A 108,486-nucleotide genomic window follows, 5' to 3' on the forward strand; every position below is an offset into this window, starting at 1 on the left:
AAGATCCGCTGCAGAGAAAGGGCCCTTCGGGGCCCTTTTCTTTTGTCGCCGCCATCCGTGGCGGGCGACCCTTCGGGCCGTCGTGGGGCGACGTCAAAAATAACTCCCGGTGATTTTTTGGGAATTGGTTAAAAGTTGACACCCTCAGGGGGCATCCGTACAATTGCGCCTCCCTCGAGCGGGCGTAGTCCGTCTGTGGGGATTAGCAGCTTGGAATCTGAGGTCAAAATGCAAAACCAACAAATCCGTATTCGGTTGAAGGCTTTTGACCATCGCCTGATCGATCAATCTACCCAGGAAATCGTGGAAACCGCGAAACGTACTGGTGCTCAGGTGCGTGGTCCGATTCCTCTGCCTACTCGTAAGGAGCGGTATACCGTTCTGATCTCCCCGCACGTCAACAAAGACGCGCGTGATCAGTACGAAATCCGCACTCATAAGCGTGTTCTGGACATCGTCCAGCCGACGGATAAAACCGTTGATGCGCTGATGAAGCTCGACCTTGCGGCAGGCGTGGAAGTGCAGATCAGCCTCGGCTAAAACCTGGCGGTTTTAGTCGTGTAACGCTCTGAAATGGGCGGCCATAGCGGGTGAAAGCCCCGTACACTCATGAGGTTTTAAACATGACTATTGGTGTAGTCGGTCGAAAAGCGGGCATGACCCGTATTTTCACCGAAGAAGGTGTCTCCATTCCGGTCACGGTCATTGAGATCGAGCCGAATCGCGTCACCCAGTTCAAAAGCGAGGAGTCTGATGGCTATCGTGCAGTGCAAGTCACTGTCGGTGAGCGTCGTGCTTCGCGTGTTAGCAAGGCTCAGGCTGGCCACTTCGCCAAGGCGAACGTCGCGGCAGGTCGTACCGTTCTGGAGTTCCGTCTTGAAGAAGGCGACTACCAGGCTGGCGATCTGATCAACGCTGAAATTTTCCAAGCTGGTCAACTGGTCGATGTGACCGGTCAGTCCAAAGGTAAAGGCTTCGCCGGTACCATCAAGCGTTGGAACTTCCGCGGCCAGGACAACACCCACGGTAACTCCGTTTCTCACCGTGTGCCGGGTTCCATCGGTCAGTGCCAGACCCCGGGTCGTGTATTCAAGGGCAAGAAGATGTCCGGTCATATGGGCGCAGAGCGCGTGACCGTGCAGTCCCTCGAAGTTGTTCGCGTAGACGCCGAGCGTAACCTGCTGCTGGTCAAGGGTGCCGTTCCGGGCGCTACTGGCGGCGACGTTATCGTTCGTCCGGCTGCCAAGGCGTAAGGGGAGAATCTGAGATGCAATTGAATGTAAATGGCGCTCAGGCGATCGAAGTGTCCGAAGCGACCTTCGGTGGCGAGTTCAACGAGACCCTGGTTCACCAAGCAGTCGTGGCCTACATGGCCGGCGGCCGTCAGGGCACCAAAGGCCAGAAGTCCCGTTCCGACGTGTCCGGTGGCGGCAAGCGCCCGTGGCGTCAGAAGGGCACCGGTCGTGCTCGTGCGGGTACCACTCGTGGTCCGATCTGGCGTGGCGGTGGTGTGACCTTCGCAGCGTCCACCCGTAACCATGATCAGAAGCTGAACAAGAAGATGTACCGCGCTGCTCTGCGCTCCATCCTTGCTGAGCTGGTTCGTACTGACCGTCTGGTAGTGGTTGAAGACTTCGCTGTCGAAGCTCCGAAAACCAAGGCTCTGCTGAGCAAGCTGAATGGCCTGGGTCTGAACGACGTGCTGATCGTATCCGACGCGGTCGATCAGAATCTGTACCTGGCTGCTCGCAACCTGCCGCACGTTGATGTACGTGACGTTCAGGGTTCCGATCCGGTCAGCCTGATCGCGTACGAAAAAGTGCTGGTCACTGTTTCGGCCGTGAAGAAATTCGAGGAGCTGCTGGGATGAACCAGGAACGCGTATTCAAAGTGCTGCTTGGCCCGCACATCTCCGAGAAGGCCACGGTTCTGGCTGACAAGCAAGGTCAGTTCGTTTTCAAAGTCGCTACCGATGCGACCAAGCTGGAAATCAAGAGGGCCGTCGAAAGCCTGTTCAACGTGAAGGTTGAGCGCGTTACTACCCAGAACGTTCTGGGCAAGAGCAAGCGCACCGCTCGCGGTCTGGGCAAGCGTAACGACTGGAAGAAGGCAGTTATCTCCCTTCAGCCGGGCCAAGATCTCGATTTCACCAGCAGTGCTGAGTAAGGAAGGGGTGCATCATGGCAATCGTTAAATGCAAACCGACTTCCGCTGGCCGCCGTTTTGTGGTCAAGGTGGTCAATCAGGGGCTGCACAAAGGCGCTCCGCACGCTCCGCTGCTCGAGAAGAAGTCGAAGTCCGGTGGTCGTAACAACAACGGCCGTATCACCACTCGTCACGTTGGTGGTGGTCACAAGCAGCACTATCGTCTGGTCGACTTCCGTCGCAACGACAAAGATGGCATTCCTGCCACTGTCGAGCGCGTGGAATACGATCCGAACCGTACTGCTCACATCGCTCTGCTGAAGTATGCCGACGGTGAGCGTCGCTACATCATCGCCCCGAAAGGCGTTGTAGCTGGCGATCAACTGGTCGCGGGCATCATGGCTCCGATCAAGGCCGGTAACAGCCTGCAGCTGCGCAACATTCCGGTGGGTTCGACCGTTCACGGTATCGAGCTGAAGCCGGGTAAAGGTGCGCAGATCGCTCGTTCCGCTGGTGCTTCCGCTCAGCTGATCGCGCGTGAAGGTGCTTATGTGACTCTGCGTCTGCGCTCCGGCGAAATGCGCAAAGTCCTGGCTGAATGCCGTGCGACCCTGGGCGAAGTCTCGAACTCCGAGCACAGCCTGCGTTCGCTGGGTAAGGCTGGTGCCAAGCGCTGGCGTGGTGTTCGTCCGACCGTTCGTGGTGTTGCCATGAACCCGGTTGATCACCCGCACGGTGGTGGTGAAGGTCGTACCTCCGGTGGTCGTCATCCGGTGTCGCCATGGGGCTTCCCGACCAAGGGCGCGAAGACCCGTGCTAACAAGCGCACCGACAACATGATCGTCCGTCGTCGCAAGTAAATAGAGGGATACGACAGTGCCACGTTCTCTGAAAAAAGGTCCTTTTATCGATCTTCACCTACTGAAGAAGGTCGAAGCGGCGGTGGAAAAGAACGATCGCAAGCCGGTTAAAACCTGGTCGCGTCGTTCCATGATCCTGCCGCAGATGGTCGGTTTGACCATCGCCGTGCATAACGGTCGTCAGCATGTCCCTGTTCTCGTGAACGAAGACATGGTCGGCCATAAACTGGGCGAATTTGCCGGTACTCGTACCTATCGTGGTCACGTTGCCGACAAGAAAGGCAAGCGTTAAGGGGTTTGGAAATGGAAGTAGCCGCTAAGTTGTCGGGCGCTCGCATCTCCGCCCAGAAAGCTCGCCTGGTCGCCGACCAGATCCGCGGGAAGAAGGTGGGCGAAGCGCTCAACCTGCTGGCTTTCAGCAGCAAGAAAGCCGCCGAGATCATGAAGAAAGTGCTGGAGTCGGCCGTTGCCAACGCCGAGCACAACGAAGGCGCAGACGTTGATGACCTGAAGGTCAGCACCGTTTTCGTCAACGAAGGGCGTTCGCTTAAGCGCATCATGCCGCGTGCCAAAGGCCGTGCTGATCGCATCGTCAAGCGGTCTTGCCATATCACTGTCAAGGTTGCGGACAAGTAACGGAGTCGATCAGATGGGTCAGAAAGTACATCCCGTTGGCATCCGCCTGGGAATCGTCAAGGATCACACCTCGGTCTGGTACGCAGACGGTCGCAATTACGCCGACTATCTGAATGCCGACCTGAAGGTTCGTGCATACCTGCAAGACAAACTAAAAAGCGCGTCCGTTAGCCGTATCGACATCGCTCGTCCGGCTCAAACCGCACGCATCACCATCCACACCGCTCGTCCCGGCATCGTGATCGGCAAGAAAGGTGAAGATGTTGAGAAGCTGCGTCAGGACCTGACCAAGCAAATGGGTGTGCCGGTGCACATCAACATCGAAGAGATCCGCAAGCCGGAGCTCGACGGTATGCTGGTTGCGCAGAGCGTAGCTCAGCAGCTGGAGCGTCGCGTTATGTTCCGTCGCGCCATGAAGCGCGCTGTACAGAACGCCATGCGTATTGGTGCCAAGGGCATCAAGATCCAGGTGAGTGGTCGTCTTGGCGGCGCTGAAATTGCCCGTACCGAGTGGTATCGCGAAGGTCGTGTGCCTCTGCACACCCTGCGTGCCGATATCGATTACGCCACCTACGAAGCGCACACCACTTACGGTGTGATCGGCGTCAAGGTTTGGATCTTCAAGGGTGAGGTCATTGGTGGCCGCACTGAAGAGCTGAAGCCGCAAGCGCCTGCGCCTCGTAAAGCTGCTAAGAAATAAGGAGTACGCATCATGTTGCAACCAAAGCGTACGAAGTTCCGCAAGCAGATGACCGGCCACAACCGTGGTCTGGCTCAGCGCGGTAGCAAAGTCAGCTTCGGCGAGTTCGCGCTGAAGTCTGTCGCCCGCGGTCGTCTCACCGCTCGTCAGATCGAGTCCGCTCGTCGTGCTCTGACTCGTCACGTAAAACGTGGCGGCAAGATCTGGATCCGCGTCTTCCCGGACAAGCCGGTTACCAAGAAGCCTCTCGAAGTGCGGATGGGTAAAGGTAAGGGTGGCGTTGAATACTGGGTAGCCCAGATCCAGCCAGGCAAAGTCCTGTACGAGATCGAAGGCGTATCCGAAGAGCTGGCGCGCGAGGCTTTCGCCCTGGCTGCTGCAAAGCTGCCGCTCGCCACCACCTTTGTTAAGCGGACGGTGATGTGATGAAAGCGACCGAACTTCGTGAAAAAAGCGCACAGCAGCTGAACGAGCAACTGCTCGAGCTGCTGCGCGACCAGTTCAATCTGCGTATGCAGAAGGCAACTGGCCAGCTGGGGCAGTCGCACCTGCTCTCGCAAGTGAAGCGCGACATCGCTCGCGTTAAGACTGTCCTCAGCCAGCAGGCAGGTAAGTAATCATGGCCGAAGTTGAAAAAGCAGTCCGTACGCTGACCGGCCGTGTTGTCAGCGACAAGATGGACAAGACCATCACCGTTCTGATCGAGCGTCGCGTTAAGCACCCGATCTACGGTAAATACGTCAAGCGTTCGACCAAGCTGCACGCTCACGACGAATCCAACCAGTGCAAGATCGGCGACAAGGTTTCCATCCGTGAAACCCGCCCGCAGTCCAAGACCAAGTCCTGGGCTCTGGTTGAAGTCGTTGAACGCGCCGTAGAAGTCTAAGAGCTAAGGGTCGGAGAAATTTTATGATTCAGACTCAATCCATGCTCGATGTGGCTGACAACAGTGGCGCACGTCGTGTCATGTGCATCAAGGTGCTGGGCGGCTCGCATCGTCGCTACGCCGGCATCGGCGACATCATCAAGGTCACCGTCAAGGAAGCAATTCCGCGCGGCAAAGTGAAGAAAGGTCAGGTCATGACCGCAGTGGTCGTTCGTACCCGTCACGGCGTTCGCCGTGCCGACGGTTCGATCATCCGCTTCGACGGCAACGCTGCTGTTCTGCTGAACAACAAGCAAGAGCCGATCGGTACCCGTATCTTCGGGCCAGTGACCCGTGAACTGCGTTCCGAGAAGTTCATGAAGATCGTCTCGCTCGCCCCTGAAGTGCTTTAAGGAGATCCGACATGCAAAAGATTCGTCGTGACGACGAGATCATCGTGATCGCCGGCAAAGACAAAGGTAAGCGCGGTAAGGTGCTCAAGGTTCTCGCTGACGACCGTCTGGTCGTTGGCGGCATCAACCTGGTGAAGCGCCACACCAAGCCGAACCCGATGTCGGGCGTTCAAGGCGGTATCGTCGAGAAAGAAGCGCCGCTGCACGCTTCCAACGTTGCCATCTTCAACTCTGAAACCAACAAGGCTGATCGCGTTGGCTTCAAGATCGAAGACGGCAAAAAAATTCGTGTCTTCAAGTCCACCCAAAAGCCGGTTGGCGCTTGAGAATCATAGGTAGAACACCATGGCACGACTGAAAGAGATTTACCGGAAGGAAATCGCGCCCAAGCTGAAGGAAGAACTGAAGCTGGCGAACGTGATGGAAGTTCCGCGCATCACCAAAATCACCCTGAACATGGGCCTGGGCGAAGCGATCGGTGACAAGAAAGTCATCGAGAACGCGGTTGCCGACCTCGAGAAGATCACCGGTCAGAAAGTCGTAGTGACTCATGCCCGTAAGTCGATCGCAGGTTTCAAGGTTCGTGAAGGTTGGCCGATTGGCGTCAAGGTCACTCTGCGTCGCGAGCGTATGTACGAGTTCCTGGATCGTCTGCTGTCCATCTCCCTGCCGCGCGTGCGTGACTTCCGCGGCCTGAATGCCAAGTCCTTCGATGGTCGTGGCAACTACAGCATGGGCGTGAAAGAGCAGATCATCTTCCCGGAAATCGATTACGACAAAATCGATGCGCTGCGTGGTCTGGACATCACCCTGACTACCACTGCCCGTAACGATGATGAAGGCCGCGCTCTGCTGCGTGCTTTCAACTTCCCGTTCCGCAACTGATCGGAGTCTGGAACATGGCCAAAATGAGCATGAAGAACCGTGAGCTGAAGCGTCAGCAAACGGTTGCCAAGTACGCCAAGAAGCGTGCCGAGCTGAAAGCGATCATCGTTAACCCGAACTCCACTCCGGAAGCTCGTTGGGAAGCGCAGGTCGCCCTGCAGAAGCAGCCGCGTGACGCCAGCGCCTCGCGCCTGCGTAACCGTTGCCGCATCACCGGCCGTCCGCACGGCGTTTACCGTAAGTTCGGTCTGTCGCGTAACAAGCTGCGCGAAGCCGCCATGCGTGGCGACGTACCGGGCCTGGTGAAAGCCAGCTGGTAATCAGCAGTAGCTGTCAGCAGAGCCGGCCTTGTGCCGGCTTTGCCTTTTATTGAACAAGCCCCTTTGGGGGCTTGCTTCATTTTTGATCGGTCTCTAGAATGTCCGGCTCTCCTGAGCCTGGTATTTCCATGCCGAGCTTTTGGATGATCCCACAGCCTTCGGGCTGTTCTATTTGTATCAGGAGCGTCTAGCCCATGAGTATGCAGGACCCGTTAGCGGACATGCTAACTCGTATCCGTAATGCCCAGATGGCTGAAAAGTCCGTCGTAAGCATGCCGTCTTCCACTCTGAAGGTGGCTGTAGCCAAAGTTCTCAAAGACGAAGGTTACATTGCGGGTTACGAAGTAAATGGCGAAGCCAAGCCACAACTGTCCATCGAGCTGAAGTACTTCGAAGGCCGTCCGGTCATCGAAGAAGTCAAGCGCGTGAGCCGTCCTGGCCTTCGTCAATACAAATCCGTCGATGACCTGCCGAAGGTTCGTGGCGGTCTCGGTGTTTCCATCGTCTCCACCAACAAAGGTGTGATGACGGATCGCGCTGCGCGCGCTGCCGGTGTCGGCGGCGAAGTGCTCTGCACCGTGTTCTAAGGGGGGGATAAGCATGTCTCGCGTTGCTAAGAACCCCGTCGCGCTGCCAGCTGGTGTCGAGATCAAACTCGCCGGTCAGCAGCTCTCGGTGAAGGGTGCCAAGGGTACTCTGGAACTGAATGTTCACTCGTCCGTGGAAGTGATCCAGGAAGGTAGCGAACTGCGCTTCGCTGCTCGTAACGGCGACCAGCAGAACCGTGCCATGGCCGGTACTACTCGCGCTCTGGTGAACAACATGGTCATCGGTGTCAGCCAAGGCTTCGAGCGTAAGCTGCAACTGGTTGGTGTGGGCTACAAAGCTCAAGCCAAAGGCCAGGTGCTGAACCTCGCTCTGGGCTTCTCCCACCCGATCGACTACGAACTGCCGGAAGGCGTCGTGGCCGAAACCCCGAACCAGACCGAAATCCTGATCAAGGGTATCGACAAACAACTGGTGGGTCAGGTGGCTGCGGAGATCCGTGACTTCCGTCGTCCTGAGCCGTACAAGGGCAAAGGCGTTCGTTACGCGGATGAAGTTGTCCGTCGTAAAGAAGCCAAGAAGAAGTAAGGGGCTGAGAAATGACCGACAAAAAAGTTACTCGTCTGCGTCGCGCTCGCAAAGCACGCCTGAAAATGCACGAGCTCGAAGCCGTGCGTCTGTGCGTGTATCGCTCTTCGCAGCACATCTATGCCCAGGTCATCTCGGCCGACGGCAGCAAGGTTCTGGCCAGCGCCTCTACCTTGGACAAAGCACTGCGTGATGGCGCCACTGGCAACGTCGACGCCGCCAAGAAAGTAGGTCAGCTGGTTGCTGAGCGCGCGAAAGCCGCTGGTGTGACTCAGGTTGCATTCGACCGTTCTGGCTTCAAGTACCACGGCCGCGTCAAGGCGCTGGCTGATGCTGCTCGTGAAGGCGGGCTGGAGTTCTAAGTTATGGCAAATAACGACCAAAAGCGCGACGAAGGCTACATCGAGAAGCTGGTTCAGGTTAACCGCGTTGCCAAGACCGTCAAGGGTGGCCGTATCTTCACCTTCACCGCGCTGACCGTGGTAGGTGATGGCAAGGGCCGCGTTGGCTTCGGCCGTGGCAAGTCCCGTGAAGTACCGGCTGCCATCCAGAAGGCGATGGAAGCTGCGCGTCGCAACATGATCCAGGTGGATCTGAACGGCACCACTCTGCAGTACCCGATCAAGTCCGCTCATGGCGCCTCGAAGGTGTACATGCAGCCGGCTTCGGAAGGTACCGGTATCATCGCCGGCGGCGCCATGCGTGCCGTTCTGGAAGTGGCTGGTGTGCAGAACGTTCTGGCCAAGTGCTACGGCTCGACTAACCCGGTGAACGTGGTTCATGCCACTTTCGAAGGTCTGAAGACCATGCAGTCTCCGGAATCCGTTGCGGCCAAGCGTGGCAAGAGCGTCGAGGAGATTCTCTAACCATGGCTAATACCGTCAAAGTGACTCTGATCAAGAGCACCAATGGCCGTCTGGCCAATCACAAAGCTTGCGTCAAGGGCCTGGGCCTGCGTCGCATCGGTCACACCGTAGAGGTTCTGGATACTCCGGAAAACCGCGGCATGATCAACAAGGCTTACTACCTGCTGAAGGTGGAGGGTTAATCATGCAACTGAACGATCTGCGTTCCGCGCCGGGTGCCCGTCGCGAAAAGCACCGTCCGGGCCGTGGTATCGGTAGCGGTCTGGGTAAGACTGGTGGCCGTGGTCACAAAGGTCAAACCTCCCGCTCCGGTGGCTCCATCGCTCCGGGCTTCGAGGGTGGTCAGCAGCCGCTGCACCGCCGTCTGCCGAAGTTCGGCTTCGTTTCCCTGAAGGCTATGGATCGCGCTGAACTGCGTACCTCCGAGCTGAACAAGGTTGAAGGCGACGTCGTTACTCTGCAGGCTCTGAAGGATGCCAACCTGGTAGGCCAACACGTACAGCGCGTTAAAGTCATGCTGTCCGGTGAGGTTACCCGTGCGGTCACCCTGAAAGGTATCGCCGCCACCAAAGGTGCGCGTGCGGCTATCGAAGCAGCTGGCGGTAAGTTCGAGGACTAAATGGCTAAGCAAGGTGCTCTCTCAGCGCTGGCAGGTGGCGGGTTGTCCGAACTCTGGGCTCGACTGCGCTTCCTGTTCCTGGCGATCATCGTCTACCGGATAGGTGCGCACATCCCGGTTCCTGGCATCAACCCAGACCGACTGGCGGATCTGTTCCGGCAGAATGAGGGGACCATTCTTAGCTTGTTCAACATGTTTTCCGGCGGCGCGCTGGAGCGGATGAGCATTTTTGCACTGGGGATCATGCCGTACATTTCGGCATCGATCATCATGCAGCTGATGACCGCCGTCAGCCCGCAGCTGGAGCAGTTGAAGAAGGAAGGTGAAGCTGGCCGTCGCAAGATCAGCCAGTACACCCGCTACGGCACACTCGTCCTGGCGTTGGTTCAGGCCACCGGCATGTCCGTCGGTCTGGCTAGTCAGGGCGTAGCGTTCTCGATCGATTTCGGCTTCCATTTCGTGGCGGTCACCACTTTTGTGGCGGGCGCGATGTTCATGATGTGGCTGGGCGAACAGATCACTGAGCGTGGTGTCGGCAACGGTATCTCGATGCTGATTTTTGCTGGCATCGTGGCCGGTCTGCCGGCGGCAATCGGGCAGTCTTTCGAGTCTGCTCGTCAGGGCGATATCAATATCTTCGCTCTGATTGCCATCGGCCTGCTTGCAGTAGCGATCATCGGTTTCGTGGTGTTCATTGAGCGTGGCCAGCGTCGCATTGCGGTGCACTACGCCAAGCGTCAGCAGGGCCGCAAGGTCTTCGCCGCGCAGACCAGCCACCTGCCGTTGAAGGTGAACATGGCGGGTGTGATTCCGGCCATTTTCGCCAGCAGCCTTCTGCTGTTCCCGGCCTCGCTGGGGTCTTGGTTCGGTCAGTCCGAAGGTCTGGGCTGGCTGCAGGACATTTCGCAGGCTATCGCTCCTGGTCAGCCGTTGAACATTTTGCTGTTTAGTGCAGGGATCATCTTCTTCTGCTTCTTCTACACAGCGCTGATGTTCAACCCGAAAGACGTAGCGGAAAACCTGAAGAAGTCCGGTGCCTTTATTCCGGGCATCCGTCCGGGCGAGCAGTCGGCGCGCTATATCGATGGCGTTCTGACCCGCTTGACCATGTTCGGTGCTCTGTACATGACGGCCGTGTGCCTGCTGCCCCAGTTCCTGGTGGTTGCGGCTAACGTTCCGTTCTACCTTGGCGGGACCTCGTTGCTGATCGTGGTTGTGGTTGTCATGGACTTCATGTCCCAAGTGCAATCTCACCTCGTGTCTCACCAGTACGATTCCCTGATGAAGAAAGCCAACCTGAAGGGTTATGGCAGCGGCATGCTCCGCTGATCCACCCGTAAGGTTCGAGGAGTTGGTAATGAAAGTTCGTGCATCGGTGAAAAAGCTGTGCCGTAACTGCAAAATTATCCGTCGCGAAGGTGTCGTGCGGGTGATCTGCAGCGCAGAGCCGCGTCACAAGCAGCGCCAAGGCTGAGTGTGAACCACGCGTGATAAGCCCGGCAGCTAGTGCGCTGCCGGGTTGATTATTTGTTTTTACAGCGTTAATATCTCGCGCCCTATTTCTTGGCTTCCGGGGCGTAGGTAGCTGTCAATTGGAGTTCCACTGAATGGCCCGTATTGCAGGCGTTAACATTCCGGATAACAAGCACACTGTTATCTCGCTGACCTACATCTTTGGTGTTGGTCGCACCACTGCACAGAAAATCTGTGCCGCTACCGGTGTAAATCCGGCTGCGAAAATCAAGGATCTGACGGACGAGCAGATCGAACAGCTGCGTGGCGAAGTAGCCAAGGTGAATACCGAAGGCGACCTGCGTCGTGAAGTGAATATGAAGATCAAGCGCTTGATGGATCTGGGTTGCTACCGCGGCCTGCGTCATCGTAAAGGTCTGCCGGTTCGCGGTCAGCGCACCAAGACCAACGCTCGCACCCGTAAGGGCCCGCGTAAGCCGATCCGCAAGTAATCGCATTCGCGAATCGACAGGAATTTAGTCATGGCAAAACCTGCTGCTCGTACTCGTAAAAAAGTCAAAAAGACGGTGGTTGATGGCATCGCCCACATCCACGCGTCTTTCAACAACACCATCGTGACCATTACCGACCGTCAAGGTAACGCTCTGTCCTGGGCTACCTCCGGTGGTTCGGGCTTCCGCGGCTCGCGTAAGTCCACTCCGTTTGCTGCTCAGATCGCCGCCGAGCGCGCTGGTCAGGCTGCTCTGGAGTACGGCCTGAAGAACCTCGACGTCAACGTCAAAGGTCCAGGCCCAGGTCGCGAATCCGCTGTGCGTGCTCTGAACGCCTGCGGCTACAAAATCGCCAGCATCACCGACGTGACGCCTATCCCGCACAACGGGTGCCGTCCGCCGAAGAAGCGTCGCGTGTAAACAGGAGACAGTGAGAAATGGCTCGTTACATTGGTCCCAAGTGCAAACTGTCTCGCCGTGAAGGCACCGACCTCTTCCTGAAGAGCGGTGTTCGCGCGCTTGAATCTAAGTGCAACATCGAAGCAGCTCCCGGTATTCACGGTCAGCGCCGCGGTCGTCAATCCGACTACGGTACTCAGCTGCGTGAGAAGCAGAAAGTTCGTCGTATCTACGGCGTTCTGGAGCGTCAGTTCAGCGGTTACTACAAGCAAGCTGCCAGCCAGAAGGGCGCCACCGGCGAAAACCTGCTGCAACTGCTGGAGTGCCGTCTGGATAACGTGGTTTACCGTATGGGCTATGGTGCTACCCGCGCCGAATCCCGTCAGCTGGTTTCGCACAAAGCAATCAGCGTCAACGGTCAGACCGTAAACGTACCGTCCTACCAGGTTAAAGCTGGCGACGTAGTTGCTGTTCGCGAGAAATCGAAGAACCAACTGCGCATCGCTCAGGCTCTTGAGCTCTGCGCCCAGCGCGGCCGCGTTGAGTGGGTAGAAGTAGACGCCGAGAAGAAGTCTGGTGTGTTCAAGAACGTACCGGCTCGTGGCGATCTGTCCGCTGACATCAACGAGAGCCTGATTGTCGAGCTCTACTCCAAGTAAGGGCTAGAAAATAGGTGCATCCATGCAGATTTCGGTAAATGAGTTCCTGACCCCCCGTCACATCGATGTGCAGGAGGTCAGTCCGACCCGCGCCAAGATCACCCTCGAGCCTCTCGAGCGTGGTTTCGGCCATACCCTGGGCAACGCGCTGCGTCGCATCCTGTTGTCCTCCATGCCTGGCTGTGCAGTAGTCGAGGCCGAGATCGACGGCGTACTCCATGAGTACTCCGCGATCGAAGGTGTGCAGGAAGACGTCATTGAGATCCTGCTCAACCTGAAAGGTCTGGCTATCAAGCTGCACGGCCGTGACGAAGTGACCCTGACTCTGTCCAAGAAGGGCCCGGGCGTTGTTACCGCTGCCGATATTCAGCTGGATCACGATGTCGAAATCGTCAACGGCGACCACGTAATCGCCAACCTGGCCTCCAATGGCTCGCTGAACATGAAGCTCACCGTAGCTCGTGGTCGCGGCTATGAGCCAGCCGACGCTCGCCAGAGCGACGAAGACGAAAGCCGCAGCATTGGTCGCTTGCAGCTGGATGCTTCGTTCAGCCCGGTACGTCGTGTTGCCTACGTGGTGGAAAACGCTCGTGTCGAGCAGCGCACCAACCTGGACAAACTGGTTATCGACCTGGAAACCAACGGTACCCTGGACCCTGAAGAGGCTATCCGTCGTGCCGCGACCATTCTGCAACAGCAGCTGGCCGCGTTCGTCGACCTCAAAGGTGACAGCGAGCCTGTTGTGGTCGAGCAGGAAGACGAGATCGATCCGATCCTGCTGCGTCCTGTCGATGACCTGGAATTGACCGTACGTTCGGCCAACTGCCTCAAGGCAGAGAACATCTACTACATCGGTGACCTGATTCAGCGTACCGAAGTAGAGCTGCTCAAAACCCCGAACCTGGGCAAGAAATCCCTGACCGAAATCAAGGATGTTCTGGCTTCTCGCGGTCTGTCCCTCGGTATGCGCCTCGACAACTGGCCGCCGGCAAGTCTGAAGAAAGACGATAAGGCCACTGCCTGATCGTCATCATCACCGAACGAAACAGTTTGGTAAGGAATTGAACCATGCGTCATCGTAAAAGTGGCCGTCACCTCAGCCGCACCAGCGCACACCGCAAGGCCATGTTCCAGAACATGGCGGTCTCGCTGTTCGAGCATGAGCTGATCAAAACTACCCTGCCGAAAGCCAAGGAACTGCGTCGCGTTGCCGAGCCGCTGATCACCCTGGCCAAGGAAGACAGCGTTGCCAACCGTCGTCTGGCCTTCGACCGTACCCGTTCGAAAGCCATCGTCGGCAAGCTGTTCAACGACCTGGGCAAGCGCTACGCCACCCGTAACGGCGGCTACCTGCGTATCCTCAAGTGCGGTTTCCGCGCTGGCGACAACGCTCCGATGGCTTATGTTGAGCTGGTTGACCGTCCGGTCGCTGGCTCGGTAGAAGCTGCCGAGTAAGTTGTTTGCTGTACAAAGAACCGGGCTTAGGCCCGGTTTTTTGTTGCTGGAATTTATTGTTCTGCGCGCTCGTGAACGATCGCCATCACTGTTTCTCGGCGGTAGACGAGTTCCTTTTCTTACGAAAGAAATTAACTATCGAGCCGTTACGCTTGATGCATTGGTTCGCCCGTCAAAGCGGGTCTAGGCTTGTCCCATCGTTAGTCGCACAGGTTGTGGCTGACTCGATGAGGAGAAGGAGAGAACCATGTCTAACCAAGGTAAATGTCCGTTCAACCACGTTGCTGGTGGTGGCACGACCAACAAAGATTGGTGGCCGAACCAGCTGCGTGTGGACCTGCTCAATCAGCATTCCGACCGGTCCAATCCCCTGGGCGAGAAGTTCAACTACGCCGAAGCATTCAAGAAGCTCGACTACAGAGCGCTGAAGGCTGATCTGGTCAAGCTGATGACCGACAGCCAGGATTGGTGGCCTGCCGACTTCGGTCACTATGGTCCGCAGTTTATCCGCATGGCCTGGCACTCGGCCGGCACCTATCGCACCACCGATGGCCGTGGCGGTGGTGGTCGTGGCCAGCAGCGCTTCGCTCCGCTCAACTCCTGGCCGGACAACGTCAATATCGACAAATCGCGCCGCTTGCTGTGGCCGATCAAGCAGAAGTACGGTCAGTCGATTTCCTGGGCCGACCTTTACATCCTGGCTGGCAACGTCGCGCTTGAGTCCATGGGGTTCCGTACCTTCGGTTTCGCTGGTGGTCGTGAGGATGTTTGGGAACCGGATCAGGACGTCAACTGGGGCGCCGAAGTCGCCTGGCTTGGTGTAGATCCCAAGCGGGTCAACGATGAGCGTGAGCTTACGGCGCCTTTCGGTGCGACCCATATGGGGCTGATCTATGTGAACCCGGAAGGTCCCAACGCCAGCGGAGATTATCTGGAGGCCGCCAAGGATATTCGTGCCACCTTCTACCGCATGGCCATGGATGACGAAGAGATCGTCGCCTTGATTGCGGGCGGCCACACCTTTGGTAAGTGTCATGGCGCTGCCCCTGAGTCGCACAAAGGTCCGGAGCCTGAGGGTTCGCCAATCGAAGCCCAGGGGCTGGGCTGGACCAGCAACTTCGGCAGCGGTTTCGGCAAGGACACTGTCTCCAGCGGCCTTGAAGTCACCTGGACGAAAACCCCGGCGCTGTGGAGCAACAACTTCTTCGAGAACCTGTTCAAGTTCGAATGGGAGCTGACCAAGTCGCCGGCAGGTGCCAAGCAGTGGGTGGCCAAGGACGCGCCGGAGATTATTCCGGATGCGCATGTAGCCGGTAAGTTTCACAAGCCGACCATGCTGACCACCGACCTCAGCCTGCGTTTCGACCCGGAGTTCGGCAAGATTTCCAAGCGCTTCTACGAAGATCCACAGGCGTTCGCCGATGCCTTTGCTCGCGCCTGGTACAAGCTGACCCACCGTGACATGGGGCCGAAAGCGCGTTACCTCGGCCCGGAAGTGCCGAAAGAAGACCTGATCTGGCAAGACCCGCTTCCTGCTGCCACCCACAACCCGACTGCTGCCGATATCGCCGATCTGAAGGCGAAGATCGCAGCCTCCGGTCTGTCGGTGGGTGATCTGGTGTCCGTGGCCTGGGCGTCGGCCTCGACCTTCCGCGGTGGAGACAAACGCGGCGGCGCGAACGGCGCGCGTCTGGCATTGGCACCGCAGAAGGATTGGGCGGTCAACCAGCGTGCGCTTAAGGTGTTGCCGAAATTGGTGGAAGTCCAGCAGGCATCCGGCAAGGCATCTCTTGCCGATGTCATCGTCCTGGCTGGCAATGTCGGTGTCGAGCTGGCGGCCAAGGCTGCCGGTGTCACGGTGGACGTACCGTTCGCCGCGGGCCGTGTCGATGCACGTCAGGATCAGACGGACGTCGAATCCTTCGATGTGTTGGAACCGGTAGCCGATGGCTTCCGTAACTACAGCAAGGGCAACCTGGGCGTGCCGACCGAGACGATGCTGATCGACAAGGCGCAGATGCTGACCCTTACGGCGCCGGAGCTGACCGCGCTGGTCGGCGGTCTGCGCGTACTGGGCGCCAACCATGACGGTAGCCAGCATGGCGTGTTCACCGACAAGGTCGGCGTGTTGTCCAACGACTTCTTCGTCAACCTGCTGGACATGGGCACCGTATGGAAGGCTACCGATGACAGCAATGAGGTCTTCGAAGGTCGTGCCCGCGCGGACGCACAGGTGAAGTACACGGCTACTCGTAATGATCTGGTGTTCGGCTCCAACTCGATCCTGCGTGCTTATGCCGAGGTCTACGCCAGCTCCGATGGTAAGGAGAAGCTGGTGAATGACTTTGTCGCCGCGTGGACCAAGGTGATGAATCTGGATCGTTTCGACCTGGCCTGAGCCTCAGTGGCGCACACGCTGCGTCAGTAAGCCGCAACGCCTCCCTCGTGGAGGCGTTGTGCTTTTGCTTGACCGAATCAGGTGTGAGGCAGGAGCATTGCACTCTGCCAACGAACGCTACAAGGATTGCCCGGCATGAAAGGCCATACCGAAGTCATCGATTACCTCAAGCACCTGCTCAAGGGTGAGCTGGCCGCGCGCGACCAGTACTTCATCCATTCGCGGCTGTATGAGGACTGGGGCTTCGCCAAGCTCTACGAGCGCATCAACCACGAGATGGAAGAAGAAACGCAGCACGCCGATGCGCTGCTCAAGCGCATCATCTTTCTCGAAGGTGTGCCGGACATGGCGCCTAACGCTTTCAAGTACGGGCAGACAGTGCCCGAGGCGCTGAAGCTGGATCTGGCCCTTGAATACGAAGTGCGCGCGGCCCTGAGCAAGGGCATCGAATTGTGTGAGAAACATCAGGATTACCAGAGCCGGGATATCCTCCTGGCTCAGCTCAAGGACACCGAGGAAGATCATGCCTACTGGCTGGAAATCCAGCTGCAGTTGATCGACAAGCTGGGGCTGGAGAAGTACCTGCAAAGCCAGATGTAATGTAGGGTGCGCCGTGCGCACCGATGCCTAGGTTGCGGTGCGCGCGGCGCACCCTACGGTGGGTTGTCCATCATGAAAGAGCCCCGCTAATGCGGGGCTCTTTCGTTTCAGGCGCGGTCGCGTTCCAGCAGCGGCTTGAGGAAGTGCCCGGTATGTGATGCCGGGTTGGCTGCTACATCCTCTGGTGTACCGGTGGCGATGATCATGCCGCCCTTGGAGCCGCCTTCCGGGCCGAGATCCACAAGCCAGTCGGCGGTCTTGATCACGTCCAGGTTGTGCTCGATCACCACTACAGTATTGCCGTGGTCGCGTAGACGATGGAGCACGTCGAGCAGTTGCTGGATATCGGCGAAGTGCAGACCCGTGGTCGGCTCGTCGAGGATGTACAGGGTCTTGCCGGTATCGCGTTTGGACAGCTCGCGGCTCAGCTTGACCCGCTGCGCCTCGCCGCCGGACAGGGTGGTCGCGCTCTGGCCCAGCTTGATGTACGACAGACCCACGTCCATCAGCGTCTGCAGCTTGCGTGCGATGGCTGGCACGGCGTCGAAGAAGGCGCGGGCGTCCTCGATGGTCATGTCCAGCACTTCGGTGATGCTCTTGCCCTTGTACTTCACTTCCAGGGTTTCGCGGTTGTAGCGCTTGCCCTTGCACACGTCGCACGGCACGTAGATGTCCGGCAAGAAGTGCATCTCCACCTTGATCACGCCGTCGCCCTGGCAGGCCTCGCAGCGCCCGCCCTTGACGTTGAAGGAGAAGCGGCCTGGGCCATAGCCGCGCGAGCGCGACTCCGGCACGCCGGCGAACAGCTCGCGGATCGGCGTGAACAGGCCGGTGTAGGTAGCCGGGTTGGAGCGCGGCGTGCGGCCGATCGGGCTCTGGTCGATATCGACCACCTTGTCGAGGTGCTGCAGGCCGTCGAACGAGTCGTGCGGCGCGGCTTCCAGGGTGGTGGCGCCGTTCAGCGCAGTGGCGGTGATGGGGAACAGGGTGTTGTTGATCAGCGTCGATTTGCCCGAGCCAGACACGCCGGTGACGCAGGTGAGCAGGCCGACCGGAATCTCCAGGTCGACCTTGCGCAGGTTGTTGCCGCGCGCGCCCTTGAGCTTGAGCGACTTCTTCTTGTCGCGCGGAGTGCGCGTGGCCGGGTACTGGATCTTCTTGCGCCCGGACAGGTAGCTGCCGGTCAGTGACTGCGGGTCAGCCATCACCTCGTCCGGCGTGCCCTGGGAGACGATCTGCCCGCCGTGCACGCCGGCGCCGGGGCCGATGTCCACTACGTAGTCGGCCAGGCGAATGGCGTCCTCGTCGTGCTCGACCACGATCACCGTATTGCCCAGGTTGCGCAGGTGGGTGAGGGTAGCCAGCAGGCGCTCGTTGTCGCGCTGGTGCAGGCCGATGGAAGGCTCGTCGAGGATGTACATGACGCCGACCAGGCCGGCGCCGATCTGGCTGGCCAGGCGGATGCGCTGCGCTTCGCCGCCGGAGAGGGTGTCGGCGCTGCGGTCGAGGGTCAGGTAGTCGAGGCCGACGTTGACCAAGAACTGCAGGCGCTCGCGGATTTCCTTGAGGATCTTCTCGGCGATCTCGCCACGGCGGCCGGTCAGATGCAGCTCGCCGAAGTAGTCGCAGGCATCGCCCACGGGCAGACCGGTTACCGCAGGCAAGGTTTTTTCACCGACCCAGACGTGGCGTGCTTCGCGGCGCAGGCGGGTGCCGCGGCAATCGGGGCAGGGCTGGGTGCTGAGGAACTTGGCCAGCTCCTCGCGCACGCTGTTCGACTCGGTCTCGCGATAACGGCGTTCGAGGTTGGGGATGATGCCCTCGAAGGGATGCGAGCGTTTGACGATATCGCCACGGTCATTGAGGTACTTGAAGTCGACGCTTTGCGTACCGCTGCCGAACAGGATCACCTTTTGGTGTTCGGCGGCCAGCTCGTCGAACGGCTCTTCCAGGCTGAAGCCATAGTGGCTTGAGAGCGAGCCGAGCATCTGGAAGTAGTAGACGTTGCGCCGGTCCCAGCCACGAATGGCGCCTTCGGCCAGGGTCAGCTCGCCGTTGACCAGGCGCTTGGCATCGAAGAACTGCTTCACGCCGAGACCGTCGCAGGTGGGGCAGGCGCCGGCCGGGTTATTGAAGGAGAACAGCTTGGGTTCCAGCTCGCTGATCGAGTGGCCGCAGTGCGGGCAGGCGAAGCGCGCGGAGAAGATGATCTCGTCACCTTCCTCGCCCTGCTCTTTGTCGCCTTCGGCTGGGAGGGGCGCCACCAGGGCGATGCCGTCGGCCAGACCGAGGGCGGTTTCGAAGGACTCGGCCAGGCGCTGCTGCAGGTCTTCGCGCACCTTGAAGCGGTCGACCACCACGTCGATCGAGTGCTTCTTCTGTTTATCCAGCTTGGGCAGCTCGTCCAGCTCATGCAGTTTGCCGTTGATCCGGGCACGGACGAAGCCCTGCGCGCGCAGCTCCTCGAATACCGACAGGTGCTCGCCCTTGCGCTCGCGCACCACCGGCGCCAGCAGCATCAGCTTGCGCCCTTCCGGCAGGGCCAGTACCTGGTCGACCATCTGGCTGACGGTCTGCGCCTCCAGCGGTACGTCGTGGTCCGGGCAGCGTGGCGTGCCGACGCGGGCGTAGAGCAGGCGCAGGTAGTCGTAGATTTCGGTGATGGTGCCGACGGTCGAGCGCGGGTTGTGCGAGGTGGATTTCTGTTCGATGGAAATCGCCGGCGACAGCCCCTCGATGGTGTCGACATCGGGCTTTTCCATCATCGACAGGAACTGCCTGGCGTAGGCCGACAGCGATTCGACGTAACGGCGCTGGCCCTCGGCATACAGCGTGTCGAAGGCCAGGGAAGATTTGCCGGAGCCGGACAGGCCGGTAATCACGATCAGCTTGTCGCGTGGCAGGGTCAGGTCGATGTTCTTCAGGTTGTGGGTGCGGGCCCCACGGATCAGGATCTTGTCCACTTACAACGGCCTCGCTGGGCGGGCGGAAAACGGTCGAGTATAGGGCTTGCGGCTACCCTGCGGCAAAGTGTGCGCCTGTGCCGAAACGGCGGCGGCTGCTAGAATCGCCGGCTGATTTCCTCAGGGTTTATTCGATGCACGATCCGCACAGCGAGCGCATGAGCAGTAGCGAGACCCGCGCGGCCGGTGGCCTGGCCATGGTCTTCGCGTTTCGTATGCTGGGCATGTTCATGGTGCTGCCGGTTTTGGCTACTTACGGCATGGATCTGGCGGGCAGCACGCCGGCGCTCATCGGCCTGGCCATCGGTGCCTACGGCCTGACCCAGGCGGTATTGCAGATTCCCTTCGGCATCATCAGTGACCGCATTGGCCGCCGCCCGGTGATTTATGTCGGGCTGTTGATCTTCGTCGCCGGCAGTGTGCTGGCCGCCAATGCCGATTCGATCTGGGGGGTGATCGCCGGTCGCGTGCTGCAGGGTGCCGGCGCCATCTCCGCCGCGGTGATGGCGCTTTTGTCGGACCTGACCCGTGAGCAGCACCGCACCAAGGCTATGGCCATGATCGGTATGAGCATCGGGCTGTCGTTCGCGGTCGCGATGGTGGTGGGCCCGTTGCTGACCCGCGCGTTCGGTCTGTCCGGTCTGTTCTGGACGACTGCCGGGATGGCCTTGCTGGGCATCCTGATCGTGGCGGGCGTCGTGCCCAAGGATGCCGGACCGCTGCAGCATCGAGAGTCCGGCGTGGCTGCCCAGGCGCTATGGCCGACGCTGAAGCATGGCGACTTGCTGCGTCTGGACTTCGCCATCCTGGCCCTGCATGCGGTGCTCATGGCCAGTTTCGTTGCTCTGCCGCTGGCGCTGGTGGAGCAGGGCGGGTTGGTCAAGGAGGAGCACTGGTGGGTCTACCTCACTGCGCTGCTGGTGGGGTTCTTCGGCATGGTGCCGTTCATCATCTACGGCGAGAAAAAGCGTCAGATGAAGCGCGTGCTGCTTGGGGCCGTCAGTGTGCTGTTGATCTGTGAGGTCTACTTCGCCGTGTTCGGTCACGGCCTGCGTGCGCTGGTGCTGGGTATCGTGGTGTTCTTCACCGCGTTCAACCTGCTGGAGGCTTCGTTGCCGTCACTGGTCAGCAAGGTGGCGCCGGCCGGTGGCAAGGGCACGGCGATGGGGGTGTACTCCACCAGTCAGTTTCTCGGCGCCGCGCTGGGTGGCATTCTCGGTGGTTGGCTCTACCAGCACATCGGTCTCAATGGTGTGTTCATCGGCTGTGCCGTGCTCTGTGCAATTTGGCTGGCCATTGCTGTTACTATGCGCGAACCGCCGTACGTGACCAGTTTGCGCCTGCCGCTCGATGCCGCGGCACTGGCCGATGTCGAACTGGTCGAACGCCTCAAGGCGACGCCGGGAGTGGCGGACGCCGTGGTGGTGGTCGATGAAGCGGCTATCTATATCAAAGTCGATACCCAACAAGTGGATCGCTCGTCTCTGGAACGCCTGATCGTATCGGCACCAGTGGCGTGACGAGTTTAGGAGAACGTTATGGCCCGTGGGGTTAACAAAGTCATTCTGGTCGGTACCTGCGGCCAGGACCCTGAAACACGCTACCTGCCCAGCGGCAATGCGGTGACCAACCTGAGTCTGGCCACCAGCGAGCAGTGGACTGACAAGCAGACCGGGCAGAAGGTCGAGAAGACCGAATGGCACCGCGTGGCCCTGTTCGGCAAGGTGGCCGAGATTGCCGGCGAATACCTGCGCAAAGGTTCGCAGGTGTACATCGAAGGCAAGCTGCAGACCCGCGAGTGGGAGAAGGACGGTATCAAGCGTTACACCACCGAGATCATCGTCGACATGCAGGGCACCATGCAGCTGCTCGGCGGTCGTCCGAGCGGTGACGACAGCGGTGCCCCGCGCCAGTCGCGCCCGGCGCCGCAGCGCGAACCGCAGCAAGCGCCGCGTCAGGAGCGCCCGGCGCCGCAACAGGCCCAGCCGGCGCCTGACTACGACAGCTTCGATGACGACATCCCGTTCTGATGAACGCGATATCGAGCTGAAACGAAAACCCCGAGCATGCCTCGGGGTTTTTCTTTTGGGCGTCAGAGCAGGCCTTCGGCCTTGAGCGCTTCGATTACCTTCGGGCGTGAGCCGATGCGCGAGCGATAGGTTTGCAGTGTCGGCCATGGGTCGAGAGAGAAACCTACCAAGGCGGACCAGTTCAGGACGGTGAACAGGTAGCCGTCGGCGACGGTGAAGTTGTCACCGAGCAGGAAGGAGTCTTCGCCGAGTTCCGCAACCAGCCAATCGAGACGTTTGCTCAGCAGGGCCTTGGCCGCGTTCTTCCAGTCTTCGCTCTGCGCTGGGTTGAACATGCTGCCCATTGGCTTGTGCAGTTCACTGGAGATGAAGCTCAGCCAGCTTTGCAGCTCGTAGCGTGCCTCGCTGCCATTGGCCGGCGCCAGACCGCTCTCGGGTTTGAGGTCGGCAATGTACTGAAGGATAGCGGCGCCTTCGCTCAGCACTTTGCCGCTGTCCAGCATCAGAGCTGGGATATAGCCCTTGCCGTTGATCCGGGTGTAGTCGGCGCCCGATGCAGTGAGTTTGGTCTGTAGGTCGACCGCCTCCAGTTCGAATGCCAGGCCGGCCTCGCGCAGGGCGATGTGCGGCGCCAGTGAGCAGGCGCCCGCTTTGTAGTACAGCTTCATGCAAGGTTCCTTGTGCGGTGGAGTGATTGCACGAAAGAGCTTACTCTTTGCCTTCCTTTGGGCAAGTACACACCTGATGGTAAGTATGAGGTCTCGATGACTGATGACATTCGCTCCGGCAATGTATTCAGCGGCGTATGTCCGGCGCGCCATGTACTGGCGGTGATCGCCGACAAGTGGTCGCTGTTGCTGATTCACGCGCTGGCACATGGCGGCACATTACGTACAGCCGAATTACGGCGTCGTGTAGAGGGTATTTCGGAGAAAATGCTGATTCAGACGATTCGTCGCCTTGAGCGCTTTGGTCTGGTCGCAAGGCGTGCCTACGCCGAGGTGCCGCCACGGGTCGAGTACTCGCTGACGCCGCTGGGGCATTCGCTCAGTGAGCCGATCCGCGCCATCGATCATTGGGTAGAGCGCAACGTCGGTGAGATCGTCCAGGCGCAGTTGGCCTTCGACCTGGCCAGCGATCCCGAGCAGCGCGCGATTGCAGGGTGACGGCACGGGGTAAAACCAGCAGAATACCGGCCATCATGGCCGCCATATCGGTCGGCAGAACAATTCTGGAGTCACCCGAACCACCATGCGTATGCGCCTGATGCTGCTGGGCGGCGGTAGTGCCTTGGGGCAAGCGCTGATTCGTCTTGGCGCCGAGGAGGACATTGGCTTTCTCGCGCCCAGGCCGCCGGAGAATGGCTGGGATGCCGCTAGCCTGACCGAACTGCTTGACGATACTCGTCCCGATGCGCTGATCAACCTGGCTTACTACTTCGACTGGTTCCAGGCCGAGTCGGTCGCGCCGTCGCGCCTTGCGACTCAAGAGCGTGCAGTCGAGCGTCTGGCCGAGCTTTGTCAGCATCACTCGATCGTGCTGTTGCAGCCCTCCAGTTATCGGGTATTCGATGGCTCGAGGGTGACGGCGTACAGTGAGAAGGAAGAGCCGGTTCCGCTTGGGCTTCGAGGTCAGGCGTTGTGGCGTCTGGAGCAGAGCGTGCGCGCGACCTGTCCACGCCATGTGCTGCTGCGCTTTGGCTGGCTGCTGGACGACAGTCGCGATGGCCTGCTGGGACGCTTTCTATTGCGCGCCGAGCGTGATGATGCGCTGTTTCTGGCGGATGACCGACGCGGCAATCCGACGCCGGTGGACGATGCTGCACGGGTCATTCTGGCCGTATTGAAACAGCTCGACTGTGAATCACCGTTGTGGGGGACGTATCACTACGGTGGGCACGAGACAAGCACTTCGCTTAGCCTTGGTCAGGCGGTGTTGAGCGAGGCCCGCAACTATCGCAGTAACCTGGTCGAGGACGTTGCAGCGCAAGCTCACGCTGCGCGGCCTGATGCAGCCGATGAGCCGCAGCATGCGGTATTGGCCTGCAAGAAGATTCTTCACACCTTCGGTATCAAGCCGCGCGCCTGGCGTGCAGGTTTGCCGAACCTACTGGATCGTTACTATCGCCATGGCTGAATTTCTTGTAACTGGTGGTGCCGGTTTCATCGGCTCGAATCTGGTCGACGCATTGCTGGCCGCCGGCCATGACGTGCGTGTGCTGGACAATCTGTCCATGGGCAAGCGCAGCAACTTGCCGCTGGACAACCCTCGTCTGCGCTTCATCGAGGGCGATGTCGCCGACGCCGCTGTCGTATCGGAGGCGGTGGCGGGATGTGCGGGTGTTGCGCACCTGGCTGCGGTGGCTTCGGTACAGGCGTCGGTGGACGACCCTGTCGCCACTCATCAGAGCAATTTCATCGGCACCCTGAATGTCTGCGAGGCCATGCGTCAACATGGCGTGCGCCGTGTCGTCTATGCCTCCAGCGCAGCCATCTATGGCAACAACGGAGAAGGTGTGGCGATCACCGAGGAAACTGCCAAGGCGCCGCTGACGCCCTATGCATCGGACAAGCTGTCTGGCGAGCACTATCTGGATTTCTACCGTCGTCAGCATGGCCTGGAGCCTGCTGTCTTTCGTTTCTTCAATATCTTCGGGCCGCGCCAGGACCCATCGTCGCCGTATTCCGGGGTGATCAGTATCTTCACTCAGCGTGCGCAGCAGGAGCTGCCGATCAGCGTATTCGGTGATGGTGAGCAGACGCGTGATTTCTTCTACGTCGGGGACCTGGTCGTTCTGCTCATGCAGGGCTTGCTCAATGAGCAGGTGGTGGTCGAGCCGGTCAACGTGGGCTGGAGTCAGGCGGTCAGCCTCAATCAACTGTTGGCGGAAATTGGCGCGCTGTATGGTGGTCTGCCGCAGGTGACGCACATGCCGGCACGTGCGGGTGATATCCGTCATTCGCGAGCAGACAACACGCGTCTGCAGACGCATTACGCGATGCCGCAGCAAACGCCACTGCGTGAAGGGCTGCGACAATTGCTCGGCCTCTGAGAGGAGGCAAAGAAAAAGCCGGCATTTGCCGGCTTTTTCGTGTCTGCGGTTCGGCTGTCAGAACTTGTAGCCCAGGCCAACCATGTAGACGAAAGGATCGACGTCTACATCGACCTTGACCTTGTCGCCGGCCAGGTAGGTGGTGCCGGTGGTCTCGATGTCGATATAGCGCACCTGGGCGTTGACCAGCAGGTTGTCAGTCAGCATGTAGTCCATGCCGATCTGCCCGGCCAGACCCCAGGAGTCCTTCATGTCCAGGCCGCTGAAACCCTTGCCTTCGGCCTCGCTGCTCAGTTCGGTATCGAAGAACCAGGTGTAGTTGATGCCGACGCCAACGTAAGGCTGGAAGGCCGAGCTCTTGTCCAGCGGGTAGTAGATGGCGCTGATGGTCGGCGGCAGATGCTTGAGGCTACCCAGCTTGCCGTTGAGGCCGGAGAAGGCGCCTGGCATGCCTTTTACGCCAACGTCGTGGCTGAAGGGGGTGGCGGCGAGCAGTTCGATGCCGAAGTTGTCGGTGACCATGTAAGCGAAGTTCAAGCCGAGCTGGGTGTCGCTGTCCAGAGTGGCCCCGCTACCAGCGACCTTGCCCAGGGTGGCATGGTCGATATTGCCGCTGTCTTCGTGCGGGTCGACGGTGATTGCGCCAGCGCGAACGATGATGTCGCCAGCCTGGTGGGCTTGGGCAACAGGGGCAGCGATGGCGAGGGCCAGCAGGGAGGCAGTAAACAGTGACTTGTACATAGCGAGCTCCAGTTCGAGTCGTGGTGTGTCTTTGGCTGGAATCAATGCTAAGCCAAGCAACAATTCGCTTTTTGACCTGGCTCAATAGATCGGCGCGCTCTATTGCGCTGTTTTGTCCATTGCTTCAAATGCATCTCTAGATGATAATGTTTCTCTTTTTGAAGCAAGCCCGTCTGTTGAGGACCCTCTGCGCATGAATCGCTTCCCCCTCCGTTCCCTGGCTGTCGCCTTGATGTTGACGAGCGGCTCGCTGGCTGCAGCGCCGCTGGACGCAGCGCTGGACGAAAGTCAGCGCCTGGCCGCCGAAGCCAAGGCCTCCCAGGGCCGTGTCGAGCAACTGGATGACGCCAGTCGTGAAATGCTTAATGAGTACCGCAATGCTTTGCAGCAGGCTGAAGCATTGAAAGGTTATAACAGTCAGCTTCGTGACCTGGTCGAAGCCCAGCGTCAGGAACTGGCCAGTTATCAGAAGCAGCTGGACGGCATCGAGCGGACCCAGGAGGCGGTGAGCCCGCAGATGGTCAAGATGGTCGAGGTACTGGGCGAGTTCATCGCTGCCGACCTGCCATTCCTGCCAGAGGAGCGTGAAGACCGTCTGGCCCAGTTGCAGGATCTGCTGCCGCGTGCGGATGTCAGCCTGGCCGACAAATACCGGCGCATCCTCGAAGCCTATCAGATCGAGAGCGACTACGGTCGCACGCTGGAAGCCTGGCGTGGTGAGCTGAGTCAGAGCGATGGTGGTTCGCGCAGCGTCGAGTTCCTGCGTCTGGGCCGCAGCATGCTCTATTACCAGACCCTGGATGCCCACGAGAGCGGCTGGTGGAATCCGCAGGCCAAGGCCTGGCAGGTGCTCGATGGCAGTGCTCGACGTCCGTTGACCCAGGCTATCGCCATCGCCCGTCAGCAGCAGGCCCCGGCCGTGCTGTCCCTGCCGATCAAGACCTTGGCCGAGGAGGCCGCACAATGAGTCGTCGTGTTGTAGCTGTGCTGGCGCTCGGCCTGTTGCCGGCACTGACCGCCGTAGCCGAAACCCTGAACCCCGATCAATTGCTGCAGCGCATTCGTAGTGAGCGTGCTGCGGAAGTCACTGCCATGCAGGAGCGCGAGCAAGCGTTTCTCGCCAAGCGCGGTGAGCAGGCGCAGTTGCTGTCCACGGCACGTTCCGCGCTGAATGCCCAGAAAGCCGAGAGCGAGCGCCTGAAAGCCGAGTTCGACCGTCAGGAGGCCGAACTGGCTGAGCAGGAAAAACTGCTGGCGCAGCGTGTAGGCCACCTGGGCGAACTGTTCGGTGTCGTGCGCCAGAGTGCTGGTGATGTCGCCGGGCAGTGGCAGGACAGCCTGCTCAATGCCCAGTATCCGGAGCGCTTGAAGCGCCTCAAGGCGCTGGCCGAGAGCCGCTCGCTGCCGTCCGCCGAAGATCTCGATGGCTACTGGATGCTGCTGCTCGAAGACCTGGCCGCCAGCGGTCGTATCGAGCGGGTGCAGTTGCCGGTGGTCAATGCCGACGGCTCGCGCCAGGAGCAGCAGGTGCTACGTGTTGGCACCTTTGCCGCCTATGGTGAGGATGCCTTCCTGCGTTACGACGCCGACGCCGGGCAACTGGTCGCGCCGCCGCGTCAGCCTTCCGGTCTGGGGCAGGTCGAGGACTATCTGAGCAGCAGCGACGCACTGGCAACGCTGCCCATCGATCCGAGCCGCGGCAGTCTGCTGGCACAACTGCAACAGCAGCCGACGCTGTGGGATCGCTTGCAGCAAGGCGGTCTGGTCGGTTGGGTGATCGTCGCCCTGGGTGGTGTCGGCCTGTTGCTGGCGCTGTGGCGGATGATCTACCTCGGTCGCGTCGGCCGCGGCGTCAAGGCGCAGATGCATGACCTTAGTGCGCCGCGTGACGACAATCCGCTGGGCCGGGTCGTCGGTGTGCTGGGCGCCAAGCCGCAGCTGGCCGATCTGGAAACCCTGGAACTGAAGCTGGACGAAGCCATCCTGCAGGAGACGCCGCCGCTGGAGAAAGGTCAGGGTCTGCTCAAGCTGCTGGCCGCCGTGGCGCCGCTGCTCGGCCTGCTGGGTACCGTGACTGGCATGATCGTCACCTTCCAGGCCATCACCCAGAGCGGTGGCGGTGACTCGCGCCTGATGGCCGATGGTATTTCCCAGGCGCTGGTGACCACCGTGCTGGGGCTGGTCGTGGCCATTCCGCTGCTGTTCCTGCACAGCCTGCTGGCAAGCCGCAGCAAGGGCCTGATCCAGGTGCTGGAGCAGCAGAGCGCGGGGCTGGTCGCTCTGCACCTGTCGGGAGCGCCGCGCCGTGACTGATCTGTTCGCCTTCTGGCTGCGTGCGGTCGACAGTGCTTATGCGCTGCTCGACTTCATGAGCGCCGGCGGCGTGGTGATGTGGGCGCTGGGCGGCCTGTGCGTGGTGTTCTGGACGCTGGTGTTCGAGCGTTTCTGGTTCATGCGGCGGATCTTTCCGCGCTGGGTGCAGGAGCGTCGCGAGGCCTGGCAACAGGTACTGGCCGACGACAACGGCAACTGGCAGCGTCAGGTGCGTCTGGCCTGGCTAGCCCAGGCCCGTCAGCAGCTGTCAGCGCCGCTGCGTCTGGGCAAGACCCTGGTGGCGCTGTATCCGCTGCTGGGGCTGCTCGGTACCGTGCTCGGCATGATCGCCGTGTTCGACGTACTCGCCCTCAACGGCACCGGTAACCCGCGCGGCATGGCCGCAGGCGTCTGGCAGGCAACCCTGCCGACCATGGCCGGCATGGTCCTGGCCATTCCCGGATTGTTCAGCCTGGCACGCCTCGAGCGCGAGGCCAGCCAGGCCATCGAGCGGCTGGCCGACCAGCTGCGTCACGACTGAGATCGCCCAACATGAGAATGCGTCGTCACCACCAGCAGGACGAAGACACCGGTATCGACCTCACGCCGATGCTCGACGTGGTCTTCATCATGCTGATCTTCTTCATCGTCACCAGCTCGTTCATTCGCGAGTCCGGGGTCGAGGTTCAACGCCCGCAGGCGGAAACTGCCAGCCCGCAGGACAAAGGCAATATCCTCATCGCCGTCACTGCCGACGGGCAGATCTGGATGGACAAGCAGCCCGTCGACGTGCGCAGCGTGCGCGCCCATGTCGAACGCATGCGGGTCGACCAGCCGGATGGTGCGGTGGTCGTGCAGGCGGATCAGGATGCGCGTACCGGGCTGGTGGTGCAGGTCATGGATCAGGCGCGTCTGGCCGGTGTGCAGGATGTCGCCCTGGCTGCTGGCTCTGGAGTCAACTGATGCGCTTGCCACTGTCTTTCCTCGGTGCCTGCCTGATGGCCTTGGGGCTGTTCGCCCTGATGCTCTACATGGTTGCGCCGCCCAGTGCCAAGGTGAGTCAGGATCCGGTCAGCGTGGCCAACTTCGTGCGCATGGACGGTAATGCCAGTGAAACGGCCAGCCGTACCCGCCAGCAGGCTCCGCAACCGCCACAGCCGCAGACACCGCAGCCGCCGACACCACCGACTCCGCAAACGGCCACGCCGAATGCCAACCTGCCGGCGCTGGACATCCAGTTGCCCAGCCTGGCCAGTGGCATTGCCGTCAACAGCGCGCCGGCGCCCAGCCTGTCCGGTCTGGCACCGGGCGCGCCGGCACCGACACCGCCAAGCGATGCCAGCGAGTCGGGTGGGCAGATGGGGGGCATGGAGAGCGAGGTCATGCCGCTCAATGATGTGCGTCCCGAATATCCGCGTTATGCGCTGCAACGCGGCATCGAAGGCTTCGTCAAACTGGCCTTCACCATCAACCGCTCCGGCAATGTGGAGAACATCCGTGTGCTGGAAGCCAGCCCGCGCAACGTGTTCGAGCGCGAGGCCCGCCGAGCGGCTGCCCGCTGGCGCTTCGTACCACGGACCGAGGGCGGTCTGGCGGTGGACCGCGAAGCTGTGAAAACCCTCTACTTCCGTCTGGAAAGGAGCTGACCATGTACCGTTGGTTGTTGCTCGTGATGCTCAGCGCTGCTGCCGTGCCCGGCATGGCCCAGCAAACCGTCGATCCCGCCGTGTTTCGCGCCCTGAACGCGGCGCAGACTGCGCAGCAGAAAGGTGACTACGCCGCTGCGCGCAAGGCGCTCGATGCGGTCACGGTCTCCAGTGGCAGCCTCGAAGAGGCGCTGGTCTGGCGCAGCAAGGCCTACGTGGCCTGGTCCGCCGGCAACAACACGCAGGCTATCGACTGGCTGGACAAGGCTGTACGCAGCGGCACGCTGGAGGAAGAGATGCTCGTAGTCGAGCGCCTCAACCTGGCCAAGCTCAATCTCGGCGAGCGCCGTTATGCCAAGGTGGTCGAGCTGTTGGCGCCGAATCAGGCCGGTGCCAGCGAAGAGGTGCTGCAGATGCTGGTTCAGGCCTACCAGGGCATGAACCAGCCGGCCAAGGCGTTGCCACTGGCCGAGCGCTACGTGCAGGCTAACCCGAATGCGGCGGACATCTGGCTGCAGTTTCTGGTGGGCGCCAACGCCGACCTGAAGCGTTACGCCCAGGCCGAGCGCTGGCAGCGTCAACTGCTGGCGCGCAAGCCCAACGATGCCAAAGGCTGGCGCCAACTGGCCGGTTTGCAGCAGATGGCGGGCAGCAATGACAAGGCCTTGGCGACCCTGCGCGCCGCACATAGCAAGGGCCTGCGTTTCAGCGAGTCGGAGCTGGACAATCTGGTGTTGCTCGCCGGGGCTGCGGATCAGCCCTGGCAAGGCGCCAAGCTGTTGGCGGGGATGCTCGACAGCGGTCTGCTGGCCAAGACGACTGCTCGCCAGGAGCGCCTGGGCCTGTTCTGGTGGCAAGCCCGTGATCGCGGCGCCGCCGTACGCGTGTTACGGCCGTTGGCGGAGCGTAGCGGCAGCGGCAAGCATTGGCTGTACGTGGCCCAGCTGGAACTCGAGCAGGCACGTTGGCAAGCCGGTCTGGATGCATTGGCGCGTGCCGAGCGCAACGGCGCCGAGCGGGCCAAGGTCCGTTCCTGGCGGCAGTGGGCGGAAAGCGAGCTGCGTTTCGAGCGTGAGAACCGCGTCGCCAGCCGCTCATAGGCACAGCGAATACGGATATGAAAAAGCCAGACTCGATGTCTGGCTTTTTCTTTGGAGAGGTCTTTGTAAGCGCGGATTTATCCGCGAATCTTTTCGCGGCTGAAGCCGCTCCTACGAAGATCAGCTGTCGGGGATTTCGTAGGCGTAGATCTTGTTCGCCTGCATCTGGTAACCGACTTCGGCCAGTTCACTGCTGACGTGTTCGACCTTCATCGGGCCCTCGACCCAGAATGGCTGGTACAGAGCATCGAGCAGCACGCCCAGTTCGCTGGTGACGTGGACGATCTGATTGGACGGCGGTGGCGGTACATGGATGCAGGCGCCGAAGTAGGGCACCAGGAGAAACTCCACAACCCGGCCTTCGTCAGTCACGTCCAGCGGCACGATATAGCCTGGCAACTTCACCATCTGACCGTTCAGCTCCTTCACCACTGGCGCTGCGGGCGACTGCTGCATGGCTGCCGGACCCGACTCGACCAGAGCATCGGCCAGCTTCGACAGGTCATGGATGGGGCTGGGGTCGACATTCTGCGGCGGTGCGTTCGGTGGAATCAGTTCGGACCAGGTGAGGTCGCGCACTTCGGCCGCGGCCAGCGGCAGTGCCAGGGCCAGCAACAGAGTGGCGAGCAGGGAGCGGAACATGGACTACCTCGATGACAACGGTTCGCTGTGCAGTTTACGTGGAGTGCTGGCACAGGCGAACCGCTTTGCGTGAACGTTCACAGCCGAATCGACAGACCGTCAGCCAGTGATTGCCGGTAGGCGCGCCAGGCCGGTACGCAACCCATCAGCACGGCGGCCGCCAGGATGGCGCCGAGCAACGTCCACTCATAGGTCGTCGGTGCGCTCAGCGGCAGGTACAAGCCGTAATTGGCCTGTACGTAGCCCTGCGCACCGGCGATCGCGCCATACAGCAGGGCGGTGCCGGCCGCGACGCCGGCCACGGCCAGGGCGAAGGCTTCGAGAATCAGCAGGCTGGCGATATGCCAGGGTCGAGCACCGACCGAGCGCAGAATGGCCATCTCCCGGCGGCGCTCGTTGAGGCTGGTGAGAATGGCCGTGAGCATGCCGATCAGCCCGGTCAGCACCACGAACAGCGACACCACGAACAGCGCTTTCTCCGCGGTGCCCATCAGGCTCCATAGCTCCTGTAGGGCAACGCCAGGAAGGATCGCCAGCAGCGGCTCGCCGCGGTAGTCATTGACCTGGCGCTGGATGGCGAAGGTCGCAATCTTGCTTTTCAGGCCCAGCATCATAGCGGTGATGGCCTTGGGTTGCAGGTTCATGTGCCGTGCCTGATCGGCGTCGACGCGTGCATCGCCGCGTGCCGGCACGCCGTTCTGCCAATCGACGTGTAGTGCTTCCATGCCCTCCAGGGATATGTGCAGGGTGCGATCCACCGGCGTGCCGGTGCGCTCGAGAATACCCACTACCCTGAACGGTTTGTCGTCGTGCTGCTGCAGGCTGATGGTGGCTACGCCGTGTGCGAGCACCAGGCTGTCACCCAGCTTGTAGTTGAGTGCCTGCGCGACTTCGGCGCCGAGCACCACGTCGAACACGTCCTTGAACGGTTCGCCCTGGGCCAGTTTGAGGGCCTGGCTGCGGCCGTACTGATAGTGCTCGAAATAGCTTTGGTTGGTGCCCATGACCCGGTAGCCGCGGTGCGAGTCCCCCAGAGAGATGGGGATGGCCCAGGCCACTTGCGGATGGGAGGCCAGCATCTCGAAGCTGTCCCAGCGGATGTTGTTGGTGGCATTGCCGATGCGGAATACCGAATAGAGCAGCAGATTGACGCTGCCCGAACGGGCGCCGACGATCAGGTCGGTGCCGCTGATGGTGCTGGCGAAACTGGCACGCGCCTCGGTGCGCACCCGCTCCACTGCCAGTAGCAGGCAAACCGAGAGGGCGATGGCGAAGACCGTGAGCAGGGCGGTGAAGCGACGGTTGGCCAGGCTGGCCAGGGCAATACGGATCAGGTGCATCTCAGACCTCGGCAGGCTTGGCAGCGCGGTTGAGTTCGCTCAGCGAAACGCTGTGATCGAACAGCGGTGCCAGGCTCTGGTCATGGCTGACGAACAGCAGGCTGGCGCCGACATCGCGGCATTCGCCGAACAGCAGTTCGAGAAACGCCTGGCGGGCATCGGCATCCAGTGCTGAGGTGGGCTCGTCGGCAATCACCAGCTCCGGTTGGCCTATCAGCGCGCGAGCGGCAGCCACCCGTTGCTGTTGGCCGATGGAGAGCGCATCGGCACGCCGCTCGAGCAGCTCCGGGCGCAGGCCGAGATGCTCGAGCAACTTGCTGGCCGCCTGACCGACGCTGCCGTAACGCTGGCTTGCACGCTCGGCACGTAGCGTGGAGAAACGGCAAGGCAGCTCGACGTTCTCGCGCACGCTGAGAAAGGGCAGCAGGTTGAATTGCTGGAAGATGTAACCGGTGTGATCCACGCGAAAACGATCTCTACGCGCTGCCGAAAGCTGCGCCAGATCCTCGCCGAGCAGATGGATGTGGCCGCGCCCAGGTTTCTGCACGCCGCCGAGCAGGCCCAGCAGCGTCGTTTTGCCGCTGCCGCTGGGGCCTTTGAGAAAGAGGGTTTCACCGCGTTGCAGGTGGAAACTGGGAATGTCCAGAAGCTCATCCTGGCCGGGCCAGGCAAAGCCGAGTTCGCTGAGTTCGATCAGTGCTGAGGTCATGGGTACGGCTGGCGATGGGGAGTCGGGATGTGCTGGCCCCGAGCGGGGCCTCTGTTGCACATCATACAAGCACGCAAGGCTGGCAGGCTGAACCGGAGCTTGCGTTCAGGCTGCCAGCCTTGTGGGTAGCCCGCCTGGTGTTCAGAAGCTCAGGCGCGGGTTGGCTGCCGTGGACTCAGCGCCTTGCTGGCCGTTCGGACCGATCAACTGCACGTTGATTTTCTGAGTGGCCGGGAATTGCTTGTAGAACGCAGTCAGATCGAAAGCCTTGAGCTGCTCGGGCTGTTTGCAGGTAAAGCTGTAGTCGGCGTCGATATCCGTATGAGCATGCTCGTGCTCGTGCTCGTGCTCATGTTCGTGTTCATCGGCATGTTCATGTTCATGCTCATGTTCGGCATCTCCGAACAGTGGGCTGTGCACTTCCTGCGAGGTCAGGCTGCAGTCGGCCGCGGTAGGCAGGCTGAACAGTTCGGCAGCTTTCTCCAGTTGGGCACGTGCTGCTGCCACGGCCTTCTTGTCTGCGTCACTGTTGGCGGCGTGCTCGAAACCGACGATGTTCATGGCCGGGCTCTGCAGTTCGATTTCCAGGGTCTGGCCATCGAGCGCCACGTTCAGTGTGGCGACGCCATGTTCGTGCTTGCCGAGGCTGCCATGTTCACCGTCATGCTCGTGATCATGGGCCTGGGCTGCGACCAGGGGCAGAAGGGCAAAGGGCAGGGCTAGCAACAGGTGGCGCATGGAAGTCTCCGACGTTGGGAAAATATTGTGTTACGTTATAACGGATTTATCGGTCATCTGGCCAGTCTGTCGTTGTCATGGGAGCATGTTCACTTCGAATTGGAGGTGAGTATGGTGCGTATCCGTGGGCGCATCGGCGATTGGCCGGTGGATCTGACGCTGGAGCTGGATGCCGAGGACTGGGCGCAACTGGCGCAACGAGTGGTCATTGCGCCCGCTGTCAGTGAGGCGACGTCAGCGCCCGTGGTTGATGCGGGAGATGCCCTGTGGCAGACCGCGTTGCAACTGGTGCGTGATGCGGGGCAGGTCGAAGGGCCGCGCTTGCTGGCGCAACTGGCGGCCTTGGCGGGAGGCGAGGCGGCGGGCAAGCGCCTGTTGGTGCGCTTGCGCCACTGCGAACAGATTCGCATGGAGACCGGCGCGGATGCGCCGATCTACCACTGGGTGACGGAGTAGAGGGATCAGTAGATCGCCTGATACAGCTTGCGGCGATAGGCGGTAACCAGCGGGTGATCGCCGCCGAGCAGATCGAACACCTGGAGCAGGGTCTTGTGCGGCAAGCCGTCCTGATAACTGCGGTTGCGTACGAACAGCTTCAGCAGTGCATCCAGTGCAGCTTCGTACTGCTGGCGCGCCAGTTGTTGCACGGCGAGCTGATAGACCGCTTCGTCGTCTTCGGCATTTTGCGCCAGACGGCTTTTTAGCGTGGCGACCTCCGGCAGGTCGGCAGCCTGACGCAGGAAGGTCAGCTGCGCCTTGGCGCCGGCCAGCGCCTGCTTGTGTTCGTCGCCTTTCACGGCATTGAGCACGGTCTCGGCTTCGCCCAGTTCACCGCGCTCGGCCAGGCAACGGGCATAGAGGATCAGTGCCGCGGCGTTCTCGTTGTCCTCGCTCAGCACCTGCTTGAGCAGGGCCTCGGTCTCGGCGAAACGCCCCTCGCTGAACAGCGCCTGGGCCGCTTCCATGGGATCGGCGGCGGCGGGTGCCGGTTCGGCCACGTGCGGTTTGAGCATCTCGCGAATTGCCGCTTCCGGTTGGGCACCGGCGAAACCGTCCACCGGCTGGCCGTCCTTGAACAGCACTACGGTCGGCAGGCTGCGAATGCCGAAGCGCATGACGATGTCCTGCTCGATATCGCAGTTGACCTTGGCCAGCAGCAGCTCACCGGCGTATTCCTCGGTGATCTTCGCCAGCATTGGCATCAGCGCCTTGCACGGCGCGCACCACTCGGCCCAGAAGTCCACCAGCACCGGCTTGTGGAAGGAGTTCTCGATGACGAGTTGCTCGAAGCTGGCAGCGCCGGCAACGTCGAAGATATAGGGGGAGTCGCTCATGATCGGTCTCGAAGGCAAGGCAATGGTCTATTAATGCGGGCGCGCGGCTCACGAAACAAGGGGGGGCGCCGATGTTGCCTGTTGCCCGGCTGGCATCCGGGCTACGTCGGTCGTCGTGCATGATACAGGCTGACCTGGCGAAACTCCGCCGGCTCGGCCAGATCCGGCCAGGTGCAGCCGTCGAGCAGGGCCAGGCGCCGGTACAGCGCATGCTGGAAGTCCTTGACTCGTGAGTCGGCCACCAGGGCCTGCTGTCCGCGGCTGAGGAAGTGATCGAGCAGCGGCAGGTTGGCACGATCGTAGAGTACGTCAGCCACCAGGATCAGGTCGAAACGATCCGCCTCGGCGAAGAAGTCTGGCGAATAGCTGAGCGTCACCCCATTGAGCTCGGCATTGGCGCGGCAGGCGGCCAGGGCCAGTGGGTCGAGGTCACAGGCGACCACCTCGGCCGCACCAGCCTTGGCCGCGGCGATGGCGGCCACGCCACTGCCTGCGCCGAAGTCCAATACGCGCTTGTCACGCACCCACTCGGGGCGCTCGGCCAGCCAGCGCGCCAGCACCAGGCCGCTGGCCCAGCAGAAGCACCAGTAGGGCGGCTCTTCGAGAATGTGCCGGGTTTCCTCGGGATTGAAGGCGCGGTCCATGTTGCTGGCGTCGATCAGCCACAGGGCGATATCGGTGTCGGGCAGCTTTTCGGCGGTCAGGCGGGCATCGCCGAGCAGTTCGCTCAGCGCCTGTTGCAGCGGCTCTGGGGCATTCATGGGGCGGGCACCAGGCTCAGTGTGCCGAGATCCTGATCCTGCAGGTTGCTGATGGTGCGTGCCGGCAGGCGCTGCACCAGGCGCCCGGCCTGGCTGACGCGGCCACGCAGCTCCACGCGCTGCGTCTGGCTGGGCGGCACGGCGTCCAGCGGCAGTTGGAACCGCAACGGCTGGCCGTCGCCACGCAGGTGAGCCTGGCCGAGCAGGGCGGTCGGCCGCCCACTGAGGTCGATGGCGAGCAACGCCAACTCTACGTCGGCACCCGGTGCGACGCCCAGTAGTTGTCCGCGCAGGCTCGGCGCTGCCGTGGCAGGCGTGACTGGCGGCGCGTCCGTTTTGGGTGCAGGTGCTGGTACTGCCGGCTGCTCGCTGACGCAAGCGGCCAACAGGCCGGCCAGGGCCAAAAGAAAGGGGTTCCGGTAGCGGCTCATCACATCCTCGATTCTGGTACGGGCGCCCAATAGCTTAATTTGTCTTGCCGCCTCTATGCGCTACCATGGCGCCTTTGCCGCCATCAGCCTGCGCCTGCCATGCACTGTCCGTTCTGTGATGCCAACGACACCAAGGTCATCGATTCCCGTCTGGTCGCCGAGGGCGATCAGGTTCGCCGCCGTCGCGAATGCGTGGCCTGCGGTGAGCGCTTCACCACCTTCGAAACCGCCGAGTTGGTGATGCCGCGACTGATCAAGCAGGATGGCAGCCGCCAGCCCTTCGATGAGGAGAAGCTGCGCGCCGGCATGCAGCGTGCGCTGGAGAAGCGCCCGGTCAGCGTCGAGCGTCTGGAAGAGGCGATTGCCCGCATCAAGCAGCAACTGCGCGCTACCGGCGAGCGCGAAGTGAAGTCGCTGGTGCTCGGTGAGTTGGTGATGAGCGAGCTGAGCAAGCTCGACGAGGTGGCCTATATCCGCTTCGCTTCGGTCTACCGGCGTTTCCAGGACCTCAACGAATTCCGCGAAGAAATCGAGCGCCTGGCTCGCGAGCCCTCGAAAAGCCGATGAGCGACCTCGATCATTTATTCATGGCGCGAGCGCTCAAGCTGGCGCGTAAAGGTCTCTACTCCACCCATCCCAATCCGCGTGTCGGCTGCGTGATCGTGCAGGACGGGCGGATTGTCGGCGAGGGCTGGCATGCCCGCGCAGGTGAGCCGCACGCCGAGGTGCATGCGCTGCGTCAGGCGGGCGACAAGGCACGCGGCGCTACGGCCTTCGTCACTCTGGAGCCCTGCAGCCATCATGGGCGTACCCCGCCATGCGCTGACGGTCTGATCGCCGCGGGGATCGGCCGGGTGGTGGCCGCCATGCAGGACCCCAACCCGCAGGTGGCCGGCAATGGCCTGCGCCGCCTCGCCGATGCGGGGATCGAGGTCCGTTGTGGTGTGCTGGAGAGTGAGGCGCGGGCCCTCAATGCCGGATTCATCAAACGCATGGAACAGGGGCTGCCGTTCGTTCGGGTCAAGCTGGCGATGAGCCTGGACGGGCGCACGGCCATGGCCAGTGGCGAGAGCCAGTGGATCACCGGGCCGTCGGCACGCGCCGAGGTGCAGCGTCTGCGCGCGCAGGCCAGCGTGGTGCTGAGTGGTGCCGACACGGTGCTGGCCGACGATGCCCGGCTGACCGTGCGCCCCGATGAGCTGGGCCTGGGCGCGGAGCTGACCGCGCTGGCGCAGCGTCGTCCGCCGCTACGCGTGCTGGTCGACGGGCGTTTGCGGGTGCCGCTGAGCAAGGCGTTCTTTCAGGTTGGCCCGGCGCTGGTCGCGACCTGCGCTGCCGCTACCGCACGTGACCGCTACCTGGCCGAAGGGCATGAGTTGCTGGCCGTGCCTGGCAGCAATGGTCATGTCGACTTGCGCAAACTGCTTCTGGAGCTGGCCGGGCGCGGAGTCAACGAAGTGCTGGTCGAGGCCGGCCCGCGCCTGGCCGGTGCCTTCGCGCGTGCCGGGCTGGTGGATGAGTACCGCATCTTCATGGCGCCCAAACTGCTGGGCTCCAGTGCGCGTCCGCTACTCGAACTGCCGCTGAACCGCATGGCCGAGGCGCCGGAGTTGCAGATCGTCGATATGCGCGCGGTGGGTGACGACTGGCAGATCACCGCGCGGCCGAAGGCGCACAGCTAGGCCGCGCCAGATACCCAGCGACTTCGTAGGAGCGGCTTTAGCCGCGATGAGGTATCTGCTTCAGGCAAAGGCCAACCAACGCCAAGGTTCGTGAGTTTTCCCCGGATTGCATCCGGGTTACGCGCTGGTCGCGGTTGTTGTAGGAGGCGCTTCAGCGGCGAGCTTTCCGGTGGTCAGGGCTGGAAATCCGTAGCCGGGATGCAATCCAGGGGATTCGACTGCATCGCGGCTGAAGCCGCTCCTACAGGTTGAGCGTTGCAGTATTGCTTTGGGTGGGAGCGGATTTATCTGCGCAAGCGGCCGCCTGGTGGGCGAGTGAGTTACGCGACAGAAGGGCGGGTGATTCGCGTCTGACCGCTGCCTGCACCATGCTAAACGGCAATAAATGTGGTAAAACGCCTCGCGGCCATTCGCTTGGCCGCAACGTTCTCAGGGCGGGGTGCGATTCCCCACCGGCGGTAATGGTTCGCAGAACCTAGCCCGCGAGCGCTCGCCACGGCTCCTGCCGCGCGAGGTCCAGCAGACCCGGTGCGATTCCGGGGCCGACGGTATAGTCCGGATAAAGAGAGAGCGGGATTCCCTCCTCGGGCGCCTCGTGCGTGTCCGTGAAATCCCTATCGATCGGCATTGCCCTGTTTTTGACCAAAACAGGAGTTCGTCCATGCTGTTCAGCATCATCTTCAACGTGAAACCGGAGGGCGCATGTTCACCGGCATAATCGAAGCCATCGGCAGCATCCGCGCCATGGCACCCAAGGGCGGCGACGTGCGCGTCTACGTGGCCACCGGCAAGCTCGACCTTGGCGACGTCAAGCTCGGCGACAGCATCGCAGTCAACGGCGTTTGCCTGACCGCCGTGGAGCTGCCCGGCGACGGCTTCTGGGCCGACGTCAGCCGCGAGACCCTGGCGCGTACCGCCTTCGTCGACCTCAAGCCTGGCAGCGCCGTCAATCTGGAAAAGGCCCTGACGCCGACCAGCCGCCTCGGCGGGCACCTGGTCAGCGGCCACGTCGACGGCGTCGGTGAAATCGTCGCCCGTGCCGATAACGCCCGCGCCGTGCAGTTCAAGGTGCGCGCGCCGCGTGAGCTGGCCAAGTACATCGCGCACAAGGGCTCGATCACCGTCGATGGCACCAGCCTGACCGTCAACGCCGTCGACGGCGCCGAGTTCGAGCTGACCATCGTGCCGCACACCCTGGCCGAGACCATCATGGTCGACTACCAGCCCGGACGTAAGATCAACCTCGAGGTGGACCTGCTGGCGCGTTATCTGGAGCGCCTGCTGCTCGGCGACAAGGCCGCTGAATCCACGGCCTCGGGCCTGACCGAAAGCTTCCTGGCCGAACACGGCTACCTGAACAAGTGAGATGCGCCACCATGGCTCTGAATACCGCTGAAGAACTGATCGAAGACATCCGCGCCGGCAAGATGGTCATCCTCATGGATGACGAGGACCGCGAGAACGAAGGCGACATCATCATCGCTTCCGAATGCTGCACCGCTGAGCACATCAACTTCATGGCCCGCTTCGCCCGTGGCCTGATCTGCATGCCGATGACCCGCGAACGCTGCGAGTTGCTCAACCTGCCGTTGATGGCGCCGCGCAACGGCTCCGGTTTCGGCACCAAGTTCACCGTTTCCATCGAGGCCGCCGAAGGTGTCACCACCGGCATTTCCGCCGCCGACCGTGCGCGTACCGTGCAGGCGGCCGTCGCGCGCAATGCGGTGGCGGACGATATCGTCAGCCCCGGCCACATCTTCCCGCTGATGGCGCAGCCCGGCGGCGTGCTGGCGCGTGCCGGTCACACCGAAGCGGCCTGCGATCTGGCACGCATGGGCGGTTTCGAGCCGAGCGGCGTGATCTGCGAAATCATGAACGAAGACGGCACCATGGCTCGTCGTCCGGAGCTGGAGAAGTTCGCCGAGGAGCATGACATCAAGATCGGCACCATCGCCGACCTGATCCACTATCGCCTGATCCACGAGCGTACCGTCGAGCGCATCAGCGAGCAGCCGCTGGACACCGAACTGGGCCAGTTCAACCTGGTGACCTACCGCGATGGCGTGGAGAACACCGCGCACATGGCTCTGACCCTGGGCACCATCTGCGCCGAGGAAGCGACCCTGGTGCGGGTGCATAACATGGACCCGCTGCGCGACCTGTTCATGGTCAACCAACCGGGGCGCTGGAGCATGCGTGCGGCTATGGCCGAGGTGGCCAAGGCCGGTAGCGGTGTGGTGCTGCTGCTGGGCAACCCGATGACCGGACCGGAGCTGCTGGCACTGATCAGCCGTCAGCAGCCTGCCAACCCGGCGACCTACAGCACCGTTGGTGCCGGTTCGCAGATCCTGCGTGACCTCGGTGTGCGCAAGATGCGCCTGATGAGCTCGCCGATGAAGTTCAACGCGATATCCGGCTTCGACCTCGAAGTTGTAGAATACCTGCCGGCAGATTAACAGCGGCCCGAAGGGCCAAAGCTGATGACCCTCTCCCACAAGTGGGAGAGGGGGAGCTAATGCAGGTAGCCCGGCTGCAATCCGGGGACGTCGGCATAATGGCCCCGGATTGCAGCCGGGCTACGCTGACAACCGAATTTTATTTTTCAGGGCAACGATGCCCTGGCTCTTTAACCCATGTGAGACCCGTCATGACCCTGAAGACCATCGAAGGTACCTTCATCGCCCCCAAGGGCAAATACGCCCTGGTGGTAGGCCGTTTCAACAGCTTCGTCGTCGAGAGCCTGGTCAGCGGCGCCATCGATGCCCTGGTCCGTCACGGCGTCAGTGAAAGCGACATCACCATCATTCGCGCACCGGGTGCCTTCGAAATCCCGCTGGTCACCCAGAAAGTCGCCCAGCGTGGCGAATACGCGGCCATCATCGCCCTGGGCGCTGTGATCCGTGGCGGTACGCCGCACTTCGAATACGTCGCCGGTGAGTGCACCAAGGGCCTGGCTCAGGTCTCCATGGAATACGGTGTACCGGTCGCCTTCGGCGTACTGACCGTCGACTCCATCGAACAAGCCATCGAACGTTCCGGCACCAAGGCGGGTAACAAGGGTGCCGAAGCTGCGCTGTCTGCCCTGGAAATGGTCAGCCTGCTGGCGCAGTTGGAGGCCAAGTGAGCAACTCCGGTAACGGCCAGCCGGCCAAGAAGGGTCCCAGCGGCAAGATTCTCGCTCGTCGCGAGGCCCGTACTCTGGCCATGCAGGCGCTGTATTCCTGGCATATCGCCGGGCAGCCGCTGAACGAGATCGAAGCGCAGTTCCGTGTCGATAACGACTTCAGCAAGGTCGATGGCGCCTACTTTCACGAGATTCTCCACGGCGTTCCGCGGCAGAAGACCGAACTGGACGAAGCGTTCGCGCCGCTGCTCGACCGCCCGTTGGAAGACATCGACCCGGTCGAGCTGGCCATCCTGCGTCTGTCTACCTACGAGCTGAAGAACCGCGTTGACGTGCCCTACAAGGTGGTGATCAACGAAGGTATCGAACTGGCCAAGGTGTTCGGTGCTACCGACGGGCACAAGTTCGTCAATGGCATCCTCGACAAGCTGGCGCCGAAGCTGCGTGCTGCCGAAGTCAACGCCAACAAGCGTTGAGGCCCTGGCGGATGCTCACGGAAGCTGATTTACGATCTCGCGAGCTAGAGTCCTGCAAGGCAAAAGCAGTAGGGCCGACGCGCAGCAGATCGTTGCCTTCCCATGGGTGAGTTCGAGCTGATTCGCCATTACTTCGCCGCTGCCCCCTGTGCTCACGGTGGTGACGGCGTTGTCCGCGGCATCGGCGATGACTGTGCGCTGCTGTCGGTGCCTACCGGCGAGCAGCTGGCGATCTCCACCGACACGCTGGTGGCCGGAGTGCACTTTCCGGTCGATGGCGACCCCTTTCTGCTCGGTCAGCGTGCGCTGGCCGTGTCTGCCAGTGACCTGGCCGCCATGGGCGCTACGCCCCTGGCTTTCACGCTTGCGATGACGCTGCCGGATGCCGACGAAACCTGGCTGGCCGGCTTTGCCCGTGGCCTGCAACACATGGCCCAAGGCTGCTCGCTGGCGCTGGTCGGCGGCGATACCACCCGTGGCCCGCTGAGCCTGACCCTGACCGTGTTTGGTCGTGTGCCGGCTGGTCAGGCGTTGTTGCGCAGCGGTGCGCAGGTTGGCGATCTGCTCTGCGTGGGTGGTGAGCTGGGAGACGCCGCTGGTGCTCTGCCGCTGGTGCTTGGGCGGTGTGAGGCTCGTGCCGAGATCGCCGAGGCGCTGTTGGCCCGCTACTGGTCGCCGCAGCCTCAGCTGGCGCTGGGGCAGGCCCTGCGTGGACGCGCCACGGCGGCGCTGGATATCTCCGACGGGCTGCTGGCGGACTGCGGTCACATCGCCAGAGCATCACAGGTCGCCCTGCAGATCGAGCAGGAGCGTCTACCGCTCTCTGCGCCGCTACGCGCCTTTGCCGGAGACGAGCAGGCGCGAATCTGCGCGCTCAGTGGTGGCGATGACTACCGGCTGGCCTTTACCCTACCCCCTACGCTGCTTACTGAGCTTCAGGCCGACTGGCCCGAGGTGCGGGTCGTCGGCCGCGTGGTGGCCGGCAGCGGTGTTCAGGTACTGGATGCCGACGGCCAGCCCATCGAGTCGCCCCGCGGCGGCTACCAACATTTCTGACAGGACGGAGTGCGCGTGACCGATCACCCCAACCAGGTTCCCGCCGAATACGTACCGCCCTCGGTATGGCGTAACCCTTGGCATTTCATCGCCTTCGGCTTTGGCTCCGGAACCCTGCCCAAGGCGCCCGGCACCTGGGGCTCGCTGGTGGCGCTGCCGTTCGTGCCGTTGTGGCAGATGCTGCCCGACTGGGGCTACTGGCTGATGCTTGGGGTGACCATGCTGTTCGGCTTCTGGCTTTGCGGCAAGGTCGCCGATGACCTTCGCGTGCACGACCACGAAGGCATCGTCTGGGACGAAATGGTCGGTATGTGGATCACCCTCTGGCTGGTGCCCGAGGGTTGGCTCTGGTTGCTGCTAGGCTTCCTCATGTTCCGTCTGTTCGACATCGTCAAACCCTGGCCGATTCGCTGGATCGATCGCCATGTGCATGGCGGTGTCGGCATCATGCTCGATGACATCATCGCCGGGGTGTTCGCCTGGCTGGCCATGCAGGGGCTGGTCTGGGGGTGGGACAGCTATAAGGCACTGCTGGGGTTTTAAGGAGCAGGTATGCGAATTGGACGCGGCTGGCTGGGCGTGCTGGTGATGCTGGGTGCCATGGCTGGCGCCCAGGCTCACGAGCGTCTGCCCAAAGAAATACGCCTGGCCAGCGAGGTCTGGGAAGACTACACCGAGACCGATGGCCGCGGTCTGGCCTGGGACATCATGCGCAAGGTCTTCGAACCGGAAGGCGTGAGCCTGGCCATCCACAGCGTGCCCTACACTCGCTCGGTGGGACTGGTGCAGCGCAACGAGGCCGATGCCTGGGTCGGCTCCTACCGTGATGAGGTCGAGGGTGGCGTGTTCTACCCTGAGCATCATTACGACACCGACCACATCGTTGCGCTTGGCCTGAAGGACAAATCGCTGCCAACGCTGGAGAACCTCGGTCAGTATCGACTGGTCTGGGTGCGTGGCTATGAATATCAGGAATATCTGCCGAATGTGCGCGATTACCGGGAAGTCCAGCGCCGTGGCGGTATTCTCGGCATGCTCGATCTGGGCCACGCCGATTTTTATATCGACGCGCGTCCCGAGGTCGACTACGTGCTCAAAGGCAGCGCCAGGCCGGAGCGTTATCGTCTGACTGATCTGATGCAGCTGCCGTTATTTCTCGGTTTCGCCGATACGCCGCGCGGTCATGCCCTGGCCGAGCTTTACGATAGGCGTATGGCCACGCTGATCGCCAGCGGCGAACTGCGACCGATCTTTGTGCGCTGGCATCAACCTTATCCTTTTGACTGAACCGGGAGATCGCTCTCTATGCTGCTTCGCCACTGTGTTGCCGTTCTGGCGCTGCTGGTTTCCGGAGCTTGCTGGGCCGCCTCGCAAGTTCAGGTAGTTGGCCTGTTTCCCGGAGCGGCAGTGATCAATGTCGACGGTCAGCGCAAGATGGTGCGCGTGGGACAAACCGGGCCCGGCGGCGTCCAGGTCGTCAGCGTCGACAAACAGGGCGCAGTCCTGCGTGTCGAGGGCGTCGAGCGCGCATACCCTCTCAGTCGAGAATACAGTGCCGGGTTCGCCGAGCCGGTGCGCAAGCGTCTGAGCATTGCCAAGGGCATTGGTGGTCATTACTGGGTGGCTGGCTCGGTCAATGGTCAGACCATCCAGTTTCTGGTCGATACCGGTGCAACCAGCGTCGCCCTCAACGATGCGCATGCCCGGCGCCTGGGCATAGATTACCGGGTCACGGGGCGGCCGCTGCAGGTCAGTACCGCCAGTGGCGTTACGCGTGGCTGGCGAGTGTCGCTCGACCGGGTCAAGGTCGGCGATCTGGAAGTGCTCGGCGTCGACGCTGTGGTGCTCGAAGGTAGCGCGCCAAGCGATGCATTGCTGGGCATGAGCTTTCTCGGGCGGGTTGGCTGGCGCGAGGAGCAGGGCATGCTGGTGCTGGAGTCCAAGCACTGAACCTGCCGGGATGATCCTCGATCATTTCGATACTGATGATCGGCAATTCTGACTGACCCGCCAGCGGGGGCTGCTGATACAATGCCGGCCCTGTTTCGTACTCATTGCTAGGAGTATCCGGTGTCCGTCGTGTTCGTCGCCGCCTCCCAACTGCCCACCCCCTTCGGTGTGTTCACCATGCACGGCTTCCTCGATGAGGCAACCGGCAAGGAGCACGTTGCCCTGACTTTCGGCGAAGTGGCCGACGGTGCGCCGGTACTGGGGCGCCTGCATTCCGAATGCCTGACCGGTGATGCTCTGTTCAGCCTGCGTTGCGATTGTGGCGCTCAGCTGCAGGCAGCGCTGCAGGCCATCGCCAATGAAGGGCGCGGCGTGCTGCTCTACCTGCGTCAGGAAGGCCGTGGCATTGGCCTGCTGAACAAGATCCGCGCTTATGAACTGCAGGATGGCGGCGCCGATACCGTCGAGGCCAACGAGCGCCTGGGATTCGGTGCTGACCAGCGTGACTACGCGATCTGCCTGCCGATGCTCGAGCATCTGGGCATCAACAGTCTCAAGCTGATGACCAACAACCCGCGCAAGGTCAAAGCGCTGGGAGACATGGGCATCACCGTGGATCATCGTGTGCCGCTGCAGATCGCGCACAACCCCTACAACAAGCGTTACCTCGCCACCAAGGCCGGCAAGCTCGGCCATATGCTGGGCAACCAGCACCAGGGCGAGACCGAGGAGAGCCTGTGACCCGAGGTCAGGTGAAGCGCCGTCTGGCGCTGGCCTGGTGGCGTCAACTGGGTGTGGCGGTAGCCCCGGTGTTCTTCTTCAACATGCTGTTCGGCAGCGCCAGCCCGTCGGTACTGGCGATGCCGCTGTTCATTGCCGGCCTGGCCTCGATGTTTGTCAGCCTGCCGCTGTTCCATGCCTACAAGCATGCGCTGATCGCCACCGGCAAGGCGCTGGATACCGGCGACGAGCCGGCGGCTTGGCTCGAACTCGACCGGGTGCGCCTGCGTGCGCTACTCGGTGCTGCCGCGCCGGCCTGGATCGCCGCCCTGGCCGTGTTCGCCGGGCTCGAAGCGGTACCCCTTATGCTGCTGACGCTGTCCAGCATCGTCATCCACCTGCTTTACCGTATTCCCCGCCAACTGGGCTGATGCGCGCGCTGCTGCTGGCTCTGTGTGCACTGGCGCTACCACTGCCTGCTGCCGAGCGGGTGATCAGCTTGGCACCTTCGCTCAGCGAAATCATGCTCGACCTGGGGGCAGGTGACCTGCTGGTCGGTGTGCTCGAAGGTGAGCAGCAGCCGGCCGAACTCGCTCATCTGCCGACTGTCGGCCGCTATGGCCAGCTCGAGTTCGAGCGTCTGCTGCAACTGGCTCCCGACCTGATCCTGATCGCCCCAGGCAGCGTGCCGCCGGCACAACAGGCGCAGTTGCAGCGTTTCGACATTCCGTTGCTGCTGGTCGAGCCGGCCCGCCTCGACCAGTTGAGTGATGCCTTCGTGCAAATTGGTCGGCGGGTGAACCGCACCGAGCAGGGCGAGCACCTGGCGGCCGAGTTTCGCGACGAATTGGCGACGCTGCGTCAGCGCTATCGGCGTGAGCGGCCGCTGGCGGTGTTCTATCAGATCTGGCATCAGCCGCTGTACACCATCGGTGGCGAACAGTTGATCGGTGACGCGCTGCAGGTGTGTGGCGCGCAGAACCTTTTCGCCGAGCTGCCACAGCCCGCGCCGCAGGTCAGCGTGGAGGCCGTGCTGGCGCGCGATCCGGATGTCATCCTCGGGGGCAGCAATGCCGAACTGAGCGCCTGGCAGGCCTGGCCGCAATTGCATGCCGTACGCCAGGGCCAGGTATGGGCAGTGCCGGACAAGGGCCTGGAGCGACCGAGCCGGCAGATGCTCGGGGCGATAGAGCAGCTGTGCGAGCGGCTGAAGACTGCGCGATAGCCTGACGGCGCTGCGCGCGGCGCACCCTATCGGCTACACCGCGTAGGGTGCGCCGTGCGCACCGGGATCAACCCTACACGTTTGTATCCAATTAGAGGTTGGGCGTCCAGGTCATGCCGAGCAGGAGGCTGAGAGGCTGCTCACGGTAGCCATGGTATCGGGAGTCCTCGGCGTTCTGATAGAGGACGCGGCTGTAGCCCTTGTCCAGCAGATTGTTGAGTTTGATATCGAAGCCCAGCTCCTGATTGGCCTGCCAACTGCCGCGCAGATCGAGTACGCCGTAGCCGGCGATTTCACGATTGTTGGCGGGGTCGTCGAAGCTGCGGCTGACCAACTGCCAACTGGCGCCAATGCCGAAAGTACCGATTTTACGGTCGATATCCAGGTTCAGCGTGCGTTTGGCGCGACGTTGCAGGGTATGGCCGCTGTCGCGATCACGTGGATCGATCAGGCTCAGCCCCAGCGCGGCTTGCCAGCCAAGCAGTTCATGTTGCAACGAGGCTTCGAAACCATTGATGCGGGCCGTGTCGACGTTGTAGTTGCGACCGACGAAGGTGCTCGTGTTCCACACGTAGGCGATCAGGTCGCGGACATCGGTGCGGTAGATCGAGGCTTCGAGGCGCGTCTTTTCGGCCAGTTGGCTGCGCCATTGCAACTCGTAGCTCTTCGATTTTTCCGGGGCGAGATCCGGGTTGGCGCCCCAGGAAGCAGGGCCGTAGAGGTCGTTGAAAGTGGGCACGCGGAAGCCTTCGGCGTAAGACAGGACCACGTCGTTGGTTGTGTCGAGCGGCGCGCTCAGAGCGGCGTTCCAGGTATTCTCGCTACCAAATTGCTGGTTCTTGTCGTGGCGTAGGCCCAGTTCGGTACTGAAGTGCTCGCCGCGATAGCTGTGCTGAATGAAGCCGGCCTGGTTCCAGCGGCTTTCCTCGTCGTAGGCAGTGCTGCTGTGCAGCTTGTCCTTCTGGTAATCGGCGCCGAGCAGCAGGCCGTGGCCATTCCCTAGGTCGAGGTTGTTCAGCCAGGCGACCGAGTTGCGGTAGCTGTTGAATGCATCGGTGCCGGCGAACAGCTTGTCGCGATCTTCCAGTTTGTCCTCGCCGTGGCCGATTTCCAGGCGGCTGTTCCAGATTTCGTTGAGCCGGGCATCGACGAAGGCCGATAGGCTGTTGAGGCTGTAATCGCTGTAGGGCTTGGCCGGGAAGCTGGTAAAGGTGCTGTCATCCCAGCGGCCATAGGGGTTGTCGTACTCACTCTTACCCCTCTGGTCGAGTGCGCTGAGGCCAATCTGCAGATCGTCATTGAAGCGGTGGCTGAAGTTGAGGCTGAAGGCGCGATTGCGATAGGCGTCGTGATCGGCATCGGATGCCCAGGAGGGGCCGGTGCGATCGATGCCGGCGGTTTCTTCCAGGCTGGTGTTGAGGCTGTAGCGTGTCTGCTGGTCGCCACCGGATACGCCGAGGCTGCGTTCCCAGGTTCCCTGGCTGCCGCCGGCGATGCGCAGGTAGGGATGAATGCCTTCACCCTGATCTCGACGAGTGAATATCTGCACCACGCCACCGATGGCATCGGCGCCATAGAGTGCGGAGCGGGAGCCGCGCAGCACTTCTATACGTTCAATCTGCTCGACGTTCAGATACTGCAGGCTGGCGCCGCCGGAGGAGACAGAGCCTGTACGTTGACCATCGATCAGCACCAAGCTCTGCGCATTGTTGGTTCCGCGAATGAACAGGCTGGTATTGCTGCCACGGCCGCCGTTTTGTATCACCTGTACCCCGGGAACCCGGGCGAGCAATTCATTGACGCTGGCTGGGCGCAGGCGCTCGATATCGGCACGGGTAAAGACGCTGACCGCTGCGCTGCTTTCGCTTCGTTTCTGGACATCGCGGTTGACGGTTATCAACGTATCGTCGAGTTTCAGGGCGTCGTCGCGAGACGGTGTTTCGGCCAGAGCCAGGCTTGGTGTCAGGGCGATGGCCAGAGCCAGACGAGACAGTTTCATTATCTTTCCTCAAAGGTCGGCAGACTTTCGAGGAGGGCAGGCGCAAGCGCAGACAGGGCAGCGCTTGACCGTGCTGCCCTCCGCAACACCAGTCGCACCGCCTTGGCCGGTCTCCGGGCTCTCGACCCGCATCCGCCTTCCCAGGCATGACCCAGTGGCTGTTGGACGCGGTACACGCTCAGTGCGTGCAGTCGATTACCGTTGCGGGGGCAGCGTCGGGGTTGCTCATGGAGTGCGCACCGACTTCCCGTTCAGCAGACCGTTGAAAACTACCTGCGTTGGCAATACTGCGTTAAGAACGCCCTCAAAATGCTCATTTACAACTCGTAAACTCCGCTTTTTCGGCCGTTCTTGCCTTGTCTTGCCTGCCTCGCCTACGTTTTCAACGGCTTGCTGACGCCGCTTGCGCAGCGCACCCTGGCGGAACATGAAGTGCGCGCACCTTAGTGCGCGCGCAGGTGCATGACAAGCAAGCCCGGCTCATTCGGCGATGAGCGGGGCTCATGCTCAGAGCGAGTTCAGGCGCTCGCGTACCGCGCGTTCGATGCCGGCTTCGTCCAGGCCGCACTCGGCGAGCATCTGGCTGGGCTTGGCATGTTCGACGTAGTAGTCCGGCAGGCCGAGGTGCAGCATCGGCACCAGGCGGTTCTCGACGGCGAAGAATTCGCTGACCGCGCTGCCGGCGCCACCCATGATGCTGTTTTCTTCAATGCTCACCAGCAGCTCGTGGCTGCTCGCCAGTTCACGTAGCAGGGCTTCGTCCAGGGGTTTGACGAAGCGCATGTCGACCACGGTGGCGTCCAGCGTCTCGCCAACCCGCAGGGCTTCGGCCAGCTGTACGCCGAAGGCCAGCAGGGCAACGTGCTTGCCTTGGCGGCGAACCAGCGCCTTGCCGATTTCCAGCGGTTCCAGGCCCGCGTCGAGCGGCGCGTTGGGGCCGGTACCGCGCGGGTAGCGCACGGCTGCCGGGCCGTCGAACAGATGGCCGGTGGTGAGCATGCGGCGCATCTCGTTCTCGTCGCTCGGTGTCATCACCAGCATGCCGGGGATGCAGCGCAGGTAGGACAGGTCGAAGCTGCCGGCGTGGGTCGGACCGTCCTCGCCGACCAGGCCGGCGCGGTCGATGGCGAACAGCACGTCGAGGTGCTGCACGGCCACGTCATGGATCAGCTGGTCGTAGGCGCGCTGGAGGAAGGTGGAGTAGATCGCCACCACCGGCTTGGCGCCCTCGCAGGCCATGCCGGCCGCCAGGGTCACGGCATGCTGCTCGGCGATCGCCACGTCGAAATAGCGCTCGGGGAAACGCTCGCTGAAGGCCACCAGGTCGGAGCCTTCCTTCATCGCCGGGGTAATGCCGACCAGGCGGTTATCGGTCGCGGCCATGTCGCACAGCCACTGGCCGAACACGTTGGAGTATTTCGGGCCGCTGGGCTTCTTCGGTGCGGCGACAGGCGTCACCGGCTCCAGCTTGGTGATGGCGTGATAGCCGATCGGGTCGGCCTCGGCCGGGGCGAAGCCCTTGCCCTTCTTGGTCACCACATGGAGGAACTGCGGGCCGTCCAGGTCGCGCATGTTGCGCAGGGTGGCCAGCAGGGTCGGCAGGTCGTGGCCGTCGATGGGGCCGACATAGTTCCAGCCCAACTCCTCGAACAGGGTGCCGGGCACCAGCATGCCCTTGGCGTGCTCCTCGACCTTGCGCGCGATTTCCCAGGCGCCGGGCAGGCGCGAGAGCATCTTCTTGCTGCCTTCGCGCATGCTGGCGTAGGTGCGGCTGGAGATGATCTTGGCCAGGTAGTTGGACAGGCCGCCGACGTTCTTGGAGATCGACATGTCGTTGTCGTTGAGGATCACCAGCATGTTGGCGCCGACGTCGGTGGCATGGTTGAGCGCCTCGAAGGCCATGCCGGCGGTCAGGGCGCCATCGCCGATTACCGCCACGCTCTTGCGCTTCTCGCCTTTCAGGCGGGCGGCGATAGCCATGCCCAGCGCCGCACTGATGCTGGTGCTGGAGTGGCCGACGCCAAAGGTGTCGTACTCGCTCTCGCTGCGGCGCGGGAAGGCGGCCAGGCCGTCGCGCTGGCGCAGTGTGCCCATGCGCTCACGGCGACCGGTGAGGATTTTGTGCGGATAGGCCTGATGACCGACGTCCCACACCAGGCGGTCGTCGGGGGTGTCGAAGACGTAGTGCAGGGCGATGGTCAGTTCGATCACGCCGAGGCCGGCACCGAAGTGGCCGCCACTCTGGCCGACGCTGTAGAGCAGGTACTGGCGCAGCTCGTCGGCGAGGGTTTCCAGGTCCGCTTCGGCCAGGCGACGCAGTTCGTCCGGCGTATTGGCGCTGTCCAGCAAGGGCGTCAGCGGGCGCTCGCGGGGGATCTCGTGGAAAGTGGTCGGCATCAGGCGAATCGTTATAGGTGTAAAAGATGCGGCAGTTTACCTGATGCCAGGAAAACAGCCCAATCTGCTGACCAGATCGGCGTTAACGGTAGTTGCGCGCGAGGAAATCCAGCAACAGAGCGCTGACCTGATCGCCGCACTCGGCCTGCAGCCAGTGGCCGGCGCCCGGCAGGTCGTGGCGTTCCAGGTGCGGCACCTTGTCGCCCATGCGCTTGAGCGTCGGTGCCTCGAAACGGCCGACCGGGTCGTGCTCGCCGAGCAGGAACAGCGTTGGTTGCATCACCTGAAGTGCGGCTAGATGCTCGGTGCGTTGCCAGTTGCGCTCGAAGTTGCGGTACCAGTTCAGCGCGCCGCGAAAGCCGTGGCGTTCGAAGGTGCGCAGGTAGTGGGCGAACGTCGCCTCGCTGCACCAGGGTGGCAGCGGGATGTCGGCCGGCATGCCGTCGAACAGCCGCGCATCGGCCGGTTTGTCCGTGGCCAGCAGGGCATCGCCCAGGCCGCCGAGCAGCAGGCGCAGGCTGCGGCCGATATCCGCGTCCAGTTCGGCCTCGGCCAGCCCCGGCTGCTGGAAGTAGAGGATGTAGTGGAAGCGTCCGGCGTAGGCCACGCGCATCATCTCGATGGCCGGGCGTTTCGGCCGGCCGCCGAAGGGCACCGACAGTGCGCCGAGCGCGTTGACCCGCTGCGGCTCCAGCAGCGCCAGGTGCCAGGCCACCGGCGCGCCCCAGTCATGGCCGACCACCGCCACCTGGCGCTGGCCGAGCAGGTCCATCGCCGCCTGGATATCGCCGCACAGGGTAAGCAGGTCGTAGGCTGCGGGATCGCTCGGCGCGCTGCTGGCGCCATAGCCGCGCATCTCTGGGGCGAACACGCGATAGCCGGCGGCGGCCAGCGCCTCGATCTGCGGGTGCCAGGCGTACCAGCATTCGGGAAAGCCATGCAGCAACCACACCGGCCTGCCGTGCTCGGGGCCGGCGCTGTACAGGCTCAGTTCGATGCCGTTGACGGCGAGCAGGCGGTGTTCGATGTGCATGGGCGGTTACCACGTGTCGATGAAGGGACGTTTCTTGCTGTCGCGTCGGGGCGGGCGCGGCGCCGCATTGAGGCCACGCAGCAGCCAGGCGCGGCTGTCGGCCGGATCGATCACGGCATCGATCTCCAGATAGCTGGCCATGTTCAGCGCCTTGCCGTTGTCGTAGGCCTTGGCAACCAGCTTGTCGAACAGGGCCTGGCGCGCGTCCTCGTCCGGTTGGGCTGCCAGCTCCTTGGCGAACCCCAGGCGCACCGCGCCTTCCAGGCCCATGGCACCGAACTCGGCACTGGGCCAGGCGGCGGTGAACAGCGGCGAGTGGAAGCTGCCGGCCGCCATGGCCTGGGCGCCAAGGCCATAGCCCTTGCGCAGCACCAGGGTGAAGAAGGGCACCGTGAGGCTGGCTGCGCTGACGAACAGGCGCGAGACATGGCGTACCGTGGCCTGCTTCTCCGCCTCCGGACCGACCATGAAACCGGGGGTGTCGCACAGCGATATCACGGGCAGGTCATGCGCCTCGCACAGCTGCAGGAAGCGCGCGGCCTTGTCACCGGCCACGGCGTCGATGGCGCCGCCCAGGTGCGCGGGGTTGTTGGCGATCAGGCCGAAGGGCTTGCCCTCGATGCGGATCAGCGCGGTGATCAGCCCCGGAGCGAACTGGCGGCGCAGTTCCAGCACGCTGCCTTGGTCCGCGAGCAGTTCGATGACCTTGCGCATGTCGTACACGCGCAGGCGATTCTCCGGGATCACGTGGCGCAGTTCACGGTTGTCGCTGGCGTGCCAGTCGCTCAGCGCTCCCTGGAAGTAGCCCAGGTACTGCCTGGCCACGACGACCGCCTCGGCTTCGTCTTCCACCAGCACATCGATCACGCCGTTGGGGCCCTGCACGCTGCTGGGGCCGACCTGCTCGGGTTTGAAACTGCCCAGGCCGCCACCTTCGATCATCGCCGGCCCGGCCATGCCGATGCTGGCATTGCGCGTGGCGATGATCACATCGCAGCAGCCGAGCAGTGCGGCGTTGCCGGCGAAGCAGCGCCCGGAGACCACGCCCACCGTCGGCACCAGGCCGGAGAGCTTGGCCATGGCAACGAATGTGTGGCAGTCCAGCCCGGCTACGCCGACGAAATCGGTATCGCCCGGTCGGCCGCCGCCGCCCTCGGCGAACAGCACCACCGGCAGGCGCCATTGTTCGGCAAGCGCCAGCATGCGGTCGGTCTTCTTGTGGTTCATCACACCCTGGGTGCCGGCGAATACGGTGTAGTCGTAGGCGATGGCCATGCAGCGCGCCGCCTCACTGCCGAAGCGCTCTGCGCCCACGGTGCCGATGCCGGCGACCAGGCCGTCGGCCGGGCTCAGTTCCTGCAGCTCTTCGGGCGAACGCCGGCGCCGCTGGGCGGCCAGGGCCATGGCGCCGTACTCGATGAAGCTGTCGTCATCGAGCAGGTCCGCCAGGTTCTCGCGCACGGTGCGCTGGCCGGTCTTGCGACGCTTGGCCACGGCCTCGGGGCGGCGGGCGTCGGTCAGGCGGGCGTGGCGTTCGAGCACTTCGGCCAGGTCGGCGCGGACGTAGGACAGGTCGATGGCCTGCTCGCCGTGCAACGCGCCGCCATCGACCTCGGCCGGTTCGACGAACAGCAACGCCTGGCCCTCGCTCACGGCGCTGCCCTCCGTCACGGTCAATGCGCGGACGATGCCGCTGTGTTCGGCCTTGACCTCGAATTCCATCTTCATCGCCTCCAACACAGCGATGCGCTGGCCCACTGCGATGGCATCGCCTGCACGTACCGACAGGCTGACCAGCACGCCGGCACTGGCCGCATGCAGCGCCAGGGTGCCGGGTGGGGCATCGACGTCCGGTTGCGCATCGCTGGCGACCTGGACACCGGCGAAGTAGCGATGTGGATGCGCCTGCTCGCGGGGTGCCAGCAGCGTCTCCAGATGACGTTCGACATAGGTGGTGTCGACCTGGTTGGCGCGTACCTCGTCGCATTGCAGCAGGTTCTGCAGCAGGTGCAGGTTGCTCGCCACGCCTTCCAGGCGGAATTCGCAGAGCCCGCGATAGGCGCGGCGCAGGGCGCCTGGGTAGTCGCTGGCGCTGGCGATCAGCTTGGCCACCAGCGAGTCGTAGGCCGGGCTCACGGTGTAACCGGCGTAGCCGCAGCCGTCGATGCGCAGGCCGGGGCCGGACGGCGGCTGATAGGCGCTGAGCACGCCGGCAGCCGGGCGCGCGCTGCCATCGGCAAGCAGTGATTCCAGATTCAGGCGCACCTGCACGGCATAGCCCTTGGTTGCTGGCGATGTGAGCAGGCCCAGCTCGGCCAGGCTTTTGCCGGCGGCCAGGTGCAGTTGCGTGTGCAGCAGATCGATGCCGGTGACCTGCTCGGTGACGGTGTGTTCCACCTGCACACGCGGGTTGGCCTCCATGAAGTAGAAGTGCCCAGGCTGGTCGAGGTCGAGGAGGAATTCGAAGGTGCCGATGCCCAGGTAGCGCGCTTCGGCAGCCAGGCGCAGGGCGCTGGCGATGATGGCGTCGCGGGTGGCGGGGGCCAGGTCCGGGCTGGGGGCGATCTCCACCAGCTTCTGGTGGCGCCGCTGCAGGCTGCAGTCGCGCTCCCACAGGTGGCTGACCGCGCCACTGCCATCCCCGAGTACCTGCACCTCGATATGCCGGGCGCGGCGCACGCGTTTTTCCACGTAAAGCGCGCCGCTGCCGAAGGCGCCCAGGGCTTCCGATTCGCAGCGGGCGAAGGCATCGGCCAGTTGCGCCGGATCATCCACCGCGCGCATGCCGCGTCCGCCGCCACCGGCCAGGGCCTTGAGCATCACGCTGCCGTGTTCGGCTAGGAAGGTTGCAGCTTGTTCCAGGGTTACCGCCTGGTTGATACCGGGCACCAGAGGGACGTCGCAGCGCTCGGCGAGCGCGCGGGCCGCCGCCTTGTCGCCAAACAGCTGCAGGGTCTCGGGCGTCGGGCCGACGAAGGTCAGGCCTGCCGCCTGGCAACGGCGGGCAAACTCGGCATTCTCGGCGAGAAAACCGTAGCCGGGGTGGATGGCCGTGCAGCTCTGCTCACAAGCAATGGCGATCAGCTGATCCATATCCAGATAGGCGGCCACGCCGCGTCCGCTGAGCGGCAAGGCAAGATCCGCCTTGCGCGTGTGCAGGCAGGTGCTGTCGTCCTCGGCGAACACCGCCACCGAGCGAATGCCGAGATCGGCACAGGCCTGGGCAATGCGGATGGCGATCTCGCCACGGTTGGCGATCAGCAGGGCGGGGAAGGGCATGGCGGCTCCAGACGTCTTGTCGTTATGGAGCCATCTTAGGCGGTCGGGGATGGGGGTAAAGCAAGCCTTATATGGCGATCATGCGGTCATAGATGACAATGATGGAGCGGGACGGCTATCGCGGCTGAAGTCGCTCCCACAAGAGCAGCCTAGCAGGTAGTTTTTCAACAGCCTGCTAGCTGCGTCGTTCGACGATATAGCGCGCCAGCTCGCGCAACGGCTCGGCGCTGTTGCCGAAGGATCGCAGCACGTGCAGGGCCTGGTCGCGCAGCTCCAGGGCGTAGTCCTTGGCGGCGTCGAGGCCGAGCAGGGCCGGGTAGGTGGGCTTGTCGTGGGCTTCGTCCTTGCCCTGGGTCTTGCCCAGGGTGGCGGTGTCGCTTTCCACGTCGAGGATGTCGTCCTGCACCTGGAAGGCCAGGCCGATGGCGCGGGCATATTGCAGCAGGGCCTTGAGGCTGAGATCGTCGGCCTTGCCGCTGGCCAGGGCGCCCAGCAGCACGCTGGCTTCGATCAGCGCGCCGGTCTTGTGCCGGTGCATCACTTCCAGCGCCTGTTGATCGAGTTGCAGACCAACCGAGCCGAGGTCGATGGCCTGGCCACCGACCATGCCGGCCGGCCCGGCGGCCGTGCCCAGGGCACTGAGCATCTGCAGGCGTACTTCGGCGTCCTGTGGGTTGCGGCGGCGGTCGGCGAGGACCTCGAAGGCCAGGCTTTGCAAGCCATCGCCGGCGAGGATGGCCGTCGCTTCGTCGAAGGCCTTGTGGGTGGTCGGCTGGCCGCGACGCAGATCGTCGTCGTCCATCGCCGGCAGGTCGTCGTGCACTAGCGAGTAGGCGTGGATCAGTTCGACCGCACAGGCGGCGCCATCGGCGCGCTCGATCTCACCCTCCAGCGCTTCGCAGGCGGCGTACACCAGCAGTGGGCGTACGCGCTTGCCGCCATTCATGACGCTGTAGCGCATGGCCTGGTACAGACGCTTGAGTTCGTCGCGCGGGGCCTGGAACAGCTCGTCCAGCGCGGCGTCTACGCGGGTCTGACAGCGCTGCTGGTAGGCCGCGATCATGCCTGTTCGTCCGTGTCGAACGGCGCGGCCTGCAATTCGCCGTCACGCTCGAGGAGGATCTGCACCTTTTGCTCGGCCTGAGCCAGCGAGGCCTGGCATTCACGGGTCAGGCCGATGCCCTGCTCGAACGCGGTCAGCGAATCCTCCAGCGATAGCTCACCGCTCTCCAGGCGCTCGACCAGCGTCTGCAGTTCGGCGAGGGAGTGTTCGAAGTCGGGGGTGGCTTTCTTGCGGGCCATGGTGCGGGTTCTCGCTGATTCTGGAACGGGCGCGACACTAGCAGAGCCGCGCCACACGGGCAAATCAGGGGGCTGATCGATAGGCGCTTGTAGGCGGATTTATCCGCGATGCTGTCCAGGCACTCGCCGGCAATCGCGGCTGAAGCCGCTCCTACAAAGGAGTCGCTTTATGACGCAGAGAAGTAGGTGCTCCAGAAGTAATAGAGCGTCATTGAACTGCCAACGATGATCACGAAGCTGCGAAGCAATGCAGGCGGCAGTTTCTCGCCCAGTGCACCGCCAGCGTAACCACCGAGGGTGGCGCCCGTCAGCAGAATGGCCAACTCATACCAACTGACCCGGCCGGCGATGATGAAGGTCAGGGTCGCGACACTGTAGATCACCGCCGAGATTAGATTCTTCAGCGCGTTGGCACGAGCCAGCGGATGCCCCTCGATGGCGAAGGCCGCCAATTGCAGGATGCCCATGCCGGCGCCGAAGTAGCCGCCGTAGATCGACACACCGATATGCGCCCCCAGTGACAGCGGTGTGTGTGGCGGATGCTCGGCCTCCTGGCGTCGTGCCGCCAACCAGCGTCCCAGCTGGGGGCTGGCCGCGAACAGCGCGGTGGCAGCCAGCAGCAGCCAGGGAATCAGTATGCGAAATACATCGTCGCCGCCGGCCAGCAGCAACAGGCCGCCAAGCAGCCCGCCCGCCAGGCCAGCGCACAGCAACGGCAGCAGGTAACGGCCGAGTGGGCGCAGTGAGGCGCGTGCGGCCCAGGCACCAGCGAGGCTGGCCGGCCACAGCGCCACGGCGTTGGTCGCGTTGGCGGTAACCGGAGGCAGGCCTGCGGCGAGCAGGGCTGGGAAGGAGAAGAAAGTGCCGCCGCCCGCGAGGGCATTCATGCCGCCGGCGGCGAAGCCGGCAAGGACCAACAGCAGGATGTCTGGCACTGACATGGAGCGTCTCTCGCACAAAAAGAGTGCAGCATAGGGCTGACCGCTCGGTCAGCCAAGTGCTACCAAAGTGCGGGTTCGCCGGTTCAGTCCCTATTGATCTGCGGCTGCAGAATCCACTCGGCGCTGTCGTTCCAGACATCCATGCGGGTAATCAGGCCGTCGCGTACTTCGAAGCGGTCGAGGTAGCGGTTGCCGGAGAAGCTGCGGCCATCTGGCCATTCGCCGTAGAGCGTGCCATTGGAATACACCACGCAGTGGTCGGCGTGCTCGGTCCAGTCGAACTGGCCCATGGCTTTCTTCACCCAGGTGTAACGACCGGCATTGAAGGCGGTGATGGCCTGGGCGTTGGCCATGGCCCGGCCACCGGTGAAGGTGATGCGTGCATCGGCAGACATGTATCGGGCCGCGCCCTCTGGATCGGGAATCATCGACAGCTCGAGAAACTGACGGACCAGGGCGACGGCGGGGTGTTCGGTAGGCATGTGATTCTCCTTGGGGCTGGCTGCATCCTGCTGGTGCGTGGTGCCAGACGATGGGGCAGTTTCAGAAGTGGCGCCGAGGCTGAGGCCCGTATTTACGGGCTTCGCCGGGGTGGCACCTGTTTTGCTAGCAATGTTTGTGCAAAAGCTAGCAATTAGGAGGATGCCATGTCCACGTTATTGTCGTTTCCGCGTCGCCTGAAGCCGCGCCTGGCTGCGGCGTTCGCGCTGAGTTGTTGGTTTTCCCTGTCCGCGCAGGCGGCCGAGCCGATCAAGATTGGTCTGGTGGCGGCGCTGTCCGGGCAGTCGGCCAAGTCGGGCGAGGCGCTGACCCGCGGCCTGAACATCGCCATCGATGAGGTCAATGCCCAGGGCGGTGTGCTCGGGCGTCCGCTGCAATTGGTACGCCGGGACGACGAGAGCAACCCCTCCAAAGGCTTGCTCGCTGCACGCGAGCTGATCCAGCGGGAGAAGGTTGCGGTGCTGTTCGGCGGCCTGGATACCCCAGTGTCGCTGGCCATCGTGCCGCTGGCCAATCAGATGAAGATGCCGTTCATGGGCGTCTGGGCGGCGGGTACGCCGATCACCCGCAACGGCGCGGCCGACAACTATGTATTCCGTGTTTCGGCGGTGGATGAGCTGGTCGACGAGGCGCTGGTCAGCTACGCGCAGAAGAACTTCGGCACGCAGAAACCGGGGATGATTCTGATCAACAACCCCTGGGGCGAATCCAACGAGCATGGCTTCCGCAAGGCGCTGGAAGCACGCGGTGTACCGGTCGCCGGGGTGGAGCGCATCGAGGGCAGCGACCTCGACGTGGTGCCGCAGCTGAGCCGACTCAAGCAGGCCGGTGCCGATACGCTGCTGCTGGTGGCCAACGTGGCGCCGTCGGCGCAGGTGGTCAAGTCGCTCGACCGCATGGGCTGGGATGTGCCGGTGGTGTCGCACTGGGGCCCCGCCGGTGGCCGCTTCGGTGAATTGGCGGGCCCTAACGCCGGTCGCGTGCATTTCATCCAGACCTACACCTTCAGTCGCGAGGGCGACAGCAAGGGCGAGGCGATCTACGCGGCGCTGCAGAAGCACTACCCGGAGATCAAGACTCTGGCCGACGTCACCCCGGCAGTGGGTATCGCCAATGCCTACGACGCCCTGCACCTGACCGCGCAGGCCATCGCCGCCGCTGGCAGCACCGCCGGGCCGGCGATTCGCGACGGTTACTACGGCATCGAGCGCTACGAAGGCCTGATCAAGACCTACGAGAAACCCTTCAGCGCCGAGCAGCACGACGCCCTGGGCGCGGACGACTACGTGTTCACCCGCTTCGAGGGTGACGAAATCGTACCGATCGACCACTGATCCCAGCTAGGCCGGCCGCTGTGCGGCCGGCGGAGGAATTGCCATGCTTACCGCCGCAATCATCAGCGGGCTTGGCCTGGGCAGCATGTATGCGCTGCTCGCGCTGGGTTTTCACATCACCTACGTGGTCTCGCGAACCGTCAACTTCGCCCAGGGCAGTGCCATGATGGTCGGCGCGGTGCTGGGTTACAGCCTGTGCGTCACCGCCGGTCTGCCCTGGTGGCTGGCGGCGCTGTTGAGCCTGGCGCTGTGCGCGTTGTACGGCCTGATCATCGAGTTGTTTCTGGTGCGGCCGTTCCATAGCCGTGGCTCGGAAGCCTGGCTGATGGCCACGGTGGCCGGCGGCATTCTGGTGGATAACCTGGTGCTGTTCAGCTTCGGCAAGGAGCCGCGCCAGTTCGACGTGGACCTGCTGCACGTGCAGATGCAGGTGCTGGGCAGCAATGTCCAGGCCCTGCAGTTGCTGATTCCCCTGGCCGGGGCCGGCATCGCCCTGGTGCTGTACCTGGTGCGCCGCTACACGCGCCTGGGCAAGGTGCTCGAAGCCACTGTGCAGAACCCGCGCGCGGCGCAGCTGATGGGCATTCGCGTGAACCGTGTGGTGGCTTGTGCCTTCGCCGTGTCGACGGTGTTCGCCGGTATCGCCGGCCTGTTGATTGCGCCGCTTTATAACGTGCATGCCGACATGGGCACGCTGTTCGGCCTCAAAGCCTTCGCCGTGGCCATCCTGGGCGGTATCGCCAGTGCCAACGGGGTGTTCGTCGCGGGCCTGCTGTTTGGCCTGGCCGAGGCGCTGATCACCCTGCATTTCGGCTCGGCCTTCACCCAGATCTTCACCTTCGGCCTGGTCATCGTCGCCCTGGCGCTGCGTCCCAACGGTCTGTTCGGCAAACAGACACTGGTGAAAGTATGAACCTGAGCAACCGCTACCTGGCGCCGCTCGGCCTGGCCGCGCTGGCGCTGCTGGGCAGCAGCCTGGCTTTCGTGCTGGACAGCTATTCGCTGCTGGTCTTCACCTTCTGTGCGCTGGCGGTGGTGGTCGGCGTCGGCCTGAATATCCTGATCGGCATGTCCGGGCAGATTTCCTTCGGCCATATCGCCTTCTACGCCATCGGCGCCTACATCTCGGCCCTGTTGCTGATGGCTGGTCTGCCGCTGGGCCTGGCGCTGATCATCGCTGGCCTGGGCAGTGGCCTGGTTGGCGCTTTGCTGGCGCTGCCGGCCCTGCGCGTCACCGGCCCGTACTTGGCGATGGTGACCATTGCCTTCGCCTTCATGGTGCACCACGGGCTGATCGAGTGGCAGTCGCTGACCGGTGGCGCCAACGGCCTGATCGGCATTTCCATGCCCGAATTCGCCGGCCTGGATGGCAGCATCGGTCTGGCCCTGCTGGCCACGGCGCTGATGGTGGCGGCATTGGCCTTCTATCAACGCTTGCAGCGCAGTGGCTGGGGGCGGGCGATGCGTGCGGTGAAATCGACCGAGATCGCCGCGCGTTCGCTGGGCTTCAACCCGATGCAGACCAAGACGCTGGCCTTTGCCCTGTCGGCCGCGCTGACCGGTCTGGCCGGTGGCCTGGTGGCGCCGCTGATGATGTTCATCAGCCCGGACTCCTTTCCCTTCTCGCAGTCGATCCTGTTCGTTTTGGCGGTGATCGTCGGCGGCGCCGGCACGCTGTTCGGCCCGGTGCTCGGCGCCTTGTTGATCGTGTTGCTGCCGGAGATGCTCTCGGGCCTGGCCGAATACCGCCTGCTGATATTTTCCATGTTGCTGCTCGGCGTGCTCTGGCTGGCGCCGCGCGGTGTGCTTGGCGCCCTGCAGCAGCGTTGGTGGAAGGTGCCGCCAGCCTATGCGCCGAAAAGCGTCAATCGTCATCTGCTGGCGCGCTGGTTCGAGCGCAATGGCGGTGACGGGCAAGGGCTGCAGGTGCGCGATGTCGGCATCCGCTTTGGCGGCGTGCAGGCGGCCAGCGGTATCAGTTTCAGCGCCGTACAGGGCAGCGTGACCTCGGTGATCGGCCCCAATGGCGCCGGCAAGACCACCCTGCTCAATATGATCAGCGGTTTCTATGCGCCGGACAGCGGGCAGATCGAGCTGGGCCAGCAATTGGCTGGTCTGCCGGCCTGGAAGATTGCCCGTGCCGGCATTGCCCGCACCTACCAGACCACTCAGCTGTTCGGCGAAATGAGCGTGCTGGAGAACCTGCTGGCGGCCATGCAGCAGGGCCAGCTCGGTCTGCCGCTGGCGCGTCCGCCGGTTGAACAGGAAGAGCTGGCGCTCAACCTGCTGGCGTTGGTCGGCTATCGCGGCTCGGTCACTTGCGCGGCGGACGACCTGCCGCACGTCGACCGGCGCCTGGTGGAGATCGCCCGCGCCCTGGCCACCCGGCCGCGCGTGCTGTTGCTCGACGAGCCGGCTGCCGGCCTCAGTCGCAGCGACACCGACCGCCTGGTCGGGCTGTTCAAGACCCTGGCCGACTTTGGCATCGCGGTGATTCTGGTGGAGCACGACATGCCGCTGGTGATGGCCGTGTCGCAGCGCATTCTGGTGCTCGATGCCGGCCGCCCGATTGCCTGGGGCAACCCCGACGAGGTGCGTCAGGATCCGCGCGTGGTCGCCGCCTACCTGGGCAGCACCGACTACCAGGCGCAGGCGCGCGGCGCAGCCTGGGACGGCAGCCGCGACGCCATCCTGTTCGTCAAGGACCTGGTGGTCGACTACGGTGCCGCGCCGGTGGTGCAGCAGGTCAACCTGCTGGTCAATCCGGGCGAATTGGTGGCCATCCTCGGCGCCAACGGCGCTGGTAAATCGAGTATTCTGCAGTGCCTGGCCGGCCTCAAGCGCGCCTCGGCCGGCAGCGTGGTGCTGGACGACGTCAATATCGAGAAGGCCGACGCCAGCGCCATCGCGGCGCGCGGCCTGGCCCTGGTGCCGGAAGGGCGGCAATTGTTCGGGCAACTCAGCGTGCGCGACAACCTGCTGCTCGGCGCCCACACCCGCACCGACAAGGTCGATGCCGAGGCCGAAATCGAGGCCATCCTGCGCCGCTTCCCACGCCTGCGCGAGCGCCTGGACAGCCCGGCCGGCCTGCTCTCCGGCGGCGAGCAGCAGATGGTCGCGGTGGGCCGCGGTCTGATGGCCAAGCCGCGCATCCTGCTGCTCGACGAGCCGTCCTTGGGTCTGGCCCCGGCGATGATCGCCGAGCTCTACGACGCCCTGGCGAGCCTGCGCGACGAGGGCGTGACCCTGCTGCTGGTGGACCAGATGGCCAACCTCGCCCTGCAGGTGGCCGACCGCGCCTACGTGCTGGACACCGGCCGGGTGGTCAAGTCCGGCAGCGCCGCCGAACTGCGTAACGACCCTGAACTGGAAGCTGCCTACCTGGGAGACAGTGCTGCATGAGTGCCTTGTATCTACACAACTTGCGCCTGCCGGGTGCGCCCAGCGAACTCACCGAGCTGCGCGTGGAACAGGGGCGTTTCGTCGCCGCGTTCAGCAACGGCGTGCGCCCGCAGGCGCTGGATCTGAACGGCGCCCTGGTGCTGCCAGGCTTGATCGAAACCCACATTCACCTGGACAAGGCGTGCATCCTCGAGCGCTGCACGCTGAGCGCCGGTACGCTGGCCGAAGCCATCGCCGAAACCTCGGCGGCCAAGGCCGGCTTCACCGAAGCGGATGTCTACCAGCGCGGCACGCGGGTGCTGGAGATGGCCATCGCTCAGGGCACCATGCACATGCGCACGCATGTCGAGATCGACCCGCAGATCGGCCTGACCGGTTTCAACGCGGTGCGCCGCCTGCAAGCGGATTACGCCTGGGCGGTGGACGTGCAAATCTGCGTCTTCCCGCAGGAGGGCATGCTCAACAACCCGGGCACCGAGGCGCTGCTCTGCGAGGCTCTGGCGCAGGGCGCCGACGTGCTCGGCGGCTGCCCCTATACCGACAGCGACCCGCATGGGCAGATTCGCCGCCTGTTCGAGCTGGCGGTGGCCCATGACTGCGACCTGGATTTCCACCTGGACTTCGACCTCGACCCAACCGGCATGACCCTGCCCGAGGTGCTGCGTTGCACCGAGCTGCATGGCTGGGGCGGGCGGGTGACGGTCGGCCATGCGACCAAGCTGTCGATGCTCGACAACGAGGCGCTGCAGGCGATCACCGCACAACTGGCGGCCGCCGGGGTGCAGGTTACCTGCTTGCCGAGTACCGATCTGTACCTCGGTGGCCGTCACTGCACGCACGCCAAGCCGCGTGGCGTGGCGCCGCTGGAGCGTCTGCAGGCGGGCGGGGTGACCTGTTCGCTGTCGACCAACAACCTGGGCAACCCCTTCACTCCATTCGGCGATGCTTCACTGATCCGTCAGGCCAACCTCTACGCCAACATCGCTCAACTAGGCACCGACGCCGATCTGCGCAACTGCCTGGGTTGGATCTCCACCGAGTCGGCGCGCCTGCTGCGCCTGCGTGATTACGGTCTGGAACCTGGCTGCCGGGCGGATTTCATCGTGCTGGACGCGCCTCATCCGGCTGCGGTGATCGGCCAGTTGAGCCCGCCATTGATGGGCTTCAAGAACGGTCGGCAGACCTTCGTTCGCGAGCGTCCGCGGCTGTTGCAACCAGGCGTTTAAAGGTCGACGAGGGCATCGCGCAGGCTGACCTCGGTGCTTTGTTCCTCGTGTAGCGCCAACTGGCTTTCCAGTTCGTCCAGATGTTCGATCATCAGCTTCACGGCCAGTTCGCGCTGACCCGCTGCCAGGGCGTCGAGTACCTGCTGGTGTTCGTCCGAGGCACAGGAAGGCACATCGTTGCGCTGGTACAGCGCGACGATCAGCGAGCTGCGTACCATCAGATTATCGAGCATGTCGCGCAGCACCGCGTTGCCGCAGATCTCGCCGAGCATACGGTGAAACTCACTCAGTTCACGGACGATGGCGCGGCGGTCGCTGCTGCTGGTGGCGGCGCGTTCCTTGGCCATCTGCGTGGCGATGCGCTCGGCATGCCGCTGTATGATCGCCGGGGTGATGGCTTCGACGATGGCGCGTTCCAGCGCGCGGCGAGCGGCGAAGATGTCGCGTGCTTCCTGGGCGCTGGGTTGCGCGACCAGCGCTCCACGATTGGGCTCGATGGTGACGATCTTCTGCATCGCCAGACGTTGCAGGGCTACCTGCACATGATTGCGGTTGGCCTGCAGCGATTCGACGATCTGTGCTTCGATCAGGCGCATGCCGGGTGGCAGGCGATGTTGAGCAATGGCCTTGGACAACGCATCGACGATGCGCTGCACCTCTTGCTGTTTGGCAGTGACGGTCTTTTCGGCCATTGAATGGGCGCTCTTGCGGGCAACAGCCGCCATTATCGCCAGTGCACCCGCATCAGGTAAATCCACACGATCACCTGCAATCGCTCAAGCATGCTGACCCAGGGCATTGCCCTGGCCGCGCGGGTCATGCATGGCCTGGCGCTTGCCGTCGCGGTCGATGGCGATGATTCCGGCCTGGCCGGTGTAGGGGCTGAGTGCGGCAATGCGTTCGACCTGATGCCCCATCGCTTCCAGCTCGGCCATCACGGCGTCACCCACGGGCGCCTCCAGCTTGAGGTTGTCGGTGCTGTCGAAGAAGCTGCGCCCGAGCAGGAAGCGCGGCATGTGCAGAGCCAGGTCGATGGGCTGCTGGAAGTCGATCAGCTGGCTGGCCAGAACCATCTGCGTCTGCGGTTGGCCGTCCCCGCCCTGGGTGCCGAAGAACCAGCGTCGGCCATCGTCGGCCAGGTAGCAGGACGGGTTGAGGGTGTGCGCGGGGCGCTTACCCGGCGCCCAGGCGTTGGCGTGTTGCGGGTTGGCGTTGAAACCGGCAGCGCGGTTCTGCCAGAGAATGCCGGTGTCGCCCAGCACGCAGCCCGAGCCGAAATCGTGGAACAAGCTCTGGATCAGGCAGGCGCTACGTCCTTCGGCATCGCAGGCGGCCATCCAGATGGTATCGGCCGGACGACCAGGTTCGGCCCAGGGCTGCGCGCGCTGATCGTCGATGGCGGCGGCGTAACGCTCGGCCATGGCATCGCTGAGGGTGTCGGCCCACGGCCAGGCGCTGCTGCGCGGGTCGCACAGCTCGGCATTACGTCGCAGCAGCCCCTGTTTGATCGCCTCCACCAGCCAGTGGTAATAAAGTGCGCTGCCATTGCTGCAATCGCCCAGTGCACGGCCACGCAGGGCCAGCATGGCCTGCAGGGTGTAAAGGCCCTGGCAGGGCGGGGCGACGTTGTAGAGTGTGCCCTGGCGATAGCGAATGCTGATGGGCGCCGCCAGTTCGGCGCGGGTGGCGGCCAGGTCTTCAAGGCTAAGGCCGCAGTCATGAGCGCGGAAGGCTTCGCCGAAGGCCTGCGCCAGTTCGCCGTGATAGAAATCGTCGAGGCCCTTGCGCGCCAGCTGGCGCAGGCTGTCGGCCAGGCGCGGCTGGCGCAACGTATCGCCGGGGGCCAGCCATTGGTCGTCGGCGTTCTTGCACAGCGGGTGCAGGTCCGGCAGTTGCTCGATCAGCTCGCGGCGATAGCCCTGCCAGAACAGTTGCGAGTCGGACACCGGATGGCCGTGCTCGGCGTGGTGGATGGCGTCTTCGAACAGATCCGCCCAGCCCAGGCGCGAGCCCCATTGCTGGCGGCTGATGTCGGCGGCCAGTTGCCAGCTGGCGATGGAGCCGGCGGTGGTGGCCAGTGCACTCGGCCCGCGCAGCCCGATCTTGCCGCCTGCTGGCAGGCGCTGCCCGGCCTGACCGATCCCCACAATGGTGCGCACTTCACTGTCGTGGAGCATCCACAGCGCATCGCCGCCGATGCCGGTCATGTGCGGGTAAACAGCTGCGAGAGTGGCACTGGCCGCGAGCATGGCGTCGATCGCCGTACCGCCAGCCTCAAGCATGGCCATGCCGCTGCGGGTGGCAGCCGGGTGAGGGGTACAGATCACGCCACGGGTGGATTCGGCCAACATGAGACTCTCCTGGCTAGCTAATCATTGAATATTGCTAGCAATTTATGCAGGAGCCATGCCGCCCTCATAGTCTGGCGCGCGCCTGTGCTGCAATGGCGCTTTGCGGCATCATCACGGGCATCCGCTCATGGTGCTTGCCGATGAACATCGACACCCGAATCAAATTCCGTCACCTGCTGTGCTTTATCGAAATCGCCCGTCAGGGCAGCTTCGCCAAGGCTGCCGATGTCCTGGCGGTCAGTCAGCCGGCGATCTCCAAGACGCTCAAGGAGCTGGAGGCCATTCTGGGCGCGAGCCTGTTCGAGCGCGGCAAGCAGGGTGTGACCCTGACCTCGGCTGGGGTGGCCTTCATGCGTTATGCCGGCCCTTGTGTCCAGGCGCTGCGCGACGGGGTAAACAGCCTGCGCGAGGGCGAGCATGAGGCTGGGCAAGTTCGCGTCGGCGTGTTGTCGACGGTGGAAAGCCTGCTGATTCCCGAAGTGGTGCGGCGTCTGCACCAGCGTCACTCGGCATTGGTCGCCAGTATCGCGACGGGCCCAGGAGCCTATCTGCTGGGGCAATTGCGGGTCGGCGAGCTGGATCTGGTGATCGGTCGCATGGCCGACAGCCCGGATATCCAGGGGCTGACCTTCGAGCATCTGTACAGCGAGTCGATGACGTTGGTGGTGCGTCCGGGCCATCCATTGCTCGGTGCCGGCCGCGAAGCACTGGGGCGACTTGGCGATTACCCGCTGGTGGTGCCGACGGCAGGCACCACCATTCGCAAGCATGCCGACAGCCTCTTCGTGCAATGCGGTGTCGTACCCTCGCGGCAGCGCCTGGAAACCCTGTCACCAGCCCTGAGTCGACGCTATGTGTTGTCCAGTGATGCGTTGTGGGTAGCGCCGCAGGATTCGGTTTGCCTGGACGTACAGCGTGGTGAGTTGGCCGAGTTGCAACTGCATGTACGCGAGCCGGGTGGATCGGTTGGCATCTGTCGCAACGGTGCACACCGTTTGCCGCTGGCTGCCGAGCGTTTCTGCGATGTGCTGCGCGAAGTGGCGCACGCCTACCGTGAAGGTGCTTTCCCATAACCAAATGGTTATGTTTGGGCGGCGTCTTTTCAATTTTCACCCAGGTTGCTTTGGCCGAGACTGCGCCAGCTTCCGGGGAACATGCACCTCGGGATAACTCCACAATACTCACAACAGGAGTGCACCATGCCTGCCGAGGACAATCGTCGTTTTGCCATTCGCGATCGCAACTGGCATCCGAAGGCCTTCACCCCCGACTACAAGACATCCGTCACCCGTTCGCCGCGCCAGGCGCTGGTGAGCATCCCGCAGTCGATTTCCGAAACCACCGGCCCGGACTTCTCGCACCTGAAGTTCGCCGAGCATGACAATGACCTGCTGCTCAACTTCAACAACGGTGGCCTGCCTATCGGTGAGCGCATCATCGTCTCGGGGCGGGTGATGGATCAGTACGGCAAGCCGATTCCGCATACGCTGGTGGAAATGTGGCAAGCCAACGCCGGTGGTCGCTATCGCCACAAGAACGACCGTTACCTGGCGCCGCTCGACCCCAATTTCGGTGGTGTCGGCCGCGCGCTGACCGACAGTGAAGGGCGCTACATCTTCCGCACCATCAAGCCCGGCCCCTACCCGTGGCGCAACAACCCCAACGACTGGCGTCCGGCGCACATTCACTTCTCGCTCAATGGCCCGTCGATTTCCACGCGCTTGATCACCCAGCTGTATTTCGAGGGCGACCCGCTGATCCCGCTGTGCCCGATCGTCAAGTCGATCGCCAATCCGGACGCGGTGCAGACGTTGATCGCCAAGCTGGACATGGGCACGGCCAATTCCATGGATTGCCTGGCCTACCGCTTCGACATCGTGCTGCGCGGCCAGCGCAAAACCCATTTTGAGAATAAGTGAGGAGGAAGACCATGCCTGTTGAACTACTGCCGGAAACTCCCTCGCAAACCGCCGGCCCCTACGTGCATATCGGCCTGGCGCTGGCTGCGGCTGGCAACCCGACCCGTGAGCAGGAAATCTGGAATCAGATGGCCAGGCCTGAAGCGCCAGGCGAACACATCGTCTTGCTCGGCCACGTCTACGACGGCAATGGCCACTTGGTACGCGATGCCTTCCTCGAACTGTGGCAGGCCGACGCCCAGGGGCACTACGACGAGGATTACGACCAGAGCAAGGCCTTCAACGGCTTTGGCCGCACTGCCACCACCTTCGATGCGGGCAGTGAGTGGTTCGCCTACACCGTCAAACCGGGTGTGGTGAGCAATGCCGCCGGTGTGCCGATGGCGCCGCACATCAACGTGGCGCTGTTCGCCCGTGGCATCAACATTCACCTCAATACCCGCCTGTATTTCGAGGATGAAGCCGAAGCCAACGCCAAGGACCCGGTGCTCAACCTGATCGAGCAGCCACAGCGCCGTGAGACGCTGATCGCCAAGCGCTGCGAAGTCGATGGCAAGCCGGCCTACCGCTTCGATATCCGTATCCAGGGTGAGGGCGAGACCGTCTTCTTTGACTTCTGAGTTGCGCGCGCAGGCCGTGCGTTTCATCGAAGCGCGCGGCCTGCATCTGGATGACGCCCAGCAGCGGATGCTTGCCCGTCTGGCCGATTGGCTGCAGGCGCGCATTCGGCCGCCTGTGTGGCGCCGCCGGCCAGCGGCTGGCGCCTACCTTTGGGGCGGCGTCGGGCGTGGCAAGAGTCTGTTGCTGGAGGCGCTGTTTCAGGTGGCGCCGGTCGACAGCAAGCGCCGGGTGCATGTTCATGCACTGTTGCAGGAAGTGCAGCAGCGCATGCTGGCGCATGCCGGGCAGAGCGACCCGCTGCAGCGGGTGGCCGATGAACTGGCCGACGAGGCTCGGTTGCTCTACCTCGACGAGTTCCATGTGCACGATATCGGTGATGCGATCTTGCTGGGCCGCCTGCTGCAGCCGTTGCTCGAGCGGGACTGCATCCTGCTGTTCAGCTCCAATTACGCGCCGCGGCAACTCTGCCCCAATCCCCTTTACCACAGCCGTTTCAAGCCTTTTGCCGAGCTCCTGGAAAAGCGCTGCCTGGTCCTGGAGATGGATGCCGGTCCGGACTATCGTGCGCAAGGCACGCGGCACTGGGGGCTGTACCTGCAGGCTTCCAGCGCAGCACTGGATGCACGCCTGATCCATCTGCCGGCCAGCCCGCAGTTGCTTCTGCAGCGCCGTGCTCTGACACTGCGCGGCATGGACGAGCAAACGATCTGGCTGGATTTCGCTGCACTCTGCCGGCAGCCGTTGGCCAGCAGCGACTATCTGCATCTTTGCCAGCGCTTCGCTCATATCGTCATTGGTGAGTTACCGCTGCTGGCGCGCTGTTCGCCGGATGTGCTGCAGCGCCTGGTCAATTTCATCGACATCGCATACGACAGTGGCTGTGAGCTCTGGCTGCAGGGTGAGAGCAGTCTCGCGGCACTCTGTGCAGACGTTGCGCATGTCGACTTTTCCCGTACGCGCAGTCGTCTGGCGCAGTTGCGTCAGGAACAGGTGGAGGGCCTGAAGTGCTAGCGGTTCTGAGTATCACCGCGCCGATCTTCATTCTGATCGGTCTGGGCTTTATCTCGGCACGTGTCGGCCTGGTCAATCGTGAGCAGGTCCGTGGCATGGGCACCTTCGTCATCTACTTCGCGCTGCCGTCACTGGTGTTCAAGGCACTGGCCGAGCGCAGCCTGAATGAAGTGCTCAACTGGCCTTACCTGGCAGCCTACGCGCTGGCCTCATCGAGCCTGTTCGTCGGCGGTCTGCTGCTGGCTCGCCGTTGGCGAGGGCTGCCCCTGTCGAGCAGCGCCATTCTGGCCATGGGCATGTCGGTGTCCAACAGCGGTTTTGTCGGCTATCCCATCGCGGTGATGGTGATCGGGCCCACGGCCGCCCTGGCGATGGCGCTGGGCATGCTGGTGGAGAACCTGCTGATGGTCCCGCTGGCCCTGGCCCTTGCCGAGGTCGGCCAGCAAGGTGGCCGCGGCTGGATGGTGGTGCGCGAGACGGCACTGCGTCTGCTGCGTAACCCGTTGATCATCGCCATTCTGCTCGGCCTGCTGATGTCGCTGCTGAACTTGCGCCTGCCCACGGTGCCAGCGCGGGTGATCGACATGCTGGCAGGTGCATCGGCCCCGGTCGCACTGTTCGTGATCGGTGCCACCCTCAACGGTATGAAGATCGGCGGTATGGCCGCCGATCTGGCACAAACCTCCATCGGCAAGCTGGTCCTGCACCCGCTGCTGATGTTCGTCGCGCTGACTCTGGTGCCCGGCGTCGACCCGGTGTTGATGGTCGCCGGCCTGCTGTTCGCCAGTGCGCCGATGATGAGTGTGTTTCCCATCCTCGGTCAGCGCTTCGGTCTGGAGGAACGCTGCGCCGCTTCACTGGTGGCCTGCACCGTGATGGCGTTCTTCACGGTCAGTGCGCTGCTGGCGTTGCTGCGCTGGCAGGGGTTGCTGCCGGGCTGAAGCAGGCTGCGAACTGTGGGGGCGCTTCAGCGGCGATAATCATCGACAGCGGTCGCGGCTGAGGCCCTCCCGCAGGTGAGCGCTCATTGCTTGGCGCTATTTGCGATTACCGCACGACAGTTCGATAATCGCCAGGCGCTGTTCATCCTGTCTCGGAGGCATCATGAGCGAAACCCGTCCGCCGCTTGCCAGCCTGGCGCCGCCGCCCTACGTGTCGCCGGCCAAACGTATCGAAGAGTTCGCCGGCGACCCCAACTTCATGACTTCGCTGGCCCGTGGCCTGGCGGTGATCAACGCCTTTCAGGAGCGCAAGCGTCACCTGACCATTGCGCAGATCAGCCATCGCACCGAGATCCCCCGCGCCGCCGTGCGCCGCTGCCTGTACAGCCTGATGAAGCTCGGTTACGTCACCACCGATGGGCGCACTTACTCGCTGTTGCCCAAGGTGCTGACCCTGGGGCATGCCTACCTGTCATCGACGCCGCTGGCGGTGTCCGCGCAGCCGTTTCTCGACCGTCTCAGCGAGCAACTGCACGAGGCCTGCAACCTGGCCACATTGGAGGGCGAGCAGGTGCTCTACATCGCCCGTTCGGCCATTCCACAGCGGCTCATCTCGGTCGATCTGAGCGTCGGCAGCCGCCTGCCGGCCTACTGCACGTCGATGGGCCGCATCCTCCTTGCCGCCCTGGATGACGATCAGTTGCAGGACTACCTGGCTCACGCCGAGCTGCAGCCCAAGACCAGCCGTACCCTGCATACCCCCGAGGCGCTGTGGGAGTGCATGCAACGCGTGCGTCACCAGGGCTGGTGCATCGTCGACCAGGAGCTGGAGCAGGGCTTGCGCTCGCTGGCGGTGCCGGTGTACGACTCGGCCGGTCACGTGTTGGCGGCGATGAACATCAGCACCCACGCGTCCCGTGTGCCAGCTGGTGAGCTGGAGAAGCGCTACCTGCCGCTGATGCTGGCGGCCAGTCGCGAGCTGAGTGGGCAGCTGTTTCGCGCGGTCTGAATGCGCGAAGGTGTTCGATAATCGCCCGCTATGGCGATTATCGGATTGTTCTCGGTCTGGCCGCTTTTTAAGGTTGCAGTCATCCGCCACGCTCGACTCGGTGGCGCCTGCAACCTTCACGAGAACAATACGATGGCCGACATCATTTCCCTGGGCGAAGCGGTCAAGCGCTACGTCAACGACGGCGACTGCGTCGCACTCGAAGGCTTCACCCACCTGATTCCCACTGCCGCCTCGCATGAACTGATCCGCCAGGGCAAGAAAGACCTGCACCTGGTACGCATGACTCCGGATCTGGTTTACGACCTGCTGATCGGCGCCGGTTGCGCGCGCAAGCTGACCTTCTCCTGGGGCGGCAACCCGGGCGTCGGCTCGCTGCACCGCCTGCGCGATGCGGTGGAGAAGCAGTGGCCCAATGCCCTGGAGCTCGACGAGCACAGCCACGCCGACCTGGCCAACTCCTACGTGGCCGGTGCCTCCGGCCTGCCGTTCGCGCTGCTGCGCGCCTACGCCGGTTCCGACCTGCCCAAGGTCAACCCGAACATCAAGTTCCTCGAGTGCCCGTTCACCGGCGAGAAGCTGGCGGCTACCCCGGCAGTGCGTCCGGACGTCACCGTGATCCACGCGCAGAAGGCCGACCGCAAGGGCAACGTGCTGCTGTGGGGCATTCTCGGCGTGCAGAAGGAAGCCGCGCTGGCGGCCAAGCGTTGCATCGTTACCGTCGAAGAAATCGTCGACGAGCTCAATGCACCGATGAACGCCTGCGTGCTGCCGACCTGGGCGCTGACCGCCGTCTGCCATGTTCCGGGCGGCGCGCATCCGTCCTACGCGCACGGTTACTACGAGCGCGACAACCGCTTCTATCAGGCCTGGGACCCGATTGCCCGTGACCGTGAAACCTTCACCGCCTGGATCGATACCTACATCCGTGGCACCGAAGATTTCGCCGAGTTCCAGACCAAGATTGCGGAGGCCAAATAATGAGCGGCTACAACACCAACGAAATGATGACCGTGGCGGCCGCGCGCCGTCTGCACAATGGCGCCGTCTGCTTCGTCGGCATCGGCCTGCCGTCCAAGGCCGCCAACCTGGCGCGCCTGACCTCTTCGCCGGACGTGGTACTGATTTATGAATCCGGCCCGATCGGCGCCAAACCGAGCGTGCTGCCGCTGTCGATCGGTGACGGCGAGCTGGCCGAAACCGCCGACACCGTGGTGCCGACCGGCGAGATCTTCCGTTACTGGCTGCAGGGCGGGCGCATCGACGTGGGCTTCCTCGGCGCGGCTCAGGTGGACAAGTTCGGCAACATCAACACCACCGTGATCGGTGACTACCACAACCCGAAAGTGCGCCTGCCGGGCGCCGGTGGCGCGCCGGAAATCGCCGGCTCCGCCAAGGAAGTGCTGATCATCCTCAAGCAGTCGCACCGCACCTTCGTCGACAAGCTGGCCTTCATCACCTCGGTCGGCCATGGCGAAGGTGGTGACCACCGCAAACAGCTCGGCCTGCCCGGCAAGGGCCCGGTCGGCATCATCACCGACCTGTGCATCATGGAGCCGGAAGCCGGCAGCAATGAATTCGTCGTCACCTCGCTGCACCCGGGCGTGACCCGCGAGCAGGTGATCGAGAACACCGGCTGGGCGATTCGTTTCGCCGACGACCTCAAGGTGACCGAAGCGCCGAACGACACCGAGCTCAGCGCCCTGCGCGCACTGGAAGCCCGCACCGCTGCCGCCCACGGCCAGGCTGGGGGTGACGAATGAGCCGCGAGGTTTACATCTGCGACGCCATCCGCACGCCGTTCGGTCGTTTCGGCGGTGCGCTGGCGGCCGTGCGTGCCGATGATCTGGCGGCAGCGCCGATCAAGGCCCTGGTCGAGCGCAATCCGCAGCTCGATCTGACCGCCATCGACGAAGTGTTCCTGGGCTGCGCCAATCAGGCTGGCGAGGACAACCGCAACGTGGCGCGCATGGCGCTGCTCTTGGCAGGCCTGCCGGAAAGTATTCCGGGGGTGACCCTCAACCGCCTCTGCGCCTCCGGCATGGACGCGGTGGGTACGGCCTTCCGCGCCATCGCAGCCGGTGAAATGGAGCTGGTGATTGCCGGCGGCGTCGAGTCGATGTCGCGTGCGCCGTACGTCATGGGCAAGGCCGACAGCGCCTTCGGCCGTGGCCAGAAGATCGAGGACACCACCATCGGCTGGCGCTTCATCAACCCGCTGATGAAGGCGCAGTACGGCGTCGATGCCATGCCGCAGACCGCCGACAACGTCGCCGACGACTACCAGGTGTCGCGCGCCGATCAGGATCTGTTCGCCCTGCGCAGCCAGCAGCGCGCCGGTCGTGCCCATGCCGCAGGTTTCTTCGCCGAGGAAATCGTGCCGGTGGTGATCAAGGGCAAGAAGGCCGACACCCTGGTCGAGGCCGACGAGCACCTGCGCCCGGACACCACGCTGGAAGCGCTGAGCAAACTCAAGCCGGTCAACGGTGAAGGCAAGACCGTCACCGCCGGCAACGCCTCGGGCGTCAACGACGGCGCCGTGGCGCTGATCCTGGCCAGTGCCGAAGCGGTGCAGAAGCATGGCCTGACGCCACGGGCCAAGGTGCTCGGCATGGCCAGCGCCGGCGTCGCCCCGCGGGTCATGGGCATCGGCCCGGTGCCGGCGGTGCGCAAGCTGATCGAGCGCCTCGGCCTGGCGGTCAGCGACTTCGATGTCATCGAGCTCAACGAAGCCTTCGCCGCTCAGGGCCTGGCGGTGATGCGCGAGCTGGGCATCGCCGACGACAGCGAGCAGGTCAACCCCAACGGCGGCGCCATCGCCCTTGGTCACCCGCTGGGCGCCAGTGGCGCGCGGCTGATCCAGACCGCACTGCACCAGTTGGAGAAAACCGGCGGCAAGCGTGGTCTGGCGACCATGTGTGTAGGCGTCGGCCAGGGCCTGGCGTTGGCCATCGAGCGGGTCTGACCCTCGACTAGACCTTGTGGGAGGCGCTTCAGCGGCGAGGCTTTTGATCCGTCGCGGCTAAAGCCCCTCCCACAGTGCTTTGGCTGGTGCACCTCCGTGCGCACCGTCGCTGGTTGATGCCACACTAGCCGTTCAATTTCCCAGGAGCGTTTCGCTCGTGAGCAACCAACTCTTCGATGCCTATTTCACCGCGCCGGCCATGCGCGCGATTTTCTGCGACGCCGGGCGGGTGCAGGGCATGCTCGATTTCGAAGCCGCGCTGGCGCGTGCCGAGGCGCGTGCCGGGCTGATCCCTGCCGCTGTGGTGGCGCCGATCGAAGCTGCCTGCGTGGCCGAACACTATGACTTCGCCGCGCTGGCGCAGGCCATCGCTACGGCGGGCAACTCCGCCATTCCGCTGGTCAAGGCGCTCGGCAAGCGCATCGCCGCCGCCAGCCCCGAGGCCGAGCGCTACGTGCACCTCGGTGCAACCAGCCAGGATGCGATGGACAGCGGCCTGGTGCTGCAACTGCGCGCTGCCATCGCGCTGATCGAGCGCGATCTCGCTGTCCTGGGCGATGCTCTGGCTGTCCAGGCTGAACGCCATGCCGACACCCCGCTGGCCGGGCGCACCTGGCTGCAACAGGCCACGCCGGTGACCCTCGGCATGAAGTTGGCCGGCTTGCTCGGCGCCGTGAGTCGTCATCGCCAGCGCCTGCAGGAACTCAAGCCGCGCCTGCTCAGCCTGCAGTTCGGCGGCGCCTCCGGCAGCCTGGCGGCGCTGGGCGAACAGGCCTGGCCGGTGGCCGAGGCGCTGGCGGATGAACTGCAACTGACACTGCCCGAGCAGCCCTGGCACACCCAGCGCGACCGCCTGGTGGAGTTCGCCAGCCTGCTCGGGCTGATTGCCGGCAGCCTGGGCAAGCTCGGCCGCGACCTCAGCCTGCTGATGCAGACCGAGGCTGGCGAAGTGTTCGAGCCCTCCGCGCCGGGCAAGGGCGGTTCCTCGACCATGCCGCACAAACGCAACCCGGTCGGCGCCGCCGTGCTGATCGGCGCCGCCACCCGGGCGCCGGGCCTGGTAGCAACGATGCTGGCGGCCATGCCGCAGGAGCACGAGCGCAGCCTGGGCCTGTGGCATGCCGAGTGGGAAACCCTGCCGGAGCTGTGCTGCCTGGTGTCCGGCGCGCTGCAGCAGGCGCTGCTGCTGGTGCCGGGGCTGGAAGTGGATGCCGCGCGCATGCGCTGCAACCTGGAGCTGACTCAGGGCCTGGTGCTGGCCGAGGCGGTGAGCATCGCCCTGGCGCAGAAAATCGGCCGCGACGCCGCTCATCATCTGGTCGAGCAGTGCTGCCGCCAGGCGGTGCAGCAGGGCGCGCACCTGCGCGCCGTGCTGGGTGCCAACGCCGAGATCAGCGCGCAGTTTTCCGCCGCCGAGCTGGACCGCCTGCTCGACGCCGCACAATACCTGGGCCAGGCCCGCCGCTGGGTCGAGCGGGCCGTTGCCGAACATCAGAAATTTTCGCGTGAGGACTGATTCATGCCTGCCGTACGTCTCGCCGATGGCGATCTGAACTACCTGCTCGAAGGCCCGGATGCTGCGCCGGTGCTGGTGCTGTCCAACTCCCTCGGCACCGACCTGCACATGTGGGATGCGCAGATTGCCGCGCTGACCCAGCACTTTCGCGTGCTGCGTTACGACACCCGTGGCCACGGCCAGTCGCTGGTCAGCCCCGGCCCATACAGCATCGAGCAACTGGGCGGCGACGTGCTGGCCCTGCTCGATGCGCTGGGCATCCAGCAGGCCAGCTTCTGCGGCCTGTCGATGGGCGGTCTGATCGGCCAGTGGCTGGGCATCAACGCCCCTGAGCGCATCACCCGCCTGGTGCTGTGCAACACCGCTGCCAAGATCGGCACGCCCGAGGTGTGGAACCCACGCATCGAGATGGTGCTGGCCGACGGCGAACAAGCCATGCGCGGCCTGCGTGATGCGTCGATCTCGCGCTGGTTCACCGCCGATTTCGCCGAGGCCAATCCGGGCCAGGTCGAGCCCATCGTCGGCATGCTGGCGCAGACTTCGCCCGAGGGTTATGCGGCCAACTGCGCGGCAGTGCGCGATGCCGATTTCCGCGAGCAGCTCGGCAGCATTGCCGCGCCGACGCTGATCGTCTGTGGCAGCGCCGACCCGGTGACCACCACCGCCGATGGCCAGTTCATGCAGGCGCGGATCGAGGGCTCCAAGCTGCTGGAGTTCTATGCCGCGCACCTGTCCAACGTGCAGGCCGGTGATGTCTTCAGCCAGCGTGTGCTGGATTTCCTGAACCAGTAAAACCATCGGTGCGCGCAGCGCACCCTACGGTAGGGTGCGCTGCGCGCACCGATTCTTTTTCGGAGTGATGCTATGGACGAAAAACAACGCTACGAAGCCGGCATGCAGGTACGCCGCGCGGTGCTGGGCGATGCCCACGTTGACCGCAGCCTGCAGAGCCTGACGCCGTTCAACGAGGAGTTCCAGGAAATGATCACCCGGCATGCCTGGGGCGATATCTGGACCCGCCCCGGCCTGCCGCGTCACACTCGTAGCCTGATCACCATCGCCATGCTGATCGGCATGAACCGCGAGGGCGAGCTGAAACTGCACCTGCGCGCGGCGAAGAACAACGGCGTGAGCCGCGACGAGATCAAGGAAGTGATCATGCAGAGCGCGATCTACTGCGGCATTCCGGCGGCCAACGCCACTTTCCACCTGGCCGAGGCCGTGTGGGACGAGTTGGGCGTGGAGTCGCTGCAGGACTGATTCACCCGAGCAACGTAGGCGCTGCCCGGACCACGCATCCGGGCGGCGCTTTTTTATGCCTGCCATCCCTGGCAGATAGCGCTCAGAGCGTCGCTGCGTGACGCCCCGCAACGTAGCCGAAGGTCAGCGCCGGACCGATGTTGATCCCGCCTGATGGATAGTGCCCGCCCATGACGCTGGCCATGTCCGTGCCTGCGGCATAGAGCCCGGGTATCGCTTGCCCCTCTGCATTCAGCACGCGCGCGTGACCGTCGGTGCGCAATCCGGCGAAGGTGCCGAAGCAGCCCGGCTGAACTTTTACCGCGTAGAAAGGGCCATGTTCGATGGGCGCCACGCAGGGGTTGGCGCCGTCGTGTTGGGCATCGCCGCTGCGGCGGTTGAACGGCGTGCTGCCACGACCGAACTGCGGGTCTTCGCCGTTACGGGCATGGCGGTTGAACTCGCCCACGGTGGCGACCAGGCCGGCCGGGTCGATGCCGCAGACGGTGGCCAGCTCTTCGAGTGTTCTGCCGCGCTTGAGGTAGCCGTTACGGATATGCGGCCCCACAGGCAGCGGGGCCGGGCGCGCGAAGCCGAGGCCATAGCGGCGTTGAAAGCGGTGGTCGCAGATTAGCCAGGAGCAGGCTTCCTGATCCTCGGCAATGGCCTTGAGCATGGCGTCGACGTAGTCGTAGTAGCCGCCAGCTTCGTTGACGAAGCGCTGGCCGTTTTGCAGCACGCCGATGATGCCGGGCTTGCCGCGATCAATGATGTGCGGGAAGTGACCGTGGCTACCGTCGGCGTAGGGCACTTTGGACACTGGTGCCCAGGCCACTGGCGAACGCAGGTCGTCGGCGACCCGGCCGCCGGCCGACTCGCCCAGGCGCAGGCCATCGCCGGAGCAACTGCTGGGCGGCAGGGCGAGGTTGTCATGGCCGCTGACATCGCGCGGGAACAACGCCTGGCGGCGCAGCGGATCGTTGGGAAAGCCGCCGGCAGCCAGTACCACGGCGCGGGTGCGAATGCTCAGCAGCTTGCCTTCACGCTGCACCACGGCGCCGCACACGGCGCCGTCTTCGATGATCAGTTGCTGCGCCGGGGTGGACTCCAGCATCTGCACGCCGAGGTCCTGCGCCGAACGAGCGAGGCGGGCGATCAGCGCCACGCCGTTGACCAGGTGCATGGCGCGGCCATAGCGAGCCAGGTGGTAGAGGTGCGTGACGAAGCGCCGGGTCACGTGCAGCAATGCCTTGGGGGAGCGCGTCATGTTGAGGAAGGCAGCCAGGTCGGCACCGGCCATGATCGGCATACCCATGAAGGATGTCTCGCGCATGGTCTTGCGCAAGCGTGGCAGCAGATCGAGCACCTCACGGCCGGCGTAGGGCGCGGCGATCACCTGATGGCCGCCGGTAGCGGCGCCGGGAGTATCGCCGTGCATGTCGGGAATACCGTTACCGTCGACGAATTGCAGGGCCGTGTGCTGTTCGAAGAAAGCCACCATCTCTGCGCAGTTTTCCAGAAAGGCATCCACCAGCTCAGGGCTGTAGTGCGCGCCCAGCTCGTTGCGCAGGTAGGTGCGTGGTTGCTCGATGTCCTCATTGATCCCCGCGCGTTGGGCCAGGGGATTGCGCGGCGCCCATAACCAGCCGCCGGACCAGGCTGTGGCACCGCCGAGCACTGGTGCTTTTTCTACCAGAATCACCCGTTTGCCCAGGTGCGCGGCGCTGACGGCAGCCGCCAGCCCGGCGGCGCCGGAGCCGACCACCAGCAGGTCGCAGTCTAGTGAGGCATCGGACATGGTAGATCTCCCGCTTTGTTATTTATTGGAACTTGGTTCCATATTTTATATGCGGCTGCACAGCCCGCCAAGGCCGCGCCTGTGCAGAATCGCGGGATGTCGTGCGATTAGCGGTCAGCTGATGGGTCAGGGGGCAATCACGGAGGCAATCCTGCACGCCCGTGACAGAGCGGCTTTCAGCCGCGACTGCGGCTAGAGTGCCCCACAGAAGGCCGCCATCAGGTGCGGAAATGGCCGATCTGTACCTGCAGTTCGCTACCGAGCCTGGCCAGTTCGGCGCTGGACAGTGCGGTCTGTTCGGTAGCGCTGGCGCTCTGTTCGCCAATGGCGCGCACGTTGTCCAGGCTGCGGTTGATTTCCAGGGCGACCGCGCTCTGCTGCTCTGCGGCGCTGGCGATCTGCTGGTTCATCTGCTCGATCAGCGTTGCGGCCTGATTGATGCGCGCCAGGCTCTGCCCTGCCTGCTCGACGCTGCTTACGGCATCCTGGCTCAGGTGCTGGCTGGACTGCGTCTGGGCGACGGCCTGTTGCACGCGCTGCTGCAGGCTGGCGATCAGCGCTTCGATCTCGCGGGTGGAGTCCTGGGTGCGGCGTGCCAGCGCACGGACTTCATCGGCGACCACAGCAAAGCCGCGGCCTTGCTCGCCGGCGCGAGCGGCCTCGATGGCGGCGTTGAGTGCCAGCAGGTTGGTTTGCTCGGCGACCGACTTGATCACGTCCAGCATGCTGCCGATGCGCTGGCTCTCGTTCTGCACCTGACTGACAGTCTGGCCGGTGTGCACGACTTCGGCCGCCAGACGTTCGATCTGCTCGACCACCTGACGCACCTGGCGGTCGCCGTCGCGAACCTGTTGCTCCGCCTGCTGCGCAGCTTGCGATGCCTGCTCGGCATCGCCCGCCACCTGCTGCACGCTGGTGACCATCTGCTGCATGGCGCAGGCCGTCTGGCTGGATTCCTCGCTCTGTTCGCGAACCCCGGCGCGCGTCTGCTCGCTGACCGCCGAGAGTTGCTCGGCCGCTGCGGCAATCTGTGTCGCGCTGCTGCCGATCCGCTCGATCAGTTGGCGCAGGTGGTCGCGCATGGTGTGCAGGGCGCCCAGCAACTGACCAACCTCATCACGGTGTACGTTGCTGCGGACACCACCCAGATCGCCGGCTGCGACCTGTTGTGCCAACTGCAGGCAGTGTTGCAGTGGGCCTACGATCAGGCGGCGGATCAGCCAGCTGGCGAGTAGCGCCAGTAGCAGTGCTGCCGTCGTCAGCAGGGCTAGGGTTTGCAGAGCCGTGCGATTGCCCTCGCGCATGGCGGACTGCTGATGCTGTTGCAGTTCGCTGCCGTTCTGCAGCATGGCCTGCGCCAGATCCGCCAGCCGCTCGCGGCTCTGCTGTTCGTTTTCCAGGCTGTGGCGATAGTGCTCGAAGGATTCGCGGTAGCTGTCGAGCGCTCGCAGCGCTTCGTCCAGCGAGGCCTGTTGCAGAGCCTCGAGTTGTGCCCGCAACTGTTGGGCCGCTTCGGTCATGGCGCTGAAGCGCGTTTGCCACTGATCGACGTCGCCGCTATCGCCGCTGCGGATGAACTGACTTTCCGCCAGGCGCAGTTGCAGCAGCTCCTGGCTCAGGCGTGCTGCTGCTTCGGTCTGCTCGATGCTGTTCTGCGTGGGCGTCAGGCCATCGAACAACTGATTGCGGATCAGACCGAACTGGTCCTGGGTCACCATCTCGAACTGGATCAGCGCCTCGTCGGCGCGTATCGCCATTCCGGTCTGTGCGGTGCCTGCCTGTGACTGCGCCGCGCGCAGTTGAGCGAACTGCTGCTGATAGGCGTCATTGCCCTGCACCAGCTGCGCTTGTTCGCCGGAGGAGGGAAGAGCCGTCAGCTGCGCAGCAATGTGCGCATGTTGCTCGGCAATGCTCGTCTCATGGCTGGCCGATGGTGCCAGCAGGTAATCCTTTTCCAGCAGGCGAAGCTGCAGAATCTCTTGCTTGAGGTCTGCAACCTGAAGCGCCTGGGCAGCCTGGCGCAGGATGTTCTCGGCGGTACGCCAACCGCCCAATGCCACGGCCAGCGTCAGTAGCATGACTAGTGAGAAACCCAGCAGAAGCTTGTGTCCGACCTTGAGGTCGGCGCTGCGTTCGATAATCCAGCGCATGGTGGTACTTCCTCGAACAGGTGCACATGAAAAAAAAGCCCGTCACGAGGACGGGCTGAACGTGCCGTAACACTAGGAGTCACTTGTGCAGCGATGTTGCGCGGTGCTTACAGAATCGACAGCGGATAGTTGACGATCAGGCGGTTCTCATGGATGTCCTGGCCCACGTCGCGGCGCACGTTGGAGTTGCGCCAGCGTACGCTGAGGTTCTTCAGCGTGCCTTCCTGGATGGTGTAGGCCAGCTCGGACTCACGACCCCACTCTTCGGCATCGGTACGGCCGCCGGTGTGGATGTTGGAGCCGCTGACATAGCGGTTCATCAGGGTCAGGCCCGGGATACCGAGGCCGGCGAAGTTGTAGTCATGACGGATCTGCCAGGAGCGCTCTTCCGGGTTGTCGTAGCTGTTGGTGAACCCGTCGTTGACCAGGGTGCCGCCGCTGGCGCCGTCGATACGCATGAACTTGGTATCGCCGCTGAGGTGCTGGTAGGCGAGCATGAAGCTGTTGTTGCCGGTCTTGGCGGTGAAGGCACCCTGATACACCTTGTTGTCCAGGTTGCCGGCTTTCGCCGCGCCTTCTTCCTTGCCGTAGACGTAGCCGAGGTTGGCGCCCAGCACCCAGTCGCCGACTGGCTGGCTGTGGGTCAGCTGCACGTAGCTCTGCTTGTAGACGTCTTCCAGGCGCGCGTGCCAGACGCCGACCATGGTGTTGTTGCCGTTGAAGCGATATTCACCACCGGCGAAGTTGAAGTCGTCGCCTTCCACGCCGCTGAACGACATCTCTTCACGGCTGGCGTCATGGCGTTGGCTGTTCTTCCAGAACTGGCCGCCGTACAGGGTCAGGCCGTCGATTTCATTCGAGGTCAGCTGGGCGCCCTGGAAGGTTTGCGGCAGCGAGCGGCCGTCGTCGGCACGCAGGATCGGCAGCACGGCGAACCACTCACCCACCTTCAGCTCGGTCTTGGAGATCTTCGCCTTGGCGGCGACAGCCGTGCGGCCGAACTGGTCGGCGGCTTGGCCATCGTCATGGATCGGCATCAGGTTGGTATTGGCCGCGCCACGGTTGCCATCGAGCTTGATGCTGTACAGGCCCAGCACGTCCAGGCCGAAGCCGACGGTGCCTTCGGTGAACCCGGAGCGGGCGTCGAGGATGAAGCTCTGGGTCCAGCCTTCGGCCTGGCCCTGGCGCTCACGATTACCCGCCGGGCCGATCATCGGGTCGGTGCCGTTCAGGTAGTTGCGGTTGAAGTAGTAGTTGCGCAGGCCGAGGGTGACCTTGGCATCTTCGACGAAGCCGGCGGCCTGAGCACCGACCGAGACGCTGGAAGCCATGACGGCAATGGCGATCGCGCTGGGAGCGAGGTAGAGAACTCTTTTCATTGTTATCGTTTCCTTTTCTCAAGGTTGAAAGCTCCCCTCCGCATGGCGGATACGCTTTTACATCGGGGAGAGTGGTGGCAGTTATTCGGGGTTCAGCGGCGTTTGCCTGAATGCATCGCGAGTCCTCTGTCAGGTCAGCCAGCGCACCAGGCACAGGGTGATCGATGGGAAGAGCACGAGGATGACCACGCGCACGATGTCCGAGACGAGGAACGGCACGATGCCTCTGAAGGCGTCACGCATGGGGATGTCGCGCGCCATGCCGGCAATCACGTAGACGTTCATGCCCAGTGGCGGGGTGACCATGCCGATTTCCACGACCATCAGCGCCAGGATGCCGAACCAGATGGCCTTTTCCGTTTGATCCAGGCCGTAGAAATCCAGCCCCATGATCACCGGGAAGAAGATCGGGATGGTTAGCAGGATCATCGACATGGTGTCCATCACGCAGCCGAGGAACAGATACAGAATCAGGATTCCGGCCAGTACCAGGAAGGGCGGCAGGCCTGCGCCGCTGATCGCCTCGGCGATGAAGTTGGGCAACTGCGAGATGGCCAGGAAGGCGTTCATCACATCGGCGCCGAGCAGGATCATGAAGATCATCGCCGTGGTCACGCCGGTACCCAGCAACACTTCCTTGAACTCGGCGAGGCGCATCTTGCCCAGGGTGAAGGCGAACAGCCCCGTGCCCACGGTACCGATGGCCGCCGCTTCGGTCGGAGTGAACCAGCCGCCGTAGATACCGCCCAGTACCACCAGGAAGATCAGCAGCACCGGCCACACGCCCTGTTGCGCCTGCAGGCGCTGCTTCCAGCTCGCGCGCTCCTGCGCCGGCCCGGAGTCGGGGAACAGGCGCACGTAGATGGCCACGGCGATCATGTAGCCGATGACGGCGAGAATGCCGGGCACGAAGGCGGCCATGAACAGCGTGGAGATGTTCTGCTGGGCGAGGATGGCGTAGATCACCAGCACCACCGAGGGCGGAATCAGAATGCCCAGTGTGCCGCCGGCCGCCAGGCAGCCCACTGCCAGCGAGTTGGAGTACTTGTAGCGACGCAGCTCCGGCAGGGCTACCTGACCCATGGTCGCAGCGGTGGCCACGGAGGAACCGCAGACCGCGCCGAAGGCCGCGCAGGAGCCGATAGCCGAGATCGCCAGGCCGCCACGCCAGTGTCCGACCATGGCCGCCGCCGCGCGAAACAGACCGGTCGCCAGCCCGCCGCGTGAGGCGAACTGCCCCATCAGCAGAAACAGCGGAATCACTGACAGGTCATACACCGTGTAGCGGGCGTAGGCCACCGTCTTCAGGTAGTTGAGCAGCGGGTCCCAGCCGCTGATCGAGACGTAGCCGCCAATGCCGGTCAACAGCATGGCGATGGCAATCGGAATGCGGATGGCCAGCAGCACCAGAAGTACGGCGAGGAACAGACCGCCGAGGGCAACACTGCTCATGGCTGACCCCCTTCACCACGCAGGTCGAGCCAGGCGGTGTACAGCGAGACGACGCAGAGCAAGGCGAACGCGGGGGCGAACAGCGTCATCGACCACCACATGGGAATACCCATGATGATCGACTCTTCGCCGTTGCGGTAAGTGTCGAGTGTGCCGATTGCCGAGCGCCAGGCCAGCAGGGCGGCACAGGTGGCCATCAGCAGACAGCCGAACGTATCCAGATAGCTGCGCAGCCTGACCGAAGCGCGCAGGGTGAACGCATCGACGATGACGTTATTGCGACGCAGCTGGCACAGTGGCAGGAAACTCACCACGGCCACGCCACAGCCCATCTGCACCAGCTCGACATCGCCCAGCAGTGGCGCGTCGAAGAGGCTGCGCATGGTGATGCTGTAGGCCGACAGCAGTGTGATGGCGACCAGCACCAGACCACCGGCCAGCGCCAGCCAGCGTGCCAGGGCATCGAGCAGCTGGCCGAGCGGGCGCGTGCGTTGAGACTGCCCGACAACGGCAGGTTTTTCGATCATGAGAGAACTCCGCAGGGCCGACACCGCCAGTGCCGGCCAGGACAACGAGGATTGACGATCAGTCAGTCAGGCAGCTTGGCGTTGTAGCCTTCGATCAGGTCGCGCACTTCTTGCAGCAGCGCGGCGCCGTTCTCGTTGCCCTTGCTCTCGACTTCCTTGATCCAGTCGTTGTCCAGCTTGCGGCCGATGGCCATCCATTTGGCCTGCTCGTCGGCAGGCAGCACATAGATCTCGTTGCCGCGTGATTCGGCCAGCTTGTGTCCGGTCTCGATCACGTTGGTGTCCCAGATGTGGCCCGCCTGGCGGGAGAGTTCCCGGCCGCTGTTGTCGTCGATGATCTTGCGCAGGTCATCGGGCAGGCTGGCGTACTTCGCCGGGTTCATCGCCAGCACCAGCGCGGTATGCATCAACGCTGGCTGGCCCGGCGCCATTTCGGTGTGGTACTTGACCAGCTCCTGCAGTTTCAGCGCAGGGACCACGTCCCATGGCAGTACGGCACCATCGACCACGCCCTTGGACAGCGCCTCGGGGACCTGGGGAACCGGCATGGCCACCGGGGTTGCGCCGAGCATGGCGATAAGCTTGGTCGAGATACGGTTGGCTGAACGCAGCTTCAGACCGCGGAAGTCGGCCAGGCTGCGCACCGGCTTCTTGGCCGTGTGCAGCAGTGCACCATCGGTCAGGTGGGTGGCGAGCAGGTGAACGTCGGCGAACTCTTTCTGGCCGTGCGCTTCGAGGAAATCCCACATGGCCTGGCTGCTGGCTTCCGAGGAGCGGCTCATGAACGGCATTTCAAACGCCGAGGTCAGCGGGAAGCGGCCGCTGGTGTAACCGGGCAGGGTCCAGACGATATCGGCTACGCCGTCACGCGCCTGGTCGATCAGCTGAGGCGGGGTGCCGCCCAGTTGCATCGAGGGGTAGAACTGGAACTGGATCCGGCCGTTGGACTCGGCAGTGATCTTCTCTGCCCAGGGCTTGAGAAAGTCGGCCTGAGTGACGGAGTGAGCTGGCAGGAAGTGATGAACCTTGAGGGTGACCTCGGCCTCGTCGGCCTGGGCCCAGGTCATGACGCTGGTGGCAAGCAGCGTCAGCAAAGCTTTGGAAAGCTTGTGCATCGCAAATGTCCTTTCTTATTCATTGTTAGTAGGCGACTCGGCTACAGCCAGGTTCGGCTGCAATACTGCCGCCGCTAGGATTCGCTGTTCGCATGGTGCGAGTTAGCGAAGGGCTATTCAATTCGATTAACGACTTAGTGTGCGATAAACGAACGAATTGCGTAGGCCCGGACCTTGCGCGAAGGTGCCGGGCGAATACTGTGTATCAGGCCTCTTCGATGGCTTCGTAGGGCAGGCCGACATAGTTCTCGGCGATGGTTCTGCGTCCGGCTTCGGAGCTGACGAAGTAGTCCAGCTCGGTTTCCTGCATGCGGCGGCTGAAGGCATCTGTGTCCGGAAAACGATGCAGCATCGAGGTCATCCACCAGGAGAAACGTTCGGCTTTCCAGATACGCCGCAGGCAGATGGCCGAGTAACGCTCGAGCAGTTCGCCCCGGCCCTCGCGATAGACCTTGAGCAGAATGCGATAGAGCGTGCTGACGTCGCTGGCCGCGAGGTTGAGGCCTTTGGCGCCGGTCGGCGGAACGATATGCGCGGCGTCACCGAGCAGGAACAGGCGCCCGTACTGCATCGGCTCGACGACGAAGCTGCGCAGCGGCGCGATGCTCTTCTCGATCGATGGCCCGGTGACCAGTTGGCTGGACACCTGCTCTGGCAGGCGGCGTTTGAGTTCGTCCCAGAAGCGCTCGTCGGACCAGTCTTCGACCTTTTCTTCGGCGGCGACCTGCACGTAATAGCGGGTGCGCGTCGGCGAGCGCATGCTGCACAGGGCAAAGCCGCGCTCATGGTTGGCGTAGATCAGTTCGTCATGCACCGGTGGGGTGTCCGCGAGAATGCCCAGCCAGCCAAACGGGTAGACCCGTTCGAACTCCTTGAGCACTCCTGCCGGTATGGACTGCCGCGATACGCCGTGGAAACCGTCGCAACCGGCGATGTAATCGCATTCCAGGCGCTGGCTGCGACCTTCATGTTCGAACGTCAGATAGGGTCGTTCGCCCTTGAGTTCGTGCAGCTGCACCTGGCTGGCGTTGTACAGGGTGATAGCGCCACTGGCCTGACGAGCCTCCATGAGATCGCGGGTGACCTCGGTCTGGCCATAGACCATGACGCTCTTGCCGCCGGTCAGGCCCTTGAGATCGATGCGTTCGCAGCGGCCGTCGAAGGCCAGCTGGAAACCGTCGTGCGGCAGGCCTTCGCGATCCATGCGTGCGGCAACGCCGGCCTCGCGCAGAAGATCGACCATGCCCTGTTCGAGCACACCGGCACGGATGCGGCCGAGTACGTAATCCGGGCTCTGGCGTTCGAGGATGATGTTGTCGATGCCGGCGTTATGCAGCAGTTGACCGAGCAGCAGGCCGGACGGACCTGCGCCGATGATGGCGACCTGAGTGTTCATTATTGTTCTCCAGTAGGTGTTCGGCTGTGTGCCGATTCACTCGCTCAGGCCTGTATTTTTTGTGGATGGATGACCGGTTAGAAGGCAATATCGAAAAGGATTCTTGGACTTTTCGATGATTTGAGAGCCTGGCCATGCCCGCTTCGAAAACGCCTCTGGTGCCGGTGTTCAAACTCTATGGTGAGACGTCTGCATGGCCCACGCCTGATCTCATCCACTGCGAGTCGATCCCCGAGCGCAGCCAACTGCACGGTTGGGAGATCAAGCCGCATCGCCATGGTGATCTGCTGCAGCTGCTCTATGTGCAGGCGGGTGAAGCGCAGCTGGAAATCGAGGGACAAGTGCGCCAGGTACAGCGTGCTTCGTTGCAGATCGTGCCGGCGCTGTGCGTCCACGGTTTTCGCTTTTCCCACGATGTTCAGGGCTACGTGCTGAGCCTGGCGCAGCCGCTGGTCGAGCAACTGGCGCAGCCTCTGGGGCTGCAATGGTTGCAGGCGCCGGTGTGTTATGAGGTGGACGAGCAACGGCGTTATCTGGATGCGCTGTTCGAGTCGATCAGTCAGGAGTACGGCAGCCTGCAGCCTGCACGAGAACTGATGCTGCAGTCGCTGATAAGCGTTCTGCTGGTTGCTGTGGCACGGCGCCAGCTGGCGCGAAGCGAGACTCAGGAGCCAACGGATGGGCGAGGGCGTGAGCATGTACAGGCATTCGTGCAATTGCTCGAAACGCACTTTCGCGAGCATCTGCCCATCGAGCATTACGCTTCGCGTCTGGGCATCAGCGCGGCTCACCTCAATGCGTTATGCCGGCGTCTGGCCGGGCAGTCTGCGTTGCAACTGATCAATCAGCGCCTGTTGCTCGAGGCCAAGCGTTGTCTGGTGTACACCACGATGACGGTGAGTGCCGTTTCAGACAGCCTGGGGTTTTCCGAGCCGGGTTACTTCTCGCGTTTTTTCAAGCGCGGCACGGGCATGGCGCCCAAGGATTTTCGTCAGCATCGCTGAGCGAGGATGCGGGTGCCGGACGGCACCCGCAGGAGGGGATCAGGGCTTGGGAATGCCGACCGAATCCGGGGCGATCTCGATGGCGTTGGCCTTGTACATCGACCAGGTGGTGACCGACTGCCAGCGCTTGAGGAATTCCTCGGCCTCTGCACCATTGAGGTTCAGGCTTTGTGCGCCGAAGTTCTTCAGGAAGCCCTGGAACTCGGGGTTGGCCACGGCCTTGGCGTAGGCATCGACCAGCTTCTGCTTGACGTCATCCGGCGTGTCCTTGCGTACGAAGGCACCCCAGAACGGGCCCCACGGCAGGTACTCGGCGATGGCCGGCAGCGCCTTGGTGATAGGCTCAACGCCCGGCAGCTCCGGGGTTTCCTCGGTGGCGAACACGGCCAGGGCCTTGAGCTTGCCGCTGCGCACCAGTTCGCGTGCGGCAGCCAGGCTCAGCGGCATGAAGTCGATGTGGTTGCCCATCAGGGCAGTGATGCCGGGGCCGTCGCCACCGAAGGTCACTTCGCGCACTTTCAGCTCGTCGACTGCGTTGATCATTGCGCTGACGGTGCTCGGCAGGCCGCCGGCGCCAGTGGAACCCATGCGCAGGGTGTCCGGGTTGGCCTTGGCAGCGGCCAGCAGCTCGGCCATGTTGTTGAACGGGGCGTCGGCGTTGGCGGCGATCACCACCACGTTCTGGCCGATGATGCTGACCGGGTAGAAGTCGGCATAGTCGAAGTCGGCCAGTTTCAGCACCTTGTACAGCTGCGGGTTTTCCGCGCCGAGCAGTACGGTGTAGCCATCAGGGCGCTGAGTCTTGACGAAGGTACTGCCGATCACGGCAGTGCCGCCCGGACGGTTGTTGAGGACGAACTTGCCGCCAAGCTCCTTCTCCACATAAGGGGTCAGGCTGCGCATGACGTTGTCGGTGGCGCCGCCTGCGCCCCATGGAATGACCGCCTGGATGTTGCGCTCGGGGTACTCGGCATGGGCTGGCAGAGCCATGGTGAGGGCGCTGAGTCCGAGAGCGGCGCCAGTCAGTAGCGATTTGAACATGTGGAGACTCTCCATCGGTTGTTGTTGTGAGCCCCTGTAGGCCGGGGCGTGCCTTGTAGAACCAGAGGTCAGCCGCGTGCCGAGGCAGGGCTGAGCTTGCGTTTGAGTTTCTTCAGCAGCGAGGTGTTGCCCAGCAGGATCAGCAGCACCGCAGCGGTGAGAATCAGCGACAGCGGGCTGCTGACCAGACCCTGCAGCAGTTCTGCCGGGTTGTCGCCCGCCGAAGACATGGCCTGGCGATAGGAGGTATCCATCAGCGGGCCGAGAATGGCACCCAGGATGATCGGCCCCATCTGCATGCCGAAGATCTTCAACAGGTAGCCCAGCAAGCCAAAGCCGAGCATCCAGTACACCTCGGTCATGCTGCTGTTGATCGAGTAGGTGCCGACCACGCAGAGCACCAGGATCAGGGGGATGAGCACGGCCTTGGGCATTTCCACGAACTTGGCGAAGAGCTTGATGCCCATCAGGCCGAAGATCATCAGAAACACGTTGGCCAGCAGCAGGTTGCCCACGGTGAAGTAGAAGATGTGCGGGTTTTCCACCATCAGCATCGGGCCGGGATTGAGGCCGTGCACCACCAGGGCGCCGATGATCACGGCAGTCACTGCGTCACCGGGCATGCCCAGGGTCAGCATCGGTACATAGGCGCCGCCGACTGCGGCGCTGTTGGCGGTTTCCGGGGCCACCAGGCCTTCGTAGGCGCCCTTGCCGAAAGGTTTGGTCGGGTTCTTCACCGTCCGCTTGGCATGGTCGTAGGCCATCAGCGCGGCGATATCGCCACCGACCCCCGGTAGTACGCCGACGACTACGCCGATGACCGAGGTGCGAATCGACAGCGGCAGGAATTTCAGCACCATGGCGAAGGAAGGGAGAATCTTGTCCACCTTCTGGCGGATCACCGGATTGTCCAGGTTGTGCAGTTGATAGAAGGCTTCGGCGACACCGAACAGGCCGATCATCAGCACCACGTAGTGGATGCCGCCCATCAGTTCCACCTGGCCGAGGGTGAAGCGGCCTTCGGCGGTAACCGGGTCCATGCCTACCAGGCCGATCACCGCACCCAGTGCCGCAGCGAAGATGCCCTTGGCCAGCGAGCCTTCGGCCAGGCTGCCAACCAGCAGCAGGCCGATAGTCGCGACCAGGAAGTAGTCACGCGGCGCGAAGCGCAGTGCCAGGTCGCCGATCAGCGGGGCTGCACTGGCCAGCATGAGGGTGCCGACAATACCGCCGACTACCGACATCACGGTGCTCAGGCCGATGGCGCGTCCGGCTTCACCCTGTTGCGCCAATGGGTAACCGTCGAATGCCGTGGCTACCGAGGAGGGCGCGCCGGGGATGTTCAGCAGGATTGCGCTGCGCGAACCACCGTACACGCCGCCGATGAAGATACCGACGATCAGGGCCAGAGCGTCGTTCACATCCCAGGAAAAGGTGAAGGACACCAGGATGGACACTGCCATGGTCACCGAAAGACCCGGAATGGCGCCGATGTAAATACCGGCAAAGGTGCCCAGCGCAGTCAGCATCAGCAACTGCGGGTCACTCCAGGCCATCAGCAGATAGGAAAGGGTATCGCTCATCTCGGGTGCCTCGTTATGGCAGGTAAACGCTGAACGCCAGGCTGAACAGCAGATAGATCAGAACCAGCAGAAGGCCTGCGATCACAATCGCGTTGAGTACACGGCCGCTGCGCAGGTAGACGATCGACAGCACCAGGAAGAAGAAGGTACTGACGTAGAAACTGGCCCATTGAATGGCCGCCAGGTACGCCACGGCCAGCAGGCCGAAGACCAGGGTGCGCCTGGGGAAGTGGGCATTGCGAAACTGCTGGAAGGCATCCAGCCAGCCGTTGCAATCAGGTTTGGCCTTGCCGAACATCTCGAGGGTGATCTTCACGGCTGAGAGGATCATTACCAGCGAGACGCCGATAGGAAAGGCGCCGGGAGAATTGACCGAGGTGAGTCCGGATATCTGGTAGGCCAGATAGAAAATCACCAGGCTCGCGACCAGCAGCAGTACGCAGAACGTGCGCTCGCCGACCAGCATCTTGTCTGTCTTGTTCATGCCATTGCTCCGACAGAAATGGGGTGGGTGGGGCGTCTTCAGGCCGCAGCTGCAGGCCGCAGTTTGGCTATCAGCGTGCTGATCAGGCGCGGCCGGCAGTGCCCCGGCGTGTCGGGGGTGACAGGCGCGAGTACGGGCATGGCTAGCGTGGAGAGGGACGACCAGTCGTCGAGCAACGAGCTGGGGGTAGGGCGAGCACGCAGGTGCATAGGCTGTGACATGGCAATCGACCTTCTTATATTTATTGGCTACTGAAACAGGCGAAGCGTGATGCACCGGGCAGAAGATCACTTCGCTTTCAGGCGTGGTCGGAATAGTGGGCCGACCAGGCGGGCCATTTCAATTCGTTAAACGGGGTTCCGTTCGATAATCGAACAAGAACGAACCAGTTAGTACATTATGCTGGGCCGGCAGTATCGCGCGTCCGTGGCCATGCATCCAGAGGCAGGCCGCGCTCCGGCTCGCATCGCCAAGGCCTTGTCTCTTAGAATCGGCGCAAATTTTTCAGGAACCTCTCATGGCCGGTAGTCAGATCGAACGCGCGCTAAGCCTTCTCGAAAGCCTCACTGGCGATGCCCGTGGCATGCAGATGCAAGCCCTGGCCGATGAGCTGGATATCCCCAAAAGCGCCACGCATCGCATGCTCGCGGAGCTGATTCGCCTGGGCTATGTACGGCAGGACGCGACCACCAGTCGCTATCGGCTATCCACCAAGCTGGTAGCGCTGGGCTTCCGTTATCTGGGCAATAGCGGCGCTGACGTGGTGCAGCCGATCCTCGATGGCCTGGCCCAGAGCAGCGGTGAGCTGGTGCGCCTGGGCGTGACCGAGGGCGAGCGGCAGACCTGGATCGCCAAGAGCCAGGGCGCCCGTTCCGGCCTGCGCTATGACCCGGATATGGGCCGTGATGCGCCGCTGTTCTACACCGCCTCAGGGCATGCCTGGCTGGCCAGCATGAGTGATGCCGAGGCATTGCAGCTGGTGCGACGCCAGGGTGTCGTCGACATGGACGAGCTGGGGCCCAACGCGCCGCGCAGTGAGCAAGCGTTGCTGCAGCGCCTGGCGCTCGCGCGTCAGCAGGGTTACGCCTGGGTGATGGAGAGTTCCTCGCTGGGCACGGCGGCGCTGGCTGCTGTGGTGCGCCACCCTGTCGAAGGGCGGGTCATCGGTGTGCTCAGCATTGCCGGGCCCAGCGCGCGCCTGTCGCTGGCGCGTATCGAACAGCTGGCGCAAGACCTGCTGGCTGCCGCCGCCGAACTGTCTGCCGCCAGCCCGGCCTCCGAACTGTTCGCCTGAGCAGGTAGTAAGCGACACGCCCAGCCCATCGTAGGAGCGGCTTCAGCCGCGCATCGGCGTCCTTCGCGGCACCGTCTGCGTGCCTGATCCCAGATCCGATGCTGATTAGCAACGACGCCCAGCCAAGCGGATAGCCCGGATGAAACCCGGGAAAGATCGGGCGGCATAGCAAAGCGCCCCGGATTTCATCCGGGCTACGGGGCTGCACCAGCGGCGCTCGATCAGTCCGGCTGAAGCTCATTGCGGATCAGCAATTCGATTGCGATCAAGGCGCGGTGCGCATGGCGCACCCCACGAGTCTCGCGTCGGTTTCTGCTTGCGCAGCATCAGCTGCATTTTCGTCTTGCGTAAATTATGGAACTAAGTTCTAAATATTAAAAGATCTGCGCCTGGCCTATCCAGCCAGCGTAGCCGCGCGAGAACGACAACAAGAGGACCACCGCGTGACCAGCCCCTTGCGTATTGCCTTGATTGGTGCCGGCGTCATGGGCCGCCAGCATTACCAGCACCTGCGCAACCTGAGCGACGCGCAGCTGTGCGCCATCGCCGATCCCGGTCCGCAGGCCGCAGCGTTCGCCGCTGAATGCGCAGTACCTTGCTTCAGCGATCATCGGCAGATGCTGGAGCAGGCCAAGCCGCAGGCCGTCATCGTCGCCAACCCCAATGCCCTGCATGTCGGCACGGCGCTCGATTGCATCGCCGCCGGTGTACCGGTGCTGCTGGAAAAACCGGTTGGCGTGCATCTGGACGAAGTCCGCGAGCTGGTCGCCGCCAGCGAGAGTGCGGGCGTGCCTGTGCTGGTCGGTCATCATCGGCGGCACAACCCACTGATCGTCCGTGCGCGCGAGTTGATCGAGCAGGGCGCGCTGGGGCGACTGACCACCGTGACCGCCTTGTGGCAGTTGCAGAAGCCCGACAGCTATTACGACATTCCCTGGCGCCGTGAAGCGGGGGCCGGAATGCTGCTGACCAACCTGATTCATGACCTCGACCTGTTGCGTCACCTGTGTGGTGAGGTCCGTCAAGTGCAGGCCATCACCAGCAACGGGGTACGTGGCTTCGCCAACGAAGACTGCGCAGCCATAGTGCTGCAGTTCGAGAGCGGCGCGCTGGGCAGCCTGACTGGCTCCGACGCGGTTGCCGCACCCTGGAGCTGGGAGCTGGACTCCGGGGAGAACCCGGTCTATCCGCGCCAGGCCGATCAGCCCTGCTACCTGCTGGCCGGTACCCGTGGCTCGCTGAGCATTCCGCAACTGAGGCGCTGGCACTACGCACAAGACGGCGGTGGCTGGCATCAGCCTCTGCTGCAGGCGCAGGAGGCGGTCGTGGCCGAAGAGGCACTGCTGTGCCAGTTGCGCCACTTCGTCGAAGTCGCCCGCGGGCTGGCCCATCCGTTGATCAGTGCCGTGGATGCCGGACGCACGCTGGCGCTGGTCGAAGCCATTCGTCAGGCAGCCGAGAGCGGCCGCGCCTGTATCCCCGAAACCATCTGATTCAGAGGATCATCATGAGCGAACGTATTCTTTCCCTGGCCGCCCTGACCGTGCTCGAGGTCTCCCCGCCGGAGATGGTCGAAGTCGCTGCGCGTACCGGTTACAGCCACGTTGGGTTGCGCCTGGTGCCGGCCACTGCGGAGGAGCACCATTTCCCGCTGATGGCCGACGCCGGCCTGCGAGGACAGACTCTCCAGCGCCTGCGTGATACGGGGATCAAGGTGGCGGATATCGAGATTCTGCGTCTGAAGCCCGAAACCCAGATCAGCGACTTCAAGGCGATTTTCGAAGTAGGCGCAGAGTTCGGTGCCAGCGACGTACTAATCGCCGGCAATGATCCCGATGAGGCCCGACTGACCGAAAATTTCGCGGCGGTGTGCGATCTGGCGGCGCCGTTTGGCCTGTTCCCGCACCTGGAATTCATGCCCTGGACCAATGCTCGTGACCTGACCCAGGCCAGGCGGATCGTCGAGGCTGCCGGTGGTCCCAACGGGTGCATTCTGGTCGACGCCTTTCACTTCGATCGCTCCGGGTCGAGCCTGGCAGATCTGGCGCAGGTCCCGGCAGCGCGCATGCGTTATGCGCAGCTGTGTGATGTCAATGGTCCGCGCCCGGACGACATGGACGAAATTCTGCGCCAGGCGCGCAATGAGCGGCGCTTCCCGGGCGATGGCGATAGTGACCTGCTCGGTCTGTTGCGCGCGCTGCCACCGACCATTGCCCTGAGCCTGGAAATTCCGACCCGGCAGTTGCTCGAGCAGGGCGTCAGCGCCCAGCAACGTGCGCAAATGGCCATGGACAAGACCCTCAAGCTGCTGAGCCTGCTGTAACCGATGGCTGCCGCCTGTCTGCGCCGGTCAAGCAGTGTCATCCGGGGCATAGGCGGCAACCGAGCGACGGCTGTATAGTTAGTTACCTACCTATGCTTCCAGCGGCTGGCCCGCACTCCGAGTACTCAATGAGCTCCACACCGCTATCCGGTGCCAATCACCCGCTCAAGGGGATTGGCCTGATGGTACTGGCGACCTTCCTGTTCGCCAGCCATGACGCCATGTCCAAGTACCTGTCGGGCTTCTATCCGATCATCCTTATCGTCTGGGCGCGCTACCTGGTGCACACCTTGCTGATGGCCGGGATCTTTCTGCCGCAGTCGGGCTTGCGCGTGCTGCGTACTAAGCGTCCGGGGCTGCAGGTGGTGCGGGCCTTGTGTCTGTTGGGCGTCAGCCTGCTGTTCACCACTGGCCTGATGTTTATTCCACTGGCTGAGGCCACGTCGGTGATCTTTCTCGCGCCCTTGCTGGTAACGGCGTTGTCGGTGCCGCTGCTCGGCGAGCGAGTCACTGCCGGGCAGTGGGCTGCGGTCATCGTCGGCTTCGTCGGCGTGCTGGTCATCGTGCATCCGGGCGGCAGCCTGTTCACGCCCGCCGTGCTGCTGCCGTTGAGCGCAGCCCTGTGCTTCAGCTGCTACCAGATCCTGACCCGGCGCCTCAGTGAAGTGGACAGTGCGACGACCAGCAACTTCTTCGCCGGCCTGGTCAACACATTGGTGATGAGCCTGTTGGTGCCCTTCGTCTGGCAGGTGCCGAGCCTGACCCATGGCCTGATGATGCTGGCGCTGGGTGGTTGCGGCATGGCTGCGCACCTGCTGCTGACCCATGCATTCCGGCATGCTGCCCCCGCACTGCTGGCGCCCTTCGGTTACGTGCAGATCGTGTTTGCCGGGCTGCTGGGACTGCTGGTGTTCCAGCATATGCCAGACACCACGGCGCTGATCGGCATCCTGATCATTTGTGTCAGCGGTCTTGCTGCGGCCTGGCAAAGCAGGCGCCAGGCCAAAAAATAACCTGATTAGCAACGATGCTCAGCCAAACGGGTAGCCCGGATGAACTCCGGGAAAGATCGGTGGCATACCAAACCGCCCCGGATTTCATCCGGGCTACAGAGCTGCTCCAGCGGCGCTCGATTAGTCCGGCTGACGCTCACTACCAATCAGGAAAATAATGGCTGTTCGATTATCGAACAGAAAACTAACCAGTTCGTTCATTTTGCGTTGCCGATCTTCCGGGCCCTGCCAATAATCCAGGCTACGAACAATCCATGAGCGCCGACCAATTGTTCGATTGAGGGCCCACGAGTATGCTTTTGTCCTCTCTCGACCCTGCACGGCGCCGCCTGCCCGGAGCCGTCTATGCAGCGTTCAATTGCCACCGTTTCCCTTAGCGGTACCCTGCCAGAAAAGCTCGAAGCCATCGCCGCCGCCGGTTTCGATGGTGTGGAAATTTTCGAGAACGACCTGCTCTACTACGACGGCAGCCCCAGCGAAATTCGCAAGCGCTGCGCCGACCTCGGCATCGCTATCACCCTGTTCCAGCCGTTCCGTGACTTCGAGGGCTGCCGCCGCGACCGCTTGCAGCGCAACCTCGACCGCGCCGAGCGCAAGTTCGATCTGATGCAGGAACTGGGTACCGATCTGGTGCTGGTGTGCAGCAACGTCGCCGCCGACTCGCTGGGCGACGAGGAAATTCTGATCGACGACCTGCGCCTGCTTGGCGAGCGTGCCGGTGCACGCGGCCTGCGCATCGGTTACGAGGCCCTGGCCTGGGGGCGTCACGTCAATACCTATCAACAGGTGTGGAATCTGGTGCGCCAGGCCGACCACTCGGCCGTCGGGATGATTCTCGACAGCTTCCACACCCTGTCGCTGAAGGGCGACCCGGCAGCGATTGCCGACATTCCCGGCGACAAGATCTTCTTCGTGCAGATGGCCGATGCGCCGATCCTGGCCATGGACGTGCTGGAGTGGAGCCGCCACTTCCGCTGCTTCCCGGGGCAGGGCGAGTTCGACCTGGCCGGGTTCCTCGCGCCGATTCTGCGTAGCGGCTATCGCGGCCCGTTGTCACTGGAAATCTTCAATGATGGTTTCCGCGCCGCGCCGCCCCGGCAGAATGCGGCGGACGGCCTGCGCTCGTTGCTCTATCTCGAGGAGAAAACCCACAACCGTCTGCACAAGGACGGCTATCAGATCGAAGAGGGCGTGCTGTTCACCCCACCTTCGGCGCATCGCTACGATGGTGTGGAGTTTCTCGAATTCGCCGTCGACGAGGCTGTCGGCGCGCGCCTGGCCGGTTGGCTGGAGCGTCTGGGTTTCGCCCATGCCGGGCAGCATCGTTCCAAGGATGTCAGCCTGCTGCGTCAGGGCGATATCAACATCGTGCTCAATGCCGAGCCGTACTCCTTTGCCCACAACTTCTTCGAGTCCCATGGCCCGTCGCTGTGCGCCACGGCGCTGCGGGTCAAGAATGGCGCCGATGCCTTGCAGCGCGCCTGCGATTATCGCGGCCAGCCCTATCGCGGCCTGGTGGGGCCCAACGAGCGCGAGATTCCGTCGGTACGCGCGCCGGATGGCAGCCTGATCTACTTGGTCGAGCAGGGCGCAGAAGGACAGACCATCTACGACACCGATTTCACTCTGGATACCAAGGCCCAGGCCAGCGGTGGCTTGCAGCGTATCGACCATATGGCGTTGGCGTTGCCGGCCGAGTCCATGGACAGCTGGGTGCTGTTCTACAAGAGCCTGCTGGACTTCGAGGCGGACGACGAAGTGGTGCTGCCCGATCCCTATGGTCTGGTGAAAAGCCGGGCGATCCGCAGTCGCTGCAGTTCGATACGCCTGCCGCTGAACATCTCGGAGAACCGCAACACGGCCATCGCTCATGCGCTGTCCAGCTACCGTGGTTCCGGGGTGCATCACATCGCGTTCTCCTGCGAGGACATCTTCGCCGAGGTGGCGCGGGCCAAGGAGGCGGGTGTGCCGCTGCTGGAAATCCCGCTGAACTATTACGACGACCTGGCTGCGCGCTTCGACTTCGACGACGAGTTTCTCAGTGAGCTGGCTTACTACAACGTGTTGTATGACCGCGATGCCCAGGGCGGTGAGTTGTTCCACGTTTACACCGAGCCGTTCGAGGAGCGCTTCTTCTTCGAAATCATCCAGCGCAAGAATGGCTATGTCGGCTACGGTGCGGCCAACGTCGCCGTCCGTCTGGCGGCGATGGCCAAGGCGCGCAGCGGCTCGCTGAAGAAGCCGCGGCTCTGATCGTGGCCTGGTGCGGCCCCGCTGTGGGGCCGCTGCCCAGAGTCCATGCGGCCTGCCATAATCCGTTCCATCCATACCTATAAAAAAGACCATTGCCGTATGACCGAAGCCGCCGCCAGCCTGGGCGCGCCACCTACCGAGGTGGTACGCAAGGCACGCAAGAACAACCCGGAAAAAACCCGTGAAAGCATCCTTCAGGCCGCCATCACGGAGTTCGTTCAGCAGGGGCTCTCCGGTGCCCGCGTGGATGCCATCGCCGAGCGCACGGCGACGTCTAAGCGGATGATCTACTACTACTTCGGCAGCAAGGAGCAGCTCTATCTCGAGGTGCTGGTAAAGCTCTACGGTGACATTCGCGGCACTGAGAGCCGCCTCGATCTGGTATCGCTGCCACCGGTACTGGCTATTCGCCGACTGGTGGAGTTCACCTTCGACCACCATGACCGCAACGTCGACTTCGTGCGTATCGTCAGCATCGAGAACATCCATTACGGCGAGTACGTGAAGCAGTCTCCGGACATTCGCCAGATGAGCAACGTGGTACTCGACACCCTGGGCAAGACCCTGCGCCGTGGTGTCGAGGAGGGCGTCTTCCGCCCCGACATCGACGTGCTGGATGTGCACCTGCTGATGAGCTCGTTCTGTTTCTATCGGGTCTCGAACCGTCACACCTTCGGGCACATCTTCGCCGTCGACTTCCAGGACGACGAGCTCAAGCAGCGGCACAAGGACATGATCTGCGAGTCGGTACTGCGCTACGTTCAGCGTTAACCCCAGCATTGCAATCGATAGCGGCAAGCCCCTGTCACCTTAGTGCCAGGGGCTTTTTCCGTATTACGGCTGGGCAATGCCGACCGAGGCCGGCGAGATGGCAACGGCCTTGGCCTTGTACATCGACCAGGTGGTGACCGACTGCCAGCGCTTGAGGAAGGCTTCGGCCTCGTCGCCATGAATGTTCAGGGTCTGGGCGCCAAAATTCCTCAGGAAGGCCTGGTAGTCATCGCTGGCCACTGCCTTGGCATAGGCCTGGACCAGCACCTGCTTGATTTCGTCCGGAGTGTCCTTGTGCACGAAAACGCCATAGAACGGGCCCCATGGCAGGTACTGGGCCAGTGCAGGCATGGTCTTGGTGACGGGTTCTACGCCTGGTAGTTCGGGCATTTCTTCGGTGGCAAAAACGGCCAGGGCGCGGAACTTGCCGGAGGCGACCATCTCCTTGCTGGCTGCGAAGGACAGCGGGGTAAAGTCGATGTGGCCGCCAAGCAGCGCGCTGACGATCGGGCCTTCGCCCTGGAAGTTGACTTCACGGACCTTCAGATCCTCGACGGCGCGGAACATCGAGAACACGGTGTTCTGCAGGGCGCCGACACCGGTGCTGCCCATACGGATGTTGCCCTCGCCCTGGCGAATGGCATTGAGCAGATCATCCAGGGTCTGCCATGGGCTGTCCGCCTTCACAGCGATCAGGACACTGTTCTGGGCAATGATGCTGACGGGATAGAAGGCGCTGTAATCGAAGTCCGCCAGGCCCATCACCTGATACAGCTGCGGGTTCTCCGCCCCCAGCAACAGGGTGTAACCATTGGCACGTTGTTGCTTGACGTAGTTGCCGCCGATCAGCGCAGTGCCGCCGGGCCGGTTGGTGATCACCAGTTTGGTGCCGAGTTCTCTCTCCACGTGGCTGCTCAGGCTGCGCATCACGTTGTCGGTCGCTCCGCCTGCGCCCCAGGGGACGACAGCCTGAATGCTGCGCTCGGGGTAGGCTGCGTGTGTAGGGAGTGCGGTGGTGAGGGCGCTGATTCCGAGAGCTGCGCCAGCCATTAGGGACTTGAACATGTGGATCTTCTCCATCGGTTGTTGTTGTGAGCCCCTGTCGAGGTCGGGGCGGACCTTTGTCGCGATTCGATTGAAGTTCGGCGTTGCGCCTGATCAGTGGGGTGGTGTCTCGACAGGCAGTGAGGCGTTGGCCAGGGCGAGACCTGCGAGGTAGCCGAAGGTCATGGCGGGGCCGAGAGTGATACCGCCGCTGGGGTAATGGCCGGCCATCACGCTGCTCATGTCGTTGCCTGCGGCGAACAGTCCGGCAATTGGTTGGCCAAGGTTGTTCAGCACGCGTGCCGCGGCGTCGGTCCGCAGGCCGGCGAAGGTGCCCAGGCTGCCGGGGTGCAGCTTCACTGCGTAGAGCCGTCCATGCAGGGCCCGCAAGGACGGGTTAGGGCGTTGCAGGACCTCGCCTTGAGCGCGGTTGTAGGTGGAGTGGCCACGTTGGAAATCAGGGTCCTGCCCCTGACTGGCAAAGCGGTTGAAGCGCTCGAGCGTGCTCTGTAGCGCTGCCGCATCAATGTTGCAGCGAGCTGCCAGTTCGGTGGCATCGGCGGCGCTCTGCAGGTAGCCGCAACGCTGGTAATAGCGATCGCTGAACGGCAGTGGTTTGGCCCAGCCGATGCCGTATCGCCAGCGGGCGCTGGCATCGCAGATCAGCCAGGCTTCGATGGGCTCGCCGTCCGGCGTCGCCTCGATCAGTGCATTCATGAAGTCGTGATAGCAGTTGGCTTCGTTGGCAAAGCGTTTGCCATCCCGGCGCACGGCAATGAACCCCGGCTTGGCCCGGTCTATCAGGTGCGGGAAGTTGCCGATGCTGCCGTCGCGCCGTGGCACCCGAGACACCGGTGCCCAGGCCGCAGCATGGGGCAGCTGGGTATCGACCACCGCACCGGCAGCTTCGCCCAGGCGCAGACCGTCACCGCTGTTCTCGACCGGGGCGGCGCTGTGGTGCGCGCTGCCATCGCGTGCATGGGGGATCAACTGTGCGATGCGCTGACGGTCATGGGGAAAGCCGCCGCAGGCCAGGACCACGCCGAGTCTGGCGTTGACCTGCAGGTCTCCCTCTGGTTGTTGCAGTACGGCGCCAGAGACTCGCCCCTGGTCGCTTAGCAGTCGGCGAGCCGGGCTGCTGGTGATCAACTCGACCTGGCGGTCCAGTGCGCTGTGCAGCAGACGCGCCACCAGTGCGTTGCCATTGACCAGGTGCACACCACGACCATGCAGCAGGCGGTCGCGCAGGTGCTGCAGCAGGCGTCGGGCCACGTGAATGGCGGCCCGTGGCGAGCGGCGTGAATTGAAGAAGGCCGCCATGTCGTTGCCCCCGGCGATGCCCATGCCAAACAGGCTGACGATGTCCAGCGGCGTGCGCATGCGCTGCAGAGTCTGGCCAAGCAGCCGGCCGTCGAAGGGCAGGGCGCACAACGAGCGGCCACCGACAGCAGAGCCATTACCGTCGCGCATGTCCGGCATGCGGCTGCCGCAATAGAACTGTGTGGCGGTGCGCGTGTGGAAGAACTCGATCATTTCCGGGCCGCGCTGCAGGTAGGTCAGCTGGCGCTCATCGAGTTGCTGGCGCTGCGTCTGTTCGCGCAGGTAGCGTTCGGGGGCGTCCTCCTCCTCGAGCAGCCCTTCGGCCCTGGCCAGCGGGTTGCGTGGCACCCACAGCCAGCCGCCGGACCAGGCGCTGGTGCCGCCCAGTTGCGCGGCCTTCTCCGCAACCACCACGCGCAGGCCGTGTTCTGCCGCCGTTACCGCAGTGGCCAGACCGGCAGCGCCGGAGCCGATGACCAGTACGTCGCAGTCGAGAGTATGCATGGCCTGCCTTGTGTTGTTGTTATGCATGGGCGAGCTCGGTTCAGAAGGCGTCGTTGTTGGGAGCAGCTTGGGTTGCACCGCTCACTGCATGGGCGAGAAACCGGTGGGGCGCAGCATGCGTGATTCCAGGGTGACGACCGCATCCAGCTCCTTGTTCTTGCGGCTGAAGGCACCCCAGCGCGGATCGGCAGCCATTGCCGCCCGACGTCGGGTGCGTTCGTCGAGGCTGTCATAGGCCCAGATGTGCACCACCTGGTTGGCTTCACCGAACTCGGTGGTGAAGAAACCCACCAACTGACCCAGGTGCTCGGTCTGCACGGCCAGAGCATCGCTCTGGTACAGCGCCAGCCAGTCGGCCATGCGGGTGGGTTTGAGGGTGTAGGTGCGCATTTCATAGAACATGGAATTACTCCTTGGCGGTCTTGGTGAGCGAAGCAAGACGCTCGGCGACATGGGTGGCGGCGATATAGCCGAAGGTCAGGCCGGGGCCCAGGGTGATGCCGGGGCCGGGGTAGGTACCGTCCATGATCGAATTCATGTCGTTGCCACCGGCATACAGGCCTTCGATGGGGCGGCCATGCTGGTCCAGAACATTGGCGTGGCTGTCAGTGCGCAGGCCGCGTGCCGAGCCCAGATCGCCGGTGTGGATGGCAATGGCGTAGAAGGGGCCCCGCTCCAGCGGTGCCAGACAGGCGTTGGGGCGATGAGCCGGGTCGCCCATGTAGCGGTTGTAACTGTTGCCACCTTTGTTGAAGGCGCGGTCGAGCCCTTCGCGAGCGTCGCTGTTGTAGCGCTCCAGGGTCTGGCGTAGCGCGAGTGGCTCGAGGCCGAGATCCTTCGCCAGTTGTTCGATGGTCGCGCCTTGTTTGAGGTAGCCGGAGGCAATCAACGCGCTGTTGTCCACCGGGCTGGGGCGGGCCAGGCCCAGTCCATAGCGGCTCATCGCGGTCGAGTCGCAGATCAGCCAGCAACTGGTGTTGCCCGTGGCGAACATGGTTTGCACGAAGTGATGGTAGGAGTTGGACTCATTGACGAAGCGCTGTGCGGCCTTGTTCACGGCGATCACCCCGGGCTTGGCACGATCGGTGACCAGGTGCGGGAAGCGCTCACGTTCGCCGCTGGCATGCACGGCCTCGGAAACCGGTGCCCAGAAGAAGTTGGCGGCCAGGCCTTCGCCCGCAGCTGCCTTGACCGTTGCGCCCAGGCGCAGGCCGTCGCCGATGTTGCCGGGTGGCGACATGGTCAGATGCGCTGCTTCGCTGTGCGGGCGGAACTCGGCAGCCATCTGACCGGCTGCGAAGCCACCCATGGCACAGAGCACGCCGCCGCGTGAGCGAACCTCGAGCCTGTGCCCGTCGCGGATGATCCTGGCGCCACGCACGGCGCCGTCCTCGACGATCAACTCCTGTGCCTGACTGTCCAGCCAGAGCTCGACACCCTTGGCGAATGCGCTGGTGGCCAGGCGCGCGATCAGGGCATTGCCCGTGGTCAGCCGGGTACCTCGCGGATGACGCAGGCGATCCCGTGCATAGCGACTCATCAGCTTGACGCAGTGCCACAGCGAGGCCGGCGAGCGACGGAAACTGAGGAAGTGCTGGATATCGACGCGGTTGACCATCATGCCGCCGAACAACAGCATTCCGGCTGGTGGCATGCGCAGCCTGGCGAAGTGCTCGCCCAGGCGATTGCCGTCGTACTCGTCGATTTCCAGTGCGCGGCCGCGCTCTGTGCCACCGGGGGCATCGGGGTAGTAGTCAGGAGAGTGGGGGCGCAGGCTGTAGCTCAACTCGGTGTTGGCTTGCAGCCAGCGCAGCGCCTCATGGCCACGCTCGATGAAGGTATCGATCAGTTCGGCATCGTAGCCGGCGCCGATCACGTGCCGCAGGTACTCGCGCATCGCTTCGGGGCTGTCTTGCACGCCCGCGGCCCTGGCCTGATCGGTGCCGTAGAGCCATATCGCTCCGCCCGAGATGGCCGAGGTACCACCGTAGGTCGAGGCCTTTTCCACCATCAGTACCTTGAGTCCGTGGCAGGCGGCGGTGGTAGCGGCCGCGAAGCCAGCAGCGCCGCTGCCCAGTACGATCAGGTCATAGATCTGGGCATTGGCCGAAGTGGAGCTTAGAGCAGCGGTTTTCGTGGCAGCGTTCATCGTCTATTCCTCACAGAACCAGTGCGGTTGCGCCCATGAAATGTCCGAGGTTGCCGGCCTGCGCCAGGGCCATTTGCGGACCGGTCTGGATGCTGCAGCCACGCGCTTTGGCCAGTGCCAGCAGTGGCGTGATTTCAGGGGCGGTGACGACATCGGCGACGTGGGCCGTGGCCGGCAGGCTGTGCATCAGCACCGGCGGCAAGGGCAGCTCGCCGCTGTCGCCCATGCCCACCGGCGAGGCGTTGGCAACCAGGTCGAACTCGCTCAGGCTGTCGAGGTGGGTCTGTACCGGGAGGTCGGGGAAGGCGCCGGTCAACAGCTGCGCCAGCTGCGCCGTGCGCTCGGCGCTGACATCGAACAGGCTCAGGGCCGAGACCCCCGCCTGGCAGAGCGAATAGGCGATCGCGCTGCCTACGCCGCCGGCACCGATCACCAGTGCTCGTTTGCCCTTGGCGTCGAAGCCTTGCTGGCGCGCAGCATTGAGAAATCCCTCGCCATCGACGTTATCGCCAATCAGGCGTCCGTCCGCTTCACGGCGAATCACGTTGACCGAGCGCAGAGCACTGGCACGTTCGCTGAGCTCATCGAGGTGTTCGACGACCTGCTGCTTGTAAGGGATGGTGACGACGCAGCCGCGCAGGTTCTGCCAGCCACGCAGGGTGTCGAGGAAGACGGTCAGTTTTTCTGCGCTGATATCGATCGGCAGCATCACCCGGTCGAGTGCGTTGTCGCTGAACCAGCGATTGAAGTTTTCCGGAGATTTGACCTGGGCGATGGGGGAACCCACGATCGCGACCAGTTCCGTAGTGCCGTTGACCATGCAATCTGCCTGCTTATTGGAGTTGTTGTTGAGCGCAATGGTGCGGTTGGCCCGGTGCACTCACAACACAGCAGATCGAGGTTTAGATTGTTTATCGCATTGGCAGTGCGATAATCGCATTACCTGCCAGAATTAGGGCCGATATGAAGACGCCAGTGATCCATCCACGCGACCTGATTGCGGGGCTGCAAAAGGGGTTGGCATTGATGCAGCTGTTCAGCGTGGAGACGCCAAGGCTGACGGTGCCGGACGCTGCGCGTCGATGTGGCATGACCAGCAGTGCGGCGCGGCGCTTTCTGCTGACGCTGGTGCATGAGGGATTTGCGGAAACGGACGGGCGTCACTACTGGTTGACGGCCAAGGCACTGCGTATCGGTCAGGCGTACGTGGATTCCGCGCAGTTGCCGCTGATGCTGCGACCGATCGTCGAGCAGGTCGCGCGTATTACCGGCGAGCACATCTCGGTTGGCGTACGCGATGGCGACGATATCGTGCATATCGTGCGCAGCCGCTACAGCCATATTTCGTCACTGTCGATTCGTCCGGGGGCGCGTATGCCGCTTTACTGCACAGCCAGTGGACGCATCTGGCTGGCCAGCCTGCCGGCAGATGAGCTCGATCAGTACTTGCAGCGTGTGGAGCTGCGCAGCCTGACACCCTATACCCAGACCGACCCCGAGCAGTTTCGCGAAGAACTGGACAAGATAAATCGCCAGGGCTACTGCACGGTCGATGGTGAATATGAGGTCGGGATGCGTGTGCTGGGAGTGCCGCTACGCAGTCGTAACGGCGAGCTCAAGGCGGCGATGGCGCTGACGACTCATGCATCGCGCATGGAGATCAACGAAATGCGCCAGCGCTATCTCACACCGCTTTACGAAGCGCAGGCGTTGCTCAAGCCAGTGCTGGGCTAGGAGCGGGCGAGCAGTGGTGCGCATGGCGCACCCTGCCCAGGTTCTGCTTAACGAAAACTGGCGAAATGCGCCTGCATGCGTTCGGCATCTGCCGGTCGACCGCTCAGCAGTTCGAAGGCTTTGACGGCCTGGAATACTGCCATGTTGCCGCCGTCCAGCGTGCGGCAGCCCAGTGCGCGAGCGTGGCGCAGCAGCTCGGTCTCGAGCGGGAAATAGATGATCTCGGCAACCCACAGACCGGCGTGCAGGTATTCCGCTGGCAGCGGCGTGCCCGGCAGTTTGGCCATGCCCACCGGAGTGGTGTTGACCAGGCCATCGGCGGCGGCCACTTCCGCAGCCAGGTCCGTACCTGCCACGGCGCGCTGGCTGCCGAAGTGGGTGTTCAGATTGTCGGCCAGGGCCTGCGCGCGTCCCGGCTCGACCTCGAAGATGACCAGTTTTTCCACGCCCTCGGCGAGCAGAGCATGGGCCACGGCTGCGCCAGCCCCGCCAGCCCCCATCTGCACCACATGACGATGCGGAGCATCGCCAAGACCGCGGCGGAACCCCTCGGCAAAACCCAGGCAATCGGTGTTGTGGCCGATGCGCTTGCCATCCTTGAGTACGACGGTGTTAACGGCGCCGATACCGCGCGCTTCGTCCGACAGCTCGTCGAGCAGGGGGATGATCGCCTGCTTGCAGGGAAAGGTGATGTTGAGACCGGTGAAGCCCATGTGCTGCGCGGAATCGAGCAACTTGGGCAGGTCGCTGACATCCATGCCGAGCTGATCCAGATCGATCAGGCGGTAGAGGTAGCGCAGGCCCTGGGCATCGCCCTCGCGCTCGTGCATCGCTGGGGTGCGGGAGGCCTGAATGCCCTGGCCGATGAGGCCGGCAAGGATGCCGGGGGAAGTCGCAGACATGAGCTTAATCCTTGAGCAATTGGCTGAAGTACTGCAGGCCGAGGCGATAGCCCTGGCTGCCGAGGCCGCAGATGACACCCACGGCGATAGACGAGACGAAGGAGTGATGGCGGAACGGCTCGCGCTTGTGCACGTTGGACAGGTGCACTTCGATCACCGGTAACTCACTGGCGACCAGGGCGTCGCGAATCGCGACCGATGTGTGGGTCCAGGCTGCCGGGTTGATCAGAATGCCGGCGCAGCGACCACGGGCCGCGTGGATCCAGTCGAGCAGTTCACCTTCGTGGTTGGTCTGGCGAAATTCGATCTTGAGGCCGTGCTCGGCGGCAGTTTCAGCGCACAGGCGTGAAATATCGGCGAGGGTCTCGTGGCCATAGGTGGCAGGCTCACGTGTTCCGAGCAGATTCAGGTTGGGGCCATTGAGCACAAGAATGCAGGGCGTCATGAGGTTTTCTCTTGTTGTTGTGACGGCTGCAGAAAAATGTACTAACTGGTTAATTCAGTCAATTGAGCGGCCGTCGGCCGACAGCTCGATAGTAGCGCCGGCGTTCTTCGCGGCACCGCCCGAGTCAACACTGCTGCGGCCTGCAGGGGGTTATGAGGAAGAACGCAGGGGCGTGGAAAGTGGGCGGTTATCGGCCGGCAGGCCTTTGGGGGCGCAGATCAGTTGCCTTCCCCTGAGTGCGCCACCTGGTTACGCCCGCTGTGCTTGGCCAGGTAGAGGCCTTCGTCAGCCTTGATCACCAGGCTCAGCGGTGTCAGTTCTGCTGAGGGGCGGATGGTGGCGACGCCGATGCTGACGCTGATCGACGAGCCAGGTTTCGGCAGGTCATGGGGAATGCCCAGGGCCTCGACGGCGCGGCGGATTTTCTCGGCTTGCAGGCGTGCGCCACCTGCCGCTGTGCCCGGCATGATCACCGCGAACTCCTCGCCGCCGTAGCGCGCAGCCAGGTCGGTGGCGCGAGTGCAGCTGCTGCGCAGGGTCTCGCCAACACGGCGCAGCACCTCGTCACCGGCGACGTGCCCACGCTGATCGTTGTAGGCCTTGAAGTAGTCGACGTCGATCATCAGCAGGGACAGTTCACTGTGGTCGCGCTGCGCCCGGCTCCACTCGATCTCCAGGTATTCGTCGAAGTAGCGGCGGTTGGCCAGGCCGGTCAGGCCGTCGGACTTGATCAGGCGTTGCAGCACCAGATTGGTGTCGAGCAACTGCTGCTGGCTCTCGCGCAGGGCGCGATAGGCCTCGTCACGCTGCAACAGCGTCAGGTAAGAGCGCGAGTGGTAGCGAATGCGTGCCAGCAACTCGATGACAT

117 protein-coding genes, 1 pseudogene and 2 riboswitches (1 of these 120 only partly in view) are annotated in these 108,486 nt (G+C 63.2%); of the genes and pseudogenes, 79 read left to right on the top strand and 39 right to left on the bottom strand.

Annotation, left to right across the window (positions count from 1 at the left end):
• Window positions 1-228 precede the first annotated feature (228 nt).
• From rpsJ to bfr, 30 genes are all read left to right on the top strand, one after another.
• Window positions 229-540: a 30S ribosomal protein S10 gene (rpsJ, locus tag ACJRW5_RS16670; protein ID WP_003243886.1), complete on the top strand. Its 312-nt coding sequence runs from the start codon at window positions 229-231 to the stop codon at window positions 538-540.
• Window positions 541-623: 83 nt separating this feature from the next.
• On the top strand, window positions 624-1,253 hold the full coding sequence (rplC, locus tag ACJRW5_RS16675; protein ID WP_484571625.1) for a 50S ribosomal protein L3: 630 nt from the start codon (window positions 624-626) through the stop codon (window positions 1,251-1,253).
• A 14-nt stretch (window positions 1,254-1,267) separates the two neighbouring features.
• A complete protein-coding gene (gene rplD / locus ACJRW5_RS16680) occupies window positions 1,268-1,870 on the top strand; it encodes a 50S ribosomal protein L4 (RefSeq protein ID WP_037055711.1) in 603 nt (200 codons plus the stop codon).
• A complete protein-coding gene (gene rplW, locus ACJRW5_RS16685; protein ID WP_484571626.1) occupies window positions 1,867-2,166 on the top strand; it encodes a 50S ribosomal protein L23 in 300 nt (99 codons plus the stop codon). Before rplD ends, rplW begins: the two co-directional genes overlap by 4 nt.
• A 14-nt stretch (window positions 2,167-2,180) precedes the next feature.
• The gene (rplB, locus tag ACJRW5_RS16690; protein WP_484571627.1) at window positions 2,181-3,005 is read left to right on the top strand and encodes a 50S ribosomal protein L2; all 825 of its coding nucleotides are present in this window, start codon (window positions 2,181-2,183) and stop codon (window positions 3,003-3,005) included.
• A 16-nt stretch (window positions 3,006-3,021) separates the two neighbouring features.
• Window positions 3,022-3,297 carry a 30S ribosomal protein S19 gene (gene rpsS / locus ACJRW5_RS16695; protein ID WP_003243896.1) on the top strand — a complete coding sequence of 92 codons (276 nt, stop codon included), beginning with the start codon at window positions 3,022-3,024 and terminating at the stop codon, window positions 3,295-3,297.
• Between the two features lie 11 nt (window positions 3,298-3,308).
• Window positions 3,309-3,641, top strand: a complete 333-nt coding sequence (gene rplV / locus ACJRW5_RS16700; RefSeq protein WP_003103908.1) for a 50S ribosomal protein L22 — start codon at window positions 3,309-3,311, stop codon at window positions 3,639-3,641.
• Between the two features lie 13 nt (window positions 3,642-3,654).
• A complete protein-coding gene (gene rpsC, locus ACJRW5_RS16705) occupies window positions 3,655-4,341 on the top strand; it encodes a 30S ribosomal protein S3 (RefSeq protein ID WP_003243898.1) in 687 nt (228 codons plus the stop codon).
• 12 nt (window positions 4,342-4,353) lie between these two features.
• Window positions 4,354-4,767: a 50S ribosomal protein L16 gene (gene rplP, locus ACJRW5_RS16710; RefSeq protein ID WP_003243901.1), complete on the top strand. Its 414-nt coding sequence runs from the start codon at window positions 4,354-4,356 to the stop codon at window positions 4,765-4,767.
• A complete protein-coding gene (gene rpmC / locus ACJRW5_RS16715; RefSeq protein ID WP_003243902.1) occupies window positions 4,767-4,958 on the top strand; it encodes a 50S ribosomal protein L29 in 192 nt (63 codons plus the stop codon). Before rplP ends, rpmC begins: the two co-directional genes overlap by 1 nt.
• Window positions 4,959-4,960: 2 nt before the next feature.
• The gene (rpsQ, locus tag ACJRW5_RS16720) at window positions 4,961-5,227 is read left to right on the top strand and encodes a 30S ribosomal protein S17 (protein WP_484571628.1); all 267 of its coding nucleotides are present in this window, start codon (window positions 4,961-4,963) and stop codon (window positions 5,225-5,227) included.
• 23 nt (window positions 5,228-5,250) lie between these two features.
• Entirely contained in the window at window positions 5,251-5,619 is a 369-nt protein-coding gene (gene rplN, locus ACJRW5_RS16725) for a 50S ribosomal protein L14 (protein ID WP_003243907.1), read from the top strand.
• A gap of 11 nt (window positions 5,620-5,630) precedes the next feature.
• Window positions 5,631-5,945, top strand: a complete 315-nt coding sequence (gene rplX / locus ACJRW5_RS16730; protein WP_003243909.1) for a 50S ribosomal protein L24 — start codon at window positions 5,631-5,633, stop codon at window positions 5,943-5,945.
• Window positions 5,946-5,964: 19 nt separating this feature from the next.
• Entirely contained in the window at window positions 5,965-6,504 is a 540-nt protein-coding gene (gene rplE / locus ACJRW5_RS16735) for a 50S ribosomal protein L5 (protein WP_003243911.1), read from the top strand.
• Between the two features lie 14 nt (window positions 6,505-6,518).
• Window positions 6,519-6,824 (top strand): 30S ribosomal protein S14, encoded by a 306-nt coding sequence (gene rpsN / locus ACJRW5_RS16740; RefSeq protein ID WP_037055718.1) that lies wholly within the window; start codon window positions 6,519-6,521, stop codon window positions 6,822-6,824.
• 194 nt (window positions 6,825-7,018) lie between these two features.
• Window positions 7,019-7,411: a 30S ribosomal protein S8 gene (gene rpsH / locus ACJRW5_RS16745; RefSeq protein WP_003243915.1), complete on the top strand. Its 393-nt coding sequence runs from the start codon at window positions 7,019-7,021 to the stop codon at window positions 7,409-7,411.
• A 13-nt stretch (window positions 7,412-7,424) separates the two neighbouring features.
• Window positions 7,425-7,958 (top strand): 50S ribosomal protein L6, encoded by a 534-nt coding sequence (gene rplF, locus ACJRW5_RS16750; protein WP_037055721.1) that lies wholly within the window; start codon window positions 7,425-7,427, stop codon window positions 7,956-7,958.
• Between the two features lie 11 nt (window positions 7,959-7,969).
• On the top strand, window positions 7,970-8,320 hold the full coding sequence (gene rplR / locus ACJRW5_RS16755) for a 50S ribosomal protein L18 (RefSeq protein WP_003243919.1): 351 nt from the start codon (window positions 7,970-7,972) through the stop codon (window positions 8,318-8,320).
• A gap of 3 nt (window positions 8,321-8,323) precedes the next feature.
• The gene (gene rpsE, locus ACJRW5_RS16760; RefSeq protein WP_484571629.1) at window positions 8,324-8,824 is read left to right on the top strand and encodes a 30S ribosomal protein S5; all 501 of its coding nucleotides are present in this window, start codon (window positions 8,324-8,326) and stop codon (window positions 8,822-8,824) included.
• Window positions 8,825-8,826: 2 nt separating this feature from the next.
• Window positions 8,827-9,006, top strand: a complete 180-nt coding sequence (gene rpmD, locus ACJRW5_RS16765; protein WP_003243922.1) for a 50S ribosomal protein L30 — start codon at window positions 8,827-8,829, stop codon at window positions 9,004-9,006.
• Window positions 9,007-9,008: 2 nt separating this feature from the next.
• Complete coding sequence (rplO, locus tag ACJRW5_RS16770) at window positions 9,009-9,443, top strand: 50S ribosomal protein L15 (protein WP_037055727.1); 435 nt, start codon at window positions 9,009-9,011, stop codon at window positions 9,441-9,443.
• Window positions 9,444-10,772 (top strand): preprotein translocase subunit SecY, encoded by a 1,329-nt coding sequence (secY, locus tag ACJRW5_RS16775; RefSeq protein WP_484571630.1) that lies wholly within the window; start codon window positions 9,444-9,446, stop codon window positions 10,770-10,772.
• Between the two features lie 28 nt (window positions 10,773-10,800).
• Window positions 10,801-10,917, top strand: a complete 117-nt coding sequence (gene rpmJ, locus ACJRW5_RS16780) for a 50S ribosomal protein L36 (protein WP_002555468.1) — start codon at window positions 10,801-10,803, stop codon at window positions 10,915-10,917.
• 133 nt (window positions 10,918-11,050) lie between these two features.
• Entirely contained in the window at window positions 11,051-11,407 is a 357-nt protein-coding gene (gene rpsM, locus ACJRW5_RS16785; RefSeq protein ID WP_003463275.1) for a 30S ribosomal protein S13, read from the top strand.
• Window positions 11,408-11,437: 30 nt separating this feature from the next.
• The gene (gene rpsK / locus ACJRW5_RS16790) at window positions 11,438-11,827 is read left to right on the top strand and encodes a 30S ribosomal protein S11 (protein ID WP_003243933.1); all 390 of its coding nucleotides are present in this window, start codon (window positions 11,438-11,440) and stop codon (window positions 11,825-11,827) included.
• Between the two features lie 17 nt (window positions 11,828-11,844).
• Complete coding sequence (gene rpsD / locus ACJRW5_RS16795; RefSeq protein WP_061240720.1) at window positions 11,845-12,465, top strand: 30S ribosomal protein S4; 621 nt, start codon at window positions 11,845-11,847, stop codon at window positions 12,463-12,465.
• Between the two features lie 22 nt (window positions 12,466-12,487).
• The gene (locus ACJRW5_RS16800; RefSeq protein WP_037055733.1) at window positions 12,488-13,489 is read left to right on the top strand and encodes a DNA-directed RNA polymerase subunit alpha; all 1,002 of its coding nucleotides are present in this window, start codon (window positions 12,488-12,490) and stop codon (window positions 13,487-13,489) included.
• 44 nt (window positions 13,490-13,533) lie between these two features.
• Window positions 13,534-13,920 carry a 50S ribosomal protein L17 gene (rplQ, locus tag ACJRW5_RS16805; RefSeq protein ID WP_037055738.1) on the top strand — a complete coding sequence of 129 codons (387 nt, stop codon included), beginning with the start codon at window positions 13,534-13,536 and terminating at the stop codon, window positions 13,918-13,920.
• A gap of 247 nt (window positions 13,921-14,167) precedes the next feature.
• Window positions 14,168-16,318, top strand: coding sequence for a catalase/peroxidase HPI (gene katG, locus ACJRW5_RS16810; RefSeq protein WP_484571631.1), 2,151 nt, complete (start codon window positions 14,168-14,170; stop codon window positions 16,316-16,318).
• Window positions 16,319-16,453: 135 nt separating this feature from the next.
• Entirely contained in the window at window positions 16,454-16,918 is a 465-nt protein-coding gene (gene bfr, locus ACJRW5_RS16815) for a bacterioferritin (RefSeq protein WP_484571632.1), read from the top strand.
• Window positions 16,919-17,025: 107 nt separating this feature from the next.
• Here bfr and uvrA read toward each other — a convergent pair whose 3' ends face one another.
• Entirely contained in the window at window positions 17,026-19,881 is a 2,856-nt protein-coding gene (uvrA, locus tag ACJRW5_RS16820) for an excinuclease ABC subunit UvrA (RefSeq protein ID WP_484571633.1), read from the bottom strand.
• Between the two features lie 134 nt (window positions 19,882-20,015).
• Here uvrA and ACJRW5_RS16825 point away from each other — a divergent pair, with 134 nt between their 5' ends.
• Both ACJRW5_RS16825 and ACJRW5_RS16830 read left to right on the top strand, forming a co-directional pair.
• On the top strand, window positions 20,016-21,401 hold the full coding sequence (locus tag ACJRW5_RS16825) for an MFS transporter (protein WP_484571634.1): 1,386 nt from the start codon (window positions 20,016-20,018) through the stop codon (window positions 21,399-21,401).
• An 18-nt stretch (window positions 21,402-21,419) separates the two neighbouring features.
• A complete protein-coding gene (locus ACJRW5_RS16830) occupies window positions 21,420-21,911 on the top strand; it encodes a single-stranded DNA-binding protein (protein WP_037055750.1) in 492 nt (163 codons plus the stop codon).
• A gap of 62 nt (window positions 21,912-21,973) precedes the next feature.
• Here ACJRW5_RS16830 and gstA read toward each other — a convergent pair whose 3' ends face one another.
• Window positions 21,974-22,579 carry a glutathione transferase GstA gene (gene gstA, locus ACJRW5_RS16835; RefSeq protein ID WP_484571635.1) on the bottom strand — a complete coding sequence of 202 codons (606 nt, stop codon included), beginning with the start codon at window positions 22,577-22,579 and terminating at the stop codon, window positions 21,974-21,976.
• 96 nt (window positions 22,580-22,675) lie between these two features.
• On the opposite strand from gstA, the gene ACJRW5_RS16840 reads away from it, so the two are divergent.
• The 3 genes from ACJRW5_RS16840 to ACJRW5_RS16850 all read left to right on the top strand — a co-directional run bounded on the left by ACJRW5_RS16840 (window position 22,676) and on the right by ACJRW5_RS16850 (window position 24,963).
• Window positions 22,676-23,077 carry a winged helix-turn-helix transcriptional regulator gene (locus ACJRW5_RS16840; RefSeq protein WP_484571636.1) on the top strand — a complete coding sequence of 134 codons (402 nt, stop codon included), beginning with the start codon at window positions 22,676-22,678 and terminating at the stop codon, window positions 23,075-23,077.
• Between the two features lie 85 nt (window positions 23,078-23,162).
• Window positions 23,163-24,047 (top strand): sugar nucleotide-binding protein, encoded by an 885-nt coding sequence (locus tag ACJRW5_RS16845; RefSeq protein WP_484571637.1) that lies wholly within the window; start codon window positions 23,163-23,165, stop codon window positions 24,045-24,047.
• Window positions 24,040-24,963 (top strand): NAD-dependent epimerase/dehydratase family protein, encoded by a 924-nt coding sequence (locus ACJRW5_RS16850; protein ID WP_484571638.1) that lies wholly within the window; start codon window positions 24,040-24,042, stop codon window positions 24,961-24,963. The genes ACJRW5_RS16845 and ACJRW5_RS16850 overlap by 8 nt, the downstream gene beginning before the upstream one ends.
• A gap of 57 nt (window positions 24,964-25,020) precedes the next feature.
• Here the strand turns inward: ACJRW5_RS16850 and ACJRW5_RS16855 are convergent, their stop codons facing one another.
• Entirely contained in the window at window positions 25,021-25,704 is a 684-nt protein-coding gene (locus ACJRW5_RS16855; RefSeq protein ID WP_484571639.1) for an OmpW/AlkL family protein, read from the bottom strand.
• A 193-nt stretch (window positions 25,705-25,897) separates the two neighbouring features.
• Here ACJRW5_RS16855 and ACJRW5_RS16860 point away from each other — a divergent pair, with 193 nt between their 5' ends.
• The 6 genes from ACJRW5_RS16860 to ACJRW5_RS16885 are packed head-to-tail and all read left to right on the top strand — an operon-like array spanning window position 25,898 to window position 30,763.
• Window positions 25,898-26,671, top strand: coding sequence for a DUF3450 domain-containing protein (locus tag ACJRW5_RS16860; protein ID WP_484571640.1), 774 nt, complete (start codon window positions 25,898-25,900; stop codon window positions 26,669-26,671).
• A complete protein-coding gene (locus ACJRW5_RS16865; protein ID WP_484571641.1) occupies window positions 26,668-28,017 on the top strand; it encodes a MotA/TolQ/ExbB proton channel family protein in 1,350 nt (449 codons plus the stop codon). Before ACJRW5_RS16860 ends, ACJRW5_RS16865 begins: the two co-directional genes overlap by 4 nt.
• Window positions 28,010-28,558, top strand: coding sequence for a MotA/TolQ/ExbB proton channel family protein (locus ACJRW5_RS16870; protein ID WP_484571642.1), 549 nt, complete (start codon window positions 28,010-28,012; stop codon window positions 28,556-28,558). Before ACJRW5_RS16865 ends, ACJRW5_RS16870 begins: the two co-directional genes overlap by 8 nt.
• Before the next feature lie 11 nt (window positions 28,559-28,569).
• Window positions 28,570-28,980, top strand: a complete 411-nt coding sequence (locus ACJRW5_RS16875) for an ExbD/TolR family protein (RefSeq protein ID WP_484571643.1) — start codon at window positions 28,570-28,572, stop codon at window positions 28,978-28,980.
• Window positions 28,980-29,663, top strand: coding sequence for an energy transducer TonB (locus ACJRW5_RS16880; protein WP_484571644.1), 684 nt, complete (start codon window positions 28,980-28,982; stop codon window positions 29,661-29,663). Before ACJRW5_RS16875 ends, ACJRW5_RS16880 begins: the two co-directional genes overlap by 1 nt.
• Before the next feature lie 2 nt (window positions 29,664-29,665).
• The gene (locus tag ACJRW5_RS16885) at window positions 29,666-30,763 is read left to right on the top strand and encodes a tetratricopeptide repeat protein (RefSeq protein WP_484571645.1); all 1,098 of its coding nucleotides are present in this window, start codon (window positions 29,666-29,668) and stop codon (window positions 30,761-30,763) included.
• A 120-nt stretch (window positions 30,764-30,883) separates the two neighbouring features.
• Here ACJRW5_RS16885 and ACJRW5_RS16890 read toward each other — a convergent pair whose 3' ends face one another.
• The 4 genes from ACJRW5_RS16890 to ACJRW5_RS16905 form a co-directional block, all read right to left on the bottom strand.
• Complete coding sequence (locus ACJRW5_RS16890; protein WP_484571646.1) at window positions 30,884-31,405, bottom strand: DUF3299 domain-containing protein; 522 nt, start codon at window positions 31,403-31,405, stop codon at window positions 30,884-30,886.
• A 77-nt stretch (window positions 31,406-31,482) separates the two neighbouring features.
• Entirely contained in the window at window positions 31,483-32,745 is a 1,263-nt protein-coding gene (locus ACJRW5_RS16895; RefSeq protein ID WP_484571647.1) for an ABC transporter permease, read from the bottom strand.
• 1 nt (window position 32,746) lies between these two features.
• Window positions 32,747-33,454, bottom strand: a complete 708-nt coding sequence (locus tag ACJRW5_RS16900; RefSeq protein WP_484571648.1) for an ABC transporter ATP-binding protein — start codon at window positions 33,452-33,454, stop codon at window positions 32,747-32,749.
• A gap of 141 nt (window positions 33,455-33,595) precedes the next feature.
• Window positions 33,596-34,192 (bottom strand): DUF2796 domain-containing protein, encoded by a 597-nt coding sequence (locus ACJRW5_RS16905; RefSeq protein ID WP_484571649.1) that lies wholly within the window; start codon window positions 34,190-34,192, stop codon window positions 33,596-33,598.
• A gap of 111 nt (window positions 34,193-34,303) precedes the next feature.
• Here ACJRW5_RS16905 and ACJRW5_RS16910 point away from each other — a divergent pair, with 111 nt between their 5' ends.
• A complete protein-coding gene (locus tag ACJRW5_RS16910; RefSeq protein WP_484571650.1) occupies window positions 34,304-34,648 on the top strand; it encodes a hypothetical protein in 345 nt (114 codons plus the stop codon).
• Between the two features lie 5 nt (window positions 34,649-34,653).
• On the opposite strand, the gene trxA is transcribed toward ACJRW5_RS16910, so the two are convergent.
• From trxA to ACJRW5_RS16925, 3 genes are all read right to left on the bottom strand, one after another.
• Window positions 34,654-35,526, bottom strand: a complete 873-nt coding sequence (gene trxA, locus ACJRW5_RS16915; protein ID WP_484571651.1) for a thioredoxin — start codon at window positions 35,524-35,526, stop codon at window positions 34,654-34,656.
• A 101-nt stretch (window positions 35,527-35,627) separates the two neighbouring features.
• Complete coding sequence (locus ACJRW5_RS16920) at window positions 35,628-36,287, bottom strand: class I SAM-dependent methyltransferase (RefSeq protein WP_484571652.1); 660 nt, start codon at window positions 36,285-36,287, stop codon at window positions 35,628-35,630.
• Window positions 36,284-36,718: a hypothetical protein gene (locus ACJRW5_RS16925; RefSeq protein ID WP_484571653.1), complete on the bottom strand. Its 435-nt coding sequence runs from the start codon at window positions 36,716-36,718 to the stop codon at window positions 36,284-36,286. Before ACJRW5_RS16925 ends, ACJRW5_RS16920 begins: the two co-directional genes overlap by 4 nt.
• A 99-nt stretch (window positions 36,719-36,817) precedes the next feature.
• On the opposite strand from ACJRW5_RS16925, the gene nrdR reads away from it, so the two are divergent.
• The 13 genes from nrdR (at window position 36,818) to ACJRW5_RS16990 (ending at window position 46,951) form a co-directional block, all read left to right on the top strand.
• Window positions 36,818-37,285 carry a transcriptional regulator NrdR gene (gene nrdR, locus ACJRW5_RS16930; RefSeq protein ID WP_484571654.1) on the top strand — a complete coding sequence of 156 codons (468 nt, stop codon included), beginning with the start codon at window positions 36,818-36,820 and terminating at the stop codon, window positions 37,283-37,285.
• Window positions 37,282-38,400 carry a bifunctional diaminohydroxyphosphoribosylaminopyrimidine deaminase/5-amino-6-(5-phosphoribosylamino)uracil reductase RibD gene (gene ribD / locus ACJRW5_RS16935; protein ID WP_484571655.1) on the top strand — a complete coding sequence of 373 codons (1,119 nt, stop codon included), beginning with the start codon at window positions 37,282-37,284 and terminating at the stop codon, window positions 38,398-38,400. Before nrdR ends, ribD begins: the two co-directional genes overlap by 4 nt.
• Window positions 38,401-38,821: 421 nt before the next feature.
• Window positions 38,822-38,976, top strand: a riboswitch (FMN riboswitch).
• Window positions 38,977-39,102: 126 nt separating this feature from the next.
• Window positions 39,103-39,765 carry a riboflavin synthase gene (locus ACJRW5_RS16940; protein WP_484571656.1) on the top strand — a complete coding sequence of 221 codons (663 nt, stop codon included), beginning with the start codon at window positions 39,103-39,105 and terminating at the stop codon, window positions 39,763-39,765.
• An 11-nt stretch (window positions 39,766-39,776) separates the two neighbouring features.
• Window positions 39,777-40,856 (top strand): bifunctional 3,4-dihydroxy-2-butanone-4-phosphate synthase/GTP cyclohydrolase II, encoded by a 1,080-nt coding sequence (gene ribBA, locus ACJRW5_RS16945; RefSeq protein WP_484571657.1) that lies wholly within the window; start codon window positions 39,777-39,779, stop codon window positions 40,854-40,856.
• Window positions 40,857-41,047: 191 nt separating this feature from the next.
• Window positions 41,048-41,524 carry a 6,7-dimethyl-8-ribityllumazine synthase gene (gene ribH, locus ACJRW5_RS16950; protein ID WP_012019761.1) on the top strand — a complete coding sequence of 159 codons (477 nt, stop codon included), beginning with the start codon at window positions 41,048-41,050 and terminating at the stop codon, window positions 41,522-41,524.
• Window positions 41,521-42,000: a transcription antitermination factor NusB gene (gene nusB / locus ACJRW5_RS16955; RefSeq protein WP_484571658.1), complete on the top strand. Its 480-nt coding sequence runs from the start codon at window positions 41,521-41,523 to the stop codon at window positions 41,998-42,000. Before ribH ends, nusB begins: the two co-directional genes overlap by 4 nt.
• 102 nt (window positions 42,001-42,102) lie before the next feature.
• Window positions 42,103-43,056 carry a thiamine-phosphate kinase gene (gene thiL / locus ACJRW5_RS16960; RefSeq protein ID WP_484571659.1) on the top strand — a complete coding sequence of 318 codons (954 nt, stop codon included), beginning with the start codon at window positions 42,103-42,105 and terminating at the stop codon, window positions 43,054-43,056.
• A 15-nt stretch (window positions 43,057-43,071) separates the two neighbouring features.
• Window positions 43,072-43,599, top strand: coding sequence for a phosphatidylglycerophosphatase A family protein (locus ACJRW5_RS16965; RefSeq protein WP_484571660.1), 528 nt, complete (start codon window positions 43,072-43,074; stop codon window positions 43,597-43,599).
• 9 nt (window positions 43,600-43,608) lie between these two features.
• Window positions 43,609-44,343, top strand: a complete 735-nt coding sequence (locus tag ACJRW5_RS16970) for a substrate-binding periplasmic protein (RefSeq protein WP_484571661.1) — start codon at window positions 43,609-43,611, stop codon at window positions 44,341-44,343.
• Window positions 44,344-44,361: 18 nt separating this feature from the next.
• Complete coding sequence (locus ACJRW5_RS16975) at window positions 44,362-45,006, top strand: retropepsin-like aspartic protease family protein (RefSeq protein ID WP_484571662.1); 645 nt, start codon at window positions 44,362-44,364, stop codon at window positions 45,004-45,006.
• 120 nt (window positions 45,007-45,126) lie between these two features.
• Entirely contained in the window at window positions 45,127-45,747 is a 621-nt protein-coding gene (ribA, locus tag ACJRW5_RS16980) for a GTP cyclohydrolase II (RefSeq protein WP_484571663.1), read from the top strand.
• The gene (locus ACJRW5_RS16985; RefSeq protein ID WP_484571664.1) at window positions 45,744-46,157 is read left to right on the top strand and encodes an MFS transporter; all 414 of its coding nucleotides are present in this window, start codon (window positions 45,744-45,746) and stop codon (window positions 46,155-46,157) included. The genes ribA and ACJRW5_RS16985 overlap by 4 nt, the downstream gene beginning before the upstream one ends.
• Window positions 46,157-46,951, top strand: coding sequence for a cobalamin-binding protein (locus ACJRW5_RS16990; RefSeq protein ID WP_484571665.1), 795 nt, complete (start codon window positions 46,157-46,159; stop codon window positions 46,949-46,951). The genes ACJRW5_RS16985 and ACJRW5_RS16990 overlap by 1 nt, the downstream gene beginning before the upstream one ends.
• A gap of 91 nt (window positions 46,952-47,042) precedes the next feature.
• Here the strand turns inward: ACJRW5_RS16990 and ACJRW5_RS16995 are convergent, their stop codons facing one another.
• The 8 genes from ACJRW5_RS16995 to ACJRW5_RS17030 all read right to left on the bottom strand — a co-directional run bounded on the left by ACJRW5_RS16995 (window position 47,043) and on the right by ACJRW5_RS17030 (window position 58,384).
• A complete protein-coding gene (locus ACJRW5_RS16995) occupies window positions 47,043-48,950 on the bottom strand; it encodes a TonB-dependent receptor domain-containing protein (protein ID WP_484571666.1) in 1,908 nt (635 codons plus the stop codon).
• Between the two features lie 87 nt (window positions 48,951-49,037).
• Window positions 49,038-49,246, bottom strand: a riboswitch (cobalamin riboswitch).
• A gap of 211 nt (window positions 49,247-49,457) precedes the next feature.
• A complete protein-coding gene (gene dxs, locus ACJRW5_RS17000; RefSeq protein ID WP_484571667.1) occupies window positions 49,458-51,347 on the bottom strand; it encodes a 1-deoxy-D-xylulose-5-phosphate synthase in 1,890 nt (629 codons plus the stop codon).
• An 82-nt stretch (window positions 51,348-51,429) separates the two neighbouring features.
• Window positions 51,430-52,380: an alpha/beta fold hydrolase gene (locus ACJRW5_RS17005; protein ID WP_484571668.1), complete on the bottom strand. Its 951-nt coding sequence runs from the start codon at window positions 52,378-52,380 to the stop codon at window positions 51,430-51,432.
• Between the two features lie 6 nt (window positions 52,381-52,386).
• Window positions 52,387-55,659 (bottom strand): acetyl-CoA carboxylase family protein, encoded by a 3,273-nt coding sequence (locus ACJRW5_RS17010; RefSeq protein WP_484571669.1) that lies wholly within the window; start codon window positions 55,657-55,659, stop codon window positions 52,387-52,389.
• Window positions 55,660-55,834: 175 nt separating this feature from the next.
• On the bottom strand, window positions 55,835-56,722 hold the full coding sequence (locus ACJRW5_RS17015; protein ID WP_484571670.1) for a polyprenyl synthetase family protein: 888 nt from the start codon (window positions 56,720-56,722) through the stop codon (window positions 55,835-55,837).
• Window positions 56,719-56,961: an exodeoxyribonuclease VII small subunit gene (locus ACJRW5_RS17020; protein WP_484571671.1), complete on the bottom strand. Its 243-nt coding sequence runs from the start codon at window positions 56,959-56,961 to the stop codon at window positions 56,719-56,721. The genes ACJRW5_RS17015 and ACJRW5_RS17020 overlap by 4 nt, the downstream gene beginning before the upstream one ends.
• A 167-nt stretch (window positions 56,962-57,128) precedes the next feature.
• Window positions 57,129-57,902, bottom strand: a complete 774-nt coding sequence (locus ACJRW5_RS17025) for a sulfite exporter TauE/SafE family protein (protein ID WP_484571672.1) — start codon at window positions 57,900-57,902, stop codon at window positions 57,129-57,131.
• Between the two features lie 83 nt (window positions 57,903-57,985).
• Window positions 57,986-58,384, bottom strand: coding sequence for a nuclear transport factor 2 family protein (locus ACJRW5_RS17030; RefSeq protein WP_484571673.1), 399 nt, complete (start codon window positions 58,382-58,384; stop codon window positions 57,986-57,988).
• 165 nt (window positions 58,385-58,549) lie between these two features.
• Between ACJRW5_RS17030 and ACJRW5_RS17035 the strand changes: the two genes are divergently transcribed.
• The 4 genes from ACJRW5_RS17035 to ACJRW5_RS17050 are packed head-to-tail and all read left to right on the top strand — an operon-like array spanning window position 58,550 to window position 64,365.
• Complete coding sequence (locus ACJRW5_RS17035; RefSeq protein WP_484571674.1) at window positions 58,550-59,737, top strand: ABC transporter substrate-binding protein; 1,188 nt, start codon at window positions 58,550-58,552, stop codon at window positions 59,735-59,737.
• A 43-nt stretch (window positions 59,738-59,780) separates the two neighbouring features.
• The gene (locus ACJRW5_RS17040; RefSeq protein ID WP_484571675.1) at window positions 59,781-60,650 is read left to right on the top strand and encodes a branched-chain amino acid ABC transporter permease; all 870 of its coding nucleotides are present in this window, start codon (window positions 59,781-59,783) and stop codon (window positions 60,648-60,650) included.
• The gene (locus tag ACJRW5_RS17045) at window positions 60,647-63,139 is read left to right on the top strand and encodes a branched-chain amino acid ABC transporter ATP-binding protein/permease (protein ID WP_484571676.1); all 2,493 of its coding nucleotides are present in this window, start codon (window positions 60,647-60,649) and stop codon (window positions 63,137-63,139) included. Before ACJRW5_RS17040 ends, ACJRW5_RS17045 begins: the two co-directional genes overlap by 4 nt.
• Entirely contained in the window at window positions 63,136-64,365 is a 1,230-nt protein-coding gene (locus tag ACJRW5_RS17050; protein WP_484571677.1) for an amidohydrolase family protein, read from the top strand. The genes ACJRW5_RS17045 and ACJRW5_RS17050 overlap by 4 nt, the downstream gene beginning before the upstream one ends.
• Here the strand turns inward: ACJRW5_RS17050 and ACJRW5_RS17055 are convergent.
• Together ACJRW5_RS17055 and ACJRW5_RS17060 are read right to left on the bottom strand one after the other, a co-directional pair.
• A complete protein-coding gene (locus ACJRW5_RS17055; RefSeq protein WP_484571678.1) occupies window positions 64,362-65,057 on the bottom strand; it encodes a GntR family transcriptional regulator in 696 nt (231 codons plus the stop codon). The two genes, ACJRW5_RS17050 and ACJRW5_RS17055, sit on opposite strands and share 4 nt — an antisense overlap.
• Before the next feature lie 84 nt (window positions 65,058-65,141).
• Window positions 65,142-66,716 (bottom strand): gamma-glutamyltransferase family protein, encoded by a 1,575-nt coding sequence (locus ACJRW5_RS17060; protein ID WP_484571679.1) that lies wholly within the window; start codon window positions 66,714-66,716, stop codon window positions 65,142-65,144.
• 140 nt (window positions 66,717-66,856) lie between these two features.
• Here ACJRW5_RS17060 and pcaQ point away from each other — a divergent pair, with 140 nt between their 5' ends.
• The 12 genes from pcaQ (at window position 66,857) to pcaC (ending at window position 77,958) form a co-directional block, all read left to right on the top strand.
• Window positions 66,857-67,789 carry a pca operon transcription factor PcaQ gene (pcaQ, locus tag ACJRW5_RS17065; protein ID WP_484571680.1) on the top strand — a complete coding sequence of 311 codons (933 nt, stop codon included), beginning with the start codon at window positions 66,857-66,859 and terminating at the stop codon, window positions 67,787-67,789.
• Window positions 67,790-67,915: 126 nt separating this feature from the next.
• A complete protein-coding gene (gene pcaH / locus ACJRW5_RS17070) occupies window positions 67,916-68,635 on the top strand; it encodes a protocatechuate 3,4-dioxygenase subunit beta (protein ID WP_484571681.1) in 720 nt (239 codons plus the stop codon).
• Between the two features lie 11 nt (window positions 68,636-68,646).
• Window positions 68,647-69,255 (top strand): protocatechuate 3,4-dioxygenase subunit alpha, encoded by a 609-nt coding sequence (pcaG, locus tag ACJRW5_RS17075; RefSeq protein ID WP_484571682.1) that lies wholly within the window; start codon window positions 68,647-68,649, stop codon window positions 69,253-69,255.
• Window positions 69,245-70,267: a cell division protein ZapE gene (gene zapE / locus ACJRW5_RS17080; RefSeq protein ID WP_484571683.1), complete on the top strand. Its 1,023-nt coding sequence runs from the start codon at window positions 69,245-69,247 to the stop codon at window positions 70,265-70,267. Before pcaG ends, zapE begins: the two co-directional genes overlap by 11 nt.
• Entirely contained in the window at window positions 70,261-71,208 is a 948-nt protein-coding gene (locus tag ACJRW5_RS17085; RefSeq protein WP_484571684.1) for an AEC family transporter, read from the top strand. Before zapE ends, ACJRW5_RS17085 begins: the two co-directional genes overlap by 7 nt.
• A gap of 163 nt (window positions 71,209-71,371) precedes the next feature.
• Window positions 71,372-72,217 carry an IclR family transcriptional regulator gene (locus ACJRW5_RS17090; RefSeq protein ID WP_484571685.1) on the top strand — a complete coding sequence of 282 codons (846 nt, stop codon included), beginning with the start codon at window positions 71,372-71,374 and terminating at the stop codon, window positions 72,215-72,217.
• 132 nt (window positions 72,218-72,349) lie between these two features.
• Window positions 72,350-73,198, top strand: coding sequence for a CoA transferase subunit A (locus ACJRW5_RS17095; RefSeq protein ID WP_484571686.1), 849 nt, complete (start codon window positions 72,350-72,352; stop codon window positions 73,196-73,198).
• Window positions 73,198-73,980 carry a CoA-transferase subunit beta gene (locus ACJRW5_RS17100; protein WP_484571687.1) on the top strand — a complete coding sequence of 261 codons (783 nt, stop codon included), beginning with the start codon at window positions 73,198-73,200 and terminating at the stop codon, window positions 73,978-73,980. Before ACJRW5_RS17095 ends, ACJRW5_RS17100 begins: the two co-directional genes overlap by 1 nt.
• Window positions 73,977-75,182 carry a 3-oxoadipyl-CoA thiolase gene (gene pcaF, locus ACJRW5_RS17105; RefSeq protein WP_484571688.1) on the top strand — a complete coding sequence of 402 codons (1,206 nt, stop codon included), beginning with the start codon at window positions 73,977-73,979 and terminating at the stop codon, window positions 75,180-75,182. Before ACJRW5_RS17100 ends, pcaF begins: the two co-directional genes overlap by 4 nt.
• 157 nt (window positions 75,183-75,339) lie before the next feature.
• Window positions 75,340-76,698, top strand: coding sequence for a 3-carboxy-cis,cis-muconate cycloisomerase (locus ACJRW5_RS17110; RefSeq protein WP_484571689.1), 1,359 nt, complete (start codon window positions 75,340-75,342; stop codon window positions 76,696-76,698).
• A gap of 3 nt (window positions 76,699-76,701) precedes the next feature.
• Window positions 76,702-77,490, top strand: coding sequence for a 3-oxoadipate enol-lactonase (gene pcaD, locus ACJRW5_RS17115; RefSeq protein WP_484571690.1), 789 nt, complete (start codon window positions 76,702-76,704; stop codon window positions 77,488-77,490).
• A 72-nt stretch (window positions 77,491-77,562) separates the two neighbouring features.
• The gene (pcaC, locus tag ACJRW5_RS17120) at window positions 77,563-77,958 is read left to right on the top strand and encodes a 4-carboxymuconolactone decarboxylase (protein WP_037000617.1); all 396 of its coding nucleotides are present in this window, start codon (window positions 77,563-77,565) and stop codon (window positions 77,956-77,958) included.
• Between the two features lie 82 nt (window positions 77,959-78,040).
• Here the strand turns inward: pcaC and ACJRW5_RS17125 are convergent, their stop codons facing one another.
• From ACJRW5_RS17125 to pobA, 8 genes and pseudogenes are all read right to left on the bottom strand, one after another.
• A complete protein-coding gene (locus ACJRW5_RS17125; protein ID WP_484571691.1) occupies window positions 78,041-79,735 on the bottom strand; it encodes an FAD-dependent oxidoreductase in 1,695 nt (564 codons plus the stop codon).
• A 218-nt stretch (window positions 79,736-79,953) separates the two neighbouring features.
• Entirely contained in the window at window positions 79,954-80,817 is an 864-nt protein-coding gene (locus tag ACJRW5_RS17130; RefSeq protein WP_484571804.1) for a methyl-accepting chemotaxis protein, read from the bottom strand.
• Window positions 80,809-81,885: pseudogene (locus ACJRW5_RS17135) on the bottom strand (methyl-accepting chemotaxis protein); the annotation flags it as partial. The pseudogene ACJRW5_RS17135 and the gene ACJRW5_RS17130, both read right to left, overlap by 9 nt.
• Before the next feature lie 107 nt (window positions 81,886-81,992).
• Window positions 81,993-83,216 carry an OprD family porin gene (locus tag ACJRW5_RS17140; RefSeq protein ID WP_484571805.1) on the bottom strand — a complete coding sequence of 408 codons (1,224 nt, stop codon included), beginning with the start codon at window positions 83,214-83,216 and terminating at the stop codon, window positions 81,993-81,995.
• Between the two features lie 177 nt (window positions 83,217-83,393).
• Window positions 83,394-84,716 carry a TRAP transporter large permease gene (locus tag ACJRW5_RS17145; protein ID WP_484571693.1) on the bottom strand — a complete coding sequence of 441 codons (1,323 nt, stop codon included), beginning with the start codon at window positions 84,714-84,716 and terminating at the stop codon, window positions 83,394-83,396.
• Entirely contained in the window at window positions 84,713-85,243 is a 531-nt protein-coding gene (locus tag ACJRW5_RS17150; RefSeq protein WP_484571694.1) for a TRAP transporter small permease, read from the bottom strand. The genes ACJRW5_RS17145 and ACJRW5_RS17150 overlap by 4 nt, the downstream gene beginning before the upstream one ends.
• Window positions 85,244-85,305: 62 nt before the next feature.
• Window positions 85,306-86,358: a TRAP transporter substrate-binding protein gene (locus ACJRW5_RS17155; RefSeq protein ID WP_484571695.1), complete on the bottom strand. Its 1,053-nt coding sequence runs from the start codon at window positions 86,356-86,358 to the stop codon at window positions 85,306-85,308.
• 205 nt (window positions 86,359-86,563) lie between these two features.
• Entirely contained in the window at window positions 86,564-87,754 is a 1,191-nt protein-coding gene (pobA, locus tag ACJRW5_RS17160; RefSeq protein ID WP_484571696.1) for a 4-hydroxybenzoate 3-monooxygenase, read from the bottom strand.
• A gap of 134 nt (window positions 87,755-87,888) precedes the next feature.
• Here pobA and ACJRW5_RS17165 point away from each other — a divergent pair, with 134 nt between their 5' ends.
• A complete protein-coding gene (locus tag ACJRW5_RS17165; RefSeq protein WP_484571697.1) occupies window positions 87,889-88,758 on the top strand; it encodes a helix-turn-helix domain-containing protein in 870 nt (289 codons plus the stop codon).
• A gap of 39 nt (window positions 88,759-88,797) precedes the next feature.
• Here the strand turns inward: ACJRW5_RS17165 and ACJRW5_RS17170 are convergent, their stop codons facing one another.
• The 3 genes from ACJRW5_RS17170 to ACJRW5_RS17180 form a co-directional block, all read right to left on the bottom strand.
• Window positions 88,798-89,799, bottom strand: a complete 1,002-nt coding sequence (locus ACJRW5_RS17170) for a tripartite tricarboxylate transporter substrate binding protein (RefSeq protein ID WP_484571698.1) — start codon at window positions 89,797-89,799, stop codon at window positions 88,798-88,800.
• Between the two features lie 68 nt (window positions 89,800-89,867).
• Complete coding sequence (locus tag ACJRW5_RS17175; protein WP_484571699.1) at window positions 89,868-91,382, bottom strand: tripartite tricarboxylate transporter permease; 1,515 nt, start codon at window positions 91,380-91,382, stop codon at window positions 89,868-89,870.
• A gap of 13 nt (window positions 91,383-91,395) precedes the next feature.
• Window positions 91,396-91,866, bottom strand: coding sequence for a tripartite tricarboxylate transporter TctB family protein (locus ACJRW5_RS17180; protein WP_484571700.1), 471 nt, complete (start codon window positions 91,864-91,866; stop codon window positions 91,396-91,398).
• 517 nt (window positions 91,867-92,383) lie between these two features.
• Here ACJRW5_RS17180 and ACJRW5_RS17185 point away from each other — a divergent pair.
• The 6 genes from ACJRW5_RS17185 to ACJRW5_RS17210 all read left to right on the top strand — a co-directional run bounded on the left by ACJRW5_RS17185 (window position 92,384) and on the right by ACJRW5_RS17210 (window position 99,520).
• Window positions 92,384-93,160: an IclR family transcriptional regulator gene (locus ACJRW5_RS17185; protein ID WP_484571701.1), complete on the top strand. Its 777-nt coding sequence runs from the start codon at window positions 92,384-92,386 to the stop codon at window positions 93,158-93,160.
• 443 nt (window positions 93,161-93,603) lie between these two features.
• A complete protein-coding gene (locus ACJRW5_RS17190; protein WP_484571702.1) occupies window positions 93,604-94,653 on the top strand; it encodes a Gfo/Idh/MocA family protein in 1,050 nt (349 codons plus the stop codon).
• A gap of 14 nt (window positions 94,654-94,667) precedes the next feature.
• Window positions 94,668-95,483, top strand: coding sequence for a sugar phosphate isomerase/epimerase family protein (locus tag ACJRW5_RS17195; protein ID WP_484571703.1), 816 nt, complete (start codon window positions 94,668-94,670; stop codon window positions 95,481-95,483).
• A gap of 128 nt (window positions 95,484-95,611) precedes the next feature.
• Window positions 95,612-96,496: a DMT family transporter gene (locus tag ACJRW5_RS17200; protein WP_484571704.1), complete on the top strand. Its 885-nt coding sequence runs from the start codon at window positions 95,612-95,614 to the stop codon at window positions 96,494-96,496.
• Between the two features lie 345 nt (window positions 96,497-96,841).
• On the top strand, window positions 96,842-98,749 hold the full coding sequence (gene quiC / locus ACJRW5_RS17205) for a 3-dehydroshikimate dehydratase QuiC (protein ID WP_484571705.1): 1,908 nt from the start codon (window positions 96,842-96,844) through the stop codon (window positions 98,747-98,749).
• A gap of 99 nt (window positions 98,750-98,848) precedes the next feature.
• On the top strand, window positions 98,849-99,520 hold the full coding sequence (locus ACJRW5_RS17210; protein WP_484571706.1) for a TetR/AcrR family transcriptional regulator: 672 nt from the start codon (window positions 98,849-98,851) through the stop codon (window positions 99,518-99,520).
• Between the two features lie 63 nt (window positions 99,521-99,583).
• Here ACJRW5_RS17210 and ACJRW5_RS17215 read toward each other — a convergent pair whose 3' ends face one another.
• The 5 genes from ACJRW5_RS17215 to ACJRW5_RS17235 form a co-directional block, all read right to left on the bottom strand.
• The gene (locus ACJRW5_RS17215) at window positions 99,584-100,585 is read right to left on the bottom strand and encodes a tripartite tricarboxylate transporter substrate binding protein (RefSeq protein ID WP_484571707.1); all 1,002 of its coding nucleotides are present in this window, start codon (window positions 100,583-100,585) and stop codon (window positions 99,584-99,586) included.
• Between the two features lie 93 nt (window positions 100,586-100,678).
• Window positions 100,679-102,415 carry an FAD-dependent oxidoreductase gene (locus ACJRW5_RS17220; RefSeq protein WP_484571708.1) on the bottom strand — a complete coding sequence of 579 codons (1,737 nt, stop codon included), beginning with the start codon at window positions 102,413-102,415 and terminating at the stop codon, window positions 100,679-100,681.
• 54 nt (window positions 102,416-102,469) lie between these two features.
• The gene (locus tag ACJRW5_RS17225) at window positions 102,470-102,790 is read right to left on the bottom strand and encodes an NIPSNAP family protein (RefSeq protein ID WP_484571709.1); all 321 of its coding nucleotides are present in this window, start codon (window positions 102,788-102,790) and stop codon (window positions 102,470-102,472) included.
• Between the two features lie 4 nt (window positions 102,791-102,794).
• Window positions 102,795-104,537, bottom strand: a complete 1,743-nt coding sequence (locus ACJRW5_RS17230) for an FAD-binding protein (RefSeq protein WP_484571710.1) — start codon at window positions 104,535-104,537, stop codon at window positions 102,795-102,797.
• 10 nt (window positions 104,538-104,547) lie between these two features.
• Window positions 104,548-105,357, bottom strand: coding sequence for a shikimate dehydrogenase family protein (locus ACJRW5_RS17235; RefSeq protein WP_484571711.1), 810 nt, complete (start codon window positions 105,355-105,357; stop codon window positions 104,548-104,550).
• A 143-nt stretch (window positions 105,358-105,500) separates the two neighbouring features.
• On the opposite strand from ACJRW5_RS17235, the gene ACJRW5_RS17240 reads away from it, so the two are divergent.
• Window positions 105,501-106,271: an IclR family transcriptional regulator domain-containing protein gene (locus tag ACJRW5_RS17240; protein ID WP_484571712.1), complete on the top strand. Its 771-nt coding sequence runs from the start codon at window positions 105,501-105,503 to the stop codon at window positions 106,269-106,271.
• Between the two features lie 47 nt (window positions 106,272-106,318).
• Here the strand turns inward: ACJRW5_RS17240 and ACJRW5_RS17245 are convergent, their stop codons facing one another.
• The 3 genes from ACJRW5_RS17245 to ACJRW5_RS17255 form a co-directional block, all read right to left on the bottom strand.
• Window positions 106,319-107,173 (bottom strand): shikimate dehydrogenase, encoded by an 855-nt coding sequence (locus ACJRW5_RS17245; RefSeq protein WP_484571713.1) that lies wholly within the window; start codon window positions 107,171-107,173, stop codon window positions 106,319-106,321.
• A gap of 4 nt (window positions 107,174-107,177) precedes the next feature.
• Complete coding sequence (gene aroQ / locus ACJRW5_RS17250) at window positions 107,178-107,618, bottom strand: type II 3-dehydroquinate dehydratase (protein WP_484571714.1); 441 nt, start codon at window positions 107,616-107,618, stop codon at window positions 107,178-107,180.
• Between the two features lie 218 nt (window positions 107,619-107,836).
• Window positions 107,837-108,486: the 3' portion of a diguanylate cyclase gene (locus ACJRW5_RS17255; RefSeq protein WP_484571715.1), read on the bottom strand. 373 nt of this gene lie beyond the right edge of the window; 650 of the gene's 1,023 nt are visible here — the last part of the coding sequence; its start codon lies off the right edge, out of view — the gene reads right to left on this strand; its stop codon occupies window positions 107,837-107,839.

It is taken from the genome of Pseudomonas pichavaramensis (assembly GCF_050473265.1).
Lineage (GTDB): Bacteria > Pseudomonadota > Gammaproteobacteria > Pseudomonadales > Pseudomonadaceae > Aquipseudomonas.

Excerpts from the sequence above, each read along its gene's own strand:
- rpsJ (WP_003243886.1), top strand. The coding sequence starts at position 229 with ATGCAAAACCAACAAATCCGTATTCGGTTGAAGGCTTTTGACCATCGC.
- rplC (WP_484571625.1), top strand. The coding sequence starts at position 624 with ATGACTATTGGTGTAGTCGGTCGAAAAGCGGGCATGACCCGTATTTTC.
- rplD (WP_037055711.1), top strand. The coding sequence starts at position 1,268 with ATGCAATTGAATGTAAATGGCGCTCAGGCGATCGAAGTGTCCGAAGCG.
- rplW (WP_484571626.1), top strand. The coding sequence starts at position 1,867 with ATGAACCAGGAACGCGTATTCAAAGTGCTGCTTGGCCCGCACATCTCC.
- rplB (WP_484571627.1), top strand. The coding sequence starts at position 2,181 with ATGGCAATCGTTAAATGCAAACCGACTTCCGCTGGCCGCCGTTTTGTG.
- rplV (WP_003103908.1), top strand. The coding sequence starts at position 3,309 with ATGGAAGTAGCCGCTAAGTTGTCGGGCGCTCGCATCTCCGCCCAGAAA.
- rpsC (WP_003243898.1), top strand. The coding sequence starts at position 3,655 with ATGGGTCAGAAAGTACATCCCGTTGGCATCCGCCTGGGAATCGTCAAG.
- rplP (WP_003243901.1), top strand. The coding sequence starts at position 4,354 with ATGTTGCAACCAAAGCGTACGAAGTTCCGCAAGCAGATGACCGGCCAC.
- rpmC (WP_003243902.1), top strand. The coding sequence starts at position 4,767 with ATGAAAGCGACCGAACTTCGTGAAAAAAGCGCACAGCAGCTGAACGAG.
- rpsQ (WP_484571628.1), top strand. The coding sequence starts at position 4,961 with ATGGCCGAAGTTGAAAAAGCAGTCCGTACGCTGACCGGCCGTGTTGTC.
- rplN (WP_003243907.1), top strand. The coding sequence starts at position 5,251 with ATGATTCAGACTCAATCCATGCTCGATGTGGCTGACAACAGTGGCGCA.
- rplX (WP_003243909.1), top strand. The coding sequence starts at position 5,631 with ATGCAAAAGATTCGTCGTGACGACGAGATCATCGTGATCGCCGGCAAA.
- rplE (WP_003243911.1), top strand. The coding sequence starts at position 5,965 with ATGGCACGACTGAAAGAGATTTACCGGAAGGAAATCGCGCCCAAGCTG.
- rpsN (WP_037055718.1), top strand. The coding sequence starts at position 6,519 with ATGGCCAAAATGAGCATGAAGAACCGTGAGCTGAAGCGTCAGCAAACG.
- rpsH (WP_003243915.1), top strand. The coding sequence starts at position 7,019 with ATGAGTATGCAGGACCCGTTAGCGGACATGCTAACTCGTATCCGTAAT.
- rplF (WP_037055721.1), top strand. The coding sequence starts at position 7,425 with ATGTCTCGCGTTGCTAAGAACCCCGTCGCGCTGCCAGCTGGTGTCGAG.
- rplR (WP_003243919.1), top strand. The coding sequence starts at position 7,970 with ATGACCGACAAAAAAGTTACTCGTCTGCGTCGCGCTCGCAAAGCACGC.
- rpsE (WP_484571629.1), top strand. The coding sequence starts at position 8,324 with ATGGCAAATAACGACCAAAAGCGCGACGAAGGCTACATCGAGAAGCTG.
- rpmD (WP_003243922.1), top strand. The coding sequence starts at position 8,827 with ATGGCTAATACCGTCAAAGTGACTCTGATCAAGAGCACCAATGGCCGT.
- rplO (WP_037055727.1), top strand. The coding sequence starts at position 9,009 with ATGCAACTGAACGATCTGCGTTCCGCGCCGGGTGCCCGTCGCGAAAAG.
- secY (WP_484571630.1), top strand. The coding sequence starts at position 9,444 with ATGGCTAAGCAAGGTGCTCTCTCAGCGCTGGCAGGTGGCGGGTTGTCC.
- rpmJ (WP_002555468.1), top strand. The coding sequence starts at position 10,801 with ATGAAAGTTCGTGCATCGGTGAAAAAGCTGTGCCGTAACTGCAAAATT.
- rpsM (WP_003463275.1), top strand. The coding sequence starts at position 11,051 with ATGGCCCGTATTGCAGGCGTTAACATTCCGGATAACAAGCACACTGTT.
- rpsK (WP_003243933.1), top strand. The coding sequence starts at position 11,438 with ATGGCAAAACCTGCTGCTCGTACTCGTAAAAAAGTCAAAAAGACGGTG.
- rpsD (WP_061240720.1), top strand. The coding sequence starts at position 11,845 with ATGGCTCGTTACATTGGTCCCAAGTGCAAACTGTCTCGCCGTGAAGGC.
- ACJRW5_RS16800 (WP_037055733.1), top strand. The coding sequence starts at position 12,488 with ATGCAGATTTCGGTAAATGAGTTCCTGACCCCCCGTCACATCGATGTG.
- rplQ (WP_037055738.1), top strand. The coding sequence starts at position 13,534 with ATGCGTCATCGTAAAAGTGGCCGTCACCTCAGCCGCACCAGCGCACAC.
- katG (WP_484571631.1), top strand. The coding sequence starts at position 14,168 with ATGTCTAACCAAGGTAAATGTCCGTTCAACCACGTTGCTGGTGGTGGC.
- bfr (WP_484571632.1), top strand. The coding sequence starts at position 16,454 with ATGAAAGGCCATACCGAAGTCATCGATTACCTCAAGCACCTGCTCAAG.
- ACJRW5_RS16825 (WP_484571634.1), top strand. The coding sequence starts at position 20,016 with ATGCACGATCCGCACAGCGAGCGCATGAGCAGTAGCGAGACCCGCGCG.
- ACJRW5_RS16830 (WP_037055750.1), top strand. The coding sequence starts at position 21,420 with ATGGCCCGTGGGGTTAACAAAGTCATTCTGGTCGGTACCTGCGGCCAG.
- gstA (WP_484571635.1), bottom strand. The coding sequence starts at position 22,579 with ATGAAGCTGTACTACAAAGCGGGCGCCTGCTCACTGGCGCCGCACATC.
- ACJRW5_RS16840 (WP_484571636.1), top strand. The coding sequence starts at position 22,676 with ATGACTGATGACATTCGCTCCGGCAATGTATTCAGCGGCGTATGTCCG.
- ACJRW5_RS16845 (WP_484571637.1), top strand. The coding sequence starts at position 23,163 with ATGCGTATGCGCCTGATGCTGCTGGGCGGCGGTAGTGCCTTGGGGCAA.
- ACJRW5_RS16850 (WP_484571638.1), top strand. The coding sequence starts at position 24,040 with ATGGCTGAATTTCTTGTAACTGGTGGTGCCGGTTTCATCGGCTCGAAT.
- ACJRW5_RS16855 (WP_484571639.1), bottom strand. The coding sequence starts at position 25,704 with ATGTACAAGTCACTGTTTACTGCCTCCCTGCTGGCCCTCGCCATCGCT.
- ACJRW5_RS16860 (WP_484571640.1), top strand. The coding sequence starts at position 25,898 with ATGAATCGCTTCCCCCTCCGTTCCCTGGCTGTCGCCTTGATGTTGACG.
- ACJRW5_RS16865 (WP_484571641.1), top strand. The coding sequence starts at position 26,668 with ATGAGTCGTCGTGTTGTAGCTGTGCTGGCGCTCGGCCTGTTGCCGGCA.
- ACJRW5_RS16875 (WP_484571643.1), top strand. The coding sequence starts at position 28,570 with ATGAGAATGCGTCGTCACCACCAGCAGGACGAAGACACCGGTATCGAC.
- ACJRW5_RS16880 (WP_484571644.1), top strand. The coding sequence starts at position 28,980 with ATGCGCTTGCCACTGTCTTTCCTCGGTGCCTGCCTGATGGCCTTGGGG.
- ACJRW5_RS16885 (WP_484571645.1), top strand. The coding sequence starts at position 29,666 with ATGTACCGTTGGTTGTTGCTCGTGATGCTCAGCGCTGCTGCCGTGCCC.
- ACJRW5_RS16890 (WP_484571646.1), bottom strand. The coding sequence starts at position 31,405 with ATGTTCCGCTCCCTGCTCGCCACTCTGTTGCTGGCCCTGGCACTGCCG.
- ACJRW5_RS16895 (WP_484571647.1), bottom strand. The coding sequence starts at position 32,745 with ATGCACCTGATCCGTATTGCCCTGGCCAGCCTGGCCAACCGTCGCTTC.
- ACJRW5_RS16900 (WP_484571648.1), bottom strand. The coding sequence starts at position 33,454 with ATGACCTCAGCACTGATCGAACTCAGCGAACTCGGCTTTGCCTGGCCC.
- ACJRW5_RS16905 (WP_484571649.1), bottom strand. The coding sequence starts at position 34,192 with ATGCGCCACCTGTTGCTAGCCCTGCCCTTTGCCCTTCTGCCCCTGGTC.
- ACJRW5_RS16910 (WP_484571650.1), top strand. The coding sequence starts at position 34,304 with ATGGTGCGTATCCGTGGGCGCATCGGCGATTGGCCGGTGGATCTGACG.
- trxA (WP_484571651.1), bottom strand. The coding sequence starts at position 35,526 with ATGAGCGACTCCCCCTATATCTTCGACGTTGCCGGCGCTGCCAGCTTC.
- ACJRW5_RS16920 (WP_484571652.1), bottom strand. The coding sequence starts at position 36,287 with ATGAATGCCCCAGAGCCGCTGCAACAGGCGCTGAGCGAACTGCTCGGC.
- ACJRW5_RS16925 (WP_484571653.1), bottom strand. The coding sequence starts at position 36,718 with ATGAGCCGCTACCGGAACCCCTTTCTTTTGGCCCTGGCCGGCCTGTTG.
- nrdR (WP_484571654.1), top strand. The coding sequence starts at position 36,818 with ATGCACTGTCCGTTCTGTGATGCCAACGACACCAAGGTCATCGATTCC.
- ribD (WP_484571655.1), top strand. The coding sequence starts at position 37,282 with ATGAGCGACCTCGATCATTTATTCATGGCGCGAGCGCTCAAGCTGGCG.
- ACJRW5_RS16940 (WP_484571656.1), top strand. The coding sequence starts at position 39,103 with ATGTTCACCGGCATAATCGAAGCCATCGGCAGCATCCGCGCCATGGCA.
- ribBA (WP_484571657.1), top strand. The coding sequence starts at position 39,777 with ATGGCTCTGAATACCGCTGAAGAACTGATCGAAGACATCCGCGCCGGC.
- ribH (WP_012019761.1), top strand. The coding sequence starts at position 41,048 with ATGACCCTGAAGACCATCGAAGGTACCTTCATCGCCCCCAAGGGCAAA.
- thiL (WP_484571659.1), top strand. The coding sequence starts at position 42,103 with ATGGGTGAGTTCGAGCTGATTCGCCATTACTTCGCCGCTGCCCCCTGT.
- ACJRW5_RS16970 (WP_484571661.1), top strand. The coding sequence starts at position 43,609 with ATGCGAATTGGACGCGGCTGGCTGGGCGTGCTGGTGATGCTGGGTGCC.
- ACJRW5_RS16975 (WP_484571662.1), top strand. The coding sequence starts at position 44,362 with ATGCTGCTTCGCCACTGTGTTGCCGTTCTGGCGCTGCTGGTTTCCGGA.
- ACJRW5_RS16990 (WP_484571665.1), top strand. The coding sequence starts at position 46,157 with ATGCGCGCGCTGCTGCTGGCTCTGTGTGCACTGGCGCTACCACTGCCT.
- ACJRW5_RS16995 (WP_484571666.1), bottom strand. The coding sequence starts at position 48,950 with ATGAAACTGTCTCGTCTGGCTCTGGCCATCGCCCTGACACCAAGCCTG.
- dxs (WP_484571667.1), bottom strand. The coding sequence starts at position 51,347 with ATGCCGACCACTTTCCACGAGATCCCCCGCGAGCGCCCGCTGACGCCC.
- ACJRW5_RS17005 (WP_484571668.1), bottom strand. The coding sequence starts at position 52,380 with ATGCACATCGAACACCGCCTGCTCGCCGTCAACGGCATCGAACTGAGC.
- ACJRW5_RS17010 (WP_484571669.1), bottom strand. The coding sequence starts at position 55,659 with ATGCCCTTCCCCGCCCTGCTGATCGCCAACCGTGGCGAGATCGCCATC.
- ACJRW5_RS17015 (WP_484571670.1), bottom strand. The coding sequence starts at position 56,722 with ATGATCGCGGCCTACCAGCAGCGCTGTCAGACCCGCGTAGACGCCGCG.
- ACJRW5_RS17020 (WP_484571671.1), bottom strand. The coding sequence starts at position 56,961 with ATGGCCCGCAAGAAAGCCACCCCCGACTTCGAACACTCCCTCGCCGAA.
- ACJRW5_RS17025 (WP_484571672.1), bottom strand. The coding sequence starts at position 57,902 with ATGTCAGTGCCAGACATCCTGCTGTTGGTCCTTGCCGGCTTCGCCGCC.
- ACJRW5_RS17030 (WP_484571673.1), bottom strand. The coding sequence starts at position 58,384 with ATGCCTACCGAACACCCCGCCGTCGCCCTGGTCCGTCAGTTTCTCGAG.
- ACJRW5_RS17035 (WP_484571674.1), top strand. The coding sequence starts at position 58,550 with ATGTCCACGTTATTGTCGTTTCCGCGTCGCCTGAAGCCGCGCCTGGCT.
- ACJRW5_RS17040 (WP_484571675.1), top strand. The coding sequence starts at position 59,781 with ATGCTTACCGCCGCAATCATCAGCGGGCTTGGCCTGGGCAGCATGTAT.
- ACJRW5_RS17045 (WP_484571676.1), top strand. The coding sequence starts at position 60,647 with ATGAACCTGAGCAACCGCTACCTGGCGCCGCTCGGCCTGGCCGCGCTG.
- ACJRW5_RS17050 (WP_484571677.1), top strand. The coding sequence starts at position 63,136 with ATGAGTGCCTTGTATCTACACAACTTGCGCCTGCCGGGTGCGCCCAGC.
- ACJRW5_RS17055 (WP_484571678.1), bottom strand. The coding sequence starts at position 65,057 with ATGGCCGAAAAGACCGTCACTGCCAAACAGCAAGAGGTGCAGCGCATC.
- ACJRW5_RS17060 (WP_484571679.1), bottom strand. The coding sequence starts at position 66,716 with ATGTTGGCCGAATCCACCCGTGGCGTGATCTGTACCCCTCACCCGGCT.
- pcaQ (WP_484571680.1), top strand. The coding sequence starts at position 66,857 with ATGAACATCGACACCCGAATCAAATTCCGTCACCTGCTGTGCTTTATC.
- pcaH (WP_484571681.1), top strand. The coding sequence starts at position 67,916 with ATGCCTGCCGAGGACAATCGTCGTTTTGCCATTCGCGATCGCAACTGG.
- pcaG (WP_484571682.1), top strand. The coding sequence starts at position 68,647 with ATGCCTGTTGAACTACTGCCGGAAACTCCCTCGCAAACCGCCGGCCCC.
- ACJRW5_RS17090 (WP_484571685.1), top strand. The coding sequence starts at position 71,372 with ATGAGCGAAACCCGTCCGCCGCTTGCCAGCCTGGCGCCGCCGCCCTAC.
- ACJRW5_RS17095 (WP_484571686.1), top strand. The coding sequence starts at position 72,350 with ATGGCCGACATCATTTCCCTGGGCGAAGCGGTCAAGCGCTACGTCAAC.
- ACJRW5_RS17100 (WP_484571687.1), top strand. The coding sequence starts at position 73,198 with ATGAGCGGCTACAACACCAACGAAATGATGACCGTGGCGGCCGCGCGC.
- pcaF (WP_484571688.1), top strand. The coding sequence starts at position 73,977 with ATGAGCCGCGAGGTTTACATCTGCGACGCCATCCGCACGCCGTTCGGT.
- pcaD (WP_484571690.1), top strand. The coding sequence starts at position 76,702 with ATGCCTGCCGTACGTCTCGCCGATGGCGATCTGAACTACCTGCTCGAA.
- pcaC (WP_037000617.1), top strand. The coding sequence starts at position 77,563 with ATGGACGAAAAACAACGCTACGAAGCCGGCATGCAGGTACGCCGCGCG.
- ACJRW5_RS17125 (WP_484571691.1), bottom strand. The coding sequence starts at position 79,735 with ATGTCCGATGCCTCACTAGACTGCGACCTGCTGGTGGTCGGCTCCGGC.
- ACJRW5_RS17130 (WP_484571804.1), bottom strand. The coding sequence starts at position 80,817 with ATGCGCGACCACCTGCGCCAACTGATCGAGCGGATCGGCAGCAGCGCG.
- ACJRW5_RS17140 (WP_484571805.1), bottom strand. The coding sequence starts at position 83,216 with ATGGCTTCCAGCGTCTCGGTCGGTGCTCAGGCCGCCGGCTTCGTCGAA.
- ACJRW5_RS17145 (WP_484571693.1), bottom strand. The coding sequence starts at position 84,716 with ATGAGCAGTGTTGCCCTCGGCGGTCTGTTCCTCGCCGTACTTCTGGTG.
- ACJRW5_RS17150 (WP_484571694.1), bottom strand. The coding sequence starts at position 85,243 with ATGATCGAAAAACCTGCCGTTGTCGGGCAGTCTCAACGCACGCGCCCG.
- ACJRW5_RS17155 (WP_484571695.1), bottom strand. The coding sequence starts at position 86,358 with ATGCACAAGCTTTCCAAAGCTTTGCTGACGCTGCTTGCCACCAGCGTC.
- pobA (WP_484571696.1), bottom strand. The coding sequence starts at position 87,754 with ATGAACACTCAGGTCGCCATCATCGGCGCAGGTCCGTCCGGCCTGCTG.
- ACJRW5_RS17165 (WP_484571697.1), top strand. The coding sequence starts at position 87,889 with ATGCCCGCTTCGAAAACGCCTCTGGTGCCGGTGTTCAAACTCTATGGT.
- ACJRW5_RS17170 (WP_484571698.1), bottom strand. The coding sequence starts at position 89,799 with ATGTTCAAATCGCTACTGACTGGCGCCGCTCTCGGACTCAGCGCCCTC.
- ACJRW5_RS17175 (WP_484571699.1), bottom strand. The coding sequence starts at position 91,382 with ATGAGCGATACCCTTTCCTATCTGCTGATGGCCTGGAGTGACCCGCAG.
- ACJRW5_RS17180 (WP_484571700.1), bottom strand. The coding sequence starts at position 91,866 with ATGAACAAGACAGACAAGATGCTGGTCGGCGAGCGCACGTTCTGCGTA.
- ACJRW5_RS17185 (WP_484571701.1), top strand. The coding sequence starts at position 92,384 with ATGGCCGGTAGTCAGATCGAACGCGCGCTAAGCCTTCTCGAAAGCCTC.
- ACJRW5_RS17195 (WP_484571703.1), top strand. The coding sequence starts at position 94,668 with ATGAGCGAACGTATTCTTTCCCTGGCCGCCCTGACCGTGCTCGAGGTC.
- ACJRW5_RS17200 (WP_484571704.1), top strand. The coding sequence starts at position 95,612 with ATGAGCTCCACACCGCTATCCGGTGCCAATCACCCGCTCAAGGGGATT.
- quiC (WP_484571705.1), top strand. The coding sequence starts at position 96,842 with ATGCAGCGTTCAATTGCCACCGTTTCCCTTAGCGGTACCCTGCCAGAA.
- ACJRW5_RS17210 (WP_484571706.1), top strand. The coding sequence starts at position 98,849 with ATGACCGAAGCCGCCGCCAGCCTGGGCGCGCCACCTACCGAGGTGGTA.
- ACJRW5_RS17215 (WP_484571707.1), bottom strand. The coding sequence starts at position 100,585 with ATGTTCAAGTCCCTAATGGCTGGCGCAGCTCTCGGAATCAGCGCCCTC.
- ACJRW5_RS17220 (WP_484571708.1), bottom strand. The coding sequence starts at position 102,415 with ATGCATAACAACAACACAAGGCAGGCCATGCATACTCTCGACTGCGAC.
- ACJRW5_RS17225 (WP_484571709.1), bottom strand. The coding sequence starts at position 102,790 with ATGTTCTATGAAATGCGCACCTACACCCTCAAACCCACCCGCATGGCC.
- ACJRW5_RS17230 (WP_484571710.1), bottom strand. The coding sequence starts at position 104,537 with ATGAACGCTGCCACGAAAACCGCTGCTCTAAGCTCCACTTCGGCCAAT.
- ACJRW5_RS17235 (WP_484571711.1), bottom strand. The coding sequence starts at position 105,357 with ATGGTCAACGGCACTACGGAACTGGTCGCGATCGTGGGTTCCCCCATC.
- ACJRW5_RS17240 (WP_484571712.1), top strand. The coding sequence starts at position 105,501 with ATGAAGACGCCAGTGATCCATCCACGCGACCTGATTGCGGGGCTGCAA.
- ACJRW5_RS17245 (WP_484571713.1), bottom strand. The coding sequence starts at position 107,173 with ATGTCTGCGACTTCCCCCGGCATCCTTGCCGGCCTCATCGGCCAGGGC.
- aroQ (WP_484571714.1), bottom strand. The coding sequence starts at position 107,618 with ATGACGCCCTGCATTCTTGTGCTCAATGGCCCCAACCTGAATCTGCTC.